Annotated in this window: 101 protein-coding genes and 1 riboswitch (2 of these 102 cut by a window edge); of the genes, 23 read left to right on the forward strand and 78 right to left on the reverse strand. The window is 37.4% G+C overall.

The annotated features are described in order from the left end of the window. The 5 genes from J7W16_RS06630 to J7W16_RS06650 all read right to left on the reverse strand — a co-directional run. Positions 1-464, reverse strand: the beginning of a protein-coding gene (locus J7W16_RS06630; RefSeq protein WP_210596483.1) for a phenylacetate--CoA ligase family protein. It extends 871 nt beyond the left edge of the window; only the first 464 of its 1,335 coding nucleotides appear in the window; the start codon lies at positions 462-464; its stop codon lies off the left edge, out of view. After that, positions 461-2,251, reverse strand: coding sequence for a tetratricopeptide repeat protein (locus J7W16_RS06635; RefSeq protein ID WP_210596484.1), 1,791 nt, complete (start codon positions 2,249-2,251; stop codon positions 461-463). Before J7W16_RS06635 ends, J7W16_RS06630 begins: the two co-directional genes overlap by 4 nt. A gap of 4 nt (positions 2,252-2,255) precedes the next feature. Next, positions 2,256-2,798: a hypothetical protein gene (locus J7W16_RS06640; protein ID WP_210596485.1), complete on the reverse strand. Its 543-nt coding sequence runs from the start codon at positions 2,796-2,798 to the stop codon at positions 2,256-2,258. 250 nt (positions 2,799-3,048) lie between these two features. Next, the gene (locus J7W16_RS06645; RefSeq protein ID WP_210596486.1) at positions 3,049-4,527 is read right to left on the reverse strand and encodes a methyl-accepting chemotaxis protein; all 1,479 of its coding nucleotides are present in this window, start codon (positions 4,525-4,527) and stop codon (positions 3,049-3,051) included. Between the two features lie 132 nt (positions 4,528-4,659). Beyond that, positions 4,660-5,148: an RDD family protein gene (locus J7W16_RS06650; RefSeq protein WP_210596487.1), complete on the reverse strand. Its 489-nt coding sequence runs from the start codon at positions 5,146-5,148 to the stop codon at positions 4,660-4,662. A 218-nt stretch (positions 5,149-5,366) separates the two neighbouring features. Between J7W16_RS06650 and J7W16_RS06655 the strand changes: the two genes are divergently transcribed. Continuing rightward, positions 5,367-6,320: an L-lactate dehydrogenase gene (locus J7W16_RS06655; protein WP_210596488.1), complete on the forward strand. Its 954-nt coding sequence runs from the start codon at positions 5,367-5,369 to the stop codon at positions 6,318-6,320. Between the two features lie 76 nt (positions 6,321-6,396). On the opposite strand, the gene J7W16_RS06660 is transcribed toward J7W16_RS06655, so the two are convergent. The 9 genes from J7W16_RS06660 to J7W16_RS06705 all read right to left on the reverse strand — a co-directional run bounded on the left by J7W16_RS06660 (position 6,397) and on the right by J7W16_RS06705 (position 11,714). Next, positions 6,397-7,251, reverse strand: a complete 855-nt coding sequence (locus J7W16_RS06660; protein WP_246879875.1) for a polysaccharide deacetylase family protein — start codon at positions 7,249-7,251, stop codon at positions 6,397-6,399. Between the two features lie 115 nt (positions 7,252-7,366). Continuing rightward, positions 7,367-7,663 (reverse strand): spore coat protein, encoded by a 297-nt coding sequence (locus tag J7W16_RS06665; RefSeq protein ID WP_210596489.1) that lies wholly within the window; start codon positions 7,661-7,663, stop codon positions 7,367-7,369. Between the two features lie 17 nt (positions 7,664-7,680). Beyond that, entirely contained in the window at positions 7,681-7,884 is a 204-nt protein-coding gene (locus J7W16_RS06670; protein WP_210596490.1) for a hypothetical protein, read from the reverse strand. 761 nt (positions 7,885-8,645) lie between these two features. Beyond that, entirely contained in the window at positions 8,646-8,834 is a 189-nt protein-coding gene (locus J7W16_RS06675) for a hypothetical protein (RefSeq protein ID WP_210596491.1), read from the reverse strand. 119 nt (positions 8,835-8,953) lie between these two features. Beyond that, positions 8,954-9,199 (reverse strand): hypothetical protein, encoded by a 246-nt coding sequence (locus J7W16_RS06680; RefSeq protein ID WP_210596492.1) that lies wholly within the window; start codon positions 9,197-9,199, stop codon positions 8,954-8,956. Positions 9,200-9,226: 27 nt separating this feature from the next. Continuing rightward, the gene (locus J7W16_RS06685) at positions 9,227-9,661 is read right to left on the reverse strand and encodes a glycine/sarcosine/betaine reductase selenoprotein B family protein (protein WP_210596493.1); all 435 of its coding nucleotides are present in this window, start codon (positions 9,659-9,661) and stop codon (positions 9,227-9,229) included. 12 nt (positions 9,662-9,673) lie between these two features. Further along, a complete protein-coding gene (locus J7W16_RS06690) occupies positions 9,674-10,216 on the reverse strand; it encodes a redoxin domain-containing protein (protein WP_346726908.1) in 543 nt (180 codons plus the stop codon). A gap of 184 nt (positions 10,217-10,400) precedes the next feature. After that, the gene (locus J7W16_RS06700) at positions 10,401-11,249 is read right to left on the reverse strand and encodes an MBL fold metallo-hydrolase (RefSeq protein WP_210596496.1); all 849 of its coding nucleotides are present in this window, start codon (positions 11,247-11,249) and stop codon (positions 10,401-10,403) included. 27 nt (positions 11,250-11,276) lie between these two features. After that, positions 11,277-11,714, reverse strand: coding sequence for an Rrf2 family transcriptional regulator (locus tag J7W16_RS06705; RefSeq protein WP_210596497.1), 438 nt, complete (start codon positions 11,712-11,714; stop codon positions 11,277-11,279). A gap of 168 nt (positions 11,715-11,882) precedes the next feature. Here J7W16_RS06705 and hmpA point away from each other — a divergent pair, with 168 nt between their 5' ends. Then, positions 11,883-13,118, forward strand: coding sequence for an NO-inducible flavohemoprotein (gene hmpA / locus J7W16_RS06710; protein WP_210596498.1), 1,236 nt, complete (start codon positions 11,883-11,885; stop codon positions 13,116-13,118). Positions 13,119-13,166: 48 nt separating this feature from the next. Here the strand turns inward: hmpA and J7W16_RS06715 are convergent, their stop codons facing one another. The 3 genes from J7W16_RS06715 to nirB all read right to left on the reverse strand — a co-directional run bounded on the left by J7W16_RS06715 (position 13,167) and on the right by nirB (position 16,784). Beyond that, positions 13,167-13,877: a Crp/Fnr family transcriptional regulator gene (locus J7W16_RS06715; RefSeq protein ID WP_210596499.1), complete on the reverse strand. Its 711-nt coding sequence runs from the start codon at positions 13,875-13,877 to the stop codon at positions 13,167-13,169. A 155-nt stretch (positions 13,878-14,032) separates the two neighbouring features. Continuing rightward, a complete protein-coding gene (gene nirD / locus J7W16_RS06720; protein WP_210596500.1) occupies positions 14,033-14,353 on the reverse strand; it encodes a nitrite reductase small subunit NirD in 321 nt (106 codons plus the stop codon). Positions 14,354-14,366: 13 nt separating this feature from the next. Continuing rightward, positions 14,367-16,784 carry a nitrite reductase large subunit NirB gene (gene nirB / locus J7W16_RS06725; protein ID WP_210596501.1) on the reverse strand — a complete coding sequence of 806 codons (2,418 nt, stop codon included), beginning with the start codon at positions 16,782-16,784 and terminating at the stop codon, positions 14,367-14,369. A 277-nt stretch (positions 16,785-17,061) separates the two neighbouring features. On the opposite strand from nirB, the gene J7W16_RS06730 reads away from it, so the two are divergent. Then, positions 17,062-18,348 (forward strand): MFS transporter, encoded by a 1,287-nt coding sequence (locus J7W16_RS06730; protein WP_210596502.1) that lies wholly within the window; start codon positions 17,062-17,064, stop codon positions 18,346-18,348. Between the two features lie 552 nt (positions 18,349-18,900). On the opposite strand, the gene mobA is transcribed toward J7W16_RS06730, so the two are convergent. Then, a complete protein-coding gene (gene mobA, locus J7W16_RS06735) occupies positions 18,901-19,521 on the reverse strand; it encodes a molybdenum cofactor guanylyltransferase (protein WP_210596503.1) in 621 nt (206 codons plus the stop codon). 184 nt (positions 19,522-19,705) lie between these two features. Here mobA and J7W16_RS06740 point away from each other — a divergent pair, with 184 nt between their 5' ends. Next, positions 19,706-20,422, forward strand: coding sequence for a Crp/Fnr family transcriptional regulator (locus J7W16_RS06740; RefSeq protein WP_210596504.1), 717 nt, complete (start codon positions 19,706-19,708; stop codon positions 20,420-20,422). A gap of 648 nt (positions 20,423-21,070) precedes the next feature. Here the strand turns inward: J7W16_RS06740 and pflA are convergent. From pflA to J7W16_RS06780, 8 genes are all read right to left on the reverse strand, one after another. Next, positions 21,071-21,796: a pyruvate formate-lyase-activating protein gene (gene pflA, locus J7W16_RS06745; RefSeq protein WP_210596505.1), complete on the reverse strand. Its 726-nt coding sequence runs from the start codon at positions 21,794-21,796 to the stop codon at positions 21,071-21,073. A 75-nt stretch (positions 21,797-21,871) separates the two neighbouring features. Continuing rightward, positions 21,872-24,097 (reverse strand): formate C-acetyltransferase, encoded by a 2,226-nt coding sequence (gene pflB / locus J7W16_RS06750; RefSeq protein ID WP_210596506.1) that lies wholly within the window; start codon positions 24,095-24,097, stop codon positions 21,872-21,874. A 244-nt stretch (positions 24,098-24,341) separates the two neighbouring features. Then, positions 24,342-26,945 (reverse strand): bifunctional acetaldehyde-CoA/alcohol dehydrogenase, encoded by a 2,604-nt coding sequence (gene adhE / locus J7W16_RS06755; RefSeq protein WP_210596507.1) that lies wholly within the window; start codon positions 26,943-26,945, stop codon positions 24,342-24,344. Positions 26,946-26,991: 46 nt separating this feature from the next. After that, the gene (locus J7W16_RS06760) at positions 26,992-27,213 is read right to left on the reverse strand and encodes a hypothetical protein (RefSeq protein WP_210596508.1); all 222 of its coding nucleotides are present in this window, start codon (positions 27,211-27,213) and stop codon (positions 26,992-26,994) included. A gap of 183 nt (positions 27,214-27,396) precedes the next feature. Next, positions 27,397-27,678 carry a DUF6509 family protein gene (locus J7W16_RS06765; RefSeq protein ID WP_210596509.1) on the reverse strand — a complete coding sequence of 94 codons (282 nt, stop codon included), beginning with the start codon at positions 27,676-27,678 and terminating at the stop codon, positions 27,397-27,399. A 3-nt stretch (positions 27,679-27,681) separates the two neighbouring features. After that, a complete protein-coding gene (locus J7W16_RS06770; RefSeq protein WP_419095816.1) occupies positions 27,682-28,854 on the reverse strand; it encodes an LL-diaminopimelate aminotransferase in 1,173 nt (390 codons plus the stop codon). A gap of 85 nt (positions 28,855-28,939) precedes the next feature. Continuing rightward, positions 28,940-29,233: a hypothetical protein gene (locus J7W16_RS06775; RefSeq protein WP_210596510.1), complete on the reverse strand. Its 294-nt coding sequence runs from the start codon at positions 29,231-29,233 to the stop codon at positions 28,940-28,942. Positions 29,234-29,601: 368 nt separating this feature from the next. Continuing rightward, the gene (locus tag J7W16_RS06780; RefSeq protein ID WP_210596511.1) at positions 29,602-31,044 is read right to left on the reverse strand and encodes a DEAD/DEAH box helicase; all 1,443 of its coding nucleotides are present in this window, start codon (positions 31,042-31,044) and stop codon (positions 29,602-29,604) included. A gap of 186 nt (positions 31,045-31,230) precedes the next feature. Here J7W16_RS06780 and J7W16_RS06785 point away from each other — a divergent pair, with 186 nt between their 5' ends. Beyond that, positions 31,231-31,875, forward strand: coding sequence for a trimeric intracellular cation channel family protein (locus J7W16_RS06785; RefSeq protein WP_210596512.1), 645 nt, complete (start codon positions 31,231-31,233; stop codon positions 31,873-31,875). 57 nt (positions 31,876-31,932) lie between these two features. On the opposite strand, the gene J7W16_RS06790 is transcribed toward J7W16_RS06785, so the two are convergent. From J7W16_RS06790 to ppc, 3 genes are all read right to left on the reverse strand, one after another. Beyond that, positions 31,933-32,565 (reverse strand): spore coat protein, encoded by a 633-nt coding sequence (locus tag J7W16_RS06790; RefSeq protein ID WP_210596663.1) that lies wholly within the window; start codon positions 32,563-32,565, stop codon positions 31,933-31,935. 204 nt (positions 32,566-32,769) lie between these two features. Then, complete coding sequence (locus J7W16_RS06795) at positions 32,770-33,627, reverse strand: hypothetical protein (protein ID WP_210596513.1); 858 nt, start codon at positions 33,625-33,627, stop codon at positions 32,770-32,772. A gap of 284 nt (positions 33,628-33,911) precedes the next feature. Next, positions 33,912-36,665 (reverse strand): phosphoenolpyruvate carboxylase, encoded by a 2,754-nt coding sequence (gene ppc / locus J7W16_RS06800; RefSeq protein WP_210596514.1) that lies wholly within the window; start codon positions 36,663-36,665, stop codon positions 33,912-33,914. A 306-nt stretch (positions 36,666-36,971) separates the two neighbouring features. Between ppc and J7W16_RS06805 the strand changes: the two genes are divergently transcribed. Then, positions 36,972-37,619, forward strand: a complete 648-nt coding sequence (locus J7W16_RS06805) for a 3'-5' exonuclease (protein WP_210596515.1) — start codon at positions 36,972-36,974, stop codon at positions 37,617-37,619. Between the two features lie 58 nt (positions 37,620-37,677). Here J7W16_RS06805 and J7W16_RS06810 read toward each other — a convergent pair whose 3' ends face one another. Next, a complete protein-coding gene (locus J7W16_RS06810) occupies positions 37,678-39,144 on the reverse strand; it encodes an alanine/glycine:cation symporter family protein (protein ID WP_210596516.1) in 1,467 nt (488 codons plus the stop codon). 217 nt (positions 39,145-39,361) lie between these two features. Between J7W16_RS06810 and J7W16_RS22140 the strand changes: the two genes are divergently transcribed. Then, the gene (locus J7W16_RS22140; RefSeq protein WP_283246027.1) at positions 39,362-39,496 is read left to right on the forward strand and encodes a hypothetical protein; all 135 of its coding nucleotides are present in this window, start codon (positions 39,362-39,364) and stop codon (positions 39,494-39,496) included. Positions 39,497-39,523: 27 nt separating this feature from the next. Here the strand turns inward: J7W16_RS22140 and J7W16_RS06815 are convergent, their stop codons facing one another. The 8 genes from J7W16_RS06815 to J7W16_RS06850 form a co-directional block, all read right to left on the reverse strand. Further along, positions 39,524-40,465 carry an LLM class flavin-dependent oxidoreductase gene (locus J7W16_RS06815; RefSeq protein WP_210596517.1) on the reverse strand — a complete coding sequence of 314 codons (942 nt, stop codon included), beginning with the start codon at positions 40,463-40,465 and terminating at the stop codon, positions 39,524-39,526. Next, positions 40,462-40,740 carry a DUF3219 family protein gene (locus J7W16_RS06820; protein ID WP_210596518.1) on the reverse strand — a complete coding sequence of 93 codons (279 nt, stop codon included), beginning with the start codon at positions 40,738-40,740 and terminating at the stop codon, positions 40,462-40,464. The genes J7W16_RS06815 and J7W16_RS06820 overlap by 4 nt, the downstream gene beginning before the upstream one ends. Before the next feature lie 119 nt (positions 40,741-40,859). Further along, positions 40,860-41,309, reverse strand: coding sequence for a hypothetical protein (locus J7W16_RS06825; protein ID WP_210596519.1), 450 nt, complete (start codon positions 41,307-41,309; stop codon positions 40,860-40,862). A gap of 132 nt (positions 41,310-41,441) precedes the next feature. After that, a complete protein-coding gene (locus J7W16_RS06830) occupies positions 41,442-42,950 on the reverse strand; it encodes a glycine betaine uptake BCCT transporter (RefSeq protein WP_210596520.1) in 1,509 nt (502 codons plus the stop codon). A 160-nt stretch (positions 42,951-43,110) separates the two neighbouring features. Continuing rightward, positions 43,111-44,601 carry an EAL domain-containing protein gene (locus J7W16_RS06835; protein ID WP_346726912.1) on the reverse strand — a complete coding sequence of 497 codons (1,491 nt, stop codon included), beginning with the start codon at positions 44,599-44,601 and terminating at the stop codon, positions 43,111-43,113. Positions 44,602-44,634: 33 nt separating this feature from the next. Then, entirely contained in the window at positions 44,635-44,844 is a 210-nt protein-coding gene (locus J7W16_RS06840; protein ID WP_210596522.1) for a hypothetical protein, read from the reverse strand. Between the two features lie 48 nt (positions 44,845-44,892). Beyond that, the gene (locus J7W16_RS06845) at positions 44,893-45,777 is read right to left on the reverse strand and encodes a GNAT family N-acetyltransferase (RefSeq protein ID WP_210596523.1); all 885 of its coding nucleotides are present in this window, start codon (positions 45,775-45,777) and stop codon (positions 44,893-44,895) included. A 28-nt stretch (positions 45,778-45,805) separates the two neighbouring features. Then, positions 45,806-46,630 (reverse strand): fumarylacetoacetate hydrolase family protein, encoded by an 825-nt coding sequence (locus J7W16_RS06850; protein WP_210596524.1) that lies wholly within the window; start codon positions 46,628-46,630, stop codon positions 45,806-45,808. Between the two features lie 93 nt (positions 46,631-46,723). Between J7W16_RS06850 and J7W16_RS06855 the strand changes: the two genes are divergently transcribed. Continuing rightward, positions 46,724-47,149, forward strand: a complete 426-nt coding sequence (locus J7W16_RS06855) for a GNAT family N-acetyltransferase (RefSeq protein ID WP_210596525.1) — start codon at positions 46,724-46,726, stop codon at positions 47,147-47,149. 19 nt (positions 47,150-47,168) lie between these two features. On the opposite strand, the gene sdaAA is transcribed toward J7W16_RS06855, so the two are convergent. The 5 genes from sdaAA to J7W16_RS06880 form a co-directional block, all read right to left on the reverse strand. After that, positions 47,169-48,068: an L-serine ammonia-lyase, iron-sulfur-dependent, subunit alpha gene (gene sdaAA / locus J7W16_RS06860; protein WP_210596526.1), complete on the reverse strand. Its 900-nt coding sequence runs from the start codon at positions 48,066-48,068 to the stop codon at positions 47,169-47,171. Further along, a complete protein-coding gene (locus J7W16_RS06865) occupies positions 48,065-48,583 on the reverse strand; it encodes a serine dehydratase beta chain (RefSeq protein WP_210596527.1) in 519 nt (172 codons plus the stop codon). The genes sdaAA and J7W16_RS06865 overlap by 4 nt, the downstream gene beginning before the upstream one ends. 169 nt (positions 48,584-48,752) lie before the next feature. Beyond that, a riboswitch (glycine riboswitch) is annotated at positions 48,753-48,857 on the reverse strand. A 253-nt stretch (positions 48,858-49,110) separates the two neighbouring features. Next, positions 49,111-50,214, reverse strand: coding sequence for a 5-methyltetrahydropteroyltriglutamate--homocysteine S-methyltransferase (locus tag J7W16_RS06870; RefSeq protein WP_210596528.1), 1,104 nt, complete (start codon positions 50,212-50,214; stop codon positions 49,111-49,113). A gap of 29 nt (positions 50,215-50,243) precedes the next feature. Then, entirely contained in the window at positions 50,244-51,593 is a 1,350-nt protein-coding gene (locus tag J7W16_RS06875) for an MFS transporter (RefSeq protein WP_210596529.1), read from the reverse strand. Between the two features lie 99 nt (positions 51,594-51,692). Further along, positions 51,693-52,604, reverse strand: coding sequence for a LysR family transcriptional regulator (locus J7W16_RS06880; RefSeq protein WP_210596530.1), 912 nt, complete (start codon positions 52,602-52,604; stop codon positions 51,693-51,695). A 197-nt stretch (positions 52,605-52,801) separates the two neighbouring features. Here J7W16_RS06880 and J7W16_RS06885 point away from each other — a divergent pair, with 197 nt between their 5' ends. Next, complete coding sequence (locus tag J7W16_RS06885; RefSeq protein ID WP_210596531.1) at positions 52,802-53,005, forward strand: hypothetical protein; 204 nt, start codon at positions 52,802-52,804, stop codon at positions 53,003-53,005. A 125-nt stretch (positions 53,006-53,130) separates the two neighbouring features. Here J7W16_RS06885 and J7W16_RS06890 read toward each other — a convergent pair whose 3' ends face one another. From J7W16_RS06890 to J7W16_RS06910, 5 genes are all read right to left on the reverse strand, one after another. Beyond that, positions 53,131-53,694 (reverse strand): DNA-3-methyladenine glycosylase I, encoded by a 564-nt coding sequence (locus J7W16_RS06890; RefSeq protein WP_210596532.1) that lies wholly within the window; start codon positions 53,692-53,694, stop codon positions 53,131-53,133. 67 nt (positions 53,695-53,761) lie between these two features. Beyond that, positions 53,762-56,173 carry a beta-glucosidase family protein gene (locus J7W16_RS06895; protein ID WP_210596533.1) on the reverse strand — a complete coding sequence of 804 codons (2,412 nt, stop codon included), beginning with the start codon at positions 56,171-56,173 and terminating at the stop codon, positions 53,762-53,764. 210 nt (positions 56,174-56,383) lie between these two features. Beyond that, complete coding sequence (locus tag J7W16_RS06900; protein WP_210596534.1) at positions 56,384-56,998, reverse strand: hypothetical protein; 615 nt, start codon at positions 56,996-56,998, stop codon at positions 56,384-56,386. Positions 56,999-57,035: 37 nt separating this feature from the next. Beyond that, positions 57,036-59,456, reverse strand: coding sequence for a beta-glucosidase (locus J7W16_RS06905; RefSeq protein ID WP_210596535.1), 2,421 nt, complete (start codon positions 59,454-59,456; stop codon positions 57,036-57,038). Between the two features lie 216 nt (positions 59,457-59,672). Then, positions 59,673-60,554 (reverse strand): LysR family transcriptional regulator, encoded by an 882-nt coding sequence (locus J7W16_RS06910; RefSeq protein ID WP_210596536.1) that lies wholly within the window; start codon positions 60,552-60,554, stop codon positions 59,673-59,675. Positions 60,555-60,784: 230 nt separating this feature from the next. Here J7W16_RS06910 and glf point away from each other — a divergent pair, with 230 nt between their 5' ends. Together glf and J7W16_RS06920 are read left to right on the forward strand one after the other, a co-directional pair. Further along, a complete protein-coding gene (gene glf / locus J7W16_RS06915) occupies positions 60,785-61,891 on the forward strand; it encodes a UDP-galactopyranose mutase (RefSeq protein WP_210596537.1) in 1,107 nt (368 codons plus the stop codon). Positions 61,892-62,099: 208 nt separating this feature from the next. Then, entirely contained in the window at positions 62,100-62,699 is a 600-nt protein-coding gene (locus tag J7W16_RS06920) for a DJ-1/PfpI family protein (protein WP_210596538.1), read from the forward strand. 109 nt (positions 62,700-62,808) lie between these two features. Here J7W16_RS06920 and J7W16_RS06925 read toward each other — a convergent pair whose 3' ends face one another. The 5 genes from J7W16_RS06925 to J7W16_RS06945 form a co-directional block, all read right to left on the reverse strand. Then, positions 62,809-64,932, reverse strand: coding sequence for a beta-propeller domain-containing protein (locus J7W16_RS06925; protein ID WP_210596539.1), 2,124 nt, complete (start codon positions 64,930-64,932; stop codon positions 62,809-62,811). A 318-nt stretch (positions 64,933-65,250) separates the two neighbouring features. Next, complete coding sequence (gene yjfF, locus J7W16_RS06930; RefSeq protein WP_210596540.1) at positions 65,251-66,243, reverse strand: galactofuranose ABC transporter, permease protein YjfF; 993 nt, start codon at positions 66,241-66,243, stop codon at positions 65,251-65,253. Next, entirely contained in the window at positions 66,240-67,271 is a 1,032-nt protein-coding gene (locus J7W16_RS06935; protein ID WP_210596541.1) for an ABC transporter permease, read from the reverse strand. The genes yjfF and J7W16_RS06935 overlap by 4 nt, the downstream gene beginning before the upstream one ends. A 1-nt stretch (position 67,272) precedes the next feature. Further along, on the reverse strand, positions 67,273-68,787 hold the full coding sequence (locus J7W16_RS06940) for a sugar ABC transporter ATP-binding protein (RefSeq protein WP_210596542.1): 1,515 nt from the start codon (positions 68,785-68,787) through the stop codon (positions 67,273-67,275). 118 nt (positions 68,788-68,905) lie between these two features. Next, positions 68,906-69,958: an ABC transporter substrate-binding protein gene (locus J7W16_RS06945; protein WP_246879878.1), complete on the reverse strand. Its 1,053-nt coding sequence runs from the start codon at positions 69,956-69,958 to the stop codon at positions 68,906-68,908. Positions 69,959-70,196: 238 nt separating this feature from the next. Between J7W16_RS06945 and J7W16_RS06950 the strand changes: the two genes are divergently transcribed. The 4 genes from J7W16_RS06950 to J7W16_RS06965 all read left to right on the forward strand — a co-directional run bounded on the left by J7W16_RS06950 (position 70,197) and on the right by J7W16_RS06965 (position 75,737). Further along, positions 70,197-71,894, forward strand: a complete 1,698-nt coding sequence (locus J7W16_RS06950) for a methyl-accepting chemotaxis protein (RefSeq protein ID WP_210596543.1) — start codon at positions 70,197-70,199, stop codon at positions 71,892-71,894. Between the two features lie 12 nt (positions 71,895-71,906). After that, positions 71,907-73,637 (forward strand): sensor histidine kinase, encoded by a 1,731-nt coding sequence (locus J7W16_RS06955; RefSeq protein WP_210596544.1) that lies wholly within the window; start codon positions 71,907-71,909, stop codon positions 73,635-73,637. Positions 73,638-73,641: 4 nt separating this feature from the next. Beyond that, complete coding sequence (locus J7W16_RS06960) at positions 73,642-75,183, forward strand: response regulator transcription factor (protein ID WP_210596545.1); 1,542 nt, start codon at positions 73,642-73,644, stop codon at positions 75,181-75,183. 113 nt (positions 75,184-75,296) lie between these two features. Continuing rightward, positions 75,297-75,737 (forward strand): YtoQ family protein, encoded by a 441-nt coding sequence (locus J7W16_RS06965; RefSeq protein WP_210596546.1) that lies wholly within the window; start codon positions 75,297-75,299, stop codon positions 75,735-75,737. Positions 75,738-76,284: 547 nt separating this feature from the next. Here the strand turns inward: J7W16_RS06965 and J7W16_RS06970 are convergent. The 6 genes from J7W16_RS06970 to rfbF form a co-directional block, all read right to left on the reverse strand. Next, positions 76,285-76,923 carry an O-methyltransferase gene (locus J7W16_RS06970; protein ID WP_210596547.1) on the reverse strand — a complete coding sequence of 213 codons (639 nt, stop codon included), beginning with the start codon at positions 76,921-76,923 and terminating at the stop codon, positions 76,285-76,287. After that, positions 76,920-77,276, reverse strand: coding sequence for a hypothetical protein (locus J7W16_RS06975; RefSeq protein WP_210596548.1), 357 nt, complete (start codon positions 77,274-77,276; stop codon positions 76,920-76,922). Before J7W16_RS06975 ends, J7W16_RS06970 begins: the two co-directional genes overlap by 4 nt. 272 nt (positions 77,277-77,548) lie before the next feature. Next, positions 77,549-78,109 carry an AAA family ATPase gene (locus J7W16_RS06980; protein ID WP_210596549.1) on the reverse strand — a complete coding sequence of 187 codons (561 nt, stop codon included), beginning with the start codon at positions 78,107-78,109 and terminating at the stop codon, positions 77,549-77,551. Between the two features lie 35 nt (positions 78,110-78,144). Further along, on the reverse strand, positions 78,145-79,056 hold the full coding sequence (locus J7W16_RS06985; RefSeq protein ID WP_210596550.1) for an NAD-dependent epimerase/dehydratase family protein: 912 nt from the start codon (positions 79,054-79,056) through the stop codon (positions 78,145-78,147). Next, positions 79,043-80,155, reverse strand: coding sequence for a CDP-glucose 4,6-dehydratase (gene rfbG / locus J7W16_RS06990; protein ID WP_210596551.1), 1,113 nt, complete (start codon positions 80,153-80,155; stop codon positions 79,043-79,045). The genes J7W16_RS06985 and rfbG overlap by 14 nt, the downstream gene beginning before the upstream one ends. Next, on the reverse strand, positions 80,145-80,936 hold the full coding sequence (gene rfbF, locus J7W16_RS06995; protein WP_210596552.1) for a glucose-1-phosphate cytidylyltransferase: 792 nt from the start codon (positions 80,934-80,936) through the stop codon (positions 80,145-80,147). Before rfbF ends, rfbG begins: the two co-directional genes overlap by 11 nt. Positions 80,937-81,119: 183 nt before the next feature. Here rfbF and J7W16_RS07000 point away from each other — a divergent pair, with 183 nt between their 5' ends. Next, positions 81,120-83,081, forward strand: a complete 1,962-nt coding sequence (locus J7W16_RS07000) for a glycosyl transferase (RefSeq protein WP_210596553.1) — start codon at positions 81,120-81,122, stop codon at positions 83,079-83,081. A 125-nt stretch (positions 83,082-83,206) separates the two neighbouring features. On the opposite strand, the gene J7W16_RS07005 is transcribed toward J7W16_RS07000, so the two are convergent. The 4 genes from J7W16_RS07005 to J7W16_RS07020 form a co-directional block, all read right to left on the reverse strand. Next, complete coding sequence (locus tag J7W16_RS07005; protein ID WP_210596554.1) at positions 83,207-84,460, reverse strand: ABC transporter permease; 1,254 nt, start codon at positions 84,458-84,460, stop codon at positions 83,207-83,209. Beyond that, positions 84,453-85,355 (reverse strand): ABC transporter ATP-binding protein, encoded by a 903-nt coding sequence (locus tag J7W16_RS07010; protein ID WP_210596555.1) that lies wholly within the window; start codon positions 85,353-85,355, stop codon positions 84,453-84,455. Before J7W16_RS07010 ends, J7W16_RS07005 begins: the two co-directional genes overlap by 8 nt. A gap of 258 nt (positions 85,356-85,613) precedes the next feature. Then, a complete protein-coding gene (locus J7W16_RS07015) occupies positions 85,614-86,942 on the reverse strand; it encodes an FAD-dependent oxidoreductase (protein ID WP_210596556.1) in 1,329 nt (442 codons plus the stop codon). Positions 86,943-87,178: 236 nt separating this feature from the next. Beyond that, entirely contained in the window at positions 87,179-89,452 is a 2,274-nt protein-coding gene (locus J7W16_RS07020) for a glycoside hydrolase family 127 protein (protein WP_210596557.1), read from the reverse strand. A 140-nt stretch (positions 89,453-89,592) separates the two neighbouring features. Here J7W16_RS07020 and J7W16_RS07025 point away from each other — a divergent pair, with 140 nt between their 5' ends. Next, positions 89,593-90,462 (forward strand): AraC family transcriptional regulator, encoded by an 870-nt coding sequence (locus J7W16_RS07025; RefSeq protein ID WP_210596558.1) that lies wholly within the window; start codon positions 89,593-89,595, stop codon positions 90,460-90,462. A 51-nt stretch (positions 90,463-90,513) separates the two neighbouring features. Here J7W16_RS07025 and J7W16_RS07030 read toward each other — a convergent pair whose 3' ends face one another. The 8 genes from J7W16_RS07030 to araA all read right to left on the reverse strand — a co-directional run bounded on the left by J7W16_RS07030 (position 90,514) and on the right by araA (position 101,270). Then, positions 90,514-91,881 (reverse strand): MATE family efflux transporter, encoded by a 1,368-nt coding sequence (locus tag J7W16_RS07030; protein WP_210596559.1) that lies wholly within the window; start codon positions 91,879-91,881, stop codon positions 90,514-90,516. Positions 91,882-92,197: 316 nt separating this feature from the next. Next, positions 92,198-93,367, reverse strand: coding sequence for a family 43 glycosylhydrolase (locus J7W16_RS07035; protein WP_210596560.1), 1,170 nt, complete (start codon positions 93,365-93,367; stop codon positions 92,198-92,200). 380 nt (positions 93,368-93,747) lie between these two features. Beyond that, on the reverse strand, positions 93,748-94,356 hold the full coding sequence (locus J7W16_RS07040) for a YesL family protein (RefSeq protein WP_210596561.1): 609 nt from the start codon (positions 94,354-94,356) through the stop codon (positions 93,748-93,750). Between the two features lie 48 nt (positions 94,357-94,404). Further along, positions 94,405-95,712 (reverse strand): arabinan endo-1,5-alpha-L-arabinosidase, encoded by a 1,308-nt coding sequence (locus J7W16_RS07045; RefSeq protein WP_210596562.1) that lies wholly within the window; start codon positions 95,710-95,712, stop codon positions 94,405-94,407. Positions 95,713-95,919: 207 nt separating this feature from the next. Continuing rightward, complete coding sequence (locus J7W16_RS07050) at positions 95,920-96,762, reverse strand: carbohydrate ABC transporter permease (RefSeq protein ID WP_210596563.1); 843 nt, start codon at positions 96,760-96,762, stop codon at positions 95,920-95,922. Between the two features lie 35 nt (positions 96,763-96,797). Continuing rightward, positions 96,798-97,733, reverse strand: coding sequence for a carbohydrate ABC transporter permease (locus J7W16_RS07055; protein WP_210596564.1), 936 nt, complete (start codon positions 97,731-97,733; stop codon positions 96,798-96,800). Between the two features lie 128 nt (positions 97,734-97,861). Further along, positions 97,862-99,229 (reverse strand): ABC transporter substrate-binding protein, encoded by a 1,368-nt coding sequence (locus J7W16_RS07060; protein ID WP_210596565.1) that lies wholly within the window; start codon positions 99,227-99,229, stop codon positions 97,862-97,864. A gap of 556 nt (positions 99,230-99,785) precedes the next feature. Beyond that, positions 99,786-101,270 (reverse strand): L-arabinose isomerase, encoded by a 1,485-nt coding sequence (gene araA, locus J7W16_RS07065; RefSeq protein ID WP_210596566.1) that lies wholly within the window; start codon positions 101,268-101,270, stop codon positions 99,786-99,788. An 839-nt stretch (positions 101,271-102,109) separates the two neighbouring features. Between araA and J7W16_RS07070 the strand changes: the two genes are divergently transcribed. Then, positions 102,110-103,846, forward strand: a complete 1,737-nt coding sequence (locus J7W16_RS07070; RefSeq protein ID WP_210596567.1) for an ABC transporter ATP-binding protein — start codon at positions 102,110-102,112, stop codon at positions 103,844-103,846. A 74-nt stretch (positions 103,847-103,920) separates the two neighbouring features. On the opposite strand, the gene J7W16_RS07075 is transcribed toward J7W16_RS07070, so the two are convergent. Together J7W16_RS07075 and J7W16_RS07080 are read right to left on the reverse strand one after the other, a co-directional pair. Further along, positions 103,921-104,607: an RraA family protein gene (locus tag J7W16_RS07075; protein WP_210596568.1), complete on the reverse strand. Its 687-nt coding sequence runs from the start codon at positions 104,605-104,607 to the stop codon at positions 103,921-103,923. Positions 104,608-105,010: 403 nt separating this feature from the next. Further along, a complete protein-coding gene (locus tag J7W16_RS07080) occupies positions 105,011-105,940 on the reverse strand; it encodes a magnetosome magnetite crystal formation protein family (protein WP_210596569.1) in 930 nt (309 codons plus the stop codon). A 283-nt stretch (positions 105,941-106,223) separates the two neighbouring features. On the opposite strand from J7W16_RS07080, the gene J7W16_RS07085 reads away from it, so the two are divergent. Continuing rightward, entirely contained in the window at positions 106,224-106,379 is a 156-nt protein-coding gene (locus tag J7W16_RS07085) for a DUF1540 domain-containing protein (protein WP_210596570.1), read from the forward strand. A gap of 198 nt (positions 106,380-106,577) precedes the next feature. Here J7W16_RS07085 and J7W16_RS07090 read toward each other — a convergent pair whose 3' ends face one another. Continuing rightward, on the reverse strand, positions 106,578-107,357 hold the full coding sequence (locus tag J7W16_RS07090; RefSeq protein ID WP_210596571.1) for a GNAT family N-acetyltransferase: 780 nt from the start codon (positions 107,355-107,357) through the stop codon (positions 106,578-106,580). A 123-nt stretch (positions 107,358-107,480) separates the two neighbouring features. Here J7W16_RS07090 and J7W16_RS07095 point away from each other — a divergent pair, with 123 nt between their 5' ends. Then, positions 107,481-107,882: a (deoxy)nucleoside triphosphate pyrophosphohydrolase gene (locus tag J7W16_RS07095; protein WP_210596572.1), complete on the forward strand. Its 402-nt coding sequence runs from the start codon at positions 107,481-107,483 to the stop codon at positions 107,880-107,882. 82 nt (positions 107,883-107,964) lie between these two features. Here J7W16_RS07095 and J7W16_RS07100 read toward each other — a convergent pair whose 3' ends face one another. Then, complete coding sequence (locus J7W16_RS07100; RefSeq protein WP_210596573.1) at positions 107,965-109,173, reverse strand: GTP-binding protein; 1,209 nt, start codon at positions 109,171-109,173, stop codon at positions 107,965-107,967. Positions 109,174-109,281: 108 nt separating this feature from the next. Here J7W16_RS07100 and J7W16_RS07105 point away from each other — a divergent pair, with 108 nt between their 5' ends. Both J7W16_RS07105 and J7W16_RS07110 read left to right on the forward strand, forming a co-directional pair. Then, positions 109,282-110,445, forward strand: coding sequence for an FAD/NAD(P)-binding protein (locus tag J7W16_RS07105; protein ID WP_210596574.1), 1,164 nt, complete (start codon positions 109,282-109,284; stop codon positions 110,443-110,445). 237 nt (positions 110,446-110,682) lie between these two features. Further along, complete coding sequence (locus tag J7W16_RS07110; protein WP_210596575.1) at positions 110,683-110,817, forward strand: YjcZ family sporulation protein; 135 nt, start codon at positions 110,683-110,685, stop codon at positions 110,815-110,817. A gap of 861 nt (positions 110,818-111,678) precedes the next feature. Here J7W16_RS07110 and gdhA read toward each other — a convergent pair. Together gdhA and J7W16_RS07120 are read right to left on the reverse strand one after the other, a co-directional pair. Further along, complete coding sequence (gene gdhA / locus J7W16_RS07115; protein WP_210596576.1) at positions 111,679-113,064, reverse strand: NADP-specific glutamate dehydrogenase; 1,386 nt, start codon at positions 113,062-113,064, stop codon at positions 111,679-111,681. Between the two features lie 135 nt (positions 113,065-113,199). Continuing rightward, entirely contained in the window at positions 113,200-113,382 is a 183-nt protein-coding gene (locus J7W16_RS07120; protein WP_210596577.1) for a hypothetical protein, read from the reverse strand. A 227-nt stretch (positions 113,383-113,609) separates the two neighbouring features. Between J7W16_RS07120 and J7W16_RS07125 the strand changes: the two genes are divergently transcribed. Beyond that, positions 113,610-114,506, forward strand: a complete 897-nt coding sequence (locus J7W16_RS07125; protein ID WP_210596578.1) for a glutamate biosynthesis transcriptional regulator GltC — start codon at positions 113,610-113,612, stop codon at positions 114,504-114,506. Positions 114,507-114,634: 128 nt separating this feature from the next. Here the strand turns inward: J7W16_RS07125 and J7W16_RS07130 are convergent, their stop codons facing one another. After that, a protein-coding gene (locus J7W16_RS07130; RefSeq protein ID WP_210596579.1) for a YcdB/YcdC domain-containing protein crosses the window boundary here: on the reverse strand, positions 114,635-115,343 show its 3' portion. It continues 713 nt past the right edge of the window; only the last 709 of its 1,422 coding nucleotides appear in the window; the start codon falls outside the window, past its right edge; the stop codon is at positions 114,635-114,637.

Genomic DNA, 115,343 nt, shown 5'->3' on the forward strand with positions numbered 1-115,343 from the left:
TATGGCAATGCATTTAAGCATACATCTCCAGGATCAACCTCAAATAAATCAGGATACCTCGGTGCAAGATCGTGCAAATAATAATCATTCCATGTGTACATCATATATATTTCTTCGCCACCGGAAGTACCCGTTGAGACCTGGACTAATGCAATATCCTTTTTGTCGCATGTTAGCAAGATATAAGGGTTTCCGCGCAATTCTTCCTTTGTTAGAAATGGAAGTTTCGTTAAATCACTTAGTTGTTTAATGTCTCGTGGATGAACATTAACTCCATCTAATTTTTGTCTATACAACTCACTTTTCTCATACGCTTTTTTAACTATTTCCTTGATCGACGTTAATTGATATTGTTCAATTTGTTTTTCAGACATCTTATCTGGATGAACTGAACCGTTAAAAAAACGTTTTATCGTTAACGGAACTTTTACATTCTTTAATTTCTTTTCAAATAATGAACTCACCCGATCTCAACCCCTTGACTAGCAAGCTTATTTTGATACCTTAAATCTGTATCTTCCTCAATCAATTTTTTGCGTGTTCTGTTTGCTTGATCTAGCAAGCTCATCCTTTCATAAAGGAATCCTAAACGATAGAGTACTAGCAAATAATCATCTTTTGTTATACCTGAATGTTCAGTTCCTGTTTCATAGGAACTTCGAACAGACTGCAAATCTTTGATTGCTTTATCGGTTGTGTGAAAGAATCCTTCAGGTAATGCATCATAAATTAACCCTCGTAAGAACAATAACTCTGGATTATCTGATTTAATCGATTCCTTTAAGAGCTTGAGTGCTTGAATCGTTTCCTTGAACATTTCCTGTGGCTCACTTGCGTATTTTCCTTTTAAGGCAAGTGATGCGGCATAGTAGGAGTTTGCGATCTCACATTCAGGAAAGTCTTCAACCGCTTTCTGCCAAAGCACTAAGCTTTTTTCGGCTGCATCCTTATTTCCTAATGCACCCATTTTGTGGATCTCTTTGGCTGCTTTGTAATATTGATCTTTTTTAGCTATCAGTAGAGTCCTAGTTTCTTTTTGGTAGGATAGGATTTTTTGTTTTTCTTTAATTTGCTCACGTAAAGCACTTCTAGGTTTTTCTCTTAAGATCGAATCCCATGTTTTTAACGCTTCTTTCACCATATCTAGTTTCTCGTAAGCAATCCCCAAATCATAAAGAAGCTGATGATATTTTTCTTTTTCTATTGAATACTTTTTTCTTTTTACCTGATCAACAACAAATTCAAAATCTTTAAGAGCTGTTGCCGCACGTCTAAAGAAGATTTCAGGTAAACGTAGGCTATGACGTGCACGGATAAGACGAAGCTCACATGAAGTTGGATTGTTTAGAATTAATTCATCCATTGCCTTCATTGCTTTGATGGCAGCACCAAACATTTCATACGTGTTAAGAGAATCTCTACCTTTCATTGATTGAACGTCAAGAGCGTACATCTGAACTTCAGGAGCAGTGTTAGTCAACACAAAGGTATCGAAAAATTCATTTGCATGTTTTACTTGGGCTACCCCACCATACAGTGCCTTTTCATACATTTCCCATGCTTCTTCAGTCATACCCTCTCCTGCTAAATCGCTAGATACATCCTCATCTCCCTCAACAATCGATTTATTTAGACCTGCGGGTTTGCCGTTCCCTTTCAATTTCTTTAGTTTTTCTACAATTGGACTAATTTTCTCTTGCTGATTTAAACGCTTCATTGCTTCGATTAAATTTTTCAGCACTTCTTCATACTCTGCATCTGACAGCACTTTTTCGTCCTTTTCATATGCCTCAACTAGAAACGAAAAATCCTCTATAGCGGTACTAGTTCGTTGAAAATAAAGTTCAGGCAGACGATATGAAACATTCCCACGTAAAAATCGTGCGACAATTAAAGAAGAATCCTTTTCAATGACAGAATCTAGTAGTTTTAACCCCTCTGATGCATATTTCATCTTATCTGTCACACTTGTAGCATCTCGACCGAGAAGAGCTGTGGCGCTCCCTAAATAGGCTTTTATCTCTTGGTCATTTGGATGTTTCTTAACTAATTCTTTTAATAACTGTATTGCCTTATTGACGGCAGCTTTTTCTCCCTTTATCCCATCCTGATGGAAATTAATAGCTTGAACGCGGCTACTTTCTTTTTCTCCGCCGTTCAATTTTCTTTTCGATTCAGGAGCTTGTTTAATCTCTTTAGATTTTTTTGGGCGTAGGAGCGTTTTGTTCTTTTGAAGTAGTTTCCGATTCACTATCTCACCCCTTTTCGATTTGTTTTTTATACTTAGGATTTTTACTACTCAATTTGGTCCAAACATCCTTTGCTTTTTGATCCTCATTACTATTTTTGTAGGCCTTACCTAATTTAAATAGAATATCTTCGTATTGATCTTTAGTTATCGTTCCTTTGCCTTTTTCTTTTTCATATGCAGCTATTAAATAGAGAAAATCCTCAATAGCTGTAGATGTGCGTTTGAAATGCATTTCTGGTAATCGAAAAGCGACATTTCCTCGCAGCATTCGAATTTCCATATTTGAGGAATCTTTAGTAACGGCATGATCAAGTGCCTTCATCCCCCTTTTGGCATAATTCGTCTTTTCCATTAAATTAGCGTGATCTCGAGCCACAAGAGCCGATGCACTTCCATAGTAAGCTTCAATTAATGGATCATTATGATTCATTAGCTTCAGCTCTTTAAGCTGTTTAAACGCTTTTTCGGCAGCTTTCTTATCACCATTGATTCCTTTTTGATGGAGAGTAATCGCTTCTTTAAATTCTGTATTATTTTCTTTTGACATCATCAAACCTCCTTTCTATCACGAAGCCTATCGAAGTCCTATGCTTCATAGATTTTTTGAAGTACAATGTCACTTTATGTTAGAAAAGGATTCTGGTGATAGACTCTAATGGAGATTTCAGAATATTGATGATAGAAACCAGAATATGAAATAAAAAAAATACCAAAAGTCGTTATTTTCGACAATTGGTACTTTTTATCTTTTCTATTTTTTATGAATTATTGTTTGTTTCCAAAAATAATTAGATATTTCAAGCTTGATTTCTAGCTAGGTCTTGAGCTGTTCTAGTTGTTGTTTTCATGTATTGAGCAATTTCTTCGTTGCCTTCTTTTAATGTTTCAACAGTAGCACTCATTTGTTGTAAGCTAGCGGTGGCTTCTTGAATAATGGCAGCTAATTCCGTTGTAGATGCTTCAACATTAACTGATTTACTTTGGGCTTTATCTGATAGGTGTTCGAATTCACTATACTCTTCATTAAGATTTTTCAAAGTTACTGTTATATCCTTAAAATTTTCTGTTACTATATTAGTAGATACTAATAATTCAGAAAATTGATGACTACTCATCTTAAGTTTTTGAACTGCAACTCCATTATTCTCATTCACTTCTTTTAAATTCGTCGTAATTTTTTCAGTTGTGCCGTTTGTTACTTCGGCTAATTTTCGGATTTCGTTTGCTACGACTGAAAATCCTTTACCTGCTTCACCAGCACGTGCTGCTTCAATTGATGCGTTTAGTGCTAATAAATTGGTTTGCTCTGTGATTTGTTTAATATCACCTGCGAATTTATTTGTCTCTTCAATTTTTGAAGTCAGAGTAACAAATGTAGAATTTAGTTCTCGAACGAATGTTTGAAGCTCATTCATATTATTGATTAGTCGATTAACCATTAATTCACCATTGTCTGCTTTTTCTGTTGCGGATCTAGTTTGACTTTTCAACATTTTTGTTTTAGTGTTCAATTGTTTCATCATTACTAATGTGTCTTGTGCATTATGAGATATATCAATCACTTGTTCACTTTGATTTTGACTACCAACTGAAATCTCATGTATTGCAATTGATATTTCTTTTTGCGAATCTAAACTATAGGTTACTTTTTCTGTTGCTTTTTCAATATTAGCAGTAATTAATTCAATACCAGTTTGAAGAGAGTTTTTTTGATTTTCTTTTTCAGCATGTTCGAGTTGAGATGCTTTGAGAATTGTTTGCAGCGTTTTAAATTGTAAAATGTTTAAATGAAGCATTCCGTAAAGTATACATGATACTAATACAAAAATTAATAAAATTGATGATGAGACCTCTTTTAAAGCATCATGTTGATTTACCCCGTAGTTCAATTCTAAAAATAAAGTAAAGAAACCTAATACTACTCCTGAGAAAAATACAATCCTCTTATAATGCAAAGCCGAAAACAATAAATACATAAAAATAATCAATAAGGTAGTTAAACCACCACCAAACAATAATGTAGACGTAATTATGAAGATAGCGACATTAACAATAAAAAAGTAAGGAAATAATTGCTTTTTTTTTACTATCTTTTTAAAGAAAAATAATGCAAATACAATTATTCCAAACTCACTAGCATAATAGATAGCTTTATTTAGATCGCCTTGTATGTATGTCAAAAGTGCTCCTGCAATAAGTGATACGGAAAATACCAAAAGCATGATGAGATTCTTTTTTTCTAAATCTTTTTTTAATAAGTCTTGAACAGCATTCATTATAACTCCCCTTTTTATAATTATATGATCTTATTATATTTCTATTTTCGACACGAATCTACATTTATTTTACAAAAAAAAGAGTGGTTCAATGATTTGTAAGTAAATCATTGCATCACTCGGGCTTGTTGCTTATTTTAACAAATAAGTATTACTATACTTCTCATACAATGTGCGTTTTTCGGTTCCAAATGCGAGAAAAAAAGTTGGGAACAAAATAAGTTTAAGAAGTTCACGTTTGATATATTGTGATTTGGTTATTTCCTTACATTGTTCATTTACAACAGTTAAATCTGTAAATAACATTCCAAAAGTCTGTCTTTTAAACGTCGGATAAACATACTGATAAAACAAAAAAACAATCCCTAAAATAATCCAATTTATAATAAAAAGATGTGGTTCGTGCTCCATAATGTATTCACGGGCTAACTCAGGATTACCAATAAAGGGTGTATCGGTAGAGATCATCATCCATAACGTTGTTCCACCTGCAAACATAAATAAGAACATCGCTAATACAGCTAAATCATAGAACAAGGCAATGAGACGGATCCATCCACCTGCCCGCAGTTTCACCTCTACTCTCTTTTCTTCAATAGGTAACACTTTTTCAACCTGCATCCAGTTTCCCCCTCCTACTTCGTTTTGAGACATCTATTTGAGACTATAATTGTTTATACGATTTTATCAGTAAATCGTTTCATACTATTTCGAAAATAATTGTGTTGAATTAATCATACTACACTAATTTTGCAAGTACACTTTGTTTTTGATAAGGTATTGTACAGAGTACATGTTAATTTATTACAAAATAATACCATAGAATTGGGAGTGAAGTCATGTCAGTGAAATTAAATCGTGTTGCATTAATCGGAACAGGTTTTGTTGGGTCAAGCTATGCCTTTGCATTAATTAATCAAGGATTTGTTGATGAATTGATTCTGATTGATTTAAATGAAGATAAAGCAAAAGGAGATGTCATGGACCTCAACCACGGCAAGGTCTTTGCTTCACAACCTACACATGTACGCTTCGGAAGCTATCAGGATTGTCAAAACGTCGATATCGTAGTAATTTGTGCAGGGGCTAACCAAAAACCAGGTGAAACAAGATTAGACCTCGTTGACAAAAATATTCAAATTTTTAAAGGGATTGTAGAAAATGTAATGAAAAGTGGATTTAATGGGATTTTCTTGGTAGCAACAAACCCCGTTGATATTTTAACATACGCTACCTGGAAGTTCAGTGGACTTCCTTCTGCAAAAGTAATCGGATCGGGCACGACTCTTGACACTGCACGTTTTCGTTTTCTACTTGGGGAATATTTTAATGTTGCCCCTACTAATGTTCATGCCTATATTATCGGTGAGCATGGGGATAGTGAATTACCAGTCTATAGTAGTGCCGATATTGGTGGTGTTCCTGTAATGAAAATGATTGAACGGAATGATCGATATAAGAATGAAGATTTAGATGATATTTTTGTTAATGTGCGTGATGCAGCATATCAAATCATTAAAGGAAAAGGAGCAACATTTTATGGAATTGCTATGGGACTAGCCCGAATTACAAAAGCGATTTTAAATAATGAAAATGCCATCCTAACCGTCTCCTCTTACCTCGATGGACAATACAACGAAAAGGATGTATACATAGGAGTTCCAGCAATTATTAATCGTAATGGAATAAGAGAGATCGTTGAACTAGACCTAAACGAAAAAGAAAAAGAACAATTTCATTCAAGTTCTTCTATATTAAAAGATATTCTCTCACCTCATTTTAATAATAAATAATGAATAAAAGCTGTCATAACGGTTTAACCGTTTTGACAGCTTCTTTTTTGTTTCTTTAAAGTGAGGAAATTTATTTTCACTTTTTATAAGGAATTGACAGTAACTCTGGAACGGTTACGAATTCAAATCCTTGCTCTTGTAAAACAGGAATGATTTGCTTAAGTGACTCAATTGTTCCTGTCCGGTCAGCGTCCCATTCTCCCCCATCATGCATCAATATAATTGAACCTGGTTCAATATTATTAATGACATTATACGCAATATTATCGGCTCCTAGCTCTCTCCAATCCAACGTATCTAATGACCAACCAATGATCGTGTAATTTAGTTCTGCGACTTCTTCAACAAGCTCATTATATAAGAAGCCATAAGGTGGTCGGAATAATTTCGTCCTGTAGCCGACTAAATCAGCAATGACATCCTCTGTTTGTCTAATTTCTCTTTTAAGTGAAGCGATATTCTCTTGGACGAGGTTCGGATGCCAATATGTATGGTTTCCGATAATATGCCCTTCATTTGCCATTCTCTTTGTTATTTCAGGATACGCTTCAGCCCGTGCACCCATTACAAAGAAAGTTGCCGGTACATTAAATTTACTTAATACATCTAATAGCTGCGGAGTGAAGCGCGGATCAGGACCATCATCAAAGGTCAGAGCCACTCGATTTTCTGTCATCGGTCCTCTAAGAACAACTGTTTCTGGGTAACGTTGCTGTAAAATAATATTAGAGACTGGTTGTCTAACCCGTCCATCGAATTCCGGACCACCTTCAGGTTGAGGAATCTCGTCTACCTGACGATCATCTGGTTTTTTGTCTTTATTCCACCACCATTCCACACCAACTTCATTAATCGCTGCAGAAGCCACCGATTCTTCTGAAATAGTAACTGTGAATAAGACAGTCATAAGCAGTAATATTCTAAGCCACATTCATTTCATCTCCTAATAAGCTTATTCGTTTCAACTATATTATTTACTTAATTTTGCATATCATTAAAATTAAAAAGAATGTTCAATCAATTATTTGAACATTCGTTACCTTATCCTATTTAAACTGCGAATCTGGGTGTAAATTATTTTGCATAAATTTTTCAACTTGATTAATTTGCTCAATTGAAGCAATAGCTGTTTTGTACCATCCTTTTTGGTTCATTATTTCATACAGTTGATATTGGCTGTCAGTTGCATTTGTATATAGCTGTTTGTAGATATCCCGTAATTCTTCATGACTCGTTTCTAATATAGTACTACTGATACTTCTAGCACGTCCTTTTTCTAATTCTAAACATAATTGAATCATTTCTCGATCAGTTAATCCACGGTCTTTAATATTATTGGGCATGTTGACACCTCTTTCAATTATTGAATTAATCCCGTTTTATTAAAATATTTCGCTAAGTCGGCTACTTTCAACTGATGCCGTTCTGCCATTTGTTCTAACGATTTTCTAAGTAACTCATCCTCACATTGTGAAGCACACCAATTCATTGTCTTTGCGGTAATTTCCTCTGCTCTAATTTCATCTTCAATAAAAGCCAATTCTTTCGTTGTGAGCTCTTTCATTATGACACCCCACTCATATTTAATCTTTTTGTAGTATGGTTAATTTACCCTCTCTTTATCCAACGGCAATGTGACTCTACATAACAGAAAAAAAGAAGGTCAATTGTCTTCCAACTAAAAACTGAGTGTAGAAACACCGCTCCTGAAATATACTTCGCTTTCCGCGGGAAGCCGGTGAGCCTCCTCGTCTACGCCTGCGGGGTCTCACCCTTGGCTTTACATCCCGCAGGAGTCTACGTATATTTCATCCGCTAAGTTCTAAATTTTTTTGGAATTTCAGTTAAACACCTTAATTATGTCCTAGTATCGAGTCTATCCCAAAAGTTTCATAAAATAAGATAGTCAATTTGTTTTTTATATTATAAAGTTCGCACAGTGGACGTTAATATCTCCACCTGTTGCTTGCTTCCGATGGTCGGTCGTCAGAATTCTAACGTAGATGAATATAAAAGGTATTTGCAAAAGGAAGTACTTTCCTTCATCCTCTCATCAAAGCGGATGGGATTGGAGGGCCGACTCCTGCAGGACATAAGGGCAAATGGAAATCCACCGGCAAAGCAGGTTAGTTCCATGCCCTCCTGCGGAAAGCGTGCCCCCAATCCCAGTAGCGGAGTCGAAGCGTCTGTTTATAGCAGAAAGCTGTTCATTAATATAAAAAGCTTGTCGACTCTTCCTCTTTTCAAGGCTTAATCGACAAGCTAAAAGCTAAAAATAATTGTTTACTCATTATAATAGTTATTAAATAACGAACTAAAAATTAGTTATCGTAAATCCGATGAATCGTCATAATCATATCGAAAGCCATCTTTTTGCGGGTCTTGATTCATATCATCTTGTTGGACTAGCTTTTGCATTAATTCCTTATACGATTTCTGTTCTTCGTGATCAGTGGATTGTTGAATTAAATTCTCTAACGCTTCTTTTGTATACTTATCAGTATCTTTAGACATGGTCAAATCCTCCATAAACATAGTTGTAAGACAATACTAGTTTTTACGAGGTATCATTGAAGTATACAATAGAAAAGGGTGTCTCAAAAGGAACAACCTTTTGAGACACCCTCAACGTATTACTTATTGTAGCTTGGGAAATCTACTTCATGAATATTCCCTGGCTCTTGTCTTTCCATTAGCTCAGCAAGAGCTACTTCAAGAACTTTAGCTTGTGTTGCCTTGTCATTTGGCTTTCCTAAAGAATGGCCAAATTTAAATGTTTTTGGATGAATCGCACGAGGCGGTCTTTGTAAACTTGATTGCTCTACATCAAGAGTAATCAATGTTGTCGGAATCCCCTGTGCTTCAATTCCACGTTGCACTGTAACTACAGTGCGATGACAAAGAGGTCAGCCAGCTGTTAGTAAAACAGCATCCGCCTTTGAGCGAACAACTTCTTTTACTAAAGCAGGAATCGTTTCTTTGTTAATTTTGTTTAAACGCATTGAATATCCCATCATCGTGATATGCTTTTCAGCAACGCCACCTAGATCTCCATCCTCAACCATTTCACGTAATCGGTCAATTGGAAATACAGTGTTGATATCCTCTTTTGGGAAATCCGTATTGTAATGATCCTTTGGAGCTGCATGCGTAACAGTTAGATCCTTGGAATCTACATCGCCAGGAATCACGCGGTACGTCGCGTCCCCTTCAGCTGGATCAGTATTATATGGTTCTTGACTTAGTAAGTGAACACCAGAAGTTGAAACAATCATAATAGTCATTTCATGTAATGGCTTATCTACAGGAGTATACGGGATTGCTTTTCTTGATAATTCCATATGATTTCCCTCCTATAACTTACGTAAGACATCAAATAATTCTTCATTATCTGGTTGTCTTTCAATTGGGTGAACATCAATAAATTGAACAATACCTTCTTTATCAATAATAAATAAAGCACGTTCCGATGCCCCGTAAGCAGGCTCGTCCTTATTTGTACGAAGAACGCCGAATTTTTGTGCAACTTCTCCATGTGGATAGAAGTCAGCACATAGTGGATATGAAAGTCCACCAACTGATTTTGCCCATGCATCATGACTGTGAACACTATCTACGCTAATACCCAAAACTTGGGTATCAAAGTCTTCAAAACGAGGTAAATCATCCTCGTATGAAGGCATCTGTGCGCCTCAAACAGGTGTCCAATCTAGAGGATAAAAGCAAATAAATACATTTTGACCACGGTAGTCACTTAAAGAAACTTCGCGTCCACCATGTGCCGGTAGTGTAAAGTCAGGTGCTTTATCACCGACTTTTAGCGTACTTGTAACAGTAGCTCCTTGTGGCATTACAATCTCTCCTTCCAACTCTATCCGATTATTTTCAAACAACATTTATTCTCGTCCATTTTCAGACGATTTAATCTCATAGAGAAAATCATAATAAAAATAGAACAGTTTGTTATGTATCTATCTATGTTGTTCCCAAACAATAAATAAATGCTGTTTGAATGTTATATTTTAGCATACTTCTTAGTGGAAAAGAAAGTTTTGTCGATATTAATCACTATTTGTTCACTTATTTGTAATAAATAAATCGTTCTCCTGCAACCATCATATGGTGCTTTTGAGTAGGATACGTGTGAAATAAATAATCAACGAAATAAGCCGGGTTTTCTCTATTATTCGGAAACATGTCAAAGTGAATCGGAACAATTAAATTAGTTTTAATGACATTAGCAAAATCAGCCGCTTCTCTAAAATTCATGTTACCAGCAATGTCACGTGCCGTTCGAAAATAATCTCGACCATTGATAGGAAGAAAAGAAACATCTGGTTGAAAAGCCTTTGCCCTTTCAATTAGTCTATCTGTAATAACGGTATCGCCACAGTGAAAGAGTTTGACACCGTTTACTTCAATGAAATAGCCAAGATAACGATCAAATCCATTCGAATCGTATTCATAATCTGTATGTGCTGCTGAAATAGGAGTTATTCGGAAGCCTTTAATGTTGATTGTCTGATCGTTAACTGCCTTAACAACCTTACATTCTTCAATACCCATTTCTACTAAATCATTCGTATTTTCAGGCGGAACAACATACGTTATTTGGCTTTGCACTTGAGCTAATTTGCTGATTGTTTCACGATCTAAATGATCACCATGATCATGTGTTATTAACATACCATCAACATCTTTAAGTGACTTTGGTTTGACCAAAGGTTGAAATGCTCTAACAAATTCGGTATTTGGATCGAGCTTTTCAATACTGTTAGTTAAATACGGGTCAATACAAATGAATCCATCCTCATCTTTCCCTTTTAACAAAATACTAGCTTGTCCTAAGCTCCAGAATGCAACAGCATTGGTAGGTAATTTTGTATCTCTCCACTCGATTTTCATTTTATTCTCTAGTGATTCTTCCATTTGAGACACTCCTAATTGAAAGATAATTTAGGTAGACTTAAAATAATCCAGTAACGATTCCTGATTCTTTACTAAATCTTCTAATGTATAGCCATCAAGTACGTCTAAATAAGCAGAAACAGCTTTTTGTAATACATGCTTTAAACCACAAACTGGGGAAATAATGCAGCTATTTTTATCTTCGTCAAAGCACTCGACAATATGAAAATCATCCTCTGTTTTTCGAATAAGTTCGCCGATATTAATATCAGCTGGAGAATGTGCTAATCGAATTCCTCCATTTCTCCCTCTTATTGTTTCAATAATACCTATTTTCCCAAGATCATAAATGACTTTCATTAGATGGTTTTTAGAAATTCCATACGTTTCAGCAATATCTTTAATATTAGACAATTCATTAGAATTCTTCGTTGCTAAATAGATCAAAACCCTTAAGGAATAATCAGTATAACTAGTTAGCTTCATAGTAACCTCATTCATTTTTAAGTATATTCTCTCTTAAACTATTCCATAATCACATACTACTTTAATTGTGACAAATGCGCAAAAGTTGTATTTTAAATATTGCTTTAATCGGTCATTTCAGTTACGTTAAAGATGTATTTATAATACTTCTTTAGGAGGAATAATACTATGCTATCAGATCAAACGATTACCATTGTAAAATCAACCGCACCCGTTCTAGCAGAAAAGGGTGTTGATATTACGACCTGCTTCTACAAACGTTTATTTGAAAATTACCCAGAATTATTAAACATTTTCAATCATGCGAATCAAAAGAAAGTACGTCAACAAACTGCACTTGCAAATACAATTTATGCAGCAGCTCTTCATATTGATCAACTTGAGGTTTTGTTACCCACTGTTAAACAAATTGCACATAAGCACCGGAGCCTTGGAGTAAAAGCAGAGCATTATCCAGTTGTAGGTACATATTTACTGAAAGCAATTAAAGAGGTACTTGGTGAGGGAGCTACAGAGGAGGTTCTACACGCTTGGGGTGAAGCGTACGGGGTCATCGCACAAGTATTTATCGATATTGAATCAGAAATGTATGAGGAAACAGCTTCACAATACGGAGGTTGGCAAAACTTTAAAGCATTCAAAGTAACGGGAAAGGTAAAAGAAAGCTCAATCATTACCTCCTTTTACCTAGAGCCAGTTGACGGGGCACCTCTTCCTGCTTTTAAAGCTGGACAATACTGTACGGTTCGCTTAGCTCTTCCTGGAGACAAGTACTTATCCAATCGTCAATACAGCCTTTCAAGTGAAGCCGGTAAGCCATATTTCCGAATTTCTGTTAAACGAGAAAATCAATCGGTACCTAATGGAAAAATATCAAACTACTTACATGACCATATCGATGTCGGTGATGAAATTGAGTTAACAGCTCCTGCTGGTGATTTCACTCTCGATCCAACAGTAGAAAGTCCACTCCTCCTTCTTAGTGCAGGAGTTGGTATTACACCAATGATTGCTATGCTTAAATCAGTTATCAATCATAATCCGACTCGACATATTACATTTCTTCATGCAACAAAAAATAGTGAAACACATGCATTTCATGATGAATTGAATGATCTGATTTCTTCTGCGAAGCATGCAAATCTGACCGTGATTTATAGTGCTCCAACCGAAAAGGACCAATCAAATCGTTTGTATGATTGGAATGGGTACTTAAGAGAAGAAATTCTTGAATCGCTAACAATTGATTCGAAAACTGATTGCTATTTATGTGGACCTTCTGGTTTTATGAAATCAGCTATTGAAGGTCTTAAGCAATTAGGATTTCCCGATAACCAAATCCACTATGAATTCTTTGGCCCTAAAATTGATTTAGAATCATACCACGAACAAAAGATGCACTAATCAAAATAAAGAAAGGATGATTCAAGGTGCACCCTTAAATCATCCTTTTTAAATTGTGCAGATTTCAACAGGACAATCTCCACATTGGAGAAAATCTTTTAAGAACTTCATATTTTGGATGATGATTTTATGATTTTCATATACAATGATTTTTTCTTTTTTTAATTCATTCATCATTCGATTGACACCTTCACGTGTCGTGCCAATATATGTGGCAATTTCTTCATTCGTTAGCTGCACGTCAATTAGAATCCCTTGATCATGCTGAACCCCATATGAATTACTAAATCGTATTAAGGTTGAATATAATCCACCTTTCTTACCACATAGAATAAGATCACGAAACTTTGATTGTGTTGATTGTGTTTGAATTGCATTCCATTTCATAAAAGCAACAGCAAGCTCGCCGTTCTTTTTAAATAGTTCCTCTAATACCTTCCCTTCAAAGCGGAAAAGGACTGCTTTTTCTTCTACCGTAGCAGTTATACTAAGTGCTAATTCATTAAAGAGGGAAATCTCCCCGACAAGCTCATCCTGTTGACATAAGCTTATTGAGAATTCCTTTCCATCTGACGTCATTTTACTGATTCGAACTTTACCAGAAATAATCAAGTAGATATAGGTAGGTGATTCACCTTCAGTAAAGAGAACCGTGCCTGCTTCTTCTTGAATCTGTGTTCCTTCTTTAAGGAGTAATTGTTGATTCTCACTAGAAAGCTGCTTGAAAAAACGAACTAAATTAATTTCTTTTTTTGGCAAGACATACCCTCTTTTCACCAGTGTAATTGTCATAATCCTACCATCTAAAACAGAGTAAGTAAACGTCAATCAGAAGATACGGGCAGCAACGATCTGTTACAAATAAACATAAAAATAGAAGAATCGGTAGATATTAGCCGATTCTTCGTTCATTGTTAAATATGGATATAAACTTGATCATTTAAATGTTCAACCTTAAACGTTCTTACTTCCCCTTTATCTGGTGCTTGAACCTTGCCATCCTTCAATGAAATTTTCCAATCGTGTAATGGACAATATAAATATCCTCCACTGACAAGACCGTCTGACAGACGTCCTCCTTTTGGATGAGGGCTTTTATTCTCAATTGCATAGATCTCTCCAGTCGATAATTTAAAAACAGCAATTTCAATCTCTTTAATTTTATAGACCGTGCCAATTCCAACTGGAAAATCATCATAGCGACTCAATTTTACTTCTTTTTGAGCTGTATTCATTATTTAGACCTCCTTATTTCTCAAGTGTTACTTCACGAGTACGATAATACGTATTTTGAATCGCCTCATCATTAATTGCTTGCTCCCATGGTTCCTGATAACGGTTTAGAGTATCAGCTAATCTACTATTTAACGCATTAACCTTCTCCAAGTCTGCAACTAACTCTTTCACATGGTCTAAGCCCAAGCGTTCTATCCACTGTGAAGTTCTTTCTAGATAAAGAGCTGTTTCACGGTAATATTGTATATATGCACCTGTTATGTCTAATACCTCTTTCTCGGTGGCAACCTTACACAATAAATCACCAGCACGAAGATCCGTTCCTCCATTACCACCTACATAGATTTCCCAGCCTCCATCTAAGCCGACAACCCCAACATCTTTAATGCCTGATTCAGCACAGTTTCTTGGACAAGCCGAAACACCCATTTTCACCTTATGTGGTGTGTCAAGTCTCTCGAAACGCTTTTCAAGTTCAATACCAAGACTCATAGAATCTTGGGTTCCGAAGCGACAGAAGCTAGAACCAACACATGTTTTGACAGTACGAAGTGTCTTTCCGTATGCATATCCTGAAGGCATTCCGAGATCATTCCATACATCAGGAAGCTGCTCTTTCTTTAATCCATATAAACCAATGCGTTGACCTCCCGTAAGCTTGACTAGCGGGACATTATATTTCTTTGCGACGTTTGCTATTGTCAATAAGTCTTCGGCTGATGTTACACCTCCATACATTCTTGGTATGACAGAATAGGTGCCATCCTTTTGAATATTGGCATGCATTTTTTCATTCACTAAACGTGAATTTCGTTCATCTATATAATCGATGTGAATCATACCTAAGAAGTAATTAAGAGCAGGCCGGCACTTTGAACATCCTTCCTCTTGCTTCCATTCCAATACATTCATCACTTCTTTAATTGATGTTAAACCCTTTTCTTTAATTTCCGCGACAACCTCATCACGATCTAGTGTTGTACAGCCACAAAGTGTTTTCTTCTTAGGTGCATCATCAAAGCTATCCCCAAGAGTATAAGCCAGAATATCTTGAATGACTGGCTTACAGCGCCCACATGACCGACCTGCATTCGTACACCCACCGACTGCCTCGACACTTGTTAGCTCATGCTCTTGGATGGCATCGACAATTTCTTTCTTATTGATCCCATTACAACCGCAAACGATCTCGTCATCAGCCATTGCTTCTACACTTAGTGTTTCTTCTGCCCCATTTGGTTGAATGAAAGGAATGCTTGTTAAATCAGCAATATCCTGTTTATCGTTCAACATTTTAAATAATCGATTACTATCCCTTGTATCACCATATAATACAATCCCAACGATCCGATTTTCTCTAATAAGAACCTTCTTGTACACTCCTTCAAAATAGTTCTGAACAATAATTGGCTTCGTTGTTGAATCATCATAGATTTCTCCTGCAGAAAATAAATCTATCCCTGAAACCTTTAGTTGTGTACCTGTAATTGAACCTTCGTACGCTTTCGTTTCTAATCCACACAACCTCGCAGCAAGTACCTTCCCCTGTTCATATAAAGGAGCAACTAATCCGTAGACAACTTCACGATGCTCTGCACATTCACCAATGGCATACACATTATCTACATTCGTTTCCATAAAATCATTCACGACAATTCCTCGATTTACTTCAATCTCTGTTCCATTCACTACTTGAATATTAGCCTTGATCCCAGCTGCCATAACAACCAAATCTGTAGTTGTTTCTGTTCCATCCTTAAAACGTATACCCTCTACTCTATCGCTACCAGTAATCTCAACTGTTTGTTTTTCCATTAGGAAATTCATTCCTTGTGCTTCAAGCTCACTCTTTAACATTCCAGAAGCAACTGGGTCTAGCTGTCTTTCCATCAAGTGAGGCATTAAATGTACAACATCTACTTCCATGCCTAAATGCATAAGTCCTTTCGCAGCTTCTAGTCCCAACAATCCACCACCAATGACAACTGCTTTTTTATAATGTTTAGAAGCTTTGATCATCATTTCACAATCATTAATATCACGGAAACCAATAACTCCAATTTTGTCAGCACCCTTTACAGGAAGTATAAAAGGAACCGATCCAGTAGCAATAACCAATTTGTCATAAGAGACTTCCAATCCCTTGTCAGAAAGAACCGTTTGCTTTTCTATATCTATATTAATAATCGCTTCTCCAACAAATAATTCAATATTATTCTCCGCATACCATTCCCATTCGTTAATAATCGTTTCTTCGAAATGGGTTTTTCCTTGTAGAATATTTGATAATTGAATGCGATTATAGTTTGGATGTGGTTCAGCTCCGAAGATTGTAATATCATAAATGTCTTTATTAATCTTCAATACTTCTTCAATCAGTCGAACTCCAGCCATTCCATTTCCAATCATAACTAAACGTTGTTTGTTCATTGATTTTTCCTCCTAGTCTTTGTCTTCATGTACACATTGTAAAACGAATATAGGATTTTTATTGTGATGCATATCACACTAAATTTATTTTTTATAAATTGTCACATAGAAAAGTTTTATAAAAAATCAATAGTTTAATTCTAGCTTTCTTCCATACAAATGTTTCTGTTAAAACAATCATTATTCAATTCTTTTTAAGTGATATAGATCACATTCAATAACCGCATATGTTTGTATGATTTAGCCATAAGACATTTACTATATTGGAGGAATAATCATGGCTAGAATTCAAGAATGGAATCCTGAAAATGAGGAGTTTTGGAAAAAGGAAGGAAAGCGGCATGCACGTAGAAATCTATGGATTTCAGTACCTACCTTAATGCTTGCTTTTATTGTTTGGCAGATCTGGTCAGTTGTTGCAGTGAGACTTAATGATATCGGGTTTGAATTTACTGAGGCACAGTTATTTACTCTAGCCGCAACACCAGGCTTAGTAGGGGCAACAATGCGCTTTGTTTATACATTTGCAGTAGGAAAGTTCGGCGGTCGTAATTGGATCGTATTCTCGACAGCTATCTTGGCGTTCCCTACTATTGGAATTGGATTTGCTGTTCAAAATCCAGACACTCCATACTGGATTATGGTTACATTAGCAGCACTATGTGGAGTTGGTGGGGGGAACTTTTCTTCATCCTCTGCAAATATGAGCTTCTTTTTCCCGAAAAAGGAAAAAGGAACTGCTCTAGGGATTAATGGTGGCTTAGGAAACATGGGTGTATCTGTCGTTCAGTTTATAACACCTCTAATTATTACAGTAGGTACATTTTCATTTATTGGAGGTGAAGGACAGGTATTGCCTGATGGATCAGAGATTTGGCTACAAAATGCTGCTTTTGTCTGGGTCATTCCTATTATTATCTTAACTGTTATTGCCTATTTCGGAATGGATAATCTACCTAATACAAAACAATCAATTGGTGCACAGTTTATCATAGTAAAACGTAAACACACATGGATCATGACATTATTATATGTAGCTACATTTGGTTCTTTTATTGGGTACGGTGCAGCATTCCCACTCCTACTGCGTTCACAGTTTCCAGATTACGTTTCTTTAGCTTTTCTCGGAGCTTTTTTAGCAGCGGTTTTCAGACCAATTGGAGGTTGGTGTGCTGATAAGTTCGGTGGTGCAAAAGTAACAGGAATCGTACTAATAATGATGATGTTTGGTGCTCTGTCAGTCATTTATTTCATTAAGCTAGAAAGCTTTATCGGATTTCTTCTCTCATTCTTGATTTTATTTATCGCAGCAGGGATGGGATCTGGATCAACATTTCAAATGATCCCAATTATATTCCCACTTAAGGAGGCCGCACCAGTTCTAGGTTTCACAGCTGCATTTGCAGCATACGGATCATTTTTTATCCCAAAACTATTTGGCTGGTCTGTTTCAACCACAGGTACTCCTATCTCAGCACTATATGTTTTTATATGTTTTTATATAGTATCAATTGGATTTAATTGGTATTACTATCAAAGAAAGAACGCTGAGATGAAGTGTTAAATTATTAAAGGTGCTACTTTAGAGGCATTACTCCTCTTAGTGGCACCTTTTTCATTCTAAAAAAGATAGTTAGTCCCGTCATATTTATTACCAATCTGTGCAAAAAAACTTGTTATATTTCCTATCACGATTACTTTCGAATTAACTCTAGAGTGATATAGTTGGATTATTCAAATAATTCATTTGGGAGGAACGTAAAATGGAAAATAAAAAACTTAAAAATCCAGGATTCCTAACACTTCTTTTCTTAACTTTCACCATTTTCTTTCAGTAGACCGATTTAATCCAGTTGCATATAAAAAGAGGCTGGGACATAACTAAAGTGACTAACTGAAATGCCGAACAAAGCAATGAAGTAGCGGTTGAAATATACGTAGACTCCTGCGGGATCAAAAGCCAAAGGTGAGACCCAAAAGTAGCAGGCACGAGGAGGCTCAACGGCTTCCCGCGGCAAGCGAAGTATATTTCAGGAGCGGTATTATGTCCGCCACCTATCATTTTTCGGATTTTCTATTAGTTAAATCACTTTTGTCCCAGCCTCTTTGCTTTCTTCTAAATTGAAATAACAGAATCATTTTGACTATTATCTATCATCTTATTGTACTCTGCTGCATTTCTAATTCGTAGTGAAAACGGTTGAGTTATCAATTGTTCTTTAAACACCTCTTGGCCAACAATACTAAACGATATCCTCTCTATTAAAGACATCATACTTGCCTTGTCTTGCTCAAGAAGCTGTGTTGTTACATCAATACATGAGCGTGAATAGAGACTATGAAATAACTGCAGGCTTCCGTTACACTCAGGAATGATTAACTGACCATCTTGTTTTTTGACACGAAACATTACCTCAATAACCGCTGACGACAGAAACGGCATGTCTGGAGTAACAATCCATAAATAATCATTTTTCGCTAATGAGAGTGCGGCATGGACAGCACTGAGCGTCTCTGAACCCTTAAAATAATTCGTAATAATTCTTATCGAATTACCCAACACTGGCAAATAACTTGATGGGCGATCTGTCACAAGAATTATTTCCTCACAGATCCTTTTCATCTCCCTAACTTGCTTTTCTATTAATGTTTCATCATTAAGTCTAATTAATCCTGTAATGATCTGATCTCTTAAGCGACTATCATTACTATCGAGAATCACGCCTGTTACGTTCATCGTTTCACCTCCTCATTCTTCTTCTCTTCTTACTATATCTGGATTCTTATATTCAATCTGTTAACTTGATCACACCTGTTTATTAAAAATAAAAAATTAAATGATGTTAGTGTGATTTTTATCACATTTTTATTCAGAATGATCTTTTATACTCAAGGAGAAGAAAGTTTAGGAGGGGTATTAAATGGAAACCGTAGCATTTGAACGTAATATCCATCAAAATACGTATCATTTAACAGAAAAAACACTATTTGCACTAACAGATATTATGTATGAACAAAAAGTTGAAGCTGGTACGTTTTTATTTCGTGAAGGGGATACAGCTAATAAACTGTTTTATATTAAAGAAGGCCACGTTAAAATGTTAAAAGGAACATCTGATGGAAAAGAATATATACTTAATATGTTTAATTCAGGTGACCTATTTGGGGAAATGAGCAGCTTTATGGCAATTTCATATAGTTACAATGCCCGTGCAGAAACTGATTGTGTTGTTGGAGTCATTCAACAAAAGGACTTAGAAATCCTCTTATGGCAGCACGGTGAAATCGCTGTAGAATTTCTTAAATGGACGTCACTACTTAATCAAATTACACAGTCAAAACTTCGTGATTTAACGTTTCACGGTAAGCTTGGTGCCCTTGCTTCGACACTTATTCGAATGAGTCATTCATACGGCGAAGAATATAAAGGTTCAATTCGCATTACTAAAAAAATGAAGAATGGCGAGCTCGGCGAATATATTGGGGCAACAAGAGAAAGCGTGAACCGAATGTTATCCGATCTAAAAACAAAAGGGGTTATCGAGCAAAGCAAAGGTTTTCTCATCATTCATGATCTTGACCACCTGAAAACTATTTGCCAATGTGAAAATTGCCCTCTAGAAATATGTCGAATGTAAAAAAAACTTCAGTAAATGTTTCAAAACCTTAGAAAAGCGCCTTGAGAAATAACTCTTAAAGGCGTTTTTACATATTTTCTTCTTCTTCACATTCTGTGAAGACCCCATATTTATAGTGTAATAGTAATTCCATTAAGATGATGAACCTACTTAGACGTTTTTAATAGAAAAAAATAGTCACTAAATCTAAATGTTTATTTTATATATAATATGGTCTTCAGAATATATTTTCTAATCGAAACCAGCTCCATGTTGTGCATTCTTAGATTTCTAACTTATATGCCACTATAATCCGTATACTTATTCTTCTCTTAATATAAAAATACAGAAAAAACTGTGAGCTGTTTAATAGCCAAAAGAAGCATATTCCCATCTTCCCTCAAACAAAGCGGCCGGGATGGGAGGGCCGACTCCTGCAGGAAGAAAGGGCAGGTTGAAATCCACCGGCAGAGCCGGTTAGTTCAACGCCCGCCGGCGGGTGCGTGCCCCCCATCCCGGTAGCGAAGGCGAAGCATCTAACCTTAGTAAATCTCCCCAGCACAAAACTTATTTGCAAGACCTTAGAAATTTCACTGAATACGAAACACTCAGAAGGCTTTATTTGGTTTAAACAAAATACAAATATGCTAAAGGAATAAAACTAGCCCTTTAGCATTGTAATATCGTTTTAGCATTATCAATTCGCTCCTGCGTTGGTGGCTCGACATCCTCTAATTGATAAGTGATTCCTAATTCCTTCCATTTATAAACACCTAATTTATGATAAGGTAGAACCTCTATTTTTTTCACGTTAGTAAGCTGATCAATAAATTGCCTTAATGAAGTTAAATCCCCATCAATATCAGTTATACCTGGTACCAATACGTGCCGAATCCAGACCGGGATCTCCTTCATTGAAAGGTACTGAGCAAATGAGAGAATATGTTCATTTTTCATTCCTGTTAAGCGATGATGCTTCCTTGAATCAATTTGCTTAAGATCTAGAAGAACCAGATCGGTTACCGCTAATAAATGATCTAATTTTCTTAGGAACTCAGGATGTTCCTGAAAACAACCTCCACAAGAGTCAATTGTCGTATGAATATTTAGCTCCTTACATTTTGTAAATAACTCAGTTAAAAATTCTAATTGTAATAAAGGCTCTCCTCCTGAAACAGTAATCCCACCACCACTGCTTTCAAAATAAGGAAGATAATCCTTTAAATCATCAATAATTTCTTCAACCGTTATTTCCTTCCCGTCACCGATCTTCCACGTATCTGGATTATGGCAGTATTGGCAACGCAATAAACACCCCTGCATAAAGACAATATAGCGTAATCCTGGTCCATCTACTGTGCCACACGTCTCAATTGAATGAATCCGACCTTTCATAGAAACCCCTCTTTTAACCGAGTAGGGGTTTATCAAAGGACTTTTGCCTTTTTACACCCCTTGCACGATTTATATTTATAGTGATTCGTGGAATGTCCGGTTAATCACATCGATTTGCTGTTCTCTCGTCAATTTAATAAAGTTAACAGCATAACCAGATACACGAATGGTTAATTGTGGATATTCTTCCGGGTGCTCCATCGCGTCAATTAAAGTATCCCGATTAAATACGTTAATATTTAAGTGATGCCCCCCTTGAATAGCGTATCCATCTAAAATTCCGACTAAATTCTTTGTTTGATCAGCGTCTTCTTTACCTAAAGCTTTTGGGACAATGCTAAAGGTGTTAGACACTCCATCTAATGAGTGATCATAAGGAATCTTTGCAACTGATGTCAATGAAGCAAGTGCTCCTTTCTTGTCTCGACCATGCAATGGGTTCGCTCCTGGTGCAAATGGCTCACCTGCTTTTCTTCCATCAGGTGTATTTCCAGTCTTTTTACCGTATACGACATTACTAGTGATTGTTAATACAGACATTGTCGGCAATGACTGACGGTACGTTGGATGCTTTCTCAGCTTTTCCATAAATGTCTTCACAAGCCATACGGCAATGTCATCAACACGATCGTCATTGTTTCCGTATTGTGGGTATTCTCCTTCAATTTCAAAGTCTACTACGACACCATTTTCATCACGAATGGTTTTAACCTTCGTATGCTTGATCGCACTTAGACTGTCTGCAGCCACAGATAATCCGGCAATACCACACGCCATTGTTCGAAGTATTTCCTTATCGTGCAATGCCATTTCAATCCGCTCATAAGAATATTTATCATGCATATAGTGGATTACATTTAATGTGTTAACATACAACTCAGCAAGCCATTCCATCATCTTGTCAAAATTAGCTAGCACCTCTTCGTAATCAAGAAATTCTGAGGTGATCGGTGTTAATGTTGGTCCAACCTGTATTTTTAATTTCTCATCGACACCACCATTAATTGCATATAAGAGAGCTTTGGCAAGGTTAGCACGTGCTCCAAAAAACTGCATTTGCTTCCCTATTTTCATCGCACTCACGCAACATGCAATTCCGTAATCATCACCAAATTGTGGTCTCATACTATCATCATTTTCATATTGAATTGAACTTGTTTTAATTGACATTTGTGCACAATAATTTTTAAAATTCTGAGGCAATTTTTTAGACCATAAGATAGTTAAATTCGGTTCAGGAGCTGGGCCTAAATTATCAAGAGTGTGGAGAAAACGGAAAGAGCTTTTCGTAACAAGGGCTCTACCATCAACACCGACGCCGGCTATTGATTCAGTGACCCAAGTTGGATCACCACTGAATAATTCATTGTAATCCGGTGTCCGAGCAAATTTAACAAGTCTTAGTTTCATAACGAAGTGATCAACTAGCTCCTGTGCACTTCTTTCCGTTAATGTACCTTCTTTTAAATCTCTCTCAATGTAAACATCTAAGAATGTAGATACACGTCCCAAACTCATCGCTGCTCCATTTTGTTCCTTGATTGCAGCCAAATAACCAAAATATAACCATTGAAACGCTTCTTGTGCATTTGCAGCTGGCTCTGAAAGATCAAAACCATAAGAACTAGCCATTTTCTTAAGTTCGTGTAATGCTTTGAGTTGTTCTGAGATTTCTTCACGGTCTCGAATAAGATCCTCAGTCATTGTCATGCTAGTTGCTGCTAATTCCTTCTGCTTTTGATTAATAAGAAAATCAACTCCGTATAATGCAACCCGTCGATAATCACCAATAATTCTACCGCGACCGTAGGCGTCTGGTAAGCCGGTTATAATCCCAGCCTTTCGTGCTAACCTCATGTCAGAAGTATAAGCATCAAATACACCTTGATTATGGGTTTTTCGGTACTTTGTGAATGTCTCTACAACCTCTGGTGCGACCTCAAAACCATAAGAAATGCAAGCATCCTGAGCCATTCTAATCCCACCGAACGGTTGCAATGAGCGTTTGAATGGCACATCTGTCTGGAGACCTACAATTTGTTCTAGCTCCTTATTCAAATATCCTGGTCCGTGCGACACAATTGTCGATACGATCTCAGTATCCATATCTAAAACCCCGCCATTTTCACGCTCCTTCCTTGTTAGTTCCATGATCTGTTTCCAGAGTTGATTTGTTTGATCCGTTGCTTCTTCTAAAAATGAATCCTTTCCTTCATAAAGAGTGTAGTTTTGTTGAATAAAGTTGCGAACATTGACTTCATCTTGCCATACACCTTTTTTAAACGTTCTCCAATAATTCATCGTTAAGTCCCTCTCTTTCAACAACTTTTTTGTGAATCGTTTCACAAATATAATTCCATCCATGACAGTTATGTTCCTTACACTTATAGAATAGTTGATTTCCATCAATGAAAAAGTGATTAAAATCACAATTAAGCAGTTAATTTTTTGACGTATTTTTGAACAGAATTAATTAGTGCGATTGCTCTCTAGCTTGAAAAAGAGTGTCCCAATTTAGTCTTGAGACACTCTACAAGATTATTAATTAGACTCCTTTATAGGCAGCTCGGTACACATCAGCTAATTCACTTACTAACGGTAGCTTAGGATTAGCCGTCGTACACTGATCCTCAAATGCACGCTCAGCTAAATACTCAACTTTACTTTCAAATACCTTTGCATCGACACCATTATCTTTAATACTCATCGGTATATCCATTTCTTTAGCTAGCTTAATAATCGCTTGTACTAAACTTTCCACACCCTCTTCGGTTGTCCGAGCAGGAAGACCTAATACTTTTGCAATCTCCGCATAACGCTTATCAGCAATAAAATGTTCATACTTCGGAAATGCTGTAAACTTCGTTGGCTTTAGGGCATTATAGCGAATGACATGTGGCATCAAGATCGTATTAGAGCGACCATGAGCAATATGGAATTCGGCACCTAATTTATGGGCAAGACTGTGATTAATACCGAGGAATGCATTTGCAAAAGCCATCCCCGCAATCGTTGAAGCATTATGCATCTTCTCCCTAGCCACCTCATCCATCCCATTTCTGTAGGCTCTAGGTAAATACTCAAATACTAATTGAATTGCTTTTATCGCGAGTCCATCTGTATAGTCATTAGCCATATTAGAGACATAGGCCTCAATCGCATGGGTCAGAACATCCATTCCTGTATCTGCTGTTACATGCTTAGGAACTGTCATAACAAACTGTGGATCGATGATCGCAACGTCTGGTGTTAACTCATAATCAGCTAACGGATATTTAATGTTCTGTTTCTTATCTGTAATAACAGCAAATGAAGTCACTTCAGAACCAGTTCCAGATGTTGTTGGAATCGCAACAAATTGAGCTTGCTTCCCGAGCATCGGATATTTAAAAATTCGCTTACGAATATCTAAGAACTTTTGCTTTAACCCAGAAAAATCGGTATCAGGGTGTTCATAGAACAGCCACATTCCTTTTGCTGCGTCCATTGCAGATCCCCCACCAAGTGCAATAATACAATCGGGTTGGAAATTCCTCATCATTTCCGCACCTTTTTCAACTGTTTCAATTGATGGATCTGGTTCAACATCAGAGAAAATTTCGCAATGAACATAGTCAGCACGCTTTCTCAAATAATAAAGTACTTTATCGACATAGCCGAGCTTAACCATTCCTTCATCAGTTACAATAATAGCTTTTGAGATATTCGGCATTTTAGCTAAATATTGAACTGAATTCTTTTCAAAGTAAATTTTAGGTGGAATCTTGAACCATTGCATATTGACATTTCTCCGTGCTAATTTTTTGATATTTAATAAATGTACGGTACCTACATTTGTAGAGATTGAATTTTTACCATAAGAACCGCAACCTAAGGTTAATGAAGGCAAATATGCGTTATAAATGTCACCAATTGCCCCTTGTGAAGATGGAGCGTTTGAAATGATCCGACTTGCTTTCATTCTCGTACCAAATTGTGTTATCACATTCTGATCTTCAGAATGGATAACGGCAGAGTGACCTAGTCCGCCAAATTCAAGCATTTCTTCAGCTCGTGTAAGTCCTTCTTCAGTTGTCTTCACACGGAAGCAAGCGAGAACAGGACTTAATTTTTCGCGAGATAGTGGATATTCAGGACCGACTCCTTTAATTTCTGCAATTAAGATTTTCGTGTCCTCAGGCACCTTAACACCCGCAAGCTTTGCGATGAATGCAGCTGATTTTCCGACAATATCAGGATTAACCGCACATTTTTCCTCATTAATAACAAGCTTTTCAACTTTTGCCTTTTCTGCCTCACTTAAAAAATAGCACTTATTATATATGAGTTCACTTTTTACTTCCTCATAAATAACGTCATCAATAATTACTGCTTGTTCAGATGCACATATCATGCCATTATCAAACGTCTTAGATAAAATTAAGTCATTAACAGAGCGCTTAATATTAGCCGTTTTTTCAATATAGCACGGGACATTACCTGGTCCGACACCTAGTGCAGGTTTTCCTGTGCTGTAAGCCGATTTCACCATTCCAGCTCCTCCTGTCGCAAGAACTAGAGCAATGCCTTCGTGATTCATTAATGCTTGTGTTGCCGCAATACTTGGAGTTTCTACCCACTGGATACAATGCTCAGGTGCCCCAGCGAGAATTGCTGCATCCCTTAGTGTACGAGCAGCTTCACTACTACTCTTTTGGGCTGAAGGATGAAACGCAAACACAATTGGATTTCTTGTTTTTATCGCGATCAATGCTTTAAACATTGTCGTAGATGTCGGATTTGTCACAGGAGTAACACCCGCTACTACTCCTACCGGCTCAGCAATCTCAACTAAACCATCCTGTTGATTTTCATTAATAACGCCAACCGTTTTATCATACTTAATGTTATGGTAGACGTATTCTGTTGAGAAAAGGTTTTTAATAATTTTGTCTTCATATACCCCACGGTTTGTTTCTTCAACAGCTAATTTCGCTAAGTCCATATGTCGTTCAAGTCCTGCAAGAGCCATTGCCTTTACAATTTCATCAACTTGTTCTTGATTAAGAGCCATAAATTCCTTTAATGCAAGTTGACCATTTTCAACAAGCTTTCCAATTGATTTTAAGACATTCGCTTGCTCATCAACCTTTTTTTGATCTACTGCCATGATTATTCCTCCTCAGTTTTCTAATTCTTTATTTATGTTTAGATCATTAGGCACAAACCGGATTTCTTGGGATTTTCGTAATTGAAATTTCATCAATCATTCGCGTACTTCTCTGAATGACACATACATAGTTAGTTGTCCAAATGTAGGCTGGGATCTCATCATTTAAAAACATCATAGCGACAAACTCATCATTGACTAATGCTTCAAAATCTTGTTTGCTATAACTTTCACTATCCGTTGAAAAATCTCTCCATTCATGAAACATCTCGTTTCATCCTCCATTCCCACTTCATCTCTCTCTTACAACTCAAATATACTTTTTAAGAAACCTGAAAGAAGTGATGTTGATCACAAATAGGAAAAATTTTCATATAATTTTTTTATAAAAAAATGGCTCACTTTAAAGGTGTGTATATCCTTTAAAGTGAGCCACTTTTTCAGTATGAACTTAAACTAGATGATCCTGACAGTATTCTTTAATTAATTGTAGTTCATCATCCTCTAATTCAAAATCCAATTGTTCTTCCGTATCATATTCAACTATTTGGTACTGCTTAATATGTAGATCCTGATTATTAACTGCAAGAATAACTCGGATGTAAATCCCCTTTTCTGAGTAGAGGTCATCTTCTTCATCAACCTCAATCGATAAAAAGAATTCATAACGATCTCCAACGATAATACCTACTGGATCCTGTACCTTCTCGACCGTGTGCTCAATAATATTCATGTCTTACCCCTTTCTATTGAAAAGACCACTATGTTTTAATTGATTTACTGCTTGTTGTAGTTGATCTTCATTTTGAACAAGTGCAATCCTCATATAACCTTCACCACCGCTACCAAATGCATTTCCGGGTATCATGACAACACCTGCTTGATCCATTACCTTATATGCAAATTCTGTTGAGGTATCTGTAGTAGGAACTTTCGCCCAGACAAACATCGATGCCTTGGGACAATCCACTTCCCAGCCAATCGAGTGAAGACCATCCACCAACACATCTCTTCTTCTTTTGTAGGTTGTCCTCAATTCATCACTAAATGTTGATGTATCATTAAGGGCACATGTCGCCGCTTGTTGAATTGGAAGGAACACACCAAAATCCAAATTCGATTTCAAGCGATTTAGTGCAGCAAGGATGTCAGGATTCCCGACAACGTATCCAATCCGACAACCAGCCATATTAAAGCTTTTTGAAAGCGAGTTAAATTCAACCCCGATCTCTTTTGCTCCATCAATTGATAAAAAACTGATTGGCTTGTCTTCATAATACAATTCAGAATAAGCAAAATCATGAAGAACAATAATATCGTATTTTTTTGCAAACTCAACTACCTCTTTAAAGAATTGACTTGAGGCCATAGCTGGGACTGGATTACCGGGGAAGTTTAAAATCATCATTTTTGCTTTATGACGTATTTCTTCCGGAATTTGCTCTAAATCAGGTAAAAAATGATTTTCTGCCTGTAATGGCATTGAATAAGCAGTTGCCTCCGCTAATGCGATTCCGGCAGCATAGGCAGTATAGCCAGGGTTCGGCACTAAAATAACGTCTCCAGGGTTTGTAATAACACTTGGTAAATGCACCAACCCATCCTGTGAACCCATTACCATTAATACTTCTTCAGAGTTTAATGAGACTTGATACTTCCTTAAGTAATAACTTGCAACCGCTTCTAGAAATTCACTACTTCCTGATAAAGAATAGTTATAAGAAGTAGGATCAGTCACAGTAGTTTTTAATGTCTCAATGATGAAAGAAGGAGGTGGTAAATCTGGACTTCCGATGCTTAGGTCAATCATAGTATGTCCAGCATTCAGTTTATTTTTTTTATATGTTGAAAGCTCATTAAAGATACTTGTTTGAAAAGCATTCATTTTAGTAGAAAATAACAATATTATCAAATCCCCCATAGCTCATGTCACAATATTATAACAAGAAAGTAACCCAAGGAAAATACCTTGGGTTACTTTAGTGAGCGATTCATTAGATGAAAGGACGTGGACGTGGGCGCGGACCATAGCCAGGGAATCCACCGTAGCCATAACCGCCGTAGCCGCCATAGCCATAACCTGGGTAACCATAACCGCCACCGAAACCTCCGTAACCACCATAGCCGCCATAGCCACCTGGATAACCATAACCGCCACCAAATCCAGGGCCAGATAATAAGCCTCCACCTAAGAAGCCTAAGCCTGCTCCTAATAATCCAGCTCCAACTGGACTAAGTCCATCATGACCAAATCTTGTATCTGCTCCTCTATATCCATAACCGTACATATAAGTCGCCTCCCTTTTTTAACGCTACATTGTAGCCTATGGTGGTATCGTCTATTTTGTATGGGCTTATGTCTATTATTGAGTAAAAAAAATTTAAAAAGTTTTATCTCACGATTATGAGTAATATTTTGATTCATGGTTATCCTATTTATTGAGGCAGCAAATGCTCCTCAACTCGTCCCACAATTACAAGGAAAGTTTCGATTAACCTTTAAAGAGGTGGTTGCATTGTACAGTAGCCGAGGATTTCAAGATTGTTTCTAACATGAATGAAAAATGAGGTGTCTGTAAAAGACAATTATCGTTACGACCGCAGATTGTAGTTGGGATTAGAAAGAGAAGATGGTCACTTTCGTGGCCATCTTCTCTTATTTCTTCGCCTTATGGACTTTTAACAACTTACCTTTTACTGTCGTATTCTTCATTTCTTTTAATACAGTTGGACCTTTTCCATTTAGAATATCAACATAGGAAACATTTTCCTGTATCGTTATAATACCTATATCATCAGAAGTGATTCCGGCAATTTTCGTGATTGTTCCAACAAAATCAATGGCACGAATTTTCTTCTTTTTGCCTCCATTAAAATAAAGCTTCATAATATCTTCATTTAGTGATTCACTTTTATCTTTGATTAATTTAGGTCTCACCTCAAGTTTCTTTTCGAATGACTCTCGCTTTCTTGACACTTCAACTTGAGAAGGCTGGATCACTTTTGGAATCTCTGTTCCGATAAATTGTTCAATTTCTTCTAAATCTTTATGCTCTGATGGTGTTACAAATGAAATGGCCTTACCTGTTCTTCCCGCGCGACCTGTTCGTCCTGTCCGGTGAACATAGCTTTCCTTTTCATTTGGAAGATCATAATTAATCACAAGACTAATATTATCGATATCTATTCCCCTTGCAGCAACATCTGTAGCAACAAGATAACGGAATCTCCCTCTCTTAAAATCAGCCATTACATCAAATCGATCTTCCTGTCTCATGCCACCATGAATTTTATCACATGGATATCCCTCATCATCTAATTGATTAAATACTTTGTTGACTTGCTCTTGTGTACCGCAAAAAATAATACAGCTGTCAGGATTTTCAACTATTGTGATGTTTTTTAGTACATCATCTTTTTCATGATCTCTCACATCGATGGCTGTATGAGTAATTTTCTCTCTCAATACATCTGTTTTTTTAATATCAATTGTCACAGGATCATTAAGATACTTTTCACTCAGTAACGCTATATCGTCAGGGAGTGTAGCAGAAAAAAACATTGATACCCTAGGTTGTGGGAGCTTTTGGATGATCGATTCCACTTGATCAATAAACCCCATATTTAGCATTTCATCTGCTTCATCCAAAACTAAACATGTAAGTTTTCCTACATCAAGAGTTCCTTTCTCTAAATGATCAAGTACGCGTCCTGGTGTTCCTACAACGACATGAGATTTTTGTTTAAGTTCATGCTTTTGCTTTTCAAACGAGCTTTTCCCATATACAGCCGTTGCCTTAATTCTTTTAAATCTACCGATATTCGTGATTTCCTCTTTAATCTGTGCAGCAAGTTCCCTCGTCGGCGTTAAGATTAATGCCTGCGGCTTATTCTCTTCCCATTCAACTAGTTGACAAATGGGTATGACAAACGCAGCTGTTTTGCCACTGCCAGTTTGAGATTTCACAACTAAATCACGTTTATTTAATGCAATTGGTATGACTTCTGACTGGACTTCAGTTGGATGTTTATAATTCAACTTATCGAGGGCGAGTGTTAATTCTTGTTTTAATTGAAAATCAGAAAAATGCAAAGTCATAATTACTCCTTACTAACGCTAGTATTTTAAATAGTACCTTTATAGTTATCTTATTATACATGAAATTCAAGACCTTGTTCTAACAGCTTAGTTTTTACAATTATTGATTGTAATATTCCATTTATCCTTTATAATTGTCTATGGTATTCATCTAGAACGACATACATAAAAGGACGGGTTGCTACTTTGGTTTGGGATGTATTAAATATAATTGGGACCATTGCATTTGCCCTTAGTGGAGCAATGGTTGCTCTTGATAAAGAAATTGAATATGATCTACTAGGCGTATATACACTTGGCTTCTGCTGTGCTTTTGGGGGAGGAGCCGTTCGAAATCTCCTTATAGGGGTTCCTATTTCTGCTGTTTGGGAACAAGGGGAACTGTTTATTATTGCTTTTCTTGCAATTACTGTTCTTTTTTTCTTTCCTTCCCTCCTGCTACGTCATTGGACTAAATGGGGTCAATCTTTTGATGCATTAGGTCTCGCTGCATTTGCAATTCAGGGTGCACTTTACGCGAAAGCAGCTGGGCTGCCTCTGATTGCAGTTATTACTGCCGGAGCTCTTACAGGAACAGGTGGTGGTGTCATTCGTGACCTTTTAGCTAGAAGACAGCCAATGATATTTCGAAGTGAAATTTATGCACTTTGGGCGATGCTAGCAGGATTACTCATCGGATTGAATGTATTCCAATCGGACTTAGGATTATATACTCTTTTTGCTATTATCGTTGTACTTAGACTTATTTCAGTCAGATACAATTGGTCATTGCCAAGGACCCCCTTCCGTTCAAGTAAACCTCATCAACCATACAGTAAACAAACTTCATAATAAGTAGAGGATATAAGAAAATGAAGAAGGCAGATCCAAAAGGATCTGCCTTTCTTACTACTGACGGTACTGTCCAGCAATTGGCATTTGTGGTTGCATAGACATTGTTGTATATGCATTTGACATCGCATTCATGTCTTGTTGTGCTAATTGTGGAACTTGATATTGATGCTGCTTATTTTCGTACAAGAAAATCTCATAAGCCATTTCAATATAGTTTGGTACCGAGTCAGCAAGCACACGTCTAACGACAGGGTTTGTGACTTCAAGTGCTGACATTGCAAGCATTGATGCAGATGATTTGATTAGCCCAAGCATATGACAAGCAATACCAGAATCTTTAATGTCATTTACTGATTGGATCGGTTTTTTAGGCTGACTTGGCTTGAGACCATATATCACATCATTACTTTGTTTCATCATATACTTTTTCGTATGATGTGATGGATCTTGGCCAGTTGAAAAACATTCACAAGTAATATTGTATTGATCCAGAATAAACGAATACTGTCGTTCAAGTATATCCATTAATTCAGGATCCTTTACAAATGAACGGAACATCATATAAGAATCAAGAACATTTGTTGTAGATGATAATACTTCATGAACATCAAACATTTCGTGACCACCATGATTTAATTGGTGACCAACTTGTTCTGATTGTGCAATCATTCCGCGAGTAGCAGCCATATTAAACGAACCATTCTGATTGTGCATTGATGACATTGTTTGGTTTTGCAAGTGTCATTCCCCCATGTGTGTTTGTGTGGTACGCCAGTTATTATGATCAAAAACTTCAACTTCTATTTACAAAGACCAGATGGAAGTATTTTGAATTTATCTTATTTTAGGTCATTTAATAAGTACAGTTAAACAAACCTATTTTGTCATCTTTTATTCAAACAAGTTGTTAATCTCACCTGATTTTTTATTAACGTTATACCATCCAACCGTTGCAGTATGTGAGCCTTGATTATTTTCATGCTCAATCACGTCATATACATGTACAACATAATGACCATTTTCATTCAAATGATCCATTTCAACAATAGTATCCGATTCTTCAGTGATTTCAAGGTGATCTCTAACATTGGAAACTGCTGTTTCTTCTGTTATCCCCTCGGGCTCCGACTGATTTTCTAGGTTCACTTCTTCTGATTGAACATCATCAACAATCCAATTTTCTTGATCTATAGTTAGGATATAAATCATGTTACGATGCCCTAGAAGCTCATTATTTCTTTCCTGGGTTATCTTCCATTTTTGATTGGCCATTTCTTCAAGACGAAACGACTGATCTGCATCAAGCCATGTCGGTGCATCCATCGCTTTCAAGATGATCGCCCCGGCTTCACTTTTTCGAAAATAAGTGTCTACAAACATTTGTGCCAAATCATCAGACATCGCCGTTTGTAAATACTCCCGCAACTCTTCAAATGATTGAAATTGCTCAAGTCGACCACCTTCACTAGCTCGATCAATCAATTCAGTAAATGTATCTTTATAGTTTGTTAAAACATCTCTAGCAACGGATTTATTCATCTCGACTTCGCTTTGTTCAGCATTTTCTTGAACCGTTTCGTTCCCTTGCTGTTCTTGCTCTGTTCCCGTAGATGAATCTTGTTCAACTTGTTGCTCCTCACTCTCTAGATTTGTATTAGTCACATTATCTTCTTCAATTGAGTTACTCTGGTTTGAAGAACAAGCAACCAAGAATAAATGAATGAAAATTAAAATAAGAATTTTTTTCATGATGAATCCCTCCTATTTGTGCATATTTCCTCAATTCACTTCTCCCAAACCATCAAATGAATTAGCACATATTAATACAATAATCGATTATTAACTTAGCCAAAAGTCTCTACAATAAGATGATTAATAACAAACTACCATGAAGATCTTCGCCATTTACCAGCAAAGTGCGGGTACGCATTCCTTTGAAGATAAGATTACAAAAAAACCGCCCTTGAGAATGTAATTCTCAAGGGCGGTTTGCATAAGGTCGGAACATCATTATTGCTAATGAATGATTTAGATCAACCCGTATTCACGAGTCCTGCAGCAACTCCAGAAATAGTTAACAGTACTTCTGTCAAAAATTCCTCTGATTGCTCTTCAGACGTACGCATCTTATGGATTAAATCAACTTGTAAGAAGTTAAGTGGATCAACATACGGATTACGTCTGTGAATAGATTCTTGGATGTTCGGAGTATGATCAAGTAATTCATCACTACCGGTAATCGCAAGTAAAATCTGGCGTGTTCGATTGTATTCATCAGCAATATTATTGAAGATTCGCTCACCAATCGCTTGATCTTCAACTAAACTAATGTATTCTTTCGCTGCTGTTAAATCAGCTTTCATTAAAGCTAATTGCAGGTTATTAATAGTTGACTGGAAGAACGGCCATTTTTCATACATTGTCTGTAACAACTTGAGATTTTCTTCACTTTTAGAAGCGAAAGAATCAAGACCTGTACCTGCTGCATACCAAGCTGGGATCATCTGTCTAGACTGAGTCCATGCAAATACCCAAGGAATGGCACGAAGATCTTCAAAACGCTCACTACCTTTACGACTCATTGGTCTAGAACCAATATTTAAAGCTCCTAATTCACGTAAAGGTGTTGCTTGTTTAAAGTAAGTTAAAAAGTCTTTATCTTCAAATACAAGTGACTGGTATTTCGTTAATGATTCTTTTGAAACTTCCTCAAGTGCATCTTCCCATGATGTTTCACGGAAATGACCCTGCTCTGAATTCTTAGATACTTTTGCAGATGCTTCAATTAGAGCAGAAGCGGCTTGTTCAAGGTTACGGTATGCGATGTCTGTTAACAAGTAACGTGATGACAGCACTTCCCCTTGCTCTGTAATCTTAACACCATCATTTAACGTTTCAGCTGGTTGAGAAAGAATACTACGATTAAGTGGACCGCCCCCACGACCTAGTGAACCACCACGTCCATGGAAGAATTTTAAGCCAATGTTAAATTCCTTTGCCATATCATGAATCTCTTGTTGGGCTTTGAAGAGCTTCCAGTTCGCAGTTAACGTACCACCGTCTTTACTACCATCTGAGTACCCGAGCATGATTTCTTGATGATTCCCACGTTCGCTGATGTGGTTGCGGTATATATCCATTTTAAATAATGTTTTCATAATATTCGGTCCAGCGATAAGGTCATCAACGGTTTCAAGTAATGGAGCAACATTTAAATTACTCTGTACTTCTCCATCAGCATACAGACGATAGATCCCTGCTTCCTTAGCTAAGACAAGAACTTCAAGTAAGTCACTTGAATCTTGTGTCATACTAACTAAGTAAACTTCGATTGAACGCTTACCGAATTCACCGTGAGCATCCTTAATCATTTTAAACACTTTCAGTACTTCTTGTGTTTCCTTTGAATAATCCTCTTCTAATAATAAAACAGGACGAGGCTCATTCAATACTTCTTCTAGAAGCTTTAACTTCTCTTCTTCAGAAAGACTCTTATAATCTGGAGTGATATTAACAACTTTTAATAGCTCAGCAATGGCAGACTCATGTTCACCACTATGATTACGGATATCTAGAGTGACTAAATGAAAGCCAAATAATTCAACCTGACGAATCAATTTGCGAATTGACTTTAACTTACGATTTGCAGGCTGATGAATTTCAGCACTTTCTTTAATTAATAAAAGGTCATTTAGAAGCTCTTGGGCATCTGTATATCCAACTTCAGATTTCCCTACTTCTTCGAGACGCTTTGTAATAACCGCGAATTTACGACGATAGACCTCTGATTCAACAGGCCATGCTTCGCTCTTCTCTAGATAAATTTCCTCGTCTTCTTCAACTGACTTAATTAACTCAGCACTGATTGCAACACGGTATGTAGAGTGACTATATCGCTTCATTAAATCAACAATCGATTCCTTATACTTCTTTAATACGAGTTGTCTTTGAAGATTTAGGGTTTCCCATGTGATTTCTGGAGTTACGTTAGGATTACCATCACGGTCGCCACCAATCCACGAACCAAACTTTAAGAAGTTAGGCACTGACCATTTACTATCAGGAAAATACCCTTCAAGCTGGTCTTCTAATTCCTGGTGAATATCAGGTAATACATCAAATAATGTTTGGTCAAAATAATATAAACCATTCTTCACTTCATCGATTACTGTTGGCTTACGATGACGAAGCTCGTCTGTTTGCCAAAGGGCTGTGACTTCATTAAATAATTCCTCATCAAGCTCTTTACGTTTTTGTTTAGATAATTGAGGGTTATCACATTCTTGAAGGATAATTGAAATTCTTTTTTGAATCTCAAGTACAGTTCGTTTAGTTGCCTCAGTCGGATGAGCTGTAATAATTAGCTCGATTGATAAGTCATCAATAACTTGTTGAACATATTCCTGTGAGAAGCCATGTTCTTTAATTGCTGCAACTGCACTTTCGATCGATACAGGTTGAACAACACCGTTTTCTTGAAGCTGATATTGTCTACGACGGCGAATTCGATGATTTTGTTCAGCAATATTAACGAGATGAAAATAAACAGAAAATGCACGAATGACATTTTGTCTTACTGGAGGTTGTAATGTACCAATTTCTTGTTTTAGCTTTTTATAAACATCTTCGTCATGATTTTTTCGTAAATTTTTGGTCATCTCTCTAATTGATTCAACTTTGTTAAAAAGCGAAATCCCACCATGATGAACAAGTATTTCCCCTAAGATATTTCCAAGCTTCTTAACATCACTTCTTAATAGCGAATTACTATCTGCTACATCAATCATGTACTCATCTCCTTTTAAAAAACTCCTAAATAACATATACCCTATTTTTCAGTTTCTCAAACAAACACAGTGAAACAGGGACAACTGGTGACCTTTATGGACAAATAACGTCCCTATAGTAAAGAAATGTCACAAAGTTATAGGTACTTACTATAGTATCATAGTGTAAAGAAAACAATCAAATATTATCTGACTATTTGGTATATACCGCTTTCTTTTCTCAGTTTTTTCATCTGATTTTCGACATTTTCTACAATGTGTTAGGATAGTAGATAGTACCCTACGAGTGAGAAAGGATGACTAGATTTGGATGCTGTTATTTTTGATCTAGAATTAATTAAACGATTTAGAAAAGGACAATTAAGTGAGATAGTAGAGATAGGTGCCTGCAAGGTTAATCTAAAACAAATGAAGATTGTTGATCAGTTTCAACAATACGTCCTTCCAAAGCATGGCCATATATCTAAAAGCACGAGAAAATTTATCAAAATGACTGAAGAGGATATAAATAATGCCATTCCATTTGACGAAGCCATTCAGCAATTTGCCGATTGGCTAGCTGAGGATTATTTCTTATGTTCGTGGGGGAAAGATGATCGTATGCATATCATTGACGAATCCATTCGTAAGAAAGTAGATTTGGGCTGGTTTAAGAACTACAATGACATTCAAAAAGTAATTGGTGCTGCGTTGACTACTGAAGGAACAAATCAAATAGGATTAAAGAATGCATTAATGCTTGCTGGCATCGAACCGGTTGGAAAAGCACATCGAGGAATTGATGATGCCATTAACACAGCCTACTTATTTATTAAATTTAATGATAAAATACAGCTCCAAACAAATACATTAACCGAGAAAGATATTAAATCGTATGAATTAAAATTTAAAAAGGCCAGATTAAAAAGTAAGATACAGCTTGGAAAACAGAAACTTACAACTAAAGAGAAATAGTTCTAAAAGCAAAAACACAAAAAAAGTGCCTCGATTAAAGAGACACTTCGTAAAAAAATTATTGTTCTTTTTTTGTTTTTTGGTCTTTTTCGTACTCATTTTCCCAGTAATCTGCATTTTTGATTCCTAGCTTTTTAGGATCAAATACAGGGTCAATCCCCTGCTTACTTTGCTTTTCAAAATCTTTCAATACGCGTAGGGCAGGTTTAGCTAAAATTAAGATCGCAATTAAATTTAACCATACCATAATCCCGAGACCGATATCCCCTAAGTGCCATGCGATATCCGATTTCCCAACCGATCCATAAAAGACCGATATAAGTAATATGATCTTTAGAATAAACATGGCTGCTTTGCTATACTTTCCTCGTATTAAGTAAGTGATATTCGTTTCAGCGATATAGTAATAAGCCATAATTGTTGTGAAGGCAAAGAAGAATAAGGCAACAGCAACGAAAGAAGCTCCAAAGCCAGGAATAGCCGATTCAATTGCAGCTTGAGTATACTCAGCTCCAGCTGGAATTTCACCAATATAGTTGACTAGATATTCTCCTTCATTATTTGGGTCAGCCACATTATACATCCCTGTAAATAAGATCATGAAAGCTGTCGCAGAACAGACTAGTAAAGTATCGATATATACAGAAAAAGATTGCACAAGACCTTGTTTTGCTGGATGGGATACTTCAGCCGCTGCAGCTGCGTGCGGTCCTGTTCCTTGTCCTGCTTCATTCGAATAGATTCCTCGCTTAACACCCCATGTAATAGCAAGACCGATGATTCCACCGAAGGCTGCGTCAGCACCAAAAGCACTACTGACAATTAAACCAATGACAGCTGGTAGCTCGGTAATATTAAATAAAATAATAATAATTGACAGAACAATGTAAGCTACAGCCATGAATGGAACTATGACTTGTGCTACATTTGCAATTCGTTTAACTCCACCAATAATAATAATACCAATAATAAGAACTAAGATGGAGGCAGTCACATACGTATTAATACTGAAAGCATTGTCCATTGCAATCGCAATTGAATTTGCTTGAATCCCAGGCATCAACAATGCCATTGCCAGTAATGCTGCTATCGCAAAAAGGATTGCATACCATTTCCAGCCAATTCCTTTTTCAATATAATAAGCTGGTCCCCCACGGTAAAGACCATCCTGCTTCTGCTTATACATTTGAGCTAATGTAGACTCAATAAAAGCACTGGATGCACCAATAAATGCAATCGTCCACATCCAAAAGACAGCACCAGGTCCTCCAAACGCAATAGCCGTTGCTGTTCCAGCTATATTACCGGTTCCAACACGTCCTGATAACGATAACGCAAGTGCTTGGAATGAAGAAATTCCGGCAGCTGAGCTTTCTCCACTAAATGTAAGTTTCAGCATATTTTTAAGATGCCTCACTTGGACAAAACGGGTCAAAATTGAGAATAATAGGCCAACACCAAGACAGAAATAAATCATCGGTGTACTCCATAGAGTACCATTGAGCCATTCTAAAAATACTTCCATTTCCAGATCCCCCTCGAAAGATAATTTTTCAAATATTGTAATAGTATAATGAAAGTTTTTGACTATGGCAATCTAATAATGTCTTAAATGAGCTGCATCCCGCCGGCAAGTTTGCAAAACTCACAACTAATTTATGTAAGCACTTTCATGTTCATTCTTTAAATTTAATAAATCCCCTATTCTCGGTAATACTAATCATAATGAGGAGGAGATATACTTGACTAATAATAAAACATCCACAGGAACCAATATTGATGAGGTGAAGCGATTAAATGCCGAATCTGGCTTAAGCTACAATGAGGCAAAAATACTCCTTGCACAGAAGTATCAAAAACAAAAGCAACGTCCGTAAACGTTAAAAGCCAGAATCATAGTTGATTCAGGCTTTTTGTAAGTCTGCGATTAACTGATATGACTTTAAACGCGATTCAAAACAATCAACATTCGTATTAATCATCAGCTCATCACAGCAATAATCATGTTGTAATTGAGTTAGCTTTTCGCCCACTTCCTCACGATTTCCAATCACCATTTTTTTGTTCATTTTACTAAGTAGTGCTTTATCATCCTTCAATTCCTGTTCATTTAAATGAGTTTTTTTGTACCAGTCAAGTGCCAGTTCCTCAGCTTTTTCTGTTCTTTCTGCACAGATGACAGAAACTGCAACGATTGTTTCCATTGTTCCAAGTCGTTGCTTATAATTTTCTCGGTAATTGCTAACAATACTTGGCCCATCTACATCACTCATGAAATGAGCAAATGCATAGGCCATTCCATTTTCAGCAGCTAGCTTGGCACTTTTCCGGCTCGTTCCAAGTAACCAGGGACGAGGTGAATCAACGGGTCTAGGTGATGCTTGTAGATTTGAGAATTGGTGGTCTTGAGGAAAGTCATGATTCAAAAAATGTAGTAATTCTTCCAAGGAATGAGGTAGATTCCAAACGCCTTTTAAATAATGGTCTGAAAGGGCCAATGAAGCTTCAGCCGGTCCACCGGGTGCACGTCCAATTCCTAAATCAATTCTGCCTGGAAATAAGGTCTCAAGCATATTAAAAACTTCTGCAATCTTGTAAGGCTTATAGTAAGGTAGTAATATTGCCCCTGCTCCAATCCGAATCGTTGCTGTTTGCGAGCCAATATGTGCTAGCATAATCTCCGGTGCAGAACAGGCCAAATTGTTTAAATCATGATGCTCTGCAATCCAATACCTTGAGTAGCCTAACTCCTCTCCTTTTTGAGCAAGTAAAACTGATTGCTGTAATGCCTCCTGTGCATTCATCCCTGATAAAATAGGAGCTTGATCTAATATGCTAAGCTTCATTCCTCCTGTTCCCTCAATTCTAAGTGAAATAACCCAATTTGATTTTCAATATATAAATTTGTTATTGAGGTTGAATACTGAGAAATCTTTGCTTGAAAATGAAGCTGTTTAGACGGAACTCTTACGGTGAACGTTTCGTTGTACAAGAGAGTTGTTATGTGATGGTACTCTTCACTACTCACTTGAAATGAAAAGGAGATCTTACGCGTACCCGCCTCACTTTTCTCTTGAAAATCATTTGTAATTAATTTAGTTTCATCTAGGTAAACATCCATATAAGTCCTCCTCTATCTTCTTCCAAGAAATCATAGCATCCAACTAAACCTCTTTACAAATTATTGATTTCACAAAAGAAAAAAGTCTAAAGGCTTTCTAACCCTTAGACTGTTCATTCCTATGACATTGATAAAATACCAACTATAGCGATGATAGGAAATGCATTAATAACTGCCATCCCAATGAACACACTAGTATTAACTAGTTTTTTTGTTTGTTCAGGGATGTCCTCGTTCGATAATAATTGCCTTCTTGAAATAACGATCGACCAAATGCCGAAAAATGCAATGATAATAACGATAGCTAACGGAAGCACGATCTCAGTTTGCGTTGCGACTTCATAGGTTGCTAGTTGCGTAAATCCGAGAACGACAAACAAAATTGGAATAATTTCAACTAGTGCGATTTTAAGAAAAAATTTTGATTGCTCTTTTTGAAAACTCTCAGCAGTAACCATTTGTTTTTCAATGATTCCTTCTTCCAAAGTCGACATCATCTTCCTAAAAACAAATCCAATTCCTACCACAGCTATTACTGTTGCTAGTACAAATAACCAAGCTGGACTCAAACCATCACCCCCTATATTAGGAAATATCTTCTATTTTAATTGATACTAAACTTTGCCGTCAACTAAATTAGGTCACTGTGACTAGGTTTATTCAACCAAATCACAGTGACCTTTTCATTTACACAAAGCGATTTATTTAGGTAGTTTCTTTTGTTTAAAATATAGCCCTAATTCTTTCTTCTCTTTCGCTAACGATTTGTACAGCGAGAGCATCATCAGTAGCATAATAAAAGAAAACGGAAATGCTGCTGCAATTAAGGCATTCTGTAATGCTTGAAGCCCACCGCTATATAACAAAATTAAAGCAACTGCAGATTGGGCAACACCCCATGTTAGCTTAACGGAATTAGGTGGGGTTAATGAACCATTTGTCGTTTGCATCCCGAGCACAAAAGTCGCCGAATCTGCTGATGTAATAAAGAATGTACTAATTAACGTGACAGCAACAATTGAAAGCAATGCCGACCATGGAAACTCATTAAAGATCGCAAATAACACTTCTTCAGTCGCAAATTGTGTCAAATCAACTCCTGAATTTTGAACCTCAATCGCAGCCGTACCAAAGACAGCAAACCATAGAAAGCTGACAAGTGCCGGAAGCAGCAGTACACCAATTATGAATTCACGAATCGTTCGGCCTCGTGAAACACGTGCAATGAAAATCCCGACAAATGGTGACCACGAAATCCACCAAGCCCAATAGAAAATCGTCCAACCATTGATCCAAGATCGATGCCCTTCATCTAATGGAGCAATTCGGAAACTCATTCTTGCTAAGCTTTGTAGATAAGTTCCTATTGTATCTGTGAACATATTTAAACTAAGAATTGTTGGTCCAGCAAAGAAAACGAGTAAAAATAAGGCGATAGCCAAAACCATATTTGTATTACTTAAGTACTTGATTCCTTTTCCTAACCCTGACCATGCAGAAATCATGAATAAAACAGTGACAACAGCTATGATAATAAATTGAACAGTGAAATTATTAGGTACACCTAATAAATATGAAAGTCCACCATTTATTTGTGCAGCACCAAAACCAAGTGTTGTAGCGACCCCAACGACTGTTGCAAATACAGCAATGACATCAACGACAACACCAAGAGGTCCCTCCATGCTTTTTCCGAGTACAGGCTTTAATGTTGCTGAGATGAGGCCAGGTTCACCTTTACGAAATTTAAAATAAGCTAGTGCTAATGCAACAAGAGCATAAATACCCCAAGCATGAATACCCCAATGGAAAAAGGTATATCTCATCGCTTCCTTATATGCTTCATTCGTTCCACCTTCGGCTAAGGGAGGTGTCATAAAATGAGAAAGCGGCTCAGCAGCACCCCAAAAGACAAGTCCAATCCCCATACCCGCACTAAATAACATCGCGAACCAGGTCCGCTTTGTATATTCAGGTTCTTCATCTGGTTTCCCTAATTTAATCGCACCTACAGGACTAAAAATCAGGAAAATACAGAAAATAACAATCGTTGTAACTAAGATAAGATAATACCAACCAAATGAAGTCGTAATAAACCCTTGTAGATTACCAGTCAGATCTTCAAAGCCTTGAGGTGCAATAACCCCAAAGATTACAGCAATCGCCACAAGGACAATAGTAATCCAAAACACATTAGATACTTTATTCATCTAATCACTCCCTACTTAATTTGTTCCTATGTACTCTTAAAGTCTTCCCTAAATCCGACAAAAAAAACGCAACTCCTTTATGCTAACAGATTTTAAAGAATACTACAAAAAAGAAGCTGTGATTAATCCTAACAGCTCCTCCCCTTCATAGTCTAACTTACTACTGCTGATTGGCTAACTCTAAAATATCTGCAAATGGCATCGGTCTTCCAAGTAAAAACCCTTGAAATTCATCACAACCTAGTTCTTCTAAGAACCTCATCTGTTCATTTGTCTCAATGCCTTCACCAACGACTTGAAGCTCAAGAGCATGTGCCATCATAATGACAGCACCGACAATCGTTGCCTGTTTCTTATCTGCTGTCAAGTCTGTTGTAAAGGAGCGATCAAGTTTAACACTATCCATTGGTAATGTTCGTAAATAACTTAAAGACGAGTACCCCGTACCAAAATCATCAATGGCTATTTGCACACCTAATGACTTCATTTGCTCTAGTATTGAAATTGTATCAGCTATATCAAGAATCGCAATATTTTCTGTGATTTCAAGAGTAAGCATTGAAGGTGCTAGATTCGTGACTTCTAATATTTTCTTGACCTTCTCAACCAGATGATTTTCCTCAAATTGCCTCACCGACAAATTAACTGCTACTTTAACATCGGTTATCCCACGATTCATAAGTTCTTTCACATCCCGACAAGCAGTCTCTAGGACAAATTGGCCAATTTCTAGAATCAATCCGTTTTCCTCTGCCATCGGAATGAATTCAGCAGGTGGAATGGGGCCATTAATAGGATCATTCCAGCGGACTAACGCTTCCATTCCAATGAATTTCTTCTGCATATTAAATTGGGGCTGGTAATAAACCTCCAATGCCTTATCTTCCACTGCTCTTGATAAATCGTTCGTCAAAGCACATTTTCTATTCACTTCAACATTCATGTTCTGATTAAAATATTGATAATTATTCCTACCATTTGCCTTCGCTTCATACATAGCAATCTCTGCATGTTTGATTAAATCATTGAAGTCACTTCCGTCATCAGGGTAAAAGCTTATACCAATACTCGCCTTCGTAAACAACGCCTGCCCGTTCACATGGAATGGTTTTGTAAAGCGATTCATCAATGAAGCAAGACTTATTTCTAGATTCTTAGAAGCTCTTTCAAAAGGAAGTACAAGCACAAACTCATCACCGCCATACCTAGCAATGACCCCATCCTCGCCAATCTCCTTTTTGATATGCTCCCCAATTGTAGCAAGTAATTGGTTTCCGACTGAATAACCTAAGGTATCATTAATATATTTAAATTGGTCTAAATCAAAATAAATGACTGAAAATGAAGATCGTTCTTCTTTTACTAACTCACCTATATAGGTCGAGGTAAATGCATTATTATAAAGTCCTGTTGCCACATCATGGATCGACGTGTATTCTAAGTCGATTAAATATCCCAGAAACGAAGCCATATTTGTAATTGTTTCAATATCATCACTTGAAAAAGGAAAAGTCTCTTGTTTTAAAACACATAACGTCCCAAAGATCATCCCATTTTTCAGAACAATCGGCACACCTAAATAAGCACCGATCCCTAAATAAGTAATCGGAAGGTTTGATACAAACTCATGCTGCGATGTATTTTCTATAATTAATGGCTCACGGCCATCTGGATAGAGAAGCTGTCAATAAGCATCTCGCAAAGGCTTTCGCTCTCTCTCAACAAAATTAACCTGATTTTCTCCATAAACTTTTAAAACAGAGAACCATTCTTCATCAATATGCGAGACAAAATACGTGCCATGTCCAATCATTTTGCTAAGTGTTTTCAACATATTTGTAGCTGCTTGATCAAACATCTTGTAATACGCTATGTCAGAATACGAAATATACAAAAATACTCTCCTACTTTCGATCACTATCATCTAGTTGTTTTATTCATTTTATGCATGGGTTGTAATGGGGAATAGAATCTCATTTGGAAATACTGATTTGTTCATTTTTACAAATAAGACATCGTCAATCCCTTTTATTTTAGGCTTTATACATACATTAATATCATCAAAGTCAGGAATGAAATAAAAAGAAATTTCATTAAATATTCCCGGTATAAAAGCAATCAGTTCCTCAAATAACAATGGTTTCTCACTAATCACTTCATATAGCTGCAAAACATTGTTCTCAATCTTGAAGATAAGGATAACATTCAATTCCTCAATATAGTATACAGCATCATGAAATACCAATAAACAGTAAAATGCAAGCAAACCCTCTGTATCCTTTGCATCTAATTGTGGTCGACATACTTTTTTTGAGTAAATATTGAAAATAATGGATAAATGCTCATTGTCTTGAAGCGGCTCTAACTTAGTAATGTCACGTGGAGTAAAGCCGCTAGGACGATCAAATTCGTATGTATATTCACATTCAGGTAATTCTACTAAGCCAAATTTCGGATAAAAGTCTAGGACAGATCGATTTGCAAAAAGAAATATAAGTTCTACTTCCTTTTCAAATTTCTTCAAAACATGATTTAGTAAAGCAGTCGACAATCCTTTTTTTCGATAGGTAGGATCTGTCATAACTGTGCCAATCTGAATAGCAGAAACGTCCTTCCCATCAATAACTAGATTCATCATGGTTGTAGAAACATTTGCAACAATTTTTTCTTTATCTAAAAAAGAATGACATATGTATAAATCATTCCAATATCCTCGCTTGTACCAAGGTTGAAAATCTAGTCCGAATACTTGTTTCGCTAGGTCATTGAAACTTTCTCTGTAGACAATATTGTTCTTATAATCACTGATTAATTTAAGTGAATTCATATGTTTATCCCCGATTTATCATTTAATTTTAATTGACTAATTTATTTTCTAACACACCGAGTCCCTCGATCACAACTTGCATCTCATCGCCAGGCTTAAGCCACTCTCTTTCGTCTTCAGGTACACCTAACATCACGCCCTCAGGTGTACCTGTTAAAATTAAGTCACCCGGCTGTAATGTCATATACTTTGATACATAGCTAATTATTTCACTAACATTAAAAATCATATCTTTAGTTGAAGAATCTTGTTTCTTTATTCCATTAACGTAGCAAGCAATATCCAGATCGTTTGGATTTGTGATCTCATCCTTAGTCACGACATAAGGGCCTATCGGACAGAATTGATCTAGACTTTTACCTAATAACCACTGAGACGTTTCGAATTGTAGATCACGAGCCGAAAGATCATTTGCGTTACAATAACCAAATACATAATTTAATGCTTCAGCTGGAGACACATTTTTTGCTTTTTTTCCTATCACAACACCGAGCTCTGCTTCATAATCGTACTGTTTTGCAACATCAGGTAACGAAATTGATTCGTGACTAGCTGCAAGAGCATTTTCAAATTTATTAAAAAGAATTGGGGATGTCGGTATCGGCATCTTTGATTCTTCGGCATGTTTTTTATAATTTAGACCAACACAAATAATTTTTTTACCTACTGGGACACATGGACCGTATTCAATCCCCTCTTCCTCAAAGACATTTCCTTCATCTAAAAACTCATTGATGGTGGCATCCGTTAACTCATACATCTCGTCTATCTTCTTCTTTAAAGGGACAATCGCTGAACCTCTTTTCATCGCTAACACCAATTCATCATTTTTTTTAAAGGTTAATAGCTTCATGATTTCTCCTTTCGTATTAGGTGATTAAATTTTCTCTTGCAATAAAGTTAAATATACTTCATTATACCAATAATTAGAAAGGGGAGGAACGATATGGAATGGCATAAAGATCATTACAGTATTAGTGATGACCGCATTAAAATTGATATTGACGCAGTCTTTGAATTATTATCAACGAGCTATTGGGCTGCAGATCGTCCAATAGAAGTAATAAAACTCAGTATAGAGCAATCAATTTGTTTTGGAATCTATTGTGAAGATCAACAAATTGGGTTTGCAAGAGTCGTGACAGATCAGGTTGTATTTGCATGGATTTGTGATCTAATCATTCACCCAAATTTTCGAGGCAACGGTCTAGGAAAATGGTTGATTCGGTGTATCATGGAACATCCAAGTATTCAAGTGAAATCATATGGACTCGCTACGAAAGATGCACATACACTCTATCAGAAATTCGGATTTAAACATGTTGATACAATGCAATTAAAGATTGATCAGCCTTCAAGCTGGAATCAATGATACGAAAAAACCCAACCAGTTAAAAGTTGGGTTTTGTTAAACTGTTACAGTGATATAATCTTTCCTTTACTTTTTGAGCAGTATCAGTCATTGCTAGTCCGCCAAGTGATGTTTCTTTCAATGTCCGAGGCATTTCTTTGCCAATTTGATACATTGCTCCAATCACTTCATCACAAGGAATACGGCTTTCAATACCTGCCAAGGCCATATCCGCTGCTGAAAATGCGATGGATGTACCAATCACATTACGTTTAATACAGGGAACCTCAACTAATCCCGCAACCGGATCACAGACAAGTCCAAGTAGTGACTTCATTGCAATCGCCGTTGCGTGTATCGCTTGCTTAGGAGAACCACCTTTTAATTCAACAATTGTTCCAGCGGCCATCGCAGTTGCAGAACCAATTTCAGCTTGACATCCACCAGCTGCACCTGAAATAAATGAACGATTTGCAATGATGTAACCGAGCATACTCGCAGTGAATAACCCCATTACTAACTCAGGATAAGGTATTCCTTGATTTTTATGAAGAGAGAATAACACTCCAGGTAGGACACCGGCAGAACCTGCTGTAGGTGTTGCAACAATAACCCCCATGCGGGCATTGCCCTCAGATGTTGCCATGGAGTAGATCATTGCATCACTTATCAACTCACCTGAAAGCGCTTTTCCGCTCCTAGTATATTCGAGCATTTTCACCGCATCACCGCCGGAAATCCCACTGGGAGCGACCGACTGATCTGCTACTCCTTGATCAACAGCTTCTTTCATTTTAATCAATCGTTCTTTCATCATATTCATAATCACAACTTGATCTTTGCCCGAATTCTCCACTTCCATCATAAGCATGATTTCAGCAATCGTTTTTTTCTCTTCAGTACATTGATACAATAATTCATCCATTGATTTGATATTCATGAATTACTATCTCCTTCTCTTGCTCCTAAAAGCAATTGATGATCTCGAACAAACTGAGAGATTTCGCTACCTGTGTTTAATCGAATATCAACCTTCATTTCATTAAGTAAGAAGATTTTGGCTAATCCGCCACCAATAGAAGCTCCGCCAACTTTGATCGTTCGATCGCCCCGACTAGCTCTGACAACCGTCGTATTAGGATGATCATAATAAGGGCAGTTTTCTTCAAGACGTAACTCATAGTGAAGGTTGCTACCCTTTGCTAACACGATTGCTTCTTTAATTCTTGCGTCATCTGTATTATAACCAAGTAATCCACCAAGCAGAGCTTTGTCCGTTCCATGCCCCTGATAAGTTTCTGAAAATGAATCATAGAAAGTAATCGTTGCCTGTTTCGGAGTCCCTTCTAACAGTTCATGTATAAACCTGCCAATTAACACAACACCGGCTGTGTGAGAACTCGAAGGACCGACCATGATTGGACCAATAATATCAAAACAACTTTTAAATTCCATCAAGTGACTCCCTTCTAGCTTGCCAATCTGCCATTCCACGAAAAAAAGGACAGAGGAAAGGTAAGCAAAAACATACCCTTCCTCTGTCCTTTTACCTGAAAGATTCCCTACTGAATTACAATATCCAGTAGTTTCCCCTTTGGTGGCATCAAAGCTCTCTCCAGAGGTGCGTCCAATTACAGTTCCTTTTACCTGAGAGTTTATACCCCAAGGTTTTTTTGGGATTTGCTCCTTCGGTGACAACATTGCCGTTGTGCTCTCCTGTAATCATCATTCGCAACTATTTCTTTTATTATATGCTAAATCGTATGTGAAGGTACACTATAACATGCGAATTAGTATGTATTTGCAATATAAAGATAACTCTGTGTAGTCACTACATACAATTCCGTTTGACTTTGGTTATATTGCCTAAACATCTTTGCCATACTTCCCAGTAATAAACCTCTTTTGCATAGAGAAGGCCACCAAAACAAGGTGGTTCTCACCTTATTTCAGCGGCCTAGTACGAAGACATTTCTTACACTTTAATTCCAAACTTCCTCAGCGATTTTAATTACATGACTAACCTTGCCCCACTGTTGCTCCTCTGTTAGCAGGTTTCCTTCCTCTGTTGAAGCAAAACCACATTGAGGACTAAGACAAATTTGATCTAAACCAATATATTCACTCGCTTCTTTAATGCGAGCTTTGATATTTTCAGGATTTTCAAGTTCACCATATTTTGAAGTAACAAGGCCTAAGACAACTTGCAAATCACTACGATTTACATAGCGTAGTGGTTCAAAGCCACCTGAACGCTCATCATCAAACTCAAGAAATAATCCGTCGACATCTAAACCACCAAAAATCGTTTTGGCAGCATTATCATACCCACCACTTGCTGTGTATGTTGATTTGAAATTCCCACGGCAAATATGCATCGTAATCACCATATCCTCAGGCTTATTCGCTATCGATTCATTGATTGCTCGAGCAAATAATTTCGCTAGTGTCTCTGGTTCTTGCCCTCTTGCAGCAATTTGTTTATGACCTGCTTCAGAGAAAAAGACCGCCCACGCAGTATCATCTAACTGAAGATAGCGACACCCAGCATCATAAAACGCTTGAATGACTTTTTGGTAAGTCACAATTAGATCCTCGAATAGGACCGAATGATCAGGATAGACTGCTTCTTCAATTGACCCTCTGAAAAATAACATATTAGGACTAGGAATCGTATATTTAGCGACATGATCACCAGCAATTTCATGTAGGAATTTATAGTCTTCGATCATCGGATGACTTGTGAAGTCAACCTTTCCAGACACTTTTAGGCCAAGTGGTTTTGTTTGAACTCCATGAAATTGAATACCTGACTCTGCCTGGTAGAGTTCGACACCGTCTAGCCCTGCAAGGAAATCAAAATGCCACCATGAACGCCTAAATTCTCCATCTGTAACTGCCTGCAGGCCAACTTCCTTTTGTTTCTGCACCAAACGAATGATTTCTTCATTTTCAACCAGCCGTAATTGCTCTGCTGATATTTCACCATTTTGTTTTTTTAACCTAGCTTCTTTTAAACGTTCTGGCCTTAAGAAACTTCCTACATGATCTGCACGAAACGGTGCTTTTGTTATTAGTTTTGTCATTTTCTCCATCTCCCATTTTAAATATCTTTTTAACTAGCTTTTTGAGTCTTTCTTGTAACTGAAACTTGATCAAAGCTTCCATATTTCTCCTTGACGAAAAGAAAAGCGACACCACCAAGTACACTAGGAATAGCAAATGCCATAAATGCATGCTGTGGTTCTAAATTTGTTGCTAATAATAGTCCAATTAGAACAGGGGCTAAAATAGCTCCTATTCGTCCAACACAGACTGTCACTCCAACTCCAGTCGTTCGAATTTCTCTAGGATAAAATTCAGAAATGTACGGGTTTGCTAGATTTTGAGTTCCAGCAGTGCAGGCACCACCTAAAGCAACTAAAACATATAGAACTAATACACTAGACGTCATGCTAAGGGCAACAAAACAAATCCCTCCTATAAAAAACATCATTACAAGAACACGACGATGACCAATTTTCTCAACTAAGTAGCCACCTAATAAAGACCCACCGATTTGACCAATTCCTAATACAAGGGTAAAGGAAAGACTTGATGTAATACCATAGCCTGCCCCTTGCATGATTTTTGGAAGCCATGTGTTTAATCCATAGATCATTAAAAGTGAACTAAAAACAACAATCCAAAATGCGAATGTACTACTTGCTCGATTATTCGAAAATAATTTTTTCACTGGAAAGCCTGTAGCCTGCTCCTTCACAGTTGCATACTCATAATCAGCTCTTTCAAGATACTTTCCTCTTGGATCAATTTTATTCAAGATACTCGCAATTTCCTTCCCCTTCTTCCTGAAAATATAATAGGAAAGAGACTCAGGAAATTGTTTTAGAAAGAATGGTAATACAAAAAGCGGAATGATCCCAAGATAATATAAGAATCTCCAGCCGAAATCCTCCATCAAATACATACCAACAAGTGATGCAGTAATTCCTCCAAGCGAATACCCGCAGTACATTGATGCGACGATGAGAGCCCGATTCTTTTTAGGTGAGTATTCCGTCATGATCGAAATGACAGCGGGCATTAACCCACCCATTCCTAAAGCAGCAATGAAACGCATGATGGTGAATATTGTCGCATTAGGTGCTAATCCAGCCAATAGAGTAAAGACACTAAATAATACCATACATATGGCTAGTACCTTTTTGCGTCCGATAATATCTGACATTAGACCAAGAACAAATGCTCCTATCATCATACCTACTAATGTATAGCTTCCGATCGCCCCCGCTTCGACTAACGTCAACCCATAATCCTCCATCATAAGTGGTAGACCAATTCCATACATAGCGATATCAAATCCATCAAACGCTATCGCAAAGAAACACCATAAAAATACTAATAAGTGAAATTTGTTAAACGAACTTGTAGCCACAACCTTAGACGTATTAATTGTTCCCATGTTCTACACCCCTATCTTTATCTATTTGTGTATAATAGCATGGGCTTTTGTTATAGACTAACTGAAAAAATCGATAGCTCGTTATAACTTGAAGCTATATCAAGGAGCAAAATAATTGATGATTTGTTCAAGCTCCTGTAAATAAAGGCGGGCCATCCTTGTTAATTGTGCTTTCTTATGTACAATCCACCCTACTGAGATCGTCTCGCTCTCCTCTAGTGGAACCGAAACAATGTTTGAACCATTTAAATCTGAATTTAAAATACCTGTTGATATAGTGTACCCATTTAATCCAATTAACAAGTTGAAAAGCGTCGCACGATCACTTACTTGTATGCTTTTCTTGTGTGGAATCGTACTAAAAATTTCCTCAGAGTAATAAAAGGAATTATATTCTCCTTGTTCAAATGACAAGCGAGGAAACTGTTCTAAATCTTCTAGGCTCACTGATGTTTTCTTTGCAAGCGGGCTCTCAGAACTCACAAAAATATGAGGATTCGCTTCAAACAGCAGATGAAATTCTAACCCTTCTTCCTTTAACATTTGCTTCATAATCTTTTCATTAAACGAACTCATATACAAAATTCCAATTTCGCTTCGTAGATTTTTGACATCTTCAATAATTTCATACGTTCTTGTTTCTCTTAAAGTAAATTGATACTCATCTGCTCCGTATTTCTTGATCATTTCGACATAGGCATTTACTGCAAATGCATAATGCTGTGTAGAAACAGATAATAGCTGCTGTGATGGTGTCGTATTAAAATAACGACGCTCGAGCAATTCCGTTTGTTCAACGATTTGTCTTGCATACCCAAGAAACTCGGCTCCATCAGGTGAAAGTGTAATCCCTCTAGTTGTCCTTGTAAAAATGGTAATACCTATTTCCTTTTCAAGCTCCTTAACTGCTTTCGATAAACTCGGCTGTGACAAATACAGTCTACGTGCAGCTTCATTAATTGAACCACAGAGGACAATTTCAATCACATATTTTAATTGTTGTATCGTCATATGATAGCTCCTTTTTTCCTTTTTATATACGTTCTAATAGCTCCAACAATTGACTACAAATCAAAAGCCTTCGGTAATCCCACCATCTCAAACTTCTAAAATCCACCAGTCCTAAAAACAAGAAATCTCTACATAAACAGCATCAATTAACTAACACTATCTTTAGAAATAAACAATGTTGAAAGGGAGTTGGTAGCATGGATTTAGAAAATAAAGTTGCAGAAGAGCTTCAACGAATGATGACACAAAATCTTGTCCCAATCTCAACTCAAGAAGACATTAATGAAATATCAGATCAATTACGAAATCATCAAATAACTCTTTCTGAAGTGGAGCAAAAGGATCCATTTGTTGTCGATTCTATTCATAAAGCAATGGATCGCATTAACAGAAGCGAGTAACGCAACTTACAATAATACTTTAAATATTATCCACCAAATTAAATCTATGTACCATCAACACATGGGGTAGCACTAGCCGTTATGTACTAGTGCTACCCTTATCAAGGTTGTCATCAGTTAGATCCTTAAACAAGATCCTTCTTATAACAAATACATGTAGTGAGATGATCATGAACCATTCCGCTCGCCTGCATAAAAGCATAACAAATAGTTGGACCAACGAATTTGAAGCCTTTCTTTTTCAAGGATTTACTCATTCGATCACTGATTTCTGTCGTTACCGGGACTTCATTCATTGCTTGCCAATGATTCACGATCGGCTTCCCATCGACGAAAGACCAAATATAATTCGAAAAGTTACCATATTCTTCTTCTATACTAAAATATCGTTTTGCATTTGTGATTGCAGCTCTTACTTTCAACTTATTTCGAATAATGCCAGAATCCTTTAATAAGCTTTGTACCTTCTCTTCATCATAGGCTGCAATTTTTTTTGGATCAAAATGATCAAACAGCCTACGATAATTATCACGTTTTTTTAGCACAGTATACCAGCTAAGCCCTGCTTGAGCACCTTCCAATAATAATAACTCAAATAACTTCTGATCATCATATTCAGGGACGCCCCATTCATGATCGTGATAATTAATATATAATGGGTCGCTATTTACCCAGTCACAACGTGCCATTAAATTCACCTCACTATATAAAAGTAAAAAAGGCAACAACCACCTCGGTTTGTCACCTTTTTTTGGCTTATTTAACAATCAATAACTTCTTCTTGCGTTCACGTAAAAACTTTCTCAAACCTTTAAAGAAATGACCATTAACCATCAGTAAAATTCCATCTAACATCGGCATATTTACAAGTCCACCTGTCATTCTCGCAATCCCTCTAAATGGCAAATGGTAGATCGACATCATGATCATATTCGCTGTATTTCTTTTGCCAATCTTCTTAAGGAACCAAAAAGAGAAAATAATTGAATAATAGGCAATCCGTGCAGACACACCCTTGGCATATTGGCACTGGGCTAACGTATCATTATAGCCGAGCGGTTTCGATCGATCCCATGTAGCCACAGGGACCTCACGTCCAATTAACGTTTCAAATTCTTCAATGCTAACGTCCTGTGCCTTACCAGAATAATAGGAAGGCAATTTCTCTTTTTCATAAGGAAGTGGTGCCCCAGTTCCTTTAACAAAAAAACTCTTCGATAATTTAATATCTGCACTTGATGCACCAACCATAATCTCGTAATTTGCTTCTTCTATTTCCCATTGATTTGTCTCAACATTAAAGTAACGAAACGTCTTATCATCAAAAGGAATCGTAATCGTCTTAGTCTCGCCAGCATTTATAAATACTTTTACAAAGCCTTTTAATTCTTTTTTCGGTCTAAATATATCCTTAGATTGACAACCAACATATAGTTGAGCAACTTCCATACCGGCAACATTTCCAGAATTCGTTAACTTAAAGGTCACGCCATATTCTTGGACTCGAATGTCAGAATACTCGAAAGTAGTGTAGCTTAATCCATATCCAAAAGGAAAAAGTACATCAACTTCTGCTGTATCATAATACCGATAGCCAATATATAAGCCTTCCCGGTACTCCACACTCACTTCTCCGCCTGGGAAGTTTTGGTAGGAAGGAGTGTCCCGATAGTGAAGTGGGTATGTCTCAGCCAGTTTCCCGGATGGATTTACATCCCCTGACAACACACGCAGAATCGCTCTTGCCCCTGCCTGGCCACCTAAATAGCCATGAAGAAGTCCTTTAACTTTAGGAATCCACGGCATTTCGATTGCTGAGCCGCAAGAAACAATTGCAATAATATTTGGGTTCACCTCGTGCAACGCATTCAATAGCTCGATCTGATTATCTGGAATCATCATACTTTGACGATCTAAACCTTCTGCCTCAGTTACCTCATCTAATCCAATATACAAAAGAACAACATCGGCTTCTTTAGCAAGTGCACATGCGGCAGCTACTTTTTTCGGACTCTTTTTACCGTAACGTTCAAACCCAGGTTCATAGCCAATACTCAGTATTCCTGATTCTTCAAAACAATCTAACGTATGATCTAAAATGGTTGGATTAACAATAGATGATCCAGCTCCTTGATAACGAGCATCCTTAGCAAAATCCCCGATTACCGCGACTCGCTTTCCAAAAGGAAGTGGTAGAATATTTCCTTCATTCTTAAGGAGAACAATCGATTCCTCTGCTACCTTTTGAGAGACGCGGTGATGTCGCTCTATATTGAAATCAACTCGGGGATTTTGGTAAACCCCTTCTGTCGAATAAATAAGCTCAAGTAACCGATCAACACACTCATCTAATACGCTTTCATCAATGGTTCCATTTTTAATTGCTTCGATGATTTCTTTATCCGTTTCTCCAGACGTTGACGGCATTTCCAACTCGTTGCCAGCGATTAATCCAGCGACACGGTCATTACTCCCGCCCCAATCTGTAATCACAGTTCCGTTGTAACCCCATTCTCCCCGGAGAATATCTTTCATTAAATGAAGATTTTCATTTGTGTACGTTCCATTCAATTTATTATAGGAAGACATGATTGATTTTGTATTGCCTTCTTTAACGGCAATTTCAAACGCAGTTAGATAGATTTCTCTAAGCGTCCGCTCATCAACAATCGTATCAATTGACATTCGTCTCTCTTCTTGGTTATTCACTGCAAAATGCTTAACACATGCCGAAACACCGTGTGATTGGATCCCACGAATATAACTTGCAGCCATTTTACCTGTTAGATAAGGATCCTCACTGAAATATTCAAAATTACGACCACATAGAGGATTCCTCTTCATATTAATACCAGGACCAAGTAAGACATTAACCTTTTGTGAAATCGCTTCTTCTCCTAGGTATTCGCCTACTCTTTCTCCAAGTTCAGCATTCCAACTATTTGCAACAGTTGCCGCTGTTGGATAACAGGTTGCTGGTAGACCAGCATTAAGACCTAATTTATCTGAAGAAACAGCTTGTCTTCTAATCCCGTGCGGTCCGTCTGCAAGAAATATACTATTAATTCCAAGACGTTCAATATCCTGAGATTGCCAGAAATCTTTTCCAGACATTAAAGACGCTTTCTCTTCTAACGTCATTTTTGCAATTAATTGTTTGTATTTCATCTCAATTCCTCTTTTATATTTTAGGCGGGCACTTTTAGGAAGAAACCGCTGAAAAACTTATTTTTTATTAGTAAAATTTTATTTTTTTGACTATAAAATATTCTACTATAAATACCATATTATTTCTAATATTTCTTTGGTAGAAAGAGTGAATGCAGAGCAAATAAAAAGAAGCAGGAACCAGTTGGTCCCTGCTTCACTACCTTTTACTTATTCCTTTTCAGGTTCTTGTTTGAAAATCACTTTAAAGATCGGGAAGAATACCCAGAAGGCAATCGCACTGTTTATAATCATTGTAATGACATCAGCGGCCGTTTCCCCTGCGGCTCCTAGCCCCCATGTATTCATTAACAAGTCATAGATTGGTGCTTTGTAGAAGCCTTGAGCTGCTGCTGCACCGATTGTAATTAGAATATATGCGATCACATACCAGAATGCAGCTCGCCAAATATTACTATTTGATTTAAAGGTTATACTTCTTTGTGCAAAGAAGTTAATAATCTGAGCAATGGCGATCGTAATCTGAACTGCTAGGAAATAAGCAAGTCCTCCACCGCCACCCTCTGAAAGGGCACCAGCTGCATAATCAAATACATAGTAAGGCGATCCATCAAAATTGCTACCAAACTGCAAAACTTGGAAGTCTTCATTTACTAATGATGTCTTGGCAAAGATCCCTTTAAATAATGGCATTAAGACAATCTGTAGAGCTGTAATACCATTACTCAATACAAAGAAAACTAAGAATTGGGAGATCGTAGGGTGTTTTTCCTTGTATCTCGCCCATGCACCGTGCTTTTTTTTATCATTTAGATCATTACTCATTTTTGACCTCTCCTTTACCGCCTTTGGTTAGTATCAACTATTGGCTTTTAGCGACCTTTAACATCTTACTTCTTTCCTTTAACACGTGTCGCAAACCTTTGAAGAAGTGTCCGTTAACCATCATTAGGATTCCGTCTAGCATTGGCATGTTCACAACGCCACCTGTCATTCTTGCCACGCCTCTAAATGGCATATGATAGATTGACATCATAATAATATTCGCTGTGCTTCTTTTTCCGATTTTGTTTAAAAACCAATGTGAGAAGACGATAAGACCAAAGGCAAATCGTGCAAAGGCTCCCTTTGCATATTGGCACTGAGCAATCGTGTCATTATAGCCAAGTGGTTTAGAGCGGTCCCATGTGGAAACAGGCACTTTTCGTCCAAGGAGGTCTTCAAACTCTTCTTCACTTACATTATTTACTTTACCAGAATAATAGGATGATAATGTCCCGCTCTCATAAGGAAGTGGTGCACCCGTACCTTCGATAAAAATTGTGTTTGTTAAACGTATATCCTCACTCGATGCCCCGATCATAATCTCGTAGCTTGCTTGTTCGATTTCCCACTTATTCGTTTTCACATTAAAGTAACGAAATGTCTTATCATCGAAAGCAATCGTCATTGTTTTTGTTTGCCCAGGATTTAAAAACGTCTTTCCAAAACCTTTTAGTTCCTTCTTCGGTCTAAAAATCGCCTTCGATTGGCAGCCAACGTAGAGCTGAGCTACTTCCATTCCCGCCATATTTCCTGTGTTTGTGATAGTGAAAGTCACTCCATCTTTTGTAACTTTCAGATCCGAGTACTGAAACGACGTGTAGCTTAGCCCGTAACCAAACGGAAAGAGAACATTGATTCCAGCCGTGTCGTAATAACGATAGCCTATATAAAGGCTTTCTCTGTATTCTACACTCACTTCTTTACCTGGGAACTGATGGTATGCTGGTGTGTCCTCATAACGAATCGGGTACGTTTCTGCCAGTTTCCCTGATGGATTAACTTCACCTGTTACAACACGAAGAATTGCTTTAGCTCCAGCTTGACCACTTAAATACGCATGTAATAAACCTTTCACTTTATGAATCCATGGCATTTCAACTGCAGCACCGCATGATAGAATTGCAACAATATTTGGGTTTACTTTATACAAAGCATCCAATAAATCTCTTTGATTTTCAGGAATCCTCATACTTTGTCTGTCTAAACCCTCTGCCTCCGTCGCTTCATCAAGACCAATATACAACAGTACAACGTCCGCTTCTTTTGCTAGTGCACATGCCTTGTCGATTTTCTTCTGATTCTTCTTTCCATATCGTTCAAAACCAGGTTCAAATCCAATATTTTCTATGCTAGATTGAGCAATACAATCCAATGTATTATCCAAGATTGTTGGATTAACAATCGATGACCCAGCACCTTGGTATCTTGCTTCTTTAGCAAATTCACCAATCGTCGCTACCTTGACACCCTTTTTAAGTGGCAGGATATTTCCTTCGTTTTTGAGAAGGACAATTGATTCCTCTGCCACTTGCTGTGCAACTAGATGGTGCGATGCGACATCGATCTCTTTTTGATAGGGTTTATTGTATACTTCCTCGGTTGTAAAAATAAGATCTAGCAAGCGATCAACACATCTATCTAGTACGTCTTCTGTGATCTTCCCTGTTTTGATTGCTTGAATAATTTCTTGATTCGTCTCACCAGCGGTTGTTGGCATTTCTAATTCATTTCCAGCGATTAATCCAGCAACTCGGTCGTTGCTCCCACCCCAATCGGTAACAACAACACCATCATAGTCCCATTCTTCACGGAGGATTTCTTGCATCAAATGAATATTTTCATTTGTGTACTCACCATTCAGCATATTATAGGCAGACATGACCGTTTTCGTTTGACCTTCCTTTACAGCTATCTCAAAACCAGTTAGATAGATCTCTCTTAACGTTCGTTCATCAACAATCGTATCAATCGACATCCGTCTTTCTTCCTGATTGTTAGCAGCAAAATGCTTAACACAAGCAGAAATTCCGTGCGATTGGATTCCTTTGATATAACCTGCTGCTAACTTACCAGCAAGATAGGGATCCTCACTAAAATATTCAAAATTACGTCCACATAGTGGATCTCGCTTCATATTAATGCCAGGTCCAAGCAACACATTGACCTTTTGTGCAACAGCTTCTGTTCCTAGGTATTGTCCTATTTTTTCACCAAGTGCGGTATTCCAACTATTTGCAACAGTCGCAGCAGTTGGAAAGCAAGTTGCAGGAAGGCTTTCATTTAGACCCAAGTGATCAGCTGCTTCTGCTTGTTTTCTAATTCCGTGCGGGCCATCCGCTAGAAAGATATTATTGATGCCAAGACGTTCAATGTCTTGTGTTTGCCAGAAGTCTTTTCCAGACATTAGCGAAGCCTTCTCTTCTAATGTCATTTGTTTGATGATGTGATCGTATTTCATTAGATTACCTCTTCTTGTATGTTTAGGAAGGTACGTTACTAGCAGGACCCTCAATACAGTTTTTTATTTGAGCTATCATTCGACATTGTATGGGTTTTCATTATGCACTATTAACGTTAACGCATCTTCAAAGATATCACCATCAACCAAAAGTTACGTGGAGGAACTTTTAGTTTACAACAACAAAAAAAGCCGATCTGATAGGCATCTCGCACATCAAAACGACTTACTTTTTTCTTTTACGTAGCTTTGGAATAGCAACACAGACTTAGATTGAATGCCTCTTTTTCTGAAAACTAGATAAATATTTTGAGGGATTTTTTCTTTTAATTTAATGATCTTTAACTCTTCATCCAAGTACGCTTCTTCCACAAAATCGATCGAGACAACAGCAACACCATTTAATTTACATAATCGATGTGCTGTAATAATACTACCAAATTCATGAACAACATTAGGTGTATATCCGTGCTCAAGGCATTTAACTAGGAATTGATTTTCCTGCTCGGCACCGACCGATTTGACCACAAGAGATTCATTTTCTAGTTCTACTAAAGAAATCTCGTCTTTTTCAGCTAATGGATGGCTTTTAGAAACGACGATGACAACTTCTCCAGGAGCAATCATTTCATATTCACAATCCTCTATTTCATCAGGCTCCATCACTAATCCAACATCGATTTCATCTTGGAACAAGCGACTTAGCGGATACTCATCCGGATATTCTCGTAGCTTGATTTGAATATCTGGATTGATTTCAGAGAAACGATATAAATAATCTATCGGCAATAATGATGTTGCTGAATAGGTGACCACGACATTCAAAGTACCGTTCTTACCACTAATAATGCTAATTTCTTTCTTGATATCTTCCATAAGATAACGAATATGCTTTGCTCGTGCATGTAATAGCTCACCAGCCTTTGTCGCTTCCATTCCGCGTGGCCCACGATAGAATAACTCTGTTTCCAATTCCATTTCTAGTTGCTTAATCATCTTACTAATTCCTTGTGGCGTAATATATAGATCCTTAGCGGCTGCAGTCACACTCTTTTTTTCATACACTTTTATGAAGTATTCCAATGCTTCAGTATTCATACTAATTCCTTTCGTTGTCACGGACTCATCAATAGTATTAGTATAGTATATTTTATTTCATTTTCATTTTACAACCTTAATTTCTTATTTCTAGTGGATAAGGAGACAAATTTCAACAAATTTCTATACAAATCTTTGCTTAGCCCCTTAAATCCAGTTGCTAAATCACAATGAATATGGAAGAATAAACTAACGATAAACAATGGATGTAACAGTAAGGAGAATAAATTATGTATGATTACTTAATAGTAGGTGCTGGCTTGTTTGGCTCGGTGTTTGCTTATGAAGCGAAAAGAAGAGGAAAAACATGCTTAGTTATCGACAAAAGAAACCATATAGGTGGTAATGTCTACAATGAGGAAATAGCAGGCATTAATGTTCATAAGTACGGTGCCCATATCTTTCATACAAACAATAAGAAGATTTGGGATTACGTCAACAGCTTCGTCGAATTTAACCGGTACACAAATGCTCCTATTGCCAATTACAATGGAGAATTGTACAATCTCCCCTTTAATATGAATACATTTAACAAACTATGGGGAATTATTACACCAGAACAAGCGAAACAAAAAATTGAAGAACAAAGGAAAGCCGCGGGAATAACTGATCCCAAGAACCTAGAAGAACAAGCGATATCTCTTGTTGGAACAGATATTTATGAAAAGCTAATCAAAGGCTACACTGAGAAACAGTGGGGCCGTTCGGCCAAAGACTTACCGGCCTTTATTATAAAAAGACTTCCGGTTCGTTTCACCTATGACAATAACTATTTCAACGACAAATACCAGGGAATTCCTATTGGCGGTTACAATGTCATGATTGAGAAAATGCTTGAGGGCGTTGAAGTTAGAACAGACGTTGATTTCTTTGAAGAAAGAGAATCATTTGAGAAACTAGCAAACAAAATCGTTTACACAGGCATGATTGATCAGTATTTCGACTATCAACATGGGATTTTAGACTACCGAAGCTTACAATTTGAAACTAAGGTATTAGACATCGATAACTATCAAGGTAATGCAGTAGTTAATTACACCGATAAGGAAACACCATATACTCGTATCATTGAGCATAAGCATTTTGAATTCGGTACTCAGGATAAGACGGTAATCACAGAAGAATACCCAACCGAATGGCAACAAGGCGATGAACCTTATTATCCAATCAATGACGATAAAAATAACGAAACGTATAAAAAATACAAAGCTTTAGCTGACAACGAATCAAATGTCATCTTCGGTGGTAGACTCGCTACCTACAAATACTATGACATGCACCAAGTGATCGGGTCTGCACTAACTACAGTTGAGAAAGAGCTTGGAGATTTGGGATAACTTCATGAAGACAAGTGTGGGACAACTTTAGTAATGTCCCACACTTGTTTTATTTTAAAGAGACATAGATACAATACTATACCTCTCTTTATGGTCCATCTCTATTTTTGGATATATATGTTAATATAAAAATAGAGTCTCATAAATATGAAAGTTGGAATGTTTACACTAAGTTAACAGATGTAATCACTTAACAGGAGGTAGCATTATGAAAAAGCAGTGGTCAATTGGTATTTTTCTATTTGACGAGATTGAGGTTCTTGATTTTGCTGGGCCTTTTGAAGTGTTTTCTGTTACGACATATGAAGATTTTACAACGAGAGCATTCTTAGTAAGTACTGTTTCTGAAACGGGCGAAATGATTCACGCAAGAAACGGTTTAAAAGTTCAACCAGACTATAGCTTTGAAAATATGCCTACTTTCGATATTCTTGTGATCCCAGGCGGACCTGGTGCACGAGAAACTCAGATTCATAATAAGCGAGTTATCGAGTGGATAGCTAATCAAATGAATCAGGTAAGCATAATGACTTCAGTTTGTACGGGGGCTTTTTTATTAGCGAAAGCAGGATTACTTGACGGTAAAGTGGCGACAACTCATTGGCTAAGTTACGACAGATTTGAAAGTGAATTCCCAGTTGTAACACTAAAGAGAAATGTTAAGTTCGTTGATCAAGGAAATATAGTCACTTCCGCAGGAGTATCAGCTGGAATCAACATGTCCTTTCATATTGTGAAACGTCTGTTAGGAAAAGACATCGCATCGAAGACAGCCCGAGGAATGGAATACGATATCATAATCGAGTAATATTTTTTCGCCTTGCCTTTTAATATAAAGTAGAAGAGCTGAATTAATGCTGTAATTAATACAAAAACAGTTGAAGCCATTTGCTTCAACTGTTTTTGTATTAATAATATCAATTTATTTCTCTAAACAATATTTCATCTACTAGTTCATACCTTTTTTCATCAAATGCCTGAATGCCAGCTGGCGTTAATGTAAAGAAATAGCCATTTGCATAAACACTTCGTTGTACGGAATCTTCATAGTTTTCATATACTTGATTACCACTATTCTCAGCTATCAAGCTTGCTACTTGCTCAATTCCTTCTGTTGTAATCTGATAAACCATTGCTCCTTGGCCATCAAAGTTCCAGCTTTGGTCGCTTGTCGACCCATTTACATTATAAAGATTGATCGGAAAGGCATAAAGTGGCTTCTCTGGGTGAATAGTCAATGCCTTATGGTTATGAAGTGCCTCCGAATACGTGCCTTCCCCACCAATAACTTCGACAAAGGTTTCCTTCGGGTTATGAAAATCGGTTACATCGAAAATAGAAATTTTCATTCCATCTTGACGAACGATCGGTTCTTCACCGAGAGTTGAAGATTTCACCAGCTTAGTTTCAACACCAATCCCAAACAGATGATTCTCATCAATCGGATGGAGGTACGTACTAACACCAGGAATTTTCAACTCACCTAGTACCTCTAGCTTGGCTGGATCTGATGCGTCAATTACAAAGAGCGGGTCCATTTCACGAAAGGTGACCATATAGATCATCTCCCCCATAAATCGAGCAGAGTAAATCCTTTCGCTCGGTGCAAGATCACCAACATGACCGATCTGACTTAGCTTTTCGTCCAAAATATAAACATGATTCTTAGACGTCTGGTCTCGATCCCAGGCATTCCCCTCCGTCGTTGCAATTCGGAAGTTCCCTTCAAACTCATCCATCGAAAATTGATTTAACACGCTCCCCTCTACACTACCAGAAGCAATAAATGGAACATCCATTCCGTCTAAAGCAAATTTATAAATATCAGTGTTCCGAGTTCTATCGTCGTTTTCCCATGATTCCTTCGCTAGATACAGATGCTCCTTCGACATATACATCTGCCCACCTGCACCAACATAGGCTTCAACATTTGCTGATTTGGTTGGATTATTACTATCGATAGCTGTAATGATCGTAAATGAAGGCTCTTCACTGTTTGGAATTCGAGCAATGTCTTCAAGAGCAACTTCCTGATACTCTTCTCCATTAAATACTATTGGCTTCACCCGAGGTTCTTTCCCACCTAGGTTTGGGTAGTAGCTCGTAACATAATATAAAAATCCATTAATCATTCGAGCACTAATTAGATGTCCCTCCGTAGCTGATACACCCAACAGTTCTGGTGCCGTACGGTCAGACACATTATACATATAGGCAACGGTCATCGAACTCCCAATTAGCATTTCTCGTGATTCCGTTCCTAGCACAGTATTTTCCTCCCACTTCATACCGAGCACAACAAGCGTATCTTCTTTTAAAAACAAATCCGTTGCATGAAAGCCTTGTTCATTCGAAATCGTTGAAGTGAGGTTCATTTCTTCGGGATTTTGTATATCTGTAATGACGATTCCTTCATCTGTAACATGATAGATATACGCCCCGTCCGTCTGAACGATGTCGGATTCCTCGACATCATTTACTTGATTATTAGTTTCTGAATGATTTCTTGCTCCAGAAGAACTTCCTGACGATTCTAAGGCAGCTGAATCTTCTGTCGCCGTTGTTGTTTCTTCTTCTCCTCCTCTATTTACATTGCTTGAGTAGACATTTTCAACATAATCAGAGAGCTCATCATCTGAATTAAAACGAGGCAACTCTTCATGAACGATTAAAGGGATGTGTCGATCCCCACGCAATGAAAAACCAAACAGAGATTTAATATCATTGGAAATATGCAAGGTATATCTGTCTTTATTGCTTTTCCACTCTCCACGTCCCAGATCCATCCAGACCGTCCTTCCATCCTCAGACAATTTAACCTCAGTCGGAACAAGACTTCCTTTTTCATCTGTCATATAAATGGTGTCTGTTGAAACAGTAGTAGGATCTATTGCTGACGAAAGCTGAACCGGAAAAGGCTGTCCCAAAAGTACATCCTCCCCGTCAACCGAAGCCGTCGGAATTAATTGAAACCAACCAACCATCGCCAAAAAAACGAGAATCAACCCTCCACAGAAGAACCATATCGTTAATTTTTTCATTTCACACCCCTTGTGATTGTTCTATTACTTGATATAACGAGAGAATGTTGTGAAAGGTTGCAAGGATTTGGGATTTCTATTTAATAAGGGCCTGAAAAGTACCATTTATGGAGGGACTAAGATTGGAAGTTGTAAGCCAGAGTGAAGACTTTTTTAGCTCTGAGTAGACAAATTTTAATCTAGCCACTACCCACGTCAACAAGATAAATAAATAAACAAACACAGCCACTCCATTTGAAGTGACTGTGACAATAACACACATACTAGCAGGCGGAACGTTCCCACCCTTGCAATGAGCAAATTTGTCCATCGGAAAAATCACACACTTTGGGTGATAACAGCCTTTTTACCCTTACTTCTGATTACAATCACTCGTTGTAATACAATAAATAATAACAGCAAGACACCTATCGCAATTTTGGTCCACCATGAGCTTAATGTTCCTTCAAATACGATAATGGTTTGGATTACACCTAGAATAAGGACACCAAAGACACTACCAATCACATAACCGGCTCCACCAATTAATAAAGTTCCACCGATTACAACTGCAGCTATTGCATCTAGTTCCATTCCATTTGCATGAAGTCCATAGCCTGAAAGCATATAAAAAGTGAACACCAAGCCAGCAAGTGAAGCACAGAAACCACTGATCATATAAATAATTATTTTCGTCTTGCCTACAGGAAGACCCATTAATATCGCAGATTGCTCGTTTCCACCAATAGCATAGACATTACGCCCGAATTTAGTATAATGAGCAACATAATAGGCAATGGCGACAACAATGAGAGCAATTACGACATTGATAGAAATAAAGTGTTCTCCTATTGGGATTCTTGAGCTAGCCATAAAACTGAAGAAGTCATTATCAATAGCAATTGTTTCAACACTTATTAAATAACTAATTCCCCTTGCTAGAAACATTCCTGCCAAAGTAACAATAAATGGCTGCAGATTGAAAAAATGTATGAGACAACCTTGTCCTAAACCAATTAAAGAACCGACAAGTAAACAAAGTGGGATCACAAACCACGGGGACAATTGTGCGTTCATAACTAAACTTGCCGCAATCATACTAGTTAATGCAATAACTGATCCGACAGATAAATCAATTCCACCTGACAAAATCACAAAGGTCATACCAATTGCAACAATGATTAAGAAAGCATTATCAATGAACAAATTCAGAAACACTTGCCCAGAGAAAAAACCAGTGTAGCGAAAAGAGCCAAACGTATACATCATCACAAATAATGAAATTGTTGCAAGTAAAGGAAGCTGCTTATAGTTCATTTTACCGTTCATCATGATAGGGTTGCCCCCTTCTTGACGACTTCCTTTTTCTCTTTGCTAGATTGGAAGATGGTCATTATCTTTTTCCTAAATTCAGGGGATTGAAGCAGACAAACTATTAACACTACAATAGCTTTCACAACAAGGGTTGTTTCAACTGGGATTCCAATTGTATAGATCGTTGTCGTAAGGCTTTGAATAATTAAGGCACCTACTACTGTTCCCATTAAGAAGAATCTTCCACCCATGAGTGAGGTTCCTCCAATAACCACTGCTAAGATAGCATCAAGTTCATACCAGAGTCCTGCGTTATTTCCATCAGCACTTGCCACATTCGAGCTTAAAATTAACCCGCCAATCCCGGCACAAAGACCAGAGAAAATATAGACCATTAAAATGATGTTTTTTGAATTGATTCCCGTTAATCGACTTGCTACAGGATTCGCACCGACTGATTCAATGAATAACCCGATCGCCGTTTTACGAGTTAGATAGATTGCCATTCCTAATACGAAGACGACAATAAAAATGGATACCGGTAGCATAAACAGATGTCCACCACCAATAAATGTATATGGCTTATAATAAACAGTTGTAATTTGACCACCGGTAATTAATTGAGCAACCCCTCTTCCAGCTACCATCAATATAAGTGTAGCAACAATTGGCTGCACTCCAATCCGAGAAACAAGTAGTCCATTCCAAATACCAGTCAACATCGATACCCCTAGAGCAAAAAGAATGGCAAGAAAGAAAGGAATAAGAGTTTCATCAGATGCTCCAACGACCGTCATAGCGGCAACTGCACCAGACATCGCAACAACAGATCCTACACCTAAATCAATACCCTTAGTAGCAATAACAAGTGTCATACCAATCGAAATGAGCATTAAAGGTGCACCGCGATGAAGGATATCAATGAGACTACCAGTTAATCGCTCATTCCTGACTTCAATTTTAAAAAAGCTAGGGTCAAAGATCAAATTAACAAGTAAAATTAAAATCAAGATTACGAGTGGCCAAAATAGTTTCGATTTCATCATCTTAGTTCACTCCTCCGGCCATTTGTTTCATAATCTCCTGCTCGGTAACTGATTCATTGTTTTCAATTTCGGTCACCTTTTCTTGGTCCCTTAATATAGCGATTTTCTCACAAGTACGTAGAACTTCCTCTAGCTCAGAAGATATGAATAGTATTGACATGCCCTTCACACTTAAAGAGTGCATCAGCTTCATAATCTCAGCCTTAGCACCTACATCTATTCCTCTTGTTGGCTCATCAAGGATTAATAGATGAGGGTGAATAATTAACCATCTAGCTAACATCACTTTTTGCTGATTACCTCCACTTAAGTTTTTAATCAGTTGCTCAGGATTATTAGGATTAATATTTAAGAGAGATATATAGTCATTCGCAATCTCAATTTGCTTCTTTTTAGGAATATACTTGAACCATCCTCTTGTACCTTGTAGGGCTAAAATAATATTTTCACGAATCGTTAGGTCTGGTATAATCCCTTCTGCCTTTCGATCCTCCGAGCAAAAAGCAATCCCATGTGCAATCGCTTGTTTCGGGGAATGGAATCTCACCTTTTGTCCTTTGATCATCATTTCTCCGGAGTCAGCCTTATCAGCACCAAACAATACCCTTGCTAGTTCCGTCCTTCCTGAACCAAGCAATCCTGCTAGACCAACGATTTCTCCTGCATGTAGCTCTAAATTAAAAGGGCTAATGCTGCCTTTTCTCGCTAATTTCTTAACTTGCAAAAAAGCCTCTCCTTTTTCCTTTTGTACATTGACCTCGGCTTTAGAGCCAACCTCATCAAGCTTCTTACCAATCATTTTTGACACAAGCTCTATTCTAGGAAGCTCCTTTGTCATGTACTCACCAATTAAGCGTCCGTTTCTAAGGACAGTAATCCTATCCGTTATTTCATACACCTGATCTAGGAAATGACTAACAAATACAATTGATAATCCATCTTGCTTCAGCTGGCGGATCACTGCAAATAACTGATTAACTTCGTCTCGATCAAGACTAGAGGTCGGTTCATCCAATATTAATACTTTAGCTTTAACATTAAGCGCACGGGCAATAGCAATCATCTGTTGTATCGCAACAGAATAGGATGACAATAGCTGCGTAACATCAATTTTCAAATTCAATCTAAGCAGTAGTTCTTCTGCACGTTGATTCATTTCCTTCCAATGAATCCGTCCGTTCTTCATTCTTTGTCTACCGATAAATATATTTTCTGCAACTGATAAATTCGCACACAAATTAACCTCTTGATAAACTGTACTTATGCCGAGTTCTTGTGCTTCAAGAGGTGTTGTTATCTCTACAGGTTCTCCTTCGAGTGTCACAGTCCCGCCGTCAATCGAATAAACACCAGTTAACACTTTTATTAATGTAGATTTCCCAGCTCCATTTTCACCCATTAATGAATGCACCTCTCCTGGAAACAGACGAAAGTTTACGTTTGATAGTGCTTTAACACCAGGAAACTCTTTTGAAATACATTCCATTACAAGTCTTGGTGTTGGTTGATTTAGCATAGTCTCCCTCCTATTCTCTTTGTTACTAGTTGATAAATAAAGCCACATAAGTCAACGAACTTAGTCAGTTTGAGATGACTTGGTGTTGACCTAGTGGCTTTAATCATTCTAGACGTAATTAGTATTGACGAGTTGGAAGGAGTTCCGCCGCTTGATCCATTGTGTACATGCTTTCTTCTACAGCTACACGCTTTGGAATCTCTTCTCCTGCTAGATAATCCTCGATTAAGCCAACCATCTGGGGACCAAATAGCGGATTACACTCAACCGTGACATTCATTTTTCCTGCTGCCATTGCTTCAAATGCTCCTTTAACGGCGTCTACTCCAATAATGACAATATCTTCAGCTGGTTTAAGCCCATATTCTTCAATAGCTTGAATGGCACCGATTGCCATATCGTCATTATGGGCATAAAGAACATCAATGTTGTCACCATCAGATCTTAGAAAGGCCTCCATTACTTCTTTACCTTTAGCACGAGTGAAATCTCCTGTTTGTGATTTTATGATTTCGAAATTGGAATGCTCCGAAAGTACTTCTTCAAATCCTTCCTTCCGATCAATAGCCGGTGCAGAGCCTACCGTTCCTTGTAATTCAACAATCTTAACATCCTCTTGATCACCTAGTTCTTCAACTAACCAGTTACCAGCTTTCCTACCTTCTTCAACGAAGTCAGAACCTAAAAATGTCACCCAAAGTGAATCATCCTCAATATCAACTGAACGGTCAGAAAGGAACACTGGAATGCCTGCATCTTTTGCTTCCTGAAGCACCGTTTCAAACCCTGTTTCAACTACTGGTGAAAATACGATTGCATCAACTTTTTGTGCGATAAATGAACGAATGGCCTTAATTTGATTTTCTTGTTTTTGCTGACCATCGGAGAACTTCAATTCATGTCCTGCATCAGTAATGGCATCTTGCATTGATTTCGTATTTGCGGTTCTCCATTCGCTTTCCGCACCTACTTGAGAAAATCCGATCACAAGCTTTTCACTTGTAGTCGCCTCCGCTTCATCGCTATTGTCTGTTGTTGCTTCATCTGTTGTATCCGGTTCATCAACCGTCGTTCCTCCACCACCTGCATCATCTGAACCACAAGCACCCAAGAAAAGAATGAACATCAGTATCATAGAAAGAAATAAAGTTGAATGAAGCCTTTTTCTCATAAGAAAACCTCCCCTTTTTTTACCAATCCTTTTAAATTTTTCATTTGAATCGGCCTATCCTCATAATAAAGCGTTTACATTACTATTAAAATACAATTTTTTTCGAGAAAATGTTTTTTATTATTTAATCTTAAATGTAATAAATTAGTAAAATTGTGATATTATTTAAGGGAATTGTAATATCTTTTGATTAAGGATTTAATATATAAAAATGTGGTACCTATAGGAGTATGATTTTATGAAAGCGTTAACAAACTGGACTCATTTTTCTTTAAGGCTAAGGTTAATCATCATGTTTGTGATTGTCCTTTTCTGGCTTGCTGTCATTAACTGTGTGTTCATTTTTGTCTTCTTTGGCTATGTACGTGAGTATAACGGTATGATGACAACCATTACCCTCACTAACTCCATTAATGGTGAATTAAAGCAGCAATTAGACGAAGAAATTCGTGATATCGTTTATGGTAAAATCTCTTTTGACAAGGGGTCTCAGTATACTTTGTTAACAACGATGAATAATCATTTAGATCAAATTGAACGCGATGATCCTCTTATGCTATTTAAAGAAGAAATTAACAATGTACGTGAATCATTAGTAACAACGAAAGAGTATATCGATCAGCTCGGAGAAGAGATTAAGTTTAACGTGCCAGCAGAAAAAAGGAACATTACGTATGAATATATTACGATTATTACAGATATCGTTGATGATGAGGTACAAGAGCTTCTGCACTCTACTCTTCAAGTAAGTGAGCAATCAAAAAAAAATATTAACGAAAACATCAAAAGAGATATTATTTTTTATATTCTCATTTTCATAGCCATTATCATCGTCACAATCGTTTTCGCATGGCTTATTTCTAGTAATATGGTAAAGCCCATTCATCGTTTAAGGAAAAATGCAAATGAAATTGCACGAGGCAATCTAACAGTCGATGCTATTGTTCTCCCTTCCAAAAATGAAATTGGTGATTTATGTCGCTCCTATAATCATATGTCTAATAACTTAAAAGACATCATTCTAAATGTCAGAAGCACTAATGACTTAGTTACACTTTCTTCAAACGATATTCATCAAAGCATTAAGGAAAATCGTAAAGCCGGTGAAGAGATAGCTAACGCCTCACAAACTATTTCGCTTAATCTCCATCAACAAGATGAATTAGTTAAACAAGCCGTATCTACTTTTGATGAGGTGATCCTGAATTTCGAGGGAATTCTAGTAAAGACAAAGCAAATGCAACTCTACTCTAATAAGACAATGCCCATAGCTAATCAAGGAAATACAGATTTGAATGATTTATTACAACAGATGAAAACCATTCATCAGACAATTCAAGATATCCAGCAGGAACGTACTGAACGTAATCATTATGTTTATCAAATAGAGAAACAGATTAATATATTGAAATTAATCGGCCTTGAAGCAAATCTATTATCCGTTACTGTTTCTAATGAAAATACAGAAACCGATGATCGGACCAATCTAATAAGTATTTCTCGCCGCATTCAACAACTTGCCACAGAAGCAAATGATGCTTTTTTACTCTCTAACACGAACGCACCTGACCTCCATCAACACACACAAATGATCAACGAGAAAATCAATTTAGTTGAAAATCAGTTAATGAATAATGAGTTAGTCATCAACCTGAAGGATCATTTTAGTTCCATTCATTCAATCAATAGCTATGTTCAATCAATGCTAAATACAGTAACTGATGAAATGCAAAAATCCTTTGAAGATATGGATCGCATTCGAAATCTAATTAGAGAAATTGAAAACCGTTCAAATATAAGTAAATCAGAAGTTGTTAGCATTGCTGCAATGGGTGAGGAACAATTAACAACTTTAGAAGAAGTATCAGAAGCCTCTTATAAGCTAGTTGAACGAATCCAACAGCTGAAAGAAAACATCAGACGATTTAAAGTCTAAAAGTAGGTATCTATGAAACTAAAAAAATGGACGATGACAAGCTTACGTACAAAAATGCTCGTAATGTTCGTCTTACTCACCGTTATCCCACTTATTTTTGTCGGAGTCGTTTCCTATGTCAAAACATATTCAATTATTTTAGAAAAGTCCAAATCCCTTGCCCAACTAGAGGTTAATCAAATCAGTTCAGAGATTGATGAAATTTTTCAAGATAGTATACGTTTCAGTGAACTAGTAAAACAGGATCAAGCAATCAACGGTCTGACAGCTCGATGGATTGATAGCTCCGAAGATGATCAAGACTTGTTAAATATGTTTACGCTTTACAGAAAGAGTTATCCTTCTAGACATATTTTAGATATTAGTATCATTAGTTCAACTGGGAAAATTATCAACGAACAAAGGGGTGTTTATCAGTTAACATCAGTACCCCATCAAAATCCTTTTTTAAGACATTTGTTTGAACAGCCTACATCTACCCTAATCAAGCATACGATAAAAAACGGCTTTCCTGTGTTCTTAGTAACGACAAAGATTGAAGATGAACTCACAAACGAGACAATTGGCGTAATTGAAATGATACTAGACGCCAAAGTCATTATGACGATCCTTTCAACTGCTAAACTCGGAGACAGTGGAACCTTTCATATTGTAACAGAAGCAGGAGATGCCCTAATTTATCCTGCCAAAAATGAAGAATTGATTGCTACAACTAATACTGGTGAAAACAAGGACGATCATGAATTTCCTTCTCCCTCCAATTTAACTGTTTCTAAAACATCTGAATTGACTGGATGGAAAATTATTGGTCAGGCACCATTGAATGAAGTGATGCATGAGGCATATCAGATTAGAAATCTTATTTTCATTACTGTCTTATGCAGCATTATCTTTCTTGTAGGACTTTACTTTTTTATTTCGAAAAAATTCATCCACCCCATTCGAGCATTGAAAGATAAGATGTTCCAAGCTTCTTTTGGAGATTTGGATGTCCAGATCTCCAATTACAAAGAGATGGATGAAATCTCTGAACTTAATAGTAGTTTCAATCAAATGATCAAAAAAATTAAATCATTGCACAACAAAACTATTGAAAAGCAGAAACAGTTAAAGGCAGCAGAATTTAGAGCGATGCAAGCTCAAGTAAGTCCTCATTTTTTGTATAACACACTCGACACCATTATTTGGATGGCTGAAGCAAAGAATACAGGACAGGTGATTGAAGTCACAAAAGCCCTCTCTCAATTTTTTCGGATTTCTTTAAGTAAAGGGAAAGATTGGATTACAATTGAAGATGAATTAACCCATATTCGTAATTACCTAATTATCCAACAAATCAGATATGAAGATATATTAGAAGTCACATATCATATAAATGAAGAGATCCTTCATTATAAAATTCTTAAGTTAGCACTCCAACCGCTCGTTGAAAATGCAATTTACCATGGGATAAAAAACAAACGAGGCAAAGGATTTATTCGTATTAAAGCTGACTTCACATCAGAGGGCCATATTCTAATTGAAATCATCGACAACGGAATTGGAATTAACGAGGAACGACTTAACCAAGTCCGCACACAATTAGCACTAGGTTTTCCTAGTAATCACGGCAACGGCGGCTTTGGCATGGTCAACGTCCAGCAGCGTATTCGACTCTTTTACGGTGCACCTTTTGGTTTATCGATTACTAGCTGGTATAGATCAGGTACTCGCGTGAGCCTAATTATTCCAGCAGAGAGGTGAAGTGATGAAAAAGGTATTTTTAATAGATGATGAGAAAGTAATAAGACAGGGAATTGCCAGTAGTATCGAATGGCAAAAGGAAGGATTTATTTACTGCGGGGATGCTCAAGATGGTGAACTCGCTCTTCCATTAATAGAGAAGCACCAGCCTGATATTGTTATTACTGATATTAAAATGCCTTTTATGGACGGTTTACAACTTAGTCGCGTCTTACGTGAGAACATGCCTTGGATTAAAATCATTATTTTAAGTGGACATGATGAATTTGAGTATGCTCAGGAAGCCGTTCGAATTCAAGTATCCGAATATTGTCTTAAGCCACTTGATTCAGCAGATTTATTGTCCATTTTACACAAAGTGTCATTACAAATAGATGAAGAATTAAAAGCAAAGCAGCAATTGAATGAATTAAAAAACCAAGCATTAAAACATGTCTCTATTTCTCAAAATAATTTCTTACAAGAGCTTTGTGAAGGTATTCATACTGCTGCTGATGCCATCAAACTGGCATCTCAACTTAAACTTGAACTAGCTTCTAGTCATTATTATCTATTAATAATTGAATGGGTTAGAAAGAATATAGACCTAACGAACTGGATTCAAGAAAATTATTCATGTCTCACTTACAATCGCAATGAGAATGAAAGCATTTATATTATGAAAGGTAATTCCAAGCAACAATTAGAAAATGAGTCAAAAGCAATCCGAGAAAAACTACTTCTTGAATCAGGCTCCCTCATTTTTGGATTCGGAAAGATTAAAAATCGTATTCAAGGTATAGCGGAATCATTTGAAGAAGCAACAACGATGAAGAACCATTCAGCACCTATCGATAGCGGCATTACAATGAAAAATCCAACCCTAATTGGGAATATTAATTCTGATCTTCACCTTATCAATCGTAACGAGTTAATTTTCTTTCTCAAATATGGTCAATCGGATAGACTAGCCGATTTTTGTAAAAAATACTCTTCCTATTTAGAATCTACTGCAATTCTAACACCCTTTATTATCTATTATTTCATCATGGATTTTACGATTACAGTCCTACAATATGTAAAAGAACAAGACAGTCCATCATCAAAAATAATTGAAGAAATCTCTTTAATTGAAATGAAGGCAGGTTCAATCAATGAGTATTCAGAGATACTAGAATATATGGAGTCTGTCTTACACCTCTATCTTCAATACAGAAATCAAACCAATAGCAAATTTAGCTCAATCATTCAACAAGTAAAAGACTATGTCGAGGAACAGTACAGCGATTCAAGCTTATCCCTCCAACTTATTGCTAAAAAAGTAAATGTTAGTGCCTCTTATTTAAGTCATATGTTTAGTCAAGAAACAGGCGAGACATTAATTGAATATTTGACGAAGACAAGAATTGAACGAGCAAAAGAATTGCTTAAGACAACAAATGATAAGACATTTGAAATCGCTCATAAAGTTGGTTATAGTGATTCCCACTACTTCTGTCATTCCTTTAAAAAGATGACCGGCATGACAACAAAGCAATTCAGACTACATGACGTAATGATGTCATAGATCAACACAATAATTAAACTTTATCTGTTTCATTCTCAATTCAAGCAGAAAAATAGAAATCTAAACCTAATTTGTATATGCTAGAGATATATCTACATATTGGAGGCGTTACGATGAACTTAACAGTCTATTTAGCTGGACAGATTCATGACAATTGGCGTGAAGAGCTCACAAAAAAGGCAGTAGAAAAAAATCTATCTTTAACATTTGTAGCCCCGCAAACGAATCATGATCGTTCAGACAATATCGGTGAGGACATTTTAGGAAAACAACCAGGAAATATTTATAAAGATGATGCTGCTTCTGATATTAATAATTTTCGAACTCAAGTGTTGATGCAGAAATCAGATATAGTCATTGCCTTGTTCGGAGAAAAATACAAGCAATGGAATACAGCGATGGATGCAAGTACAGCTATTGCGTTGAATAAACCGACAATTCTAATTAGACCTGAATCATTAATTCATCCACTAAAGGAGCTCTCAAACAAAGCAAACGTCACAGTTGAAACAGTGGATCAAGCCTTGGATGTAATTGGTTATATTTTTGAATAAAGTAAGTGCCGGGACATATCTAAAATGGCTGACTGACATCCTGACAAAGCACAACAAAGATAGATATTGGTGTGGACACCGTTCCTGGAATATACTTCTCTTTCCGCGGGAAGCCAAGATTTCATTTTTCAAGTAGTGGACATTTTGATCAAACTTCCAACCTGTCTACCAAGACTAAAGAAGCGAGACGACGACAGCTATTGTTATTTAGAGAAAGGGACCATAAAAAGTCACTTCGAACACGCTACCTGGATGAAAGGGGAGATCGAATTTCTCTTCTTTTCACAATTAATATCAAGACAATATTAACTTTCTTTAGGCTGCGATCGTAAAAAGTGTGTTGAACATAAAAACATTGTTAGTAGGTTCCATATACTACATAGATACAATTCAAAAAGTGGCGTTTATTAGCGTCATCGCTTTTGCATCCTGCGGGAGTCTCCGTTTACTCTATCCGCTAAGTCAACGGATTTATAGTTGATTCAGACAGTTATGTCCCTGTCTCATTTTTTTATTTATTAAGATTAAAACCCTCTAAATACAATTCTTATTCCTTCACCCGAGATACTGTCAGCCCATCTCCAATTGGTAGTAGCATTGATTCTAATTGGGGATGGTTTGCCACTTTTTTATTAAATGCCTTCATCGAGTCCGTATATCGTCTAATCCTTGCTGAAGGCTCTGCGACGCTACCTCCAGCAAGAGCATTGTCGGCTATAATTAATGCTCCTGGTTCAGCTAGTCGAATGCAGTACTCTAGATAATTCTCGTAATTTTCCTTATCCGCATCAATGAAGAAAAGATCAAATCGCTTTCCCTCTTTAGATAGGTTCTCAAGACTTTCCAACGCTGGTCCGGTTATGTAAGTGACTTGATTACCAAATCCCGCTTTTGTTAAATTGTTTTTGGATAGCTGTGCAAATTTTTCTTCTAGCTCAAGCGAGGTCAATCTTCCGTCCTTTCCAAACCCTCTTGCCAGACAGATCCCGCTATAGCCTCCAAGTGCACCAATCTCTAGAATCGTCACTGCTTTTGTCATCGAGACAAGCATCGTTAATAGCTTACCAGTAGAGGGCGAAACTGAAATGGAGCGCATCCCATTTTCTTTAATAGAAGTTAATACTTCTTCTAATAGATCATCCTTCTTGTAAAACACAGAATCGATATACCCGTTAATTTCCTTCATTCGTATTCCTCGCCTTCATTACTTTTTTCCAAACTCTCTCCATTTTTCTTTATTTCGATATTTTCTTTTACCTCGTCTTCGTGGATTTCAAATAGTTGTATAAACTCACTAATTACCATATCAATTGCTTTTAATTCACCAATTAATATTTGATTAATTGACTGAAATTCTGGTTCCTCTAACTGTTGCTTGATGGTTGCTCTCTTAACCTTCATCATTTCTAAAAAGGAGAGTGCTCGTCTTCGTCGGAACGTCTTTGCACCTCCACGATGATGGGAACGCCCCTTACCTATGTGTCGGCTATTGTGAGTATATTCCTCGTCTTTAAAATCACTTTCATTTTCTTGCTTCATATCATATCCTCATTTCCGTATACAAATGTATACACACGATAACAAACCAAGTGTATACAAACGCATACAGATCGTCAATGATCTTACTTAATTTTGTCGTCGTTTTAGAGCAAATAAGGCTGTGTTTCAAAAGATATGAATATACCTACTGAACACAACCCTAGCTACAATTTAGTCATAATATAAAACGAATAATAGCCTTCTCATCCGTCTGAGAAGACTTTTTCCACGTTCATTTCTGTGATATTCCCCTCCACCCTCTAGCTAATCATCTACTCGTCTTCAAAAAATGATTTCATTGTTCTTCCGTACTTAATTACTTCATAAATCGCTGTTACTGTTTGCTCTGGGGTCATCTTAGAATTATCAATGACATTCGTCCATTTTGCTTCGAGATAGGGTTCTCGTTCAGCAAGATGACTATCAATCCATTTCGGAACTGAACCTCTTCTCTTTTTTAAACGACGAGCAAGTTCTGAACGAGTCGGTGCGAGGGTAATATGAATAAACTCAACTCCATCCTCAGCCTGAATTGGTTTTAGTACTTCCTGCATTCTCTGATCTGAAAAAATCGTATTTCCCACAACGAAGATAGCTTCAGTACCTTCATCAAGTTTTTCTTTGATTAAATGGCCTGTGTTTTCTCTCGCCTTTTTCCATATCTCTAAATGATTTTTCGCTCTGAAATTAGGGTTTATTTCTTTGTACATAGCATCAATTTCAATTTTAAAAATATTATTGTTAAAATTGGATGCAATTGTTTCGTCTAATGTCTTTCTTACCGTTGTTTTACCAGCACCTGATGGAGCACTAATAAAAATAACTTTTCTCATCAACAAATCTCCCTTCCAGCGTCTTACTAATTCAGTTATTCATTAGTCTTGAAAAATCGCCGAATCCCTTCTTCTAACGACACGTTTTGCTTCCAACCTGGTAATGGTGTCCCTTTATTCCATGGAACCATAATTTCGCCAGCTCGGTAGTCTAACGCACCCCATTCTACTCTAATTTGTTTTTTTGTTATTTCCTTCACTAGCAGAACTAACTTTTTTAGTTGAATCCGGTTCTCATTTCCAACTGTAAATCGTTCCAATCCTTTTCCTTCATTAGTTAGTAATCTTCTACCTGCAACTAAATAAGCATTAATGACATCGTCAATATATAAAAGATCTAAATATTGTTCACCAGGAGACATCCGAAGTGTTGTTCCCTCTTTCATTGTTTCGTACAAAAGATTCATTAGCTTCGGCCGCGGATCTTCGAGACCATAATTGTCAAACAACACGAGAGATGTGCAGTCAAGCATAGAAAACGTAGTATAGTAGCAAATAAGATCTTCAAATGCCTGCTTTGTAGCCGCATACAGACTATTTGGTAGATAATCGTTATGATCCATATGCTGGGAGAAGGAGCTTGTGTTCACAAGCTTCCTTACATTTTGTTTCGCCATTGCTTCAGCCAAATAGGCTCCCATGACAATATTACTTTCAACCATTTTAGGAACATCCTCTGTCTGATAGCGAATAGATGCGAACGACGCAAGATGGAAAACGATTTTTGGTTTTGACCTTTGAATTGCTTGCTCCATTGATTGATAACTACCCTCATATATATGTGTCGTTGTCTCTTTGACAACATCTGTTAACATCTCTGTGTTTGAAGACGGTCGTACTAATAGATGGACATCGCTTCCTTCCTTGACGAGCCTCTTCGTAAGCTGGGATCCGATATAACCTGTAGCACCAGTGATTAGGACAGACACTTTTTTAAACTGATTCATTGCTACTCTTCCTTTTATCGAAGTCATCCATATAGTCGTTAATTTGCTTGATTGTCACGTCACGCATCGGAGCGTTATTTTGATAGTCCTTCATCCAGACTACGATTTTTTCTAACGCCTGATCTAAATTCCAGATTGGTTTCCAGTCTAAAAGTCTTTTTGATTTTGAACAATCCAACATGAGCATAGTTGATTCTTTGTACATACTCGTTTGATAGTGTTTTAGATTCGGCTTTTCGCCCCACTTAGTATATAAACGATTAACCACACTTCCGACTTCTACACAATCCTCAAGATCTGGTCCGAAGTTCCATGCCTCTGAGTAAAATTGAGTGTCTTCTTCATATAATTTTTCGGCAAGTCGAAGATAACCAGATAATGGCTCAAGAACATGCTGCCATGGACGAATCGCTTGTGGTTTCCGTAGGATCATTGGTTTCTTTTCAATTAACGCTTCCAAACATTGTGGAATTAAACGCTCCTCTGACCAATCTCCACCACCAATCACATTCCCAGCTCTAGCACTAGCAATTGCAACCCTTTCTAAGGACTCCTGCCCAAAGAATGATTTCCGATATGCTGCTGTCACAATTTCTGAGCAAGCCTTACTCGCCGAGTAAGGATCATTCCCGCCTAATGGTTCATTTTCACGATATCCCCAATTCCACTCTTTGTTCTCATAGCATTTATCAGTTGTAACATTAACAACTGCACGAATCTTTGCTCCCTGGCGGTCAAGGATTCTAATGGCTTCTAATAAATTGACTGTGCCCATTACATTTGTTTGGAAAGTTCCAACGGGATCCCTATATGATTCACCAACGATAGGTTGCGCTGCCATATGAAAGACAATGTCCGGATTAGCAGCTGTTAATACCTGCTGTAAATGCTTCAAATCGTTCAAGTTTCCTTTATGAGAATCAATCAATTGATCTATTTTCGCAGTTTCAAATAAACTTGGTGAAGTAGGTGGTGTAAGAGCATAGCCAGTTACTTTGGCTCCGAGCATCGTCAGCCATAGGCTAAGCCATGCCCCTTTGAATCCAGTATGACCTGTTATAAATACCTTTTTACCGTTCCAAAAATGTCTATTCATCATTTCCTGACCACTTCCTCCATGGCGGACTTCCTTTTTCCCATAGTGCCTGTAATTTGTTTCGATCATTTAACGTATCCATTGGCTTCCAAAATCCTTCATGCTTAAATGCCATTAATTCCTGATCTTCAGCAAGCCTTGGCAGGACATCTGTTTCAAAAACGCATGTATCACCAGAGATATAGTCTAAAACACTAGGCTCGAGTACAAAGAAGCCTCCATTTATCCAATGCCCATCTCCTTGTGGTTTCTCCTCAAAGGTTTGAATTTGAGCAAGAGAACTAATATTAATTGCACCAAACCTACCTTCCGGCTGCACAGCTGTTAGAGTTGCTGCTTTCTTATGCTGCTTATGGAATTTAATAAGTTGATCAATATTGACATCAGATAGTCCATCTCCATATGTCAGCATAAATGATTCATCATTTAAATATGGTTTCACCCTAGCAACTCTTCCACCTGTCATCGAGTGCTCGCCTGTCTCAATTAACGTTACTTTCCATGGCTCAACATGCTTTCTATGAATCACTAATTGCTCTTTATCATCGGTTAAGTCAAACGTAATATCTGAATGATTCATCAAATACGTTGCAAAGAAATCTTTAATGATATGTCCTTTGTAGCCAAGACATATCACAAACTCATTAAATCCATAGAAAGAATAGATTTTCATAATATGCCAAAGGATTGGCATACCACCAATTTCGACCATTGGCTTTGGCTTTACTTTTGTTTCCTCACTTAGCCTCGTTCCATATCCTCCAGCTAAAATAACAACTTTCATCTAATCCCCCCTTTTTTGAGTTCTTGATATTCTTATGGTGTTTTTTCATATTTGCCTGTATAAATGTCCAGAAATAGAACTTACCTACTACCTAATTCTAATAAAGTAAACAAATGACTAGTGCAATTAGGAAAATGCCGCATACAGTATCAAGACATATCTAGTTAAAGGAGGCGAATAAGGTTGGCTGTTGAATCTACTTTAAATGAAATAGCAAAATTGAATAGGAAAAATAAAGTGGTGGGAAACGTAAAAGATAATCAAGACCTCTATCACCTATGTGTAACAGCGAGTCAGGACTATATCCTAAGGGTGTTAACTCTCTACGAATCATTGGAAGCACATTCAGACCGTTTCAAACTGTGGATCTGCTGTATGGACCGACGTACGTTTCGTTTTTTTAGAAAATTAAATAAACGACATATGGTCCTTTTTTATGTCGAACAACTTGAAAATGATCAATTAAGAGAAATAAAACAACAGAGACAAATGAACGAATACTGCTGGACAATTAAAGCTCCATTAATTCATCATCTTCTCACAACATATGATTTAGAATCAGTGTTGTACTGTGATGGAGATCTATTTTTCTTTTCAGATCCTAAAGACATTTTTGATGAATGGGGATATGCATCTATTTATTTAACACCACAGCGTGATCTCGACTGGGTTGAACGGAGATATGGGAAGTATCAAGCAGGAATGATCGGCTTTCGAAATGATCAGGAGGGTCTAGCAAGCGTAAGCTGGTGGGCAAAACAGTGTGAAGATTGGTGTTTTATTGAACCTAGTGAGGACCGATTTGGTGATCAAAAGTACTTAGACCGGATTCCAGAAAAGTACTCAAAAGTCAAAATTTCTGCACATTTAGGAGTGAACGCAGCCCCTTGGAACTGTGTCTATAATAATGATTTTGAAATCAAGAGAAAAGACGGAGAAGTTTACGTTGACGATGACAAACTAATTGCGTACCACTTTGCTTGTATGGCCATTTTAAATGAGGATGAATACGAACTTTGGTCATTAGACAATATCAAAATCAAAAGTAATATTAAGAAAGAAATCTATGAGCCCTATATCATAAAAATTCGAGATATCATTCAAACCTTGAAAAAAACCGAAGCTACGACTAGTCGACTTTTTAATAAGAAAGACAGAAACCAAGTTAAAACATATTATAAGTTCACCCCATTCAGGCAGAAAATGGACCAATTTCAAGACTTCTATTGCTTTTCAACAATAGTAAGTAAGGAATATCTAATCAAAGGCCTTGCATTACATCAATCAATTAAGCAAAACGAAAAAGCATTTCATTTATGGATATACTGCATGGATCCGGAAACACTGTCGACCCTTGAAGATCTGGATTTAGACAATGTCACTCTCATTTCGCCAGCCAAAATTCAAACTGTAAACATACGAAAAAAAATCGAGGATCGAACATTAACCGAAAGATCTTGGACGATGAAACCAGTCGTGTGTGAGTATATTTTAAATAAATACAGTGAGATTGATCATCTCATTTATTGTGATGCGGATATGTATTTCTTTTCATCACCGAAAACGCTCATTGAGGAATGGTCTACCTATTCAATTTTCCTGAGTAAACAACGTAGTACCCCTGAGGTTGAACATCTGCATGGCATCTATCAAGCAGGTCTAATCGGCTTCAAACAAGAACCAAATAGTAGAAGAATTCTATCGTGGTGGAAGGAGCAATGCCTTAATTGGTGTTATGATGACTATTCTGATTCGACACGTTGGGGGGATCAGAAATACCTCAATCAAATCGTCCACCATTTTGAAAATATTAAAGTCATTGATCATATCGGAATTGACGCTGCACCGTGGAATCTTGTTATGAAAGAGGAGCATAAGGTAAAACAACATTCTGATCGACTCAAGATTGACGAAAAACCACTAATCTGCTATCACTTTGGTAGTCTTCTAATGTTAGATGATCAAAACTATGACTTATGGAAACGTGAGAAACTATCTTTCAGTAACGATGTGATCCAAAAAATTTATAAACCATATATTGAACATCTTCGTAAAATTTATCAAGAATTAGATCATTCAGGTCAGTATTTTTCGAAAACGCCAAAGGAATACCTTCCTAAAAATGGCTTCACGATCGAAAAGTAGTCGTATAAATGCATTCGTTAAAAACATCAAGATTTATTAGCAAAAAAAGAGTAGCTCAAGGTTCGATATTAACCTTAGCTACCCTTTTTCTCTTCATGATACATATGGTCCAAACTCATACTTAATTATCTTTCTCTTTTTCCTAACCGAAGGGCCTGCTTGATTCCGTTTTTAAAGGAAAACTTACCGTACATCAGCACACCACCTTTATAGATTCTTGCTGCAAGGAGGTTCATTACGATAACACTTAACACAAGTACTGTGAGAATGACAATGATTTCCCATGTCGGCACGCTTGTCATGCCAATTCTCAGAAATAACAACTGTGGCGTGAAGAACGGAACATAGGATAACACTTTAATAAAGGTTGCATCTGGAACATTAAGTCCTGTAATTGAAATGAACAAAGCAATCATTGCAACAAAGACCAGCGGCTGAATGGCCTGATTCACTTCTTCCGCCCTACTCACTAATGCACCGAGCATCGCGGCCACCCCGCCATATAGCAGATACCCAAGTACAATGAGTATTAATGCATAGCCAAGTAAAGAACCTTCTAGCATGTCTTGCAAAATAGTTTCAAGATATGTCTCACCACTAATAAGATATCCAACATATGCAGCTAGAACAAGCATAGCCATATTTAATACACCGGCTAGCCCAATTCCGATTATCTTCCCAAACATCTGCGTGATTGGATTCACACTTGATATAATCAACTCCATCACACGGGAGGATTTCTCAGTGGCTACTTCTGTTGCGATCATCGAACCAAATAATAAAATAACCATATAGATGACAAAGACAAGGCCATATACCATAAAGTAGGATTGCATATGACTTTCCTCTGTTTCAATATTTCCTTCATTTGTCAGAGCTCGTTCATTGAAAACAATTGGATTATAAATCATTGCTAGTTCTTCCTCATTCAAACCAAGCTCATTCGTCACTATCGTTTCCTTCATCCGCTGTACATCCATTCGTACGGTCTCTCCAACGGTAAAATCAGTACCTTCACTGAAAAATTCAGCCTCTATTTGACTAGGATCGCCAGTCAAACCAAGGACATAGGTAAATTCTCCTTCCTCTGTTGCTTGTTTAGCAGCAGCTAAATCACTATCAGGATAGGCAACATAACTAAATTCGCCTTCTTCATATGAGGAAAGTAGTTCAGCAACATCAGCTGTCGTCGTATCATAAACAACAGCAATTGTAGACTTCTCCGTCTCCCCGTCCTCTCCACCAAACATATCAATGACAGTGGTAATGTTCATTAACCCAATAATAAGAACGGCGATCACAGCGGTTGACCAGATAAATGCCTTTGTTCTGATTCGTTTCCCTGCAGTGTGTGCAACAGTTACCCAAAAATTATTCATCTGTCTCACCCCCAACTTTATCTATGAAAATATCATGTAATGTCGGTTCCTCAATTTCAAACTTACGAACAAACCCTTTCTCAGCCAATGTATGAAAAATTGTTTCCCCAACCTCTTCATTTTCAACATGTAATAAACCGCCATCTCGACCTTTTTCAAACGAAAGGACACCTTGAATAGTTTCAAGGAAATCCAACTCATAATCAGCACGTATACTGATCCGTTTCATCCCGTATGAACGCTTAATTTCTCTTAAATTCCCTTGCAACACTGGTCGACCACGTTTGAGCATTATTAAATCCTCGCACATTTCCTCGACATTACTCATTTGATGACTCGAGAAGACGATCGTTGTTCCTTGTCGTTGGAGATCAAGCACTGCTTTTTTTAACATATCTGAATTAACTGGATCAAGACCACTAAATGGTTCATCCAAAATGAGTAGCTCTGGTCTATGTAAAATCGATGCCATAAATTGAATCTTTTGCTGATTCCCTTTAGAAAGTTCTTCTAGTTTCTTATTTTCATATTCTGGTACCTGAAAGCGATCGAGCCAAATACGCATCTCTTTGACAATTTCAGGCGTCTTCATTCCTTTTAGCTTCATTAAATAAATCAACTGTTCCTTCACGGTTAGTTTCGGAAATAACCCACGTTCTTCAGGGAGATACCCCACTAGTCTTGTGCGTTGGTAACTCATTCTCTCCCCATCCCACAGAGCAGAACCCTCAGTCGGGTCTAATAAACCAAGAATCATTCGAAATGTCGTCGTCTTACCTGCCCCGTTTGCACCAAGCATGCCAAACATCTTACCCTTTTCGACTTTTAATGAAATTCCATTGACTGCATACTGCTCATCAAACTTCTTTTTAATCCCATTTATTTCTAATGTCATTTTCAATCTCCTCTCTTATATCTAAAATGTTAAAAATCTACAATAATCACTGTTTGATTTTAACATTAATTACCTATTTGATGGACATATTTGTTAAAGACTATTGTGTTTACGTAATAATAGAATTGTTGGTTTCGCAAATTTTTATTACTAGCCGACTTTATCTCTATTCTTTCATCTCTATCTAAAATATAACTTTAGATTAATATTAAAAAGAGGCTATCTCATAAAAGATAGCCCCTTTATTCCACCTATTAATTAAATTGCCTGCAAACCAGCTTGATTCAAGAAATTCCAGGGCTTGTTGTAGTGTGGCTGGAAGAAGAAATCTACGAAGCCTAACTCATCCATTGTCATATTATTTTGGATACAAACAGATAATGTGTTAATTGATTGAGTAACATCGACCTTAGACATCACCTGTGCCCCGACAATCCTTTTTGTTCCTTCTTCATAAACAACCTTTAGCATAATATCCTCGTACGTCGGCATAAATTCTGGACGGTCATGTTCAAAGATTGTGATACTTTTCACATTCATATCCATACGTAGAGCTGATGTTTCCGTTAAACCTGTTGTTGCGATGTTTTGATCATAGATTTTGATCCCTGATGTTCCCTGTGTCCCCATATATCTAACCGTCGGCTCAACTAAATTCTTTGCCACTAACGTCCCCATTCTCACAGCGTTTGTTGCAAGTGGAATATAAGCATAATCACCAGTTGGATTATAGCGAATCGCACAACTATCTCCTGCTGCATAGACATCCATATTACTAGTGCGCATGTACTCATCGACTTTTATTGCACCGTTACCAAGCATATCAATTTGTCCTTTAAGAAGGCCTGTGTTTGGTTGGAAACCAATGCATAGAATGACTAAATCAGCTTGATAATCACCTTTTGATGTTTTGACAGCAGTAACTTTCCCGTCATTACCAACAAAACGAGTAACTGTTTCTCCTAAAGCTAATTGAACCCCTCGTTCTTGGAAATCCTTCTCAACTATCTCTGTAAAAGGTTCGTCTAAATATTTGCTTAGCACTCTCGTTTCCCCATCAATCAAGGTCACGTTTTTCCCACTCATTTCAAATGCTTCAACCAATTCGATCCCTATATAGCCTGCACCTACAACAACAATATTCTCGGCGTCCTTTGCTTTTTCAATAATTGTATTAGCATGTTGAAAGTTCTTGCACAATAACACATTTTCCATGTTAATCCCTTCGATATTTGGGATAACAGGCCAAGAACCTGTTGTCATGACAAGCTTATCATATGTATCATTGAGCATCTCATTTGTTTCTAGATTACGTGCTGCAATTGTTTTGTCTTCAACATTAATATCTAATACCTCATGCTTCATTCGCATCTTCACACCTAGCTCAGTTAACTCTTCTGGTGAGCTATAAAATAACCCGTTAGGATCCTTTACAACTCCACTTACATGCAATGCTATCCCACAAGATAAGAAAGAAATATTATCATTTTTTTCGAAAACGGTTATTTCTGCCCTTGGGTATAATTTAACCATATTTGAAACAGCAGCAGTACCTGCATGTGTACATCCGATAACAGCAATTTTCATTGTTATTTCCCCCTACATATTGTTTTATTGTGAAGTTATTCACATAACGTTTGTGATTTATTTCACAATTACTTGATGGCTTTATTATAGTTCACTATTTTCTAAAGATCAATACCTTTTGTGAAATTATTCACAAGTAATTTAAATTCTTATTCTCAATTTCAATTTTATACACTATCTATGTTAAAACATATATTAAAAAGGACAGATGGATAACTCCATCTGTCCTTTCTCTCTTACTGCGCCTCATTTTGCATCCGAATTCCGTAAACTCCACCAGCTACTTGACCTGCCGGTGCGTCAAATCGTACCTCTACCTTTTCTTTTCCTTCTGTTAAATTAAAAGGAATGTCATAGCATACGAGGTAAATGTCTTCTGGTTTTTCTGATTTTAGTATTTGGTTAGCAATGACTGTCCCGTCTACTGAAATCGTAAAGTCACGCTCGTATGCGTTGCCATCCTCATGTAAGGTATTGTCGCTTCCAAAATAGGTGACTAGCAAATACATAGGCTTATTTGGTTGAACAGCCATTTTATAGCTGAAAAAGCCGTTGTCCCGGCAATCTCGCCAGCTTTTGTGTACTTTATTAAGGTAGCCTGTCTGGGAATGCTCAGATTGAATACCATGTTCAATCTCTGGCTGCTGTTCGCCTGGTTGGATTTCATCGACAGTGATTGCTCTAATCCACTCCTGCTTTTTCTTCTCTTCGTCTACTCCTTTTTCATATTCCTCTTGAGTAGCAACCTTCCAGTACAAGCTGTATCGTTCATGGTGTAATTCATAAAATGGAATAAATCGTACTTTCACATGACCTGGCTGGCCAATTGCATCTGTTTCAAACGTAAGCGGCTTGCCCTCAACGGGATGTAACCACTGATCTACACTACCATCAGTCACCAGGGCTGGGACGTCAATGAGCTCATGATTATTTAAGGCAAGATGATCAGCTAGTATGTCTGTTTCCGGAAAGTTTTCTGTGCCTAAAGCACCCGCAAGAACAACTGGACCGTATAAAAAGGCTTGCTTTGACCGGTCATCTTTGGCCTTATAGACGTGTAGACTCATTGGCAGAAGAACCTCTATGCGATCTCCTTTTGCCCATGCTTTGTTTATCGTTACATACCCTCGATCAACTGGTGCATTCACGACCTCACCATTCAGCTTAAGCTCAACATTACCAGTAACCCAATTCGGTACACGGATATGAACATTAAGTTCTTGACCACTCGCTTCTTTAAATACAAGTGAGCTTTTTTCTGATTTCGGGAAAATCGTTTCCTGTCTAATGATCGTCTCTTGATCTAAAAGCGTCACTTCAGAAGCAATAAAAAGGTTTACATAGAAATCCTGTTCCTGTTGAACATAGATAAATCTTGTGTAACGAGCAGGGTTTTCCATTCCTGTGCCTGTGCAGCACCAGAATGATTCTTCAGGTGAACAATACACTTTGAAATGACCAGGCTCTGTTGAAACAAAATACGTCTTCATACCTGAGTCTGGATCTTGAGATGCTAAAATATGATTATAAAGGCCGCGCTCATAGTAATCCATATAACTAGAATCTTTCGTCCAATTAAATAAATGCTCAGTTAACTGCAACATATTATAGGTGTTGCATGTTTCATTTGTAAGAACGCCTAACTCTTCTGTATCTGGCGGACCAAAGTGCTCTCTGTTGCTGTTGCCGCCAATAACGTACGAACGATGGTGCGATACTTCATTCCAAAAGAATTCGACCATATCCCGGTAGCTTTTTTCCCCGGTAATCTCATAAAGCTTGGCTGCTCCTATTAGTTTAGGGATTTGTGTATTAGCATGCTTGCCTTCAAGATTGTCAATTCCCTTCGTTAACGGATGAAGAACGGCTTGGTGACAAAAACGCTTGGCGAGCTCTAAGTACTTTTCTTCACCTGTAATTAAGTACATATTCGCCATCACGTCGTTCATTCCACCATGCTCAGCAATCAACATTCGCTGAAACTGCTCCTCAGTGAGTGGAGAAAGACCACGATAGGCCCAGTCTGAAAGCTTTGTTACAATCTCTAGCGCTTCCTTGCTACCAGTAAGCTGGTATGCATCAATTAACCCAGCATAGATTTTATGTATACTATACCAAGGAACCCATGATCCACCTAAACCGAAATGCTCGACGCGAAATTCGCCTGTGAACACCTCATCGAAGCATGCACGAGAAAACCCACTTACATACCCCTCTTCATCAAAGCTCTGAACACGCCCAAGTTCAGCAATCGCATAATCAAGCTTTTCTTTTAACTTATCGTCATTTGTTTCGCGATACATCGCTGCAGCCGCAGAGAGCCAATGCCCAATTGAATGTCCAGCAATCTCCATCGATTCCCATCCACCATAGCGGGGCTTCTTTGCTTCCTTGGAAGCGGCTTCATAACAAGGTGCAATTAGGCGGTCAACATCTAAGAATAAGAGATACTCCTGCCCCTTCTCCTGCGACTCCTTGAACATACCATCTATCAATTTCACATTTAACATTTAAACCCTCCTCAAGTGACTATATATCTATAGTATGAGGGGAAAACCTTCTGAATAGAATTCACTTCTCATCAGAAAACATATCTTATTTTTAGATTTTAAGCTACACTATCCATATAACTAAAACAAGGAGTAATACCATGAATGAATTTACATTACCTTCTTATAGTCTACCATTGGTAAGAGAAATCGGATTCATGATTGACAAGAAAGGCAGCCTCCAACACCCAAGTAGATTTATGGAGGAGGTCCATGTGTTTATCTATGTAAAAAAAGGTATGATTTACGTGGTAGAAGACGGAATCGACTATCAAGTTAAAGAAGGAACATATCTTTTTCTTAGCAAAAATACGCCTCACTGGGGAACGAAAACATATGCTCCAGGTACACAGTGGTATTATATTCACTTCTATGACCCGCCACAAGATCTAGGAGTGGAAAACAAAGGCGAATACTCCCCTTTTCAGCAGCCAATGATGATACACAGTGAGACGTATGACAAGAAATTGACTATACCAAAACGCGAAACTGTCCAGAAACCAGAGTACATCGATTTACAGTTGCAGAAGCTGCTTGACCGTTACGAGTCTCAGCATTCCTTTCAACCACTGCGATCGTCAGCTCTAACCTATGACTTGTTTCTCGATCTTTATCAGGAGAAATTAGATGAGAAAATTCACAAACGTAGCAATCGAATTGTCAATCAGCTAATCGAGCTCTTAAAAAAAGCACCAACGGATCGACTGTCTTCAGAACAGATTTCAGAGAAACTTGGAATGAATTACGCCTATATATCAAATTTATTTCGGCAACAAACAGGAAAAACAGTCACCCAGTTTCAACATGAACTATTAGTTGAACAAGCTATCCGTTATTTTAAAGAGTCTTCACATAACGTCTCTGAGGTAAGCGAAATCCTCGGTTTCTCAAATCCATTTTACTTTAGCCGTGTCTTCAAAAAGGTTAGTGGTATTTCCCCGTCTGATTACCTAAACCAACATTACCGATAAGCAAAAAGGTACATCACCTCAAACCGAAGTGATGTACCTCATCAATTTCCCTTATCCAGTTGCCTTGCTTTTTTCTCCATGCTTGACGACGGCCTTCTGTTCCCATTTCCGGCTAATCCAACGCCTATGCAATAAGATACCTCGGAGCCATTCGTCTGCAATAAAGGCTGCCCATATCCCAATAAGTCCCCATCCAAAATGAATGCCTAAAAGGTAGTACATTGGAACACTAAAGGCCCAAATTACAGTAACTGACACAATCATCGAATATTTGGCATCCCCAGAAGCTTCGAGGATCGAACCATATACCAAGTTCAAACATCTTCCTGGCTCAAGCAGAAAACCCATTATTAACAGGGTACTTCCCATCATTATAATTTCTGGATTATCTGAAAACATCCCAAGCAGCGGCTCCCTAACAAGAACAATAAGTGATGTCATCAGTAAGGCAAGCCCTATACTCCACCTCGCACTTTGCACCCCTTGCTTATATGCCTCTTCCATCCTGCCTGCTCCAATTTGATGACCGATGATAATTCGTGTCCCTCTTCCCAGTGAAATCCCTAAGATCATAACTAAAAAAAGAACATTTAACGTATAAATGCGTGTTGCAAGCATCTGTGAACCCAGTAGGGTAATAATTGCCGTTGTGACAATCTGACTACTCGAGTACGAGATCATCGTCATCGAGGCCGGTATCCCAATGCTTAAGACTTTTCTTAAGCGATTCTTCTGAATATCAAAAAGATCAGCCCAGGTTAGACGTAGCTGGACACGATAACGTAGAACAATGAAGAACGCAATGAGGGCCACAAATTGACTGAATGCGGTCGAAATGGCTACCCCTTGTACGCCCAATTGTGGAAACCCTAAAGCACCATGGATAAATAAATAATTCCCGATGATGTTAATGATATTCATTCCACCACTTACGAACATCGTTTCCTTTGTAAATCCATGCGTTTGTATGATAATCGAGACCGTCACACTGACGGCCTGAAAGACTAAAGCCCCACCGACAATCAATAGGAAGGTTCTTGCCTGTTCCATTAGATATGGTTCAAGTTGGAAAAGACCTAGTAATTGTCTACTAAAGATCATTAAGATTGAGGCCACAACCAAACCGAATAAAAAGTTAATTAAAATACCGTTTCCTGTAAATCTCTTAATTTCTCCTAATTTATTCGCTCCAAGGTACTGTGCAACAACAACCGATGTACCAGTGGCAATAAACTGAAATAAAAAAAACATAAACATAATCAGTTGATTCGCTACTCCAACTGCAGCTACCGCTTCATCCGATACTTGGCTAAGCATGAATGTATCTGCTGTTCGTAACGAAATATTTAACAATGATTCAATAAAAATCGGCCACGTAACGGCTATGATCGATAAGCGTTTGATTTCTGTATTACTCATACAAAACCTCTTTCTAGTGTCATCAATAAGAAAAACTTGAAATGATTAAAGCCCTTGTTTGTCTGTTCGTTTTTCTTCTAGTACACGCTTATCTAAAAAAGGAACATAATATACTATATGATCATTTTTCACTAATAGAAAGGTTGCTTCGAAGAGTATGCTTCGAAGCAACCTTATTAAACTACCATCTAGGTGTGCCTGAACAGTTACACAGCGTCACCCTCAATAAGGCTGGACTCAGGCTTCCATTCATTTTTTGAGAGAAAATCAGATGTATGTGGACACTCCCTCATTCATTAAAAAATATGACTAAGGACTATTCAGCAACAACATGAATCGTTGCAATGGCTTTTACGCCAGTAGTGTCGATCTTCTGACCTGGTATTCCAAAATAAGGTGTACCATCTTTCTTCCAAAATAAGCGTTGGATTCTAGCATGACGATTATGGTCATACAGGGAATTGCCTTCAATTTCTTTATATGGTCTAGCATGATAAACTAATAGATCTGTTGTTCCATCTTCAGCAACTGTGAAGCTATTGTGTCCAGGACCGTATTCACTAGTCTCTTCACTCGACACAAAAACAGGATCAACGTTTTTTGTCCATGAGTTTGGATCTAGTAGATCACTATCTTCTGATGCTGTTAATAAGCCCATTGAATAACGATCGTCTGTTGCACCACCGGAATAAGCAATGAACACTCGACCATTACGATGTAACATAGCTGGTCCTTCATTTACATAGAAACCCGCTTGCTCCCACTCATATTCTGGTGTAGAAAGTAAGACCGGTTCACCTTTTAGGGTCCAGGGATTACTCATCTCAGCAATATATAAGTTTGAGATTGACTCGTTTTCTACTTTTTGAGCCCAAACTAAGAACCGTTTACCGTTGTGAGCAAAAGTAGTCGCATCTAATGAAAAGCTTTGGAAAGATATATTAATTTGACCTTTTTCAACCCAGCTTCCTTCAAGAGGATTCTCAGCATCTGTTTCAAGGACATAAGGACGGATCGCCCAAACATCATCACGGTCTCCTGCTGCAAAATGAATATACCATTTTCCATCAATGTAATGAAGCTCTGGAGCCCAAATATGTTCTGACATAATCCCTGATTCGTGTCTTTCCCAAACAACCGTCTCAGGTGCACTAGAAAGTCCTTCAATTGTCTTCGAACGACGAAGGACAATTCTATCGTATTCCGGATATGAGCCTGTAAAATAATAATAACCATCTGTATGCTTATACATGTAAGGATCAGCACGTTGCTCGATTAGCGGATTTGAGTAATATTGATGCTGGATTTCCCCTTCAACCGTGTAAGTACCAGGTGTTTTCAATTCATCCTCACTTAATGTACTCCATTGAACATCCATATCAGCTGTTACTCCATTACTAAATTCCACATCGACTTTTTCTGGTAAATTTAATTTACTTCCAACTTTTGTCGTTACCTCAATGTTTTGAACTTCACTTAATTTCATCAGCTAACATCCTTTTCATATAATCGATTTCTTCCAACTTGTATAGAAGTTGGCTACCGATCTTAGTATCATTTTTGTTCATACCATAGAGAACTTGTTAATCGCTACTCTATTAAGCTTCAACCAAATACAGAAGTAGCTTCAAAATCACGTACACTACTTCAAACAAACATTTAAACGCTTACAAGCATGCCGATGATAACGTCTCTTTTTCTGGATGGACGTACATGTATCGTTCACACTAACGAACTAATGAATATTTGTACGTACAATAAGAATAAGAAGGTTTGGCAAATTTGTCAAGACTATTCCCTAACAAAATCTATAAGAAAGATCTCTCAAAAAGAGTACCTCAAAAGAAGAGGTACTCTTTAATGATCTTATTCAGTTTTTTCGAGATTTCTAACACTAACCCAGTTTATGCCCACACAAATTAATGAGACAAAAAACAAAGGAATGATTACAGTGAACTCTAGAGATAGAATAACGACAACCGATAACCAAAGTACCATCAATATAGTCGTGAATGGTTTCGATATCCCCATAACTAACGCTAATTTAAAATAATTAAAGACCTTCATATCTAATCTAGAAAATAACGGAAAGAAATGTAATAGTGTTGCAAAGTAAATAAAACAAAGCATGATAACTAGCGCTAGCAATACTTTACCAATTAACGCTTCAGTTCCAAGTAAAATTAGAATATCTAAGTAAAGAAACAACCCTATGATTAGAAACACGACTCCAACAAGGTTCGTCTTTACAAAATTCGCTTTAAAGTGCTTCCAAAAGTCCAGAAATACATTGTTATCTAGATTCTCTCCATTCATCCATTTTCTAATGATCATGTAAACAGAGGCGGTCGCAGGCATGAAACTAAAGATTACGAGACCAACTATTGTAAATAAAAACCATAAGACATTGAGGATAATAAGTTTTATTATCCTATCTAGTAAATTCATAATCGATCCTGCCCAGTTTCCGTCCATTGTTATCGCCTCTTTACTTAGATGAATTCACAAGTGGTATGAAAGAGATTAATCATTCATTTTCTTTGCAAGGTATACTTGGCCTTTTGAGTCTTTCCCCATAAAAACGAACGTTTCTTTCCAAAGTTCCCAATCCCAGCTTGGTAGAACTTTACCAGTTATTTCTGTACCATTTACATTCAGCATATAACGATTTTCAGATAACTGCAACAAATAAATGCTTGCTTGAGGACTATCTGTTATCGTTATACATATAGAAGAATCTTGGTTATTGTTTTCTTTATCAACAAGGAAATATTCCCATTCACCAGTTAATTCTTTAAGGTTTACCGGAATCTCTTTTTCTCCTGCATACCTCTCTGGAGAAATAAGTGGCCACCCATCTTCGCTCCAGACCACTTTTCTTATGTGTAAGTAATGCCAGTGTTTATCTTTTTCAGCACGGATGTGATGACAGACATAATAATCATCACCATCTTTTAGAACTGAATTATGTCCAGGTGCTACCCATCCATCGCCATCTTGAAATTTGTAACCACCAAGTAATTTCAAGCCGACATCATTAGGCGGTAATTCAATGTTCGTCATGTCATTTCCTTCGAAATCAAGATAAGGACCCTCAATATTTTTAGACCTAGCGACTCTAATATTATAGTTTGAAAACAGTGAATCATAAGAAACAAACAAATAATAGTAATCTAGATCAGGATTATAGACAATATAAGGACCCTCAATGGCACGCTCAACACTAACATGACGTTTGGCAATTAATCTACCTTTTCCGTACTGATAAGGTTTTCCTGTGTTAGGATCAATTTTAGTCACATGTATGCCACCAAAAAAAGAACCAAAAACCATCCAAGGTTCACCATTTTTATCAAACGTAATATTAGCATCAATTGCGTTGGGCTCATCCTCTTCGCCTTCAAGCGATTTATAAACAAGCCCCTGATCTTCGTAGGGACCTTCTATATGTTTACTTGTTGCTAGACCGATAAAGGATTGAGTACTTCCAAATGTAGAAGCTGAGTAATACATGTAATAAGTATCACCATATTTAGTTACTTCTGGCGCCCAAAGCCCGAGAGCTCCTGTCCATTTTTCTGCTTCTTCTGGAACTCCGTCGCTAAAGGCATAGCCAACCCACTGCCAATTGATTAAATCCTTTGATTTACGAATTTGAACCCCTGCTTTTGGCTTGATGCCATAACTAGCATCAGTAGAAAAGACGTAATACCAATCACCATCTTTTACTAAAGCTGGGTCATGAACATTGTTCGTTGTCCATTTGCTTTGATCTTCTAGGATTGATTTATCGTACAATTTATCTTTAGGGATAGTATTAGAATGGATCATCTATTATCTCCTTTGATTTCAACGTTAATGAGTACCTTCCACATGAATATATTTAGACTCATAAAACTTGTATTGATGGTTTTTCTTGGATTTTAATAATTGATATTCCTCTTCTATGCTTAACTTGTACACGCAGTAACAAAGCATAGAAGAGGAATCAAAAGTAAGGATAAAACTGCCTTACGTGTTTCGAGCTAAAAAAGAGCATTAACCTTTGACTCCACTAATAGCAATAGACTCGATGATTTGACGTTGGAAAATCAAGAATACAACTAATACTGGTAGTAATGCAATAACGGAAGCTGCCATGATTAAAGGATAATCGGTTTGAATAGCATACGCCGCATTTAAGTTAGCAATGACCAGCTGTATGGTTAGTTTCTCTGGTGAACTTAAATAGATAATTGGAGCTAAATAGTCATTCCAAACACCCATGAACCAAAGAATTAATTGAGCTGCAATCGCCGGTCTAATTAATGGGAAGATAATCTTACTGAAAATCCCAAAAAATGAAGTTCCGTCAATTTGTGCCGCTTCAATAATAGAATTCGGAACATTGATTAAGTACTGACGTAAGAAAAACACCATAACTATGTTACCAAAAATTGGTGGAACAATAAGCGGTAAGAGTGTATCTACCCACCCAATACTCGAAAACATTGCAAACTGAGGAATCATTATACTCGGATATGGAATCATCATAGCAGACAATAGTAGTAAGAAGATGTAATTCTTATACGCCAGTCTTAGTTTTGCAAACGCAAAAGCCGCTAAACTAGATGTGAACGTACCTACTATACAAACTGTTAATGAAATGATTAAACTGTTTTGAATACCCGTTAATAATGGTCCAGCTGTCCAAATTTCAAGATATTTTCCCCAGTTGAATTCTGTAGGAATCCAAACTGGAGGTAGAGCAAATACATCTGACTTTTCTTTTACCGAAGTTGAAAGCATCCAGATAAGTGGTGCAATCATGACCACAGCTCCTGCTGTTAATGCAAGAAAGATAAAGGAATTGGCAACCCTGTTTTTTACTTTTTCATTCAACGATCTCACCCCTACTTAATAATAATTATCCTAATCTACATCTCAAAAGTAGATCTATCATTTAATTTAAACTGAATAATCGTGACAATAAAGATGATTAAACCAAGTACGACTGAGATGGCTGAAGCATAACCCATTTGTAAGTTAGTAAAGGCTTTTTGCCAAATATAGAATACAACAGTTGCCGAACTATATTCTGGTCCACCTGTTGGAGTCATGATGTTAATCTCTGTAAACATTTGAGCTCCACCGATAATTCCTGTAATAACAAGGAAGAATGTAACAGGCTTTACCATTGGCAACGTAATATATCTAAAACGTTGAAATGCGTTTGCACCATCAAGTCCAGCTGCTTCATAGTACATTTTCGGAACGCTTTGTAAAGCAGCTAGGTAAAGTAGCATCGACATACCTAAACCTTTCCAAATTGTCATAATGATTAAAGCTGGTTTAACAGTGTCTTTGTTTTGTAACCAGTTTGGACCATCGATCCCAAAGACAGCTAAGAATTGATTGACTAAACCGTAATCACCGTTATATGCCCACTGCCAAAGTACAGAAATAGCTGCTAGAGAAGAAATAACTGGAATATAGTAGATTACTCGAAATGTTGTAGTACCCGGTATATTTCTATTCAAACCCATAGCTAGGAATAGAGATAAAAATAGCCCAATAGGTATTCCAAGCATCATAAATAATGTATTAAATAATGACTTATGGAAGTAATCATCATTAATTAAGGCAATATAGTTATCTAATCCTGTCCATTCCTGATAACCCAACCCATTCCATGTCGTAAAAGATGCATAGATGGAAAATAAAAATGGATAAAGAATAAAGAGTAAATATCCTACTAATGGTGCCAGTATAAATAGAAATGCAGCTCTACCTTCTTGCTTGCGAAGTTTAGATTTTGGTGCCTTAAAAGGAACTTGCTTATTTATTGCAGTGTCAGATATTTGTTTGCCCATTTCATTCACCCCAGATCAATGCTTATTGGCTTACCTTATAGAAAACAGGAAATGATGTCTTCATCTATTACTAGACTTCAGAGACAACATCATTTCCTGCATTTAAAGTTGCTTATTATCGAGCTAAATTAATTTCCACTTGCTTGCTTCTCTAATTGAATCGCATTATCAAGAAATTCTTGCATTTTCGGTTGTACTTCTGCTACGTATTCAGCAGCTGTCTTATCTCCGTCTAATACTGGTTGAACATTCGTAAAGAAGTAATCATACCATTCACCATTGTACGTGTTATTAGCAGGTAACGCACGACCGTAATCTTGAACGATATCTAAGAATTCTTGTTTGTTAGCTGGAGTTGTAGTTGTATCAGCAGCCCACTCTTCAGCCATGTCTTTCAAGTTAGGAATTTGAACACGTGCGTCAACAAGTTGTTGTTGTCCTTCTTCAGAAGCTGAAAGATATGTTGCGAGTTCAGTTGCTAATTCAGGATGCTCTGTGTTAGCAGCTACTGCAAATCCTAATGTTCCAATCCACGCTGCAGATTCACCTGTTGCACCTGCTGGATAAGGAATTAAGTCATATTCGAAATCTAATTCTGTGTCAAAAGTTCCAACATCCCAAGGTCCTACTGGGAAGAATCCGATTTCACCCTTCATCCAACGTTGATATGTGTCAAGAGTTTGAGCATCTTCAATAGAAGGAGTAATTCCATACACATTTTGTTGGTCTGCAAAGAATTGAAGTGCTTCAGCAAATTCTGGTGTATCAACTGTTACTTTTGTTTGTGTTTCATCAAGGAAGTCCCCACCATTACTCCAAACAAATGATTGTAGAACCCAGTTAACGTTAAACCCTGTTCCGAATTGATCAAGTTTTCCATCACCATCATTATCTTTTGTTAAAGCTTGTCCAGCTTCAATGAATTCATCCCATGTCATTGGTACATCTGGATCTGGCAATTCAAGGCCAGCTTCTTCAAACATTGTCTTGTTGTAACCTAATGCAAATGGTCCAACATCTTTCGGTAATGCGTAAAGACTTCCGACACCTTGTGTTGTTCCATCATAACGATAGCTATCGAAACCATATTCCCACATGTTATCTTGATTAATAGAATCACTATTTTCTACAGTTTCAGTAAGATCTAACAAAACTTTACTATTTGCATATGCTCTTACTTCCCCTGGTGCAATAAAGAACACATCTGGAATCTTCTTACCTGTGATTGCAGCTTTAAGCTTCGTTGCGTAATTATCAATAGGAATTACATTTAGTTTTACGTCTACTCCAGGATTATCAGCTTCGAAGTTTTCAATAACCTTTTTATACGCTGCTTCTTCAACAGTAGATCCTCTAAACATAAATTCTAATACTTTATCACCATCCTCTGACTCTCCTCCACCAGAAGACGATCCTCCACCACCACTACAAGCACCTAATAGAAGAGTACTAACCAACGCGACACTAGCAAACACACGATACGGTTTTTTCAACATGTTCATTGCCCCCATAATCTTAGTTTTTTTAAATCATTTTAATAGAATGTAACCCTTTTCATTAAAACCTGTAAATACATTCCTCCTTCTCACTAGAGGTGAATGCTTTTTTAATGAAAACGCATTCTTATAAAACCAATATATTATACTTGTCAGTACATGTCAACATATTTTGACAAAAATTATTCGGTTGTACAACAATTTTTTTTTGCGTGTCTGTACCAGTTAGTGAACGGCCTTTCAAGTTCATTTCTTACAACAATGTAAAATTAAACTATTTCCCTTGATCAACCTACCCTCCCTCAACATATCTCTTCAAAGCAAGTGAACAGTAGTTATATACTTAGTTCGTGCGATAAACAAACTTACTTCAGAACTTGATTATTCACAACATGACCATACCAATAATATCCAATTATCTTTAGGACTCTGATGTTCTTGAATATCCTTTAACTTAATTAAAACTCCAAAGTTATACGTACCAATTTGTTTTCTCGCTATCTATTTGTGATAACAAAAAAAGGCAGAGGTTTTTTAACCTCTGCCTTAAATACCTTTATCCCCAAATTGCTTGGTTCCATCTTAACTCATTACGGAATTGTCTAACATTTGTATCCTTATCAATTACCACTACTTCAATTTTAGCCATATCAGCAAAATCATAAAGCTGTTCAGTCGTTACATCAAAAGAGAATACTGTATGATGAGCACCACCAGCATAGATCCACGCCTCTGTTGCATCACTTAAAGAAGGTTGTGGCTTCCAAAGCACCTTAGCTACCGGTAATTTCGGTGTTTCGATAGTAGGTTGCTCTGCTGTTACTTCGTTCACAACTAGACGGAATCTACCTCCCATTTCAACAAGAGAAGCATTTACAGCATCTCCGCCTCTACCATCAAATACTAGACGTGCTGGGTCCTCTTTCCCACCAATTCCTAGTGGATTGACAACAATCTTTGGTTTCGTTGCTGAAACAGTTGGACAGATTTCAAGCATATGCGACCCTAGAATCATTTCATTTCCAGGTTCAAGGTGATACGTGTAGTCTTCCATGAATGAAGTTCCTTGATTAGACGACATAATCTTCATTAGACGAAGCAATGCAGCCGTTCTCCAGTCTCCTTCTCCTGCAAAACCATAGCCTTCAGCCATTAGACGTTGAGCAGCTAATCCTGGAAGTTGTTTCATACCATGTAAATCTTCAAAATTTGTTGTAAAAGCATTGTAATTGCCTTTTGCTAGGAATGATTTTAGACCAAGTTCAATTCGACCTTGTTCTAAGATCGCATCTCTCACTGGACCGGGCTCACTAGCTTCAGCTGGCAGGTCATACAATTCTTCATATTGATTATACAGATCAGACAACTCTTCTTCAGTAACCTTACTCATTTCTTCAACAAGGTCACCGATTCCGTAATAATCAACTGTCCAACCAAATTTGATCTGTGCTTCTACTTTGTCTCCATCGGTAACTGCAACATTACGCATGTTATCACCGAAACGAGCTACACGAATGTTTGTACCTTCTGTTACACCAACTGCTGTTTTCATCCAGCTGGCTAGCTTTTTAGCAACGTCTTGATTTTGCCAATGTCCTACAATCACTTTTCTGGAAATGTCCATACGAGTACCGATAAACCCATACTCTCTATCTCCATGTGCAGCTTGATTTAAATTCATAAAATCCATGTCAATATTTTCCCAAGGAATATCTTGGTTAAATTGTGTATGGAAATGAAGCAATGGCTTTTGCAATGCCTTTAAGCCTGGAATCCACATTTTAGCAGGTGAAAACGTATGCATCCAAGTAATAACACCTGCACAATTTTCATTGTTGCTCGCTTCTGTAGCGAATTGATGTATTTCTTGAGCAGTTTTAACAACTGATTTAAAGACAACCTTATAAGGAAGATCACCTTGTGCGTTTAATCCATCTACAACCTTCTGTGAATTTTCTGCCACTTGGCGAAGTGGCTCTTCACCGTATAAATTTTGACTCCCTGTAACAAACCAGAATTCGTAAGGTCTGACTGATAACAATTTAAATTCCTCCTCAATTAACATTAACTTATCCTTTAACATGTTGCATACGTATTAGTTCCGTACATTTTACAACATTGAACGAATCTAATAGCACTTAATTCATTGTTGGGCTGCTAATATGTATGAAGATTCGCCTTAGAATTCTTCTATCACAAGAGCAGTATGATAGCTATTCACAGTAACCGCTTACAATATCCTACTTTAAGGTAATTAGCTTCTTCTTGGGTAGTAATTAGGTGACTTCTCAAGCTGTTATAACATTACCTTGGTAGCCCACCTAGCAGCACTGCATCCAACATGTCTTGTACGCATATGTTATTACTCTTTTATAATAATACAATTTGTACGTACAATCAATGAAAATATTTTATCGTATTTACAAATTTTTTTACATAAGTGAATATACTTGAAAATACCTTCCCTATTACTGCCTCTAGTGGATTCTCGTGTCCTACTTTCTTAAATAGTTAAAATTCCCCCCCCTTAGATATTTATTCTTATCGCTAATCAATTAAGCAAACTAATCATATTTCATTTTATCCTGTTTCATAAATTTTATCTAGCCGATTAAACCTGTAGTTAATGACCATCTGGATACATCTACAAGTAAACAGCTACTTGGTCTCTACTTCGAGATGTACGTATAACTCTATATAGATAAAGACCTAACATGAATTGCAATTTTATACTCGAAATTTAACTACTTACCAAGTAAAATACACCCTTCCAATTCGTACATTATCATTTTTTCAATAATACCCTATATAATGAAACTACATTCTTCTCTATTTCGTAATGAAAAGAAGGTATACATAAATTTCAAAGGAGACAACAGTATGAAAAAAGACAACGAAGGTACGTTAAAGCCGTTTCTTTCTCTTATTTTATCTACAAAAATTCCAAAGCTTATGCTCACTCTAGGTCTTGTAGGTAGTCTAATCACTACAATTGTCGGGCTCACTATTCCACTTCTAACAAGAGAGCTTGTCGATGGTTTTTCGTTTGAATCACTTAATACCCTATTAATCACTGCTATCATAGCTGTGTTCATTTTACAGGCAGTTATCGATGGATTGTCAATGTATGCTCTTGCATTCGTTGGGCAAAAGATCGTCGCAAGCTTAAGAGAAAAAATGTGGTTCAAGTTAATCCGTCTACCCGTTGGATACTACGATAAAAGTAAAAGTGGGGAAACAGTAAGTCGTGTTGTTAATGATACCGGTATTGTAAAGGATTTAATTTCACAGCATTTCCCTCAGTTTATTGGTGGGATTATTACGATTATTGGTGCAGTCATCATTTTACTATTCATGGATTGGAAAATGACGCTATTAATGCTAATCGCTGTTCCAATCACTGCCCTGTTTATGATTCCGCTTGGGAGTAGAATGGCAAAGATTTCGCGAAGTCTTCAGGACGAAACAGCAACCTTCACCGGAAGTGTTCAACAAACACTTAGTGAGATCCGTTTGATGAAAGCATCGAATGCAGAGAAAACAGAGGAGGAAAAAGGATTAACGGGGATCAACAAGCTTTTTTCCTTTGGTTTAAAAGAAGGTCGAATCTTCGCGATGGTCGCCCCGCTAATGTATCTTGTCGTTATGCTCGTGATTGTCGTAATTATTGGATATGGCGGGATTCGAGTAGCAGAAGGAACGATGACAACTGGTTCACTTGTTGCTTTTTTACTTTACCTCTTTCAAATTGTGTTCCCTATCACTTCGTTCGCGATGTTCTTTACCCAGCTTCAAAAGGCTAAAGGAGCCACCGAACGTATCATTGAAATTCTAGACATTAATGAAGAGGCCGGGCAAGAAGGCATTGACTTAGATATCACCAATCAAACAATCTCCGTCAAACATGTTACTTTTGGCTACGATGAAGAAGAGCCCGTCATAAAAGACGTCTCATTTAATGTCCAACCAGGAACAATGGTAGCGTTCGCCGGGCCTAGTGGCGGTGGGAAAACAACGATGTTCGGACTGCTGGAACGTTTTTACGAGCCGACAATAGGTGATATTCTGATCGGATCGACAAACGTGAAGGCGTTGTCTCTAGACTCTTGGAGAAGACAAATTGGCTATGTTTCCCAAGATAGCCCGATGATGGTCGGGACGATTAGAGAAAATCTTTGTTATGGATTAGAAGAGGCTAAAAATATTACGGACGATCGTTTATGGGAAGTGACTGAAATGGCCTATGCTGATCAATTTATTAAAGAATTTCCGGATGGGCTAGATACAGAGGTTGGCGAACGTGGGATCAAGCTTTCCGGCGGGCAGCGTCAACGAATTGCGATCGCACGTGCCTTTTTAAGGAATCCGAAGATCCTGATGATGGATGAAGCGACAGCTAGTTTGGATAGCCAATCAGAAGGAATTGTCCAGCAAGCCCTCCTCCGACTTATGGAAGGCCGAACAACATTCGTCATTGCCCACCGCCTCTCAACCATCGTCAATGCAGATAAGATTATTTTCATTGAAAAAGGACAGATAACAGGTATCGGTACTCACCAAGAGCTTGTACAGTCACATGAACTCTACCGAGAATTTGCCGAGCAACAGTTAACATAATCAGCTTATTTTTAACAAACCTAAAATAGTGAACAGTGTATAGCCACTGTTCACTACAAAAGAGAAACTTTTACCTACTCACCTTTAATAATCTCACAATTCTCCGCTTCTAACTTCTTATAAATCCACTCTATATCCATTCCATTTCCCGCTTCAATTCGATCGATGATAGCTGCTTCTTTCTGTTCAATCTCAATCGCCTTTTTCTGCAGATCCTTTGCATCCTCTGGTCTGACAACAATGACTCCATCACTGTCTCCGATAATAATGTCTCCAGGGAAAATGACTTTTCTGCCGATACTAATGGGTGTATTGATCTCACCCGGACCGTTTCTAAAAGGACCATTTGGTGTTCGCCCTTTTGCAAAAATTGGAATCTCCATTTTATGAACCACATCGTAATCTCTAATGCAGCCATTAATAACAAATCCACCTATTTTTTTGGATTGTGCAAATTTGGCCAGCATTTCACCAACTAAGGCACGCTCCATATTCCCGTCACCGTCAATTACAATAATATCCCCTGGCTTCGCTTTTTCTATGGCAAGAAAGATCATTAAATTATCACCACTAGGTACTTTCACAGTGAAGGCAGGACCAAGTACATTTCGACCGTTCATTTGATGAATCGATTCGTTAATCGCACCCATCCGGTTCATAGAATCATCAATATTAGCCACTTGCAATCGTTCGAATCCTTTCATTAACTCTTCGGAAGGTCTTTTAATGTTTTCAATAACTCGATAACCTAAGTTGGACATAGAAACATTCACCTTTCTTTTAAAACAAATTTGATAAAGGGCCGCGACGTTTCCCTCTTGAGGAGTATCCTATTGTTACCTATGAACGTTTATGCTTGTTACGCTATTATGATAACCCTTACATTATACTTTAGTTTATTTTACAGTAATAAACAACAGTATTCGAATATCCAAAAGTCTGAACCCCATAACGGAATTTAGACTTTGTTAACTGACATACGCTTTATTGAATAATTACCCACAAAAGAGGTTTCCCAAAGTGTAAACACTACAGGAAACCTCTTTAACAAAACTCTATTCTATTACTATCAACTATTTGCAAAAAACTAATTAATGGCCATCGCTCTCTCTACTTAAACAACGCATTAAATATTATATATCCCCGCTTCCTAGGACTTACTAATCACCTCAGGAAACGAATAACTAACGGATAACGGAAAGACTTCCCAATTAGATTAAAAATGATTTGAATGACAGCGACTACAACATAAAACATCCATTTCACAATCCAAATTACAATAAACAACAAACCAAATAGAATAGAAATTGGGTCCCATTCAATCATTCTAAGTACAAAAATCCCAGCACACGCGATCAAAAATAGGGAAACACTATACAGGACAAAACTAATCTGTAGGTTAAGCGATTGTCTCGCTTGTGCATGAATCCAATCCGATTTTGCCCGGACAACATATAAGAACAGTAGCGAAAATCCAATATTCAACAATGGAATAGGAACAATCGCAAAGCCGTGAGCTACAGCCGCAATCACTCTGTCTACAGCGGTTTTCTCGGCCTCATCATGGCCTTTGGTTGTCTCATCATCTTTAACAATAGAAGGTTTGATTTCGACTTTTAGTTTTTCTTGAACCATATGACGTAATTGATTAAGTTCATCTTGACTAGAGAAGAAATGCTTTGGGATAACAATCGCTTTTACTTTTGAAATATATATAAGGATCAGATTCTTCACCTCATAATAGCCTTGCAGATCATCCCAACAATATTCCGTCCGACTTCTTTCTGAACTAACAGTTACCTGCTCTTCTGTAAAGTGGTACGTCTGCTCAAGCTTCATCAGTGATTCATTTTCATAGATGCTCTTTGCACGTTGGTAAACCGACATGACCAAAACAAATATTCCACCAGCCGCAAAGAACAATGACAAAATGATCATCCCCCATCCAACCGACATATCAAGAAGCAGCTGGAGTAATAAAACGATCATGAATAAAATAAAAAACATCGACACTAATCGTTTGCGTACATGAAAGATCTGTAACGTACTCAAATCCTTCAAGGTAAGAAATCCTGAAATTTTAATATCTGACATCAAGCACGTCCCCCTCTCTATCCTTCCCTTACCATCTTTATGGAAGGGATTGAAGATACATGACATTCATTGAAAGGTCAACTAGTTGTAAATCCTTGTCTCCGATTAAAATTCAAAATAACACCTTCTAAAAAAAACAATAGAGACTATCCGATAGTAAAAACACGAAAGGAGAGCCTCTATCTTTGTTATATATATTTTCTCATACTATTAATCTAAAACTATTGCAGAAAAAACTATTTAATGGTAAATTAGAATTAATATAAAATAGGAGGTGAAAAACATGGCACAAACTATATTATGTGAAGTTTCTAACTGTGTATATAACGCTGAGAGCAGAAAGTGTACAGCTTCAGAAATTTTCGTCGTAAGTCACCACGGCAAACAAGCTTCTTCTAATGAAGAAACTGATTGCAAAACGTTCGAAGCTCAAGTTTAATTTTCTAGTTTAATACTTAATTTCTAATTTGGTAGTCATTCCAGTGGCTACCTTTTTTTATCTTTCTCTTATGATAAAGATTATCAATTTCATTCATAATTGTCAACCCTTCCACACTATTTTCTTGAAAACTTTTATCAATTAGACATTAAGGAAGCAGTCTCCGTCCGATAATCAACGTAAACATATCTAGTTCGGTTATAATAAGAATAGGAGTTGCGTCTTTTCACCAATCTTTATAAATCCATTCTTCTTATACATATCTTTAGCCGTATCTTCACTATCTGCAACTAAGTAAGCTAACTCGATGTTTTCATGGAAGGCTTTTCTAAGCAAATATTGCAAGACAGCCGTACCATAGCCCTGTCTCTGATACTCATTCAAAATATCGAAATCCTCTAATTTCACTATTCCCTTTGATGTCATATACTCAATATTACCAATTGGTTTTTCATTAAGATAACAAACAAAAAGGTTCATCTGTTTGTTAACATCATTGTAGATATCAGTTTTCCTACCAATTCTTCGTTTGGCAAAGTCTAGTCCCATTCCTTGCTCGTTTGCTGCTATGTCTACTTTAATTCCATCTTCTAATACTGATCTATCTTCCGCACTTCTAATTATCGTAGCTGGATTTCCTTTTCGTTCTCCAAATCGTTTTGTCTCAATATACATAAGATCAAACCTAGTTATTTGGGGTTTAAAAGGCAAACAGTCAATCAACTCATTGCTAATGAAATAAGGAGTCTCAACCTGCAGGAATCCTCTTGTTTTTGTCTTAGCCTTGCTAAGTTCATTGCAAATCCAGTCCACCAATCCCTGTTCTGAATGGTACAATGTGAAATTATGGCAGTACATCTCAGGAAGTTTTGCATCAGCATATGAAATAGCACCTTCCCCCTCCGTTACTTCAGAAAATAAGCGGACATATTCTCTTTCCATTTCCAAAAAACGATTCAACAATAACGTTTTGTTCAAGTAATGAACCTCCCCTGGGTCAAAGAAGAAACTTTTTTGTTCCCTCGATCATATGGCATTTTCCTTTATTTTCTATTATTATGATATCACATTAAGTTAGCTAGGATTGGAGAAAATTCCCTTATGAAGAAAACGATTAATGTTGTCGCAGCTATTATTGAAAATGAACAAAATGAAATCCTATGTGCACTGAGGTCCCCGCAAATGTCGATGCCGAATCTATGGGAATTTCCAGGTGGCAAGGTGGAGAAAGAGGAGGATATCTATACCTCAATTACACGGGAGATTAAAGAAGAGCTAGCTTGTGAGATTGAACCGATTACGTTGTTTCACGAGAATGTACATGAATATGAATCAATTATTGTGAACTTATTTGCGATAACTTCGAGGATTGTTGATGGAGTGCCAGTTGCCAGCGAGCATGCTAAACTACTGTGGCTCAAAAGGGAGAACCTCTCCTCTCTTAGGTGGGCACTCGCAGACATACCGGCGGTGAAGAAATTAATTGATCAAAAAGATACTTAAAGATTGCAACACTCTCAAAAAAATGAATTAATTATGATTAAGAAGTATGTAGAGCTTGCAATTACTAAAAGAATATTAAACCTTATAAATTTATTAACTGCCCAGCCTCAACAAACGTAGGAAACCGATCATTAAAATTGTTCCAATTCTGATTCATTTCCTCATCGGTTAATAAACATTGATTTAGTGACCTTTCCACTTGTTGTTGATCTAAATCAATGCCAATCAACACAAATTCCGTCATTCGATCACCGAAGACTGGATGCCACTTACGCTCTAAATCTGGTTCCCCTTTTAAAATCGCCTGTTGCTCTTGATGGGACAAAGCTCCAATCCAGTATGCGGCTGGTTCAAATCCAATTGATGTCCCTGCTTGTGAGATAAGGATCGCCATATCATTACGGGAGGCTAGCCAAATGATTCCCTTTGCTCGAACAATTTCATCTGGCCAATCCTCCATCCACAGATGAAGTCGTTCAGGATGAAATGGTCGCTGCCTACGGTATACAAACGAGGAAATACCATACTCTTCTGTCTCTGGTGTATGTTCTTCTTTTTGAAGCTCCTGAAGCCACCCCGGTGCATTAAGTGCTTTTTCGAAATCAAATAATCCTGTATGTAAAATGTCATTAGGATTCACTTTGCCTTGAACTGTTCGAATGATTTTTGCAGAAGATTGAAGTTTTCTGAGTACCTGTTCTAATTCATTAAGATCCTCCTCTTCAACCAAATCGGTTTTGTTCAAAAGTAGCACATCACAAAATTCAATTTGATCGATGATTAGGTCAACAACTTCTCGTCGGTCATCTTCACCTAGTGCTTCTTTTCGATCAAGCAGACTTTCACCTGAAGAAAAATCATGCCAGAAGCGATTCGCATCAACAACGGTCACCATCGTATCGAGCTGACAAAACCTTGTTAGATCAATTCCGAGCTCTTCGTCAATATAGGAAAATGTTTGGGCAACAGGGATCGGTTCACTGATTCCTGTTGATTCAATGATAATATAATCAACCTCTCCCTGCTTTGCCAGCTTCTCTACCTCAAGAAGTAGATCTTCACGGAGTGTGCAACAAATGCAGCCATTTGACAGTTCAACAAGCTTTTCTTCTGTTCGTGACACTCCTGCATTCCTTACTAAATCAGCATCTATATTGATTTCACTCATGTCATTGACAATGATTGCTACCTTCAAACCCTTTTGATTGTTTAACACATGATTTAGAATCGTTGTCTTTCCAGCTCCTAAATACCCACTTAATACTGTAACTGGTATTTTCTTATTTGACATATGTAACACCTCTTATTAGAATTAAATCGTAATCATTTCGATTTAAGATGTATAGTAAGGTAGTTTGAAAAAATTGTCAATATTATTTTTCTAAGGAGAGACAAATATATGTATGATTGGCTAATTATTGGCGGTGGAGTTCACGGTGTAACAATGGCTACATATCTAATAAAATCAGGGAAGACAACTGCCCAAAAACTTGCCATTATTGATCCATATCCTTCTCCGCTGTGGAAATGGAAACAAAACACAACCAGAATTAAGATGCCTTATTTACGCTCACCTTCTGTTCATCAGCTAGATCCAGATCCCTTTGGTTTAGAAGCATTCGCAAAAAAGAATGGCTACTCTTCATGCAATCACTTCTACGGGAGGTATGATCGACCTTCTCTATCGTTATTTAATGAGCATTGTGATCATCTATATTCAGAGCTTCAGCTTAAAGACTACTGGATCCAAGGAAAAGTTTGTACGTTATCAAGAATCGAGAACCTCAATGCATGGAAAGCAACACTTAATTCCGGGACAACAATTGTTTCGAAGCAGGTGATTCTAGCTGTAGGATTATCAGACCAACCATATTATCCGGACTGGGCAGCTCCTTTAAAACAGCAAGGAATCCCAGTCCATCATATTTTTGAAGATCACCTTCCTGCACTAGTACCTGACATTACTATTATCGGGGGCGGCATAACAGCAGCCCATTATGCTATTCGACTTGCGAATGAATATCCTGGGAAGGTCACATTGCTATCCCGTCATTCTTTTCGAATCCATAAGTTCGATTCTGAACCAGGCTGGCTTGGCCCTAAAAACATGCGACAATTCAATCGTACCTCTTGCTATATAGAACGTAGAAACATGATTAAGAATGCACGCCATAAAGGATCTATGCCGAAAGAACTGTATACGAAACTTATGTATGCTGAGAAAAAAGGGCTTCTTTCAATCATTGTTGATGAACCGGTAGCTGTGAATGAGGTAAATGGCACCATTTTCATTGCATTGAAAGACAAAAGCTTCCTTAAGACAAAGTCACTTGTACTAGCAACAGGATTTCTCCCCACTCTTCCACACTGGCTGTTACATACAGTTCAAACAGAGATCTTGCCTTGTGCCACTTGCGGATATCCGATTGTGTCTCCGGAAACACTTGAATGGAAGAAAAATTTATTCGTCATGGGTGCACTAGCTGAATTAGAGATTGGCCCTGTTGCCAGAAATATTGCAGGAGCCAGAAGAGCAGCAGAACGTATTTTAAAAGCAACGTAACATTTTCAATTATAAATGAGACTAGAAAGAGATATGTATTTAACTAGCCCTGCAATGAGTGAAGCCATTGCTACTTCCATTAACTAAAGATAATCAATGCGAAAATGTGCGTAATATATCTCTATCCTCTATTACAATACAAATAGTATGACTTCTGCCCATTTCTCTGATAAGATTACACACCCAATTCATTCTTGCATATAGTGTTAGTGTAATAGCAGAAAGGAGTGATTGAGCATGTTCGGTTACGGACACACACCATGCGGATACGGGTACGGTGCTCCAGTCGCACCAACTACAGGAGGTAATGGCTTCGCGTTAATCGTCGTGTTGTTCATTCTTCTAATTATTGTCGGGGCTTCTTGGCTTTAATTTAAGAAAATAAAAAAGGGTGACTCATTGTTACGGTGAGTCACCCTTCCTCTATTCTTATGATCTTTAATTTTAAGACATTATCAACTATTTTTATTGGACTCGCAAAACATTGAACGAAATAGTTGTTTTGATTTAACGTGTGCAGACGTTATTTCTTCTCAAATTTATAAAAGATACGTTTTAAAATTTCATATTAGTATACAAATAACAAAGACTAAAAGGGTGATAGCTACCTAAATTTACATACCCAACAAACAGAAAAGGTCGTGGTTTAGATCCTAGAAGGTGCTTACGGACATCGGTTCCGCTAAACAGTGAGAAAAACGAGAATTCGTGTAGTAACGGACATATGATCCGTTATTCTCTATTATAACTGGCATTTCTTTGCGATTTATATGAAATAACGGATCATATGTCCGTAAACATGGTAAGGAAGGGGAATTATTGAGGTTTAAGGGATCATATGTCCATAAAGAGTTCTACAAACCTTACTCTGTATAAAGAGATACCCTTCAAACTGGTGGAAATCTTGCTACTTCATTGTATCTGCTAAAAATAGCACTTTTTCAGTGACCTCCCTCCCCTCCTGCCGTCTTGTTCGTAAATTAAATAACTCTATCGATCCAGTTGTTTTAGTGAGAATTATTTTTATTCAACATGTCTTTGGTATTTGATCAATGCGTCAGACCATTAAAGAAATTGAAACCCATGCTGAACGTGTCTATGCCGAACTCAAACAAAATAATGGTCCTGACTCCCCACGTTACTCTCATTATATATTTTATCTAAATAAATTAAAAGAATGTATGGGTCGGTACCGACCCATACATTCTTCAATAGCATCATCTATTTGCCAACTTAAATGACTCCCTGAGCAATCATCGCATCTGCAACCTTCTTAAACCCAACAATATTAGAGCCGACCACTAAATTACCGTCGTAGCCGTATTCTTTGGCTGCCTCTTTGCTTTGTTGATAAATATTTTTCATAATAGCATGTAGTTTCTGATCAACTTCTTCGAAAGTCCAAGCAAGTCTTGAGCTATTTTGTGCCATTTCAAGTGCTGACACGGCAACTCCTCCCGCATTAACAGCTTTCGCAGGCCCAAACAATACTTTATTCTCTAAAAAGACCGAAATCGCATCTAAAGTAGACGGCATGTTTGCCCCTTCACCAACAGCCTTTACACCGTTTTTAACAAGTGTTTCAGCAGCATTCTTATCAATTTCATTTTGAGTTGCACACGGAAGAGCAATATCGCATGGAATCGACCATATGCCGGAGCATCCTTCAACAAATGTAGCATGAGGATGTTCGATCACATACTCACTAATTCGCTTGCTCTCTACCTCTTTTAGACGTTTAACAGTGTTAATGTCGATTCCATTTTCATCCCAAATATAACCACTTGAGTCACTGCAAGCAATCACTTTAGCACCTAATTGACTAGCACGTTCCATCGCATAAATCGATACATTTCCAGAGCCTGATACAACGACAGTACGATCGACATAGCTATAACCATGATCCTTCAGCATCTCATCGACAAAGTAGACAGTACCGTAACCAGTAGCTTCTGTTCTTGCTAAACTACCACCATAACCAATTCCTTTGCCTGTAAGAACACCAGCTTCAAAACCGCCACGCATTTTTTTATATTGACCAAACATATACCCTATTTCTCTAGCTCCGACTCCGATATCTCCAGCAGGAACATCGGTATTTGGACCTATATATTTTGAAAGTTCAGACATAAAACTTTGGCAAAAACGCATAATTTCAACATTTGATTTCCCTTTAGGGTCAAAGTCAGAACCACCTTTACCGCCACCAATCGGTTGACCTGTCAGGGCATTTTTGAAGATTTGCTCAAAACCTAGGAACTTAACAATGCTTGCATTAACAGACGGGTGGAAGCGCAAGCCGCCTTTATATGGACCAATGGCACTATTGAATTGAACGCGGAATCCTCGATTCACTTGAACCTTGCCATCATCATCAACCCAAGGAACGCGAAACGATATCATTCTTTCTGGTTCAACGATCCTTTCAAGGATACCTTCTTTAATATAATGAGGATGTTTAGCTAAAACTGGAGTTAATGACTGAAATACTTCTTTAACAGCTTGCTGAAATTCACTTTCATTTGGGTTTCTCTTAATTACAGTTTCAAATACAGCATTCACATAGTTATGAGCTGTTTCTACAGCATCGTTTCTTTCTGTTGTCGTAATTGTTGTCATATTTTTTCTCTCCCCCTGTTTTCAAAACATTTAACGATTCTAATAATGCATATTGTATTATCGCTACCTATTTTGAAACAATACAAAGAAGAGATGAGATTCATGCTGAAATGAGATGATAGAGTCTATGGCACTTTAGACATTAACTCTATTATCTCTTAATTTTGGGAACGTACTAAAAGCACGTTGATGGATTGCCTTATATTTATTATTTATCATTGCCATCTTCTTCTCCAACTCATTTTCATCAACATTTGGTTTTACATAATCATCGATGATTACTTGGCGTTGCCACTCGCTCCATTCATTTCTCTTCATTCCATTCACCCCACATGTATAATTTAATAAACTTTGTATTCTAAATATTCTGTACTTGAATGACATACTACGATTCGGTTAGCATACTAGTCCCATTTTTTTATTTTTTGGGTACTTGATAAATTTAAATTTTGTTGTCATGATGTATTTTATAATTGTCTATTAATCTAATCAATATGAAGAAAAGATAATATTAATATCAGATTGAGATGAACGGGAGAGAGAAAATGGAATTAAGGCAGTTGACGTACTTTATCGAGGTCGCCAAGCGTGAGCATATGACAGAAGCTGCAGAAGCATTACATGTTGCTCAGTCAGCTGTAAGTCGGCAAATAAGCAATCTCGAAGGAGAATTAGGTGTGGATCTCTTCATTCGACATGGCCGTCGGGTAAGGCTAACACCTATCGGAAAATTATTCTTGGAACATATTACAGAGGCAATGAAAATGATTCAGAATGCAACTCAACAGGTTAATGAACACTTAGATCCTGAGCGTGGAACAGTTCGCATTGCCTTTCCAATTAGTATGGCTGCATACACGTTACCGAAAGCAATTTCAGCATTTCGCTTGTTATACCCGCAGGCAAAATTCCAACTTAAGCAAGGTACCTACTATAACCTTATTGATCATGTTATAGATGGCAACTATAATATGGCACTACTAGGGCCTGTGCCTATGAATGAGGATTATGTAACAGGACACATCTTATTTTCAGAGAAATTAATCGCCCTTTTGCCAATAGATCATCCATTAGCAAACGAACCTGTACTTAAGATTCAACAGCTCCGAGATGACCCTTTTATTCTGCTGCCAAAAGGAATGTATTTCCGAGACATGGTGATCAATGCTTGCTTGGAAGAGGGATTCATGCCAAATGTTTCTTTCGAAGGGGATGACGTCGACGCCTTGAAGGGATTGGTTTCAGCTGGTTTAGGGATCACACTTATTCCAGAAATGACGGTGATCGAAAACATCCCACGTTCAACCGTGAAAGTTCCTATTGCTGACCCGGAAGTTACTCGAACCGTCGGAATTATTACTCCGAGCGACCGGAAGCTACTACCAACTGAAAAACTATTCTTTGATTTCTTAGTTGAATTTTATAAAGGTAAATTCTATTAGATAGAAGAATAAATTATTTTATTGGAATAATAATTTTCGTGCACCATACTCACCTATTAAATATTCGAAGACAGATTAGCTTGGGCCAATCTGTCTTCTTTTCCTTGCTATATAAAAATACATCCTACTTAACTTCCGCCATAAATAAGCTCACTATTCATCGCATCAATATACCGAATCGGAATTCTTTTGTGTTGATCACAAGCTTTATAAACAAGAACATAAGGTTCTTCTTCACCTTCATAATCCTTTTCCCAAGACAATTCAAAATCCAAATGATCTAAGAATATTTTGCTCGCTTCTTCACGTGAAACAGTTGGTTCCCCGGGAGTTGTACGCAATTGATCAAGTTCAAAACTCGGACCGCTATAATAATCAATTTGTCCTGTTTTAGGATTCACTGAAACAATGATGATCTCTGACTCGACAGGAATCCCATTCCCATTGTGAATCCGAAAAGAAAACACTGCTTTGTTTTGAGTACCTTCCTCCTCTTCTTGTACAATCAGGTTTAAATAGTCAAGAGAGTTAGGTATGATCAATTGCAGAAAATCTGTCGCAACTTGCAAACATTCTTTACGAGTAAGCTCAAGGTTACCACTTCGTTCTTTAAACCAGGAGAAGCTTCTGACCTTTCCTGTCTTCTTTGAGACGAAGGCTTTAACAGTCTCTTCTGTTTGTTTCTTAAAAAAGCCATTTATCGATAAATCCTGAACAGTCGCCTGCCAGTTCTTATCACGCCAGACAACGCCTGTCTCCTCGCCCATATCAACTTCGCGGATGATCTCCATATCATCAGGAATCCCAATAATCTCATTAAGTGTTAAATCTGCTTCT

Source organism: Halalkalibacter suaedae (assembly GCF_017939705.1).
Taxonomy (GTDB): Bacteria; Bacillota; Bacilli; order Bacillales; family Bacillaceae_D; genus Halalkalibacter; species Halalkalibacter suaedae.

Coding starts and splice junctions, on each gene's coding strand:
- J7W16_RS06685 (WP_210596493.1), bottom strand. CDS start 9,661: ATGGAATTATCAAGAAAAGCAATCCCGTATACTCCTGTAGATAAGCCA.
- rfbF (WP_210596552.1), bottom strand. CDS start 80,936: ATGAAAGTTGTTATTTTAGCTGGAGGATATGGAACGAGGCTAAGTGAG.
- sdaAA (WP_210596526.1), bottom strand. CDS start 48,068: ATGAATATCAAATCAATGGATGAATTATTGTATCAATGTACTGAAGAG.
- J7W16_RS06765 (WP_210596509.1), bottom strand. CDS start 27,678: ATGAATATTATTGAGCACACGGTCGAGAAGGTACAGGATCCAGTAGGT.
- J7W16_RS07060 (WP_210596565.1), bottom strand. CDS start 99,229: ATGTTGAAAAAACCGTATCGTGTGTTTGCTAGTGTCGCGTTGGTTAGT.
- J7W16_RS06775 (WP_210596510.1), bottom strand. CDS start 29,233: ATGTACGGTTATGGATATAGAGGAGCAGATACAAGATTTGGTCATGAT.
- J7W16_RS06780 (WP_210596511.1), bottom strand. CDS start 31,044: ATGACTTTGCATTTTTCTGATTTTCAATTAAAACAAGAATTAACACTC.
- mobA (WP_210596503.1), bottom strand. CDS start 19,521: ATGAACGTAACAGGCGTGATTCTCGATAGTAATGATAGTCGCTTAAGA.
- J7W16_RS06925 (WP_210596539.1), bottom strand. CDS start 64,932: ATGAAAAAATTAACGATATGGTTCTTCTGTGGAGGGTTGATTCTCGTT.
- J7W16_RS06905 (WP_210596535.1), bottom strand. CDS start 59,456: ATGAAATACGATCACATCATCAAACAAATGACATTAGAAGAGAAGGCT.
- J7W16_RS06850 (WP_210596524.1), bottom strand. CDS start 46,630: ATGAAGCTATTAACCTTTAAAAAAAATGATGAATTGGTGTTAGCGATG.
- J7W16_RS06880 (WP_210596530.1), bottom strand. CDS start 52,604: ATGACGATACAACAATTAAAATATGTGATTGAAATTGTCCTCTGTGGT.
- J7W16_RS06920 (WP_210596538.1), top strand. CDS start 62,100: ATGAAAAAGCAGTGGTCAATTGGTATTTTTCTATTTGACGAGATTGAG.
- J7W16_RS06815 (WP_210596517.1), bottom strand. CDS start 40,465: ATGAAGCTTAGCATATTAGATCAAGCTCCTATTTTATCAGGGATGAAT.
- pflA (WP_210596505.1), bottom strand. CDS start 21,796: ATGAAAGGTCGGATTCATTCAATTGAGACGTGTGGCACAGTAGATGGA.
- J7W16_RS06885 (WP_210596531.1), top strand. CDS start 52,802: ATGGATTTAGAAAATAAAGTTGCAGAAGAGCTTCAACGAATGATGACA.
- J7W16_RS06820 (WP_210596518.1), bottom strand. CDS start 40,740: ATGGATGTTTACCTAGATGAAACTAAATTAATTACAAATGATTTTCAA.
- J7W16_RS07020 (WP_210596557.1), bottom strand. CDS start 89,452: ATGTTAAATGTGAAATTGATAGATGGTATGTTCAAGGAGTCGCAGGAG.
- J7W16_RS07070 (WP_210596567.1), top strand. CDS start 102,110: ATGAAAAAAGACAACGAAGGTACGTTAAAGCCGTTTCTTTCTCTTATT.
- J7W16_RS06855 (WP_210596525.1), top strand. CDS start 46,724: ATGGAATGGCATAAAGATCATTACAGTATTAGTGATGACCGCATTAAA.
- yjfF (WP_210596540.1), bottom strand. CDS start 66,243: ATGATGAACGGTAAAATGAACTATAAGCAGCTTCCTTTACTTGCAACA.
- J7W16_RS06705 (WP_210596497.1), bottom strand. CDS start 11,714: ATGAAGCTAACTAGTTATACTGATTATTCCTTAAGGGTTTTGATCTAT.
- J7W16_RS07105 (WP_210596574.1), top strand. CDS start 109,282: ATGTATGATTGGCTAATTATTGGCGGTGGAGTTCACGGTGTAACAATG.
- J7W16_RS06640 (WP_210596485.1), bottom strand. CDS start 2,798: ATGTCAAAAGAAAATAATACAGAATTTAAAGAAGCGATTACTCTCCAT.
- J7W16_RS06975 (WP_210596548.1), bottom strand. CDS start 77,276: ATGAAGCAAGAAAATGAAAGTGATTTTAAAGACGAGGAATATACTCAC.
- J7W16_RS07085 (WP_210596570.1), top strand. CDS start 106,224: ATGGCACAAACTATATTATGTGAAGTTTCTAACTGTGTATATAACGCT.
- J7W16_RS06965 (WP_210596546.1), top strand. CDS start 75,297: ATGAACTTAACAGTCTATTTAGCTGGACAGATTCATGACAATTGGCGT.
- J7W16_RS06950 (WP_210596543.1), top strand. CDS start 70,197: ATGAAAGCGTTAACAAACTGGACTCATTTTTCTTTAAGGCTAAGGTTA.
- J7W16_RS06845 (WP_210596523.1), bottom strand. CDS start 45,777: ATGAATTCACTTAAATTAATCAGTGATTATAAGAACAATATTGTCTAC.
- J7W16_RS06830 (WP_210596520.1), bottom strand. CDS start 42,950: ATGAATAAAGTATCTAATGTGTTTTGGATTACTATTGTCCTTGTGGCG.
- J7W16_RS06910 (WP_210596536.1), bottom strand. CDS start 60,554: ATGAATACTGAAGCATTGGAATACTTCATAAAAGTGTATGAAAAAAAG.
- nirD (WP_210596500.1), bottom strand. CDS start 14,353: ATGAATACAGCTCAAAAAGAAGTAAAATTGAGTCGCTATGATGATTTT.
- adhE (WP_210596507.1), bottom strand. CDS start 26,945: ATGGCAGTAGATCAAAAAAAGGTTGATGAGCAAGCGAATGTCTTAAAA.
- J7W16_RS06740 (WP_210596504.1), top strand. CDS start 19,706: ATGGAAACCGTAGCATTTGAACGTAATATCCATCAAAATACGTATCAT.
- J7W16_RS07010 (WP_210596555.1), bottom strand. CDS start 85,355: ATGACATTAGAAATAAATGGGATTAAAAAGAAGTTTGATGAGCAGTAT.
- J7W16_RS07055 (WP_210596564.1), bottom strand. CDS start 97,733: ATGGGCAAACAAATATCTGACACTGCAATAAATAAGCAAGTTCCTTTT.
- J7W16_RS07125 (WP_210596578.1), top strand. CDS start 113,610: ATGGAATTAAGGCAGTTGACGTACTTTATCGAGGTCGCCAAGCGTGAG.
- J7W16_RS06700 (WP_210596496.1), bottom strand. CDS start 11,249: ATGGAAGAATCACTAGAGAATAAAATGAAAATCGAGTGGAGAGATACA.
- J7W16_RS07015 (WP_210596556.1), bottom strand. CDS start 86,942: ATGAAAATTGCTGTTATCGGATGTACACATGCAGGTACTGCTGCTGTT.
- J7W16_RS07025 (WP_210596558.1), top strand. CDS start 89,593: ATGAATGAATTTACATTACCTTCTTATAGTCTACCATTGGTAAGAGAA.
- J7W16_RS07075 (WP_210596568.1), bottom strand. CDS start 104,607: ATGTCCAACTTAGGTTATCGAGTTATTGAAAACATTAAAAGACCTTCC.
- J7W16_RS06760 (WP_210596508.1), bottom strand. CDS start 27,213: ATGTTTCATGAATGGAGAGATTTTTCAACGGATAGTGAAAGTTATAGC.
- J7W16_RS07030 (WP_210596559.1), bottom strand. CDS start 91,881: ATGAGTAATACAGAAATCAAACGCTTATCGATCATAGCCGTTACGTGG.
- hmpA (WP_210596498.1), top strand. CDS start 11,883: ATGCTATCAGATCAAACGATTACCATTGTAAAATCAACCGCACCCGTT.
- J7W16_RS06650 (WP_210596487.1), bottom strand. CDS start 5,148: ATGCAGGTTGAAAAAGTGTTACCTATTGAAGAAAAGAGAGTAGAGGTG.
- J7W16_RS07045 (WP_210596562.1), bottom strand. CDS start 95,712: ATGATCCATTCTAATACTATCCCTAAAGATAAATTGTACGATAAATCA.
- J7W16_RS06870 (WP_210596528.1), bottom strand. CDS start 50,214: ATGACAAAACTAATAACAAAAGCACCGTTTCGTGCAGATCATGTAGGA.
- J7W16_RS06665 (WP_210596489.1), bottom strand. CDS start 7,663: ATGCCCAATAATATTAAAGACCGTGGATTAACTGATCGAGAAATGATT.
- glf (WP_210596537.1), top strand. CDS start 60,785: ATGTATGATTACTTAATAGTAGGTGCTGGCTTGTTTGGCTCGGTGTTT.
- J7W16_RS06655 (WP_210596488.1), top strand. CDS start 5,367: ATGTCAGTGAAATTAAATCGTGTTGCATTAATCGGAACAGGTTTTGTT.
- J7W16_RS07110 (WP_210596575.1), top strand. CDS start 110,683: ATGTTCGGTTACGGACACACACCATGCGGATACGGGTACGGTGCTCCA.
- rfbG (WP_210596551.1), bottom strand. CDS start 80,155: ATGATGAATAGACATTTTTGGAACGGTAAAAAGGTATTTATAACAGGT.
- J7W16_RS06940 (WP_210596542.1), bottom strand. CDS start 68,787: ATGCTAAATCAACCAACACCAAGACTTGTAATGGAATGTATTTCAAAA.
- J7W16_RS06790 (WP_210596663.1), bottom strand. CDS start 32,565: ATGGCTGCTACTCGCGGAATGATTGCACAATCAGAACAAGTTGGTCAC.
- J7W16_RS07080 (WP_210596569.1), bottom strand. CDS start 105,940: ATGTCAGATATTAAAATTTCAGGATTTCTTACCTTGAAGGATTTGAGT.
- J7W16_RS06900 (WP_210596534.1), bottom strand. CDS start 56,998: ATGAGTAATGATCTAAATGATAAAAAAAAGCACGGTGCATGGGCGAGA.
- J7W16_RS06730 (WP_210596502.1), top strand. CDS start 17,062: ATGGCTAGAATTCAAGAATGGAATCCTGAAAATGAGGAGTTTTGGAAA.
- J7W16_RS06795 (WP_210596513.1), bottom strand. CDS start 33,627: ATGAAAAAAATTCTTATTTTAATTTTCATTCATTTATTCTTGGTTGCT.
- J7W16_RS06670 (WP_210596490.1), bottom strand. CDS start 7,884: ATGAAAGAGCTCACAACGAAAGAATTGGCTTTTATTGAAGATGAAATT.
- J7W16_RS06960 (WP_210596545.1), top strand. CDS start 73,642: ATGAAAAAGGTATTTTTAATAGATGATGAGAAAGTAATAAGACAGGGA.
- J7W16_RS06865 (WP_210596527.1), bottom strand. CDS start 48,583: ATGGAATTTAAAAGTTGTTTTGATATTATTGGTCCAATCATGGTCGGT.
- J7W16_RS06890 (WP_210596532.1), bottom strand. CDS start 53,694: ATGGCACGTTGTGACTGGGTAAATAGCGACCCATTATATATTAATTAT.
- J7W16_RS06980 (WP_210596549.1), bottom strand. CDS start 78,109: ATGAGAAAAGTTATTTTTATTAGTGCTCCATCAGGTGCTGGTAAAACA.
- J7W16_RS07035 (WP_210596560.1), bottom strand. CDS start 93,367: ATGAAATTAAGTGAAGTTCAAAACATTGAGGTAACGACAAAAGTTGGA.
- J7W16_RS07040 (WP_210596561.1), bottom strand. CDS start 94,356: ATGGACGGAAACTGGGCAGGATCGATTATGAATTTACTAGATAGGATA.
- J7W16_RS06945 (WP_246879878.1), bottom strand. CDS start 69,958: ATGAGAAAAAGGCTTCATTCAACTTTATTTCTTTCTATGATACTGATG.
- J7W16_RS06895 (WP_210596533.1), bottom strand. CDS start 56,173: ATGAAATACAAACAATTAATTGCAAAAATGACGTTAGAAGAGAAAGCG.
- J7W16_RS06955 (WP_210596544.1), top strand. CDS start 71,907: ATGAAACTAAAAAAATGGACGATGACAAGCTTACGTACAAAAATGCTC.
- J7W16_RS07100 (WP_210596573.1), bottom strand. CDS start 109,173: ATGTCAAATAAGAAAATACCAGTTACAGTATTAAGTGGGTATTTAGGA.
- J7W16_RS06660 (WP_246879875.1), bottom strand. CDS start 7,251: ATGTGGCTTAGAATATTACTGCTTATGACTGTCTTATTCACAGTTACT.
- J7W16_RS06970 (WP_210596547.1), bottom strand. CDS start 76,923: ATGAAGGAAATTAACGGGTATATCGATTCTGTGTTTTACAAGAAGGAT.
- nirB (WP_210596501.1), bottom strand. CDS start 16,784: ATGAACAAACAACGTTTAGTTATGATTGGAAATGGAATGGCTGGAGTT.
- J7W16_RS06985 (WP_210596550.1), bottom strand. CDS start 79,056: ATGAATCAGTTTAAAAAAGTGTCTGTCCTAATCACTGGTGCTACAGGT.
- J7W16_RS07005 (WP_210596554.1), bottom strand. CDS start 84,460: ATGAATAATTTTTGGGTAACTGTTGCACACACTGCAGGGAAACGAATC.
- J7W16_RS06675 (WP_210596491.1), bottom strand. CDS start 8,834: ATGTCTAAAGATACTGATAAGTATACAAAAGAAGCGTTAGAGAATTTA.
- J7W16_RS07120 (WP_210596577.1), bottom strand. CDS start 113,382: ATGAAGAGAAATGAATGGAGCGAGTGGCAACGCCAAGTAATCATCGAT.
- ppc (WP_210596514.1), bottom strand. CDS start 36,665: ATGATTGATGTAGCAGATAGTAATTCGCTATTAAGAAGTGATGTTAAG.
- J7W16_RS06645 (WP_210596486.1), bottom strand. CDS start 4,527: ATGAATGCTGTTCAAGACTTATTAAAAAAAGATTTAGAAAAAAAGAAT.
- pflB (WP_210596506.1), bottom strand. CDS start 24,097: ATGAATTATTGGAGAACGTTTAAAAAAGGTGTATGGCAAGATGAAGTC.
- gdhA (WP_210596576.1), bottom strand. CDS start 113,064: ATGACAACAATTACGACAACAGAAAGAAACGATGCTGTAGAAACAGCT.
- J7W16_RS06935 (WP_210596541.1), bottom strand. CDS start 67,271: ATGATGAAATCGAAACTATTTTGGCCACTCGTAATCTTGATTTTAATT.
- J7W16_RS06810 (WP_210596516.1), bottom strand. CDS start 39,144: ATGGAAGTATTTTTAGAATGGCTCAATGGTACTCTATGGAGTACACCG.
- J7W16_RS07095 (WP_210596572.1), top strand. CDS start 107,481: ATGAAGAAAACGATTAATGTTGTCGCAGCTATTATTGAAAATGAACAA.
- J7W16_RS06875 (WP_210596529.1), bottom strand. CDS start 51,593: ATGGGAACAATTAATACGTCTAAGGTTGTGGCTACAAGTTCGTTTAAC.